The following is a 115343-nucleotide window of genomic DNA, read 5'->3' on the forward strand; positions in this document are numbered from 1 at the left end:
CTGCGAGGCCAGGCGAATGCGCTGGCTCTCGCCGCCCGACAGCGAGCCCGCGTTGCGCGCCAAAGTCAGATAGTCGAGACCGACGTCGACCAGGAAGATCAGCCGTTCGCGGATTTCCTTGAGGATGCGCCCGGCGATCTCGTTGCGCTTTTTGTCGAGATGCTGCGGCAGGTCCATGGCCCATTGCGCCGCATGGCGCACGGAGAGCTGGGCGATCTCGCCGATATGCTTGCCGTCGATCTTCACGGCGAGCGCTTCCGGTTTTAGGCGATGGCCTTCGCAGGCCGCGCACGGCGTGTCGGCCATGTAGCGGCCGATTTCCTCGCGCGCCCATTCGCTTTCGGTTTCGAGATAGCGGCGCTCCAGATTGCGCACCACGCCTTCGAACGGCTTCTTCACCTGATAGGAACGCAGCCCGTCGTCATAGGCGAATTTGACCTCGTCTTCGCCTGAGCCGAACAGGATGACGTCGCGCGCCTTCTTCGACAGATTGTCCCACGGCTCGTCGAGGCGGAACTTGTAGTGCTTGCTCAGCGCTTCCAGGGTCTGGAGATAATAAGGCGATGACGACTTGGCCCAGGGCGCGATGGCACCCTTGCGCAACGTCACCTTGCCGTCCGGCACCACCAGATCGGAATCGATCTTCTGTTCGAAGCCGAGGCCGGAACAGACCGGGCAGGCACCAAAGGGATTGTTGAACGAGAACAGCCGCGGTTCGATCTCGGGGATGGTGAAGCCGGAGACCGGACAGGCGAATTTCGACGAGAACAGGATGCGCTTCGGCTCGCCCTTGGCGTCCTTCTCGTCGGCGAATTCGACCACGGCGATACCGTCGGCGAGTTCCAGCGCCGTTTCGATGGATTCGGCCAGGCGCGCGGCAATGTCCGGCCGCACGACGATGCGGTCCACCACCACGTCGATCTCGTGCTTGAACTTCTTGTCGAGCGTCGGCGCGTCGGCGATCTCGTAATAGGTGCCGTTGACTTTGAGGCGCTGGAAGCCGCGCTTCATATATTCGGCGATCTCCTTGCGGAATTCGCCCTTGCGTCCCCGTACCACCGGCGCCAGCAGATAGAGCCGCGATTTTTCCGGCAGCGCCAGCACCCGGTCGACCATCTGGCTCACCGTCTGGCTTTCGATCGGCAGGCCCGTCGCCGGCGAATAGGGAATGCCGACGCGCGCCCACAGCAGACGCATATAATCGTGAATCTCGGTCACCGTGCCGACGGTGGAGCGCGGATTCTTCGACGTGGTCTTCTGTTCGATGGAAATAGCGGGCGACAGGCCGTCGATCTGGTCGACGTCCGGCTTCTGCATCATCTCCAGGAATTGCCGGGCATAGGCCGACAACGATTCCACATAACGCCGTTGGCCCTCGGCATAGATCGTGTCGAAGGCGAGCGACGACTTGCCCGAGCCCGACAGACCGGTGAACACCACCAGCTTGTCGCGCGGAATGGTCAGGTCGACGTTCTTGAGATTGTGCTCGCGCGCGCCGCGCACGGTGATCGAGCGCATGTCAACGGGAGCGGCCACTGTTCGGCCGAGGCCGGGCAGGGACGGTGTTTTGGCAGCAGGGGCAGCCGATTGGGATTTCGGGCTGCGCGCGGTTTTGGCGCGCGGCTTAGCGTCTTTCATGGGGCGGTCCGGCGGATAGGGTTCCGTGAATGTAGGCTGCAGCTTGGGCAATGCCATGTCGCATCCAAAGTCGCGGCCCAGATATTCACAAGCTTCCCTATATAGGTGCTCGTTTCTGTCAGTGCTTGCAACGCGGATACGAATAGACTAGAACAAATATAGAACATTGATCCGGAACTGTCGAGCGCTGTGGACAACGGGCTTCGGCATCCAGGCGGCGCTCACGGCCGGCCCCCGGACAGTTTACGACAGGGGTTTATGGCGGGCCGTTGAACGGCGCCGCCGGGAGCGGGATGCGAAGGCTTGAGCCGATTGATGCCCCGTTCCGATGATACGAGCAGATGAGTTTCATGACTTTGGATCGCCCGAGATCCACATCGTCGTGACCTAGGCAATGGAGAGCGTTATGGCGGGCAGCGTCAACAAGGTCATTCTGATCGGCAATCTTGGCCGTGATCCGGAAGTGCGGCGCACCGGCAATGGAGATCCGGTCGTCAATTTTTCCATCGCCACGACGGAATCCTGGCGCGACAAAGCCACCGGCGAGCGCAAGGACCGGACCGAATGGCACAACATCGTCATTTTCAATGAGGCCCTGGGCAAGATCGCCGAGCAATATTGCAAGAAGGGCACGAAGGTTTATCTCGAGGGCCAATTGCAGACCCGCGAATACACCGACAAGGACGGCAATCAGCGCAAGTCGACGGAAGTCGTGCTGCAACGTTTCCGCGGTGAGTTGACCTTGCTCGACAGCCGTCGCGACAGCGAAGGCGGCGGTTCTTATGGCGGCGGCAGCGGCGGCGATTTCGGCCGTTCCTCGCCGATGGAACAGCGCCGCGTCTCCTCGGGCGGCGGTGGCGGTGGTGGCGGCAGCCGCGCTCCGGCGCCGATCGACGACGACATTCCGTTCTAGTCGCCCGTTCGATCGCGGCGCCGCGCCCCCATGATCGTCGAGAAACGCGTCTTTGAACTGCCGCGCCTCGAGACGGTCGGTGGCGCCACGATCCGCGATGTGCGGGTCGGCTATGAGACCTATGGCACGCTGAACGCCGATCGTTCCAATGCGATCCTCGTCTGCCATTATTTCTCCGGCACCAGCCATGCCGCCGGGCGCTACCGCGAAAGCGATGTTCTGCCCGGCTATTGGGACTATCTGATCGGTCCCGGCAAGGCGATCGACACCGATCGCTATTTCGTCGTTTCCAGCGACACCTTGGTCAATCTCAGCGCCTACGATCCGGCGGTGACGACGACAGGGCCGGCAAGCACCGATCCGGCCACCGGCAAGCCCTATGGCCTGTCGTTTCCCTTCGTCACCATTGCCGACTTCGTTCGGGTGCAGAAAGCGCTGCTCGACCATCTCGGCATCGCCCATCTGCATGCGGTGATGGGGCCGTCCATGGGCGGTTTGCAGACCTATGAATGGGCGGCGAGCTTCCCGGACATCATGGACCGCATCATCCCGGTGATCGCGGCCGCCGATTCCGGCCCCTGGTTGACCGCCTGGCTCGATGTCTGGGCCTCGCCCATCCGTGTCGACCCGAACTGGAACGGCGGCGACTATTATGGCCGCCAGCCGCCGCTTCAGGGCCTCACCCAGGCGCTGAAGATCGTCACCCTGCATGCCAATCACTGGCACTGGGCGGAGAAATACATCGGCCCACGCTGGGCGCAGGAGGCGCGCGATCCCCTGGCCGCCCTCGACAATCGCTATCGCATCGAAGAGGTGCTGGAGGAGGCCGCTGCCGGCCGTGCCGCCGTTTCCGACGCCAATCACTTCCTCTATCTGGTCAAGGCCAACCAGAGCTTCATTCCGGGCCGTGGTGCGGGCGCCACGAGCGCCGCAGAAGGCCTCAAGCGCATCAAGGCCCGCGCCTTGGTGCTCTATGCGCCCAGCGATCAGGTCTTCTCCGCCGAGTGGGTCGAGCGCACGGCCAAGACCATCGCCGCCAACGGCACGTCCGTCGAAACGGCTCAGATCGAGGGCGATTTCGGGCATCTGAACGGCGTTCTGGGGCTGGGCAAATTGGGCCCTCAAATCGCGGAATTCCTCGCCCGTTAGAGGCTTCCGGGCGCGGCTTTTTCGCCTTCATTTTTGTCGGCTGTAACACATTGAATTATTTAATATAAATCGAGCCGAAAGCGAGGCTTGAAATTGGCTTTTCGCGGCTGTTTCGGATAGATTGCGCTATTCGATTCTCAGTCCTTGGACCAACCCCGCTTTGGCCGATCCTAACGACCCGCAAGATCCGACCGGCGCCGACCAGCCCGGTTCCGACATTCGTCCCGTTTCCATCGTCGACGAGATGCAACGCAGCTATCTCGATTACGCCATGAGCGTGATCGTCAGTCGCGCGCTGCCCGACGTGCGCGACGGCTTGAAGCCCGTGCATCGCCGCATTCTCTACACGATGTATGAGAACGGCTTTACGCCCGACAAGCCGCACAAGAAATCGGCGCGCGTCACCGGCGACACGATGGGTAAATACCATCCGCACGGCAACCTCGCGATCTACGATGCCTTGGTGCGCCTGGCGCAGCCGTTCTCGATGCGTCTGCCTCTCATCGACGGCCAGGGCAATTTCGGCTCGGTCGACGGCGACAAGGCGGCAGCCGAACGTTACACCGAGGCGCGCCTCGACAAGTCGGCGCTGCCGCTGCTCGACGATCTCGACAAGGACACGGTCGACTTCACCCTGAACTATTCGGGCGAATTCGAAGAGCCGGTGGTTCTGCCGGCCAAATATCCCAATCTGCTCGTCAACGGTGCCGGCGGTATCGCCGTCGGCATGGCGACGAACATTCCGCCGCACAATCTTGGCGAAGTCATCGACGGCGTGCTGGCGATGATGGAAAAGCCGCAGATCACCATCGACGAGCTGATCGAAATCATTCCCGGTCCCGATTTCCCGACCGGCGGTTCGATCCTCGGGCGTGGCGGCATCCGCTCGGCCTATCACCTCGGTCGCGGTTCGATCCTGGTGCGCGGCAAATATCACGTCGAGGAACTGCGCCGCGAACGCGAAGCCATCATCTTCACCGAGATTCCCTATCAGGTGAACAAGGCGGCGCTGATCGAGAAGATCGCCGAACTGGTGCGCGAGAAGCGCATCGAAGGTATTTCCGATCTGCGCGACGAATCCGACCGCGACGGCATGCGCGTTGTCATCGAGATCAAGCGCGATGCGGTGGCCGAGGTGGTGCTGAACCAACTCTGGCGCTACACGCAATTGCAGTCGACCTTCGGCGCCAACATGATCGCTTTGAATGGCGGTCGTCCGGAGACGCTGAACCTCTCCGACTTCCTGCGCGCCTTCCTCGACTTCCGCGAGGAGGTCGTCACCCGCCGCACGAAGTTCCTGCTCGGCAAGGCGCGCGACAGCGCCCATGTGCAGGTCGGTCTCGCGATCGCGGTCGCCAATATCGACGAGGTCATCCGCCTCATTCGGACCTCGCCCGATGCGGCGACGGCGCGCGAAGCCTTGATGGGCCGCGACTGGCCGGCGCGTGACATGGCGCCGTTGATCGAACTGATTGCTGATCCGAACCATGCGATGAATGCCGACGGCACTTATCGCCTGTCGGAAACGCAAGCGCGCGCCATTCTCGAATTGCGCCTGCAACGCTTGACTGCGCTTGGCCGTGACGAGATCGCCGAGGCCTTGAACAAGTTGGCGGTGGAAATCGCCGATTATCTCGATATCCTGCGTTCGCGCGGCCGCGTGATGACCATCATCCGCGAGGAGCTTGAGGAAGTCCGCAAGAACTTTGCCACACCGCGCCGCACCAACATCCTCGAAACCGATGCGGATATGGAGGATGAAGACCTGATCCAGCGCGAGGAGATGGTCGTCACCGTTTCCCACGCCGGTTATGTCAAGCGCGTGCCGCTGTCGGCCTATCGGGCACAGCGGCGCGGCGGCAAGGGCCGGTCCGGCATGCAGACGCGCGAAGAAGATTTCGTGCATCGCATGTTTGTCTCCTCGACCCATCAGCCGGTGCTGTTCTTCTCCTCGCTCGGTCAGGCCTACAAGGAAAAGGTGTGGCGTCTGCCGCTGTCGGCGCCGCAGGCGCGCGGCAAGGCTCTGGTCAACATCCTGCCGCTTGATCAGGGCGAACGCATCACCACCATCATGCCGCTCCCTGAGGATGAGGACAGCTGGGACAAGTACGACGTCATGTTCGCCACCACCCGTGGGACCGTGCGTCGCAACAAGCTCAGCGACTTCGCCCAGGTCAATCGCGCCGGCAAGATCGCCATGAAGATCGACGAGGGCGAGGCCATCGTCGACGTGAAGATCTGTTCGGAGGACGACGACGTTCTGCTGACCACCGCCAAGGGCCAGTGCATTCGCTTCCAGGTGGGCGACGTGCGCGTGTTCAAGGGCCGTGACTCCATGGGCGTGCGGGGCATCAATCTGGCCGATGGCGATGTCGTCATCTCGCTGGAAATCCTGCGCCACGTCGATGTCAGCGCCGACGAACGCGCGGCTTTTCTGCGCATGCGCCGCGCCGTTGCCGGCGAAACCGAGGAGGCTGCGGAAGCGGCCGAACCGGCGGAGAACGGCGAGGCCGAAGAAACCACCGGCGCGCTCACTCTGTCGCAAGAACGCTACGTGGAACTGTCAGCGCTCGAAGAGGTCATCCTGACCGTTTCGTCGCGCGGTTACGGCAAGCGCACCTCGTCCTATGAATATCGTACGGCGGGACGCGGCGGTAAGGGCATCGCTGCCATGGCGGTCAATGCCCGTAACGGCGATCTCGTTGCCTCGCTCACCGTCGCCGAAAGCGATCAGATCATGCTCGTCACCGACGGCGGTCAGCTCATTCGTTGTCCGGTCGAAGGCATTCGCATCGCCGGTCGCGCCACACAGGGCGTCATCGTCTTCCGCACCGACGAGAGCGAGAAAGTCGTCTCGGTCGAGCGTATCGGCGAAGACGGCGAGGACGAGGGCGAAACGGGCGCTGCCGACGCGGACGCCGGTTCGGAATAATGGCTGTCGCGGATGCTGGATTCGATCTCGTCATCTTCGACTGCGATGGCGTGCTGATCAATTCGGAAGAGATCGCCAGTCATGTCTGCGCCGAGGCGGTAGCCGAACTCGGCCTAATCATGACGCCCTACGATTATGCCAGCCGGTATGCTGGCATGCCGGTGGCGGAAGCCTGGCGCCGTGTCGAAGCCGATAGCGGCAGGCCGCTGCCGGAAGGTTTTCGCGATAGGGTCGACACGGAAATCCGCCGCCGCTTCGATATCGAGCTGGCGGCGATCGACGGCATGGCGGACGTCTTGCGCGAGAGTCCGCATCCGCGCTGCGTTGCTTCGTCGACCCGTTTGCCGCTGTTGCAAAAGAACCTGACCAAGACGGGCCTGATCGATTTCTTCGCGCCCGGTGTTTTCTCGGTCACGCAAGTGAAGCGCGGCAAGCCGGCGCCGGACGTGTTTCTTTATGCCGCCTCACAGATGGGTGCCGATCCCTCGCGCTGCATCGTGGTCGAGGATTCCGTTGCTGGTGTCAGCGCCGGCCGGCGGGCCGGCATGGAGGTGATCGGCTTCATGGGCGGTGGGCACTCCTCGCCCTCTATCAAGGCCTCGCTGGAACAAGCCGGCGCCCGCCGCATCGCAGCGAATGCTGGCGCCCTCAGGTCTCTCCTGGCCTGATCATCACATTCACGTGTGAGCACCGCGCGGCGCTTGTTGGCCCCGCGAGGGACGATAGGCTTGTTTCATTCGTCCTGGGGAGGGCGACGGAGGGGCTATCATGGACTTCAAAATCGCGGCAACGTCGGCTGCCATTTCACTCTGTGCGTTGGCAGGCAGCGCCCAGGCGCAGACTTCGGTGCTGATCAGCCAACGCAATTTGTCCTTCGATGCCGCGCTGCAAGCTGCGACGACGGCTCTCGAAACCTGCCGCAAGAATGGCTTTCGCGTCACGGTCACCGTGCTCGATCGCGGCGGCCGCACGCGCGTCGTTCTGCACGATGACAATGTCAGCCCGCATACTTTGGAGAACAGCCTGCGCAAAGCCTACACGTCGCTGACTTTCCGCATCCCATCTGGCGATATGGGCAAGCGCATCGCGGCCAATCCGACGGCGACAAGCCCGTTGCTATTAGACAAAGTGACCTCGGCCCAAGGCGCGCTGCCGATCAAGGCCGGCGCCGATATCGTCGGCTCCATCGGTGTTTCCGGGGCGCCGGGGGGCGACAAGGATGAGGTCTGCGCCCAAACCGGAATCGACAAGATCGCAGCCGGGCTCAATTGATCTTCCATAGCGTTTCACAGCTCGACTGAATCGAGCGTCGTGAAGACGCGTCCAAATAAGGGGATTTAGGCAAAATCACGTTTCTACCGAAACGTGATTTGCTCTAGCGCGCGCCGGCTTTCGTCAGAATATCGACCATGGCTGTATAGCCGCGCCGCCGCGCATGAGCGAGCGGGGTGACGCCCTGTCGATCGGCGATATCGGGGTTGGCGCCCGCCTGCATGAGCGCGCGCAGCGTCGCTTGATGGCGCGGGCCGCCGTTGCCGAGCACGATCGATTCCATCAAGGCGGTCCAGCCGAGATTGTTAACGTGGTCGAGCGGCGCGCCGGCGGCGATCAGCAGGCGCACCACCTCTTCGTGGCCGAGATGAGCGGCGGCGATCAATGCCGTGCCGTCATAGACGCTGGTGATCAGTTTTGCCGAGGCGCCGCTGTCGAGCAGGATTTTCAAGGTCTGCGGATCGTCGGCGACGGCCGCGACGGTCACGGCATCATATTTCTGTTGGTCCAATGCGGCGGTGTTGGCCCCCGCCGCCAGCAAGGCTTTGATGGCGGCGTGCTGTTTGCGGAACGTCGCGACAATCAGCGCCGTGCGGCCGTTACTGTCGCGCAGCTCCCGTTGCTCCGGATTGCCGGCCAGTTGGCTGATGGCGCTGGTATCGCCCTGGGCGGCGGCAGCCATGAGCCCGCGATAGCCAAGTAATTCCTGCTCACTGGGCGGGATCTGGGCCTGGGCCGCCCCGCCGAGCAGGCTAGCGACGATGATCAGCCAAATCCGCATGAATCCCCCCGAAAATCGCCCCGTAAAGCGTCGCATCCACCCTTGCGCCCTCTGGGCAGCAAGGTAGTCTGCCGGCCATGACTCGCATAGCGCTCTACACCGGATCCTTCGATCCTATCACGAATGGCCATCTCGACGTGCTGCGCGCCGGCGCCGTCTGCTGCGACAAGATCATTGTCGCCATCGGCATCAATCCCGGCAAAACGCCGCTTTTCTCGGTCGAGGAAAAGGCCGCGCTGATTATCGAGACGACCCGTGATATCGCTGCCAAAACCGGGTGCCAGATTGAAACCGCCACGTTCACCGGCCTGGCCGTGACGGCGGCGCGGGACAAGGGCGCCACCATTCTGCTGCGCGGCCTGCGTGACGGCACCGATCTGGACTATGAAATGCAGATGGCGGGCATGAATGCCCAAATGGCCCCTGACGTTCAGACCGTATTCCTGCCGGCTTCGCCCGCAGTCCGCCATATTACCGCGACATTGGTGCGTCAGATCGCTTCCATGGGCGGTGATATCTCAAGCTTCACGCCGCCCGCGGTCGCCAAAGCGCTGAAGGCCAAATTCGCCGCGCGCTGATCGCCCGGCCGCTCCGTTTCGTTCACAAGGGAACATTCATGAAGATCGATCGTCGTCAATTTACGCTCGCCACGCTGGCCACGGCCACGGCTTCCTCGGCCTTTGCGCAAGCAGCTTCGGCCCAAGCGAGCGATCCTGACAATACGGTGTTCCTGGATTTGAAGGACGGGCGCGTCGTCATTCGTCTGCGTCCCGATCTCGCGCCCAAACACGTGGCGCAGATCAAGACCCTGGTGAAGCAAGGCTTCTACGACGGTATCGTTTTCCATCGCGTCATCGACGGCTTCATGGCGCAGACCGGCGATCCGACAGGCACAGGCACCGGCAAGTCCAGCCTGCCCAACATCCCCGCCGAATTCACCGCGACGCCGTTCAAGCGTGGCACACTTGGCATGGCCCGGTCGCAATTGCCGGATTCGGCCAATTCGCAGTTCTTCATCTGCTTCGGCGACGCCTCGTTCTTGAACAACCAATATACTGTGTTCGGCGAAGTGGTGTCCGGCATGGAATTCGTCGACAAGATCAAGAAGGGATCTTCGTCGCAAAACGGTCAAGTGACGAGCCCGGACAAGATTGTGCGCATGCGCATGGCTTCGGACGCCAAATAGTCCGAATAGGGTAAGTCGTCCGCGTAGGAGAGTGTCATGGTGTGGCGTCGCATGGCCTTTACGGGAGCTATCGCGGCGCTCGCCATGATGCCGACGCAAGAGCTGTCGGCCCAATATTATTATCAGCGTCACTACGGTCAGATTCCTTCGCCGAGCAAACATCTGGGCGAAATCCGTCCGAACCAGAAATGGCTCGGCAAGCTGCGCGGACCGCAGGGCTATCTCACCCCGCCGGTTTCGACCGTCATCCCGCCTGTCGGCGGCGGTTTCGTCATGCAGGCGCAAAAGCCGCAGCAGGGGATGCCGGCCGCGCCGGACGACCAGGATGGACTGCATACGGCGCGTGAAATTCCCGACCGTATTCTGTCTTGCTGGACGCCGCCCGCCAACCCGCTCAGCGACCTGGAAGTGACTGTCCGCATGAGCTTTTCGCGCAGCGGCTCGATTATTGGCGAACCCCGCATTACCTATGTGAAGGCGGGCAGGGACGAGGTGCTGCGCGATGCCGTGCGCTCCTCGATCCTGACGGCGGTGCGCGCTTGCACACCGCTGAGGTTTACCCCCGCCTTTGGAAAGGCTATTGCGGGGCGCAGTTTCGCCATTCGCTTCATTGCGCCGGCCGCCAAGAAGCCTGTGAATTCCATTTAAGCCCACCGAGGAGACAGTATGTCTGACGAAGGAAATACCCTGACGCTTGAAACGACCAAAGGCCCGGTCGTCATCCGCATGCGTCCTGATCTCGCGCCCAACCATGTCGAGCACATCAAGAAGCTCGTCGGCGAAGGCTTCTATGACGGCATCGTTTTCCATCGCGTCATCGATGGCTTCATGGCGCAGACCGGCTGCCCGCACGGCACCGGCACCGGCGGTTCGAAATATCCGAACCTGAAAGCCGAGTTCAACAGCGAGCCGCACGTGCGCGGCATCTGCTCGATGGCGCGTGCGCAGAATCCGGATTCGGCCAATTCGCAGTTCTTCATCGTGTTCGACGATGCCCGCTTCCTCGACCGTCAATACACGGTGTGGGGCGAGGTCACCTCCGGTATGGAGAATGTCGATAAGATCAAGCGCGGCGAGCCTGTGCGCGATCCCGACAAGATCATCTCGGCCAAGATGAGCTGAATTTAGTCCGAACTTTTGGATTAGTCTGATCGGCCGGATGTCCGCATCCGGCCGTGATCCGTTTAAGGAAGCGTCTCTTGCGTGTCGATCTGTTCGACTTCGATCTTCCCGAAGATCGCATCGCTCTGCGGCCGGCCGAGCCGCGCGATAGTGCGCGGATGCTCGTCGTCGAACCGGATGCGCCGCTGAGCGATTATATCGTCCGTGATCTGCCGACCTTTCTGCGACCCGGCGACGTCGTGGTCGTGAACGATACGAAGGTTATTCCGGCGCGCCTGAGTGGCATCCGTGTGCGCGGCGAGGCGGTCGCGCGGATAGAGGCGACCTTGCACAAACGCGAAGGCGACAACCGCTGGCGCGCCTTCGTTCGTCCGGCCAAGAAACTCAATGTCGGCGAACGCATCCGTTTCGGCGACGGTTCCGAAAGCATGGCCTGCCTGCTTGCCAGTCTCGATGCCGAAGTGATCGAGAAAGGCGAGGGTGGCGAGGCGCTGTTGGAATTCGCGCTGACGGGCGCGGCGCTCGACGATGCGATCGTCAATCTCGGCACCATGCCGCTGCCGCCTTATATCGCCTCCAAACGTGGCGAAGACGCGCATGATGCCGGCGACTATCAAACTTTGTTTGCGCGTGAGAGCGGTGCCGTGGCGGCGCCTACGGCAGGGTTGCATTTTACGCCTGCGCTTGTCGCGGCGCTCGAAGCACGCGGCGTGACGATCCACAAGGTGACCTTGCACGTGGGGGCAGGGACCTTCCTGCCCGTGAAGGCCGATGACACCAGCGAACACCGGATGCATGCCGAATATGGCGTCATCACCGCTGAAGTGGCTGAGGCCCTCAACAAGGCCCGCCGTGCCGGTGGCCGCCTGCTGGCGATCGGCACGACCAGCCTGCGCATTCTCGAAACGGCGGTGGACGAGCAGGGCATCATCCACCCGATCGGCAAGGATACGTCGATCTTCATCACGCCAGGCTATCGCTTCCGCGCCATCGACATGCTGCTGACCAATTTCCACTTGCCGCGCTCGACCCTGTTCATGCTGGTCTCCGCTTTCGGCGGCCTGGCGGCGATGAAGGCCGCTTATGCCCATGCCATCGCGACGGGCTATCGCTTCTACAGCTATGGCGACTGCTGCCTGTTGACGCGCGCGGCCGATCCGACCAAGACCATGCTCTCATGAGCAACGGTTTTTCTTTCGTCATCGCCAAGACGCAAGGCGCGGCCCGCACCGGCCGGATCATCATGCCGCGCGGCGAAATCCGCACGCCGGCCTTCATGCCGGTCGGCACGGCCGCCACCGTCAAGGCGATGTATCCGCAGCAGGTGCGCGAACTGGGCGCCGACATCGTGCTCGGCAATGTCTATCACCTGATGTTGCGGCCGGGTGCCGAGCGCGTCGCCGAATTCGGCGGCCTGCATCGCTTCATGAATTGGCCTTATCCGATCCTCACCGATTCCGGCGGCTTCCAGGTGATGTCGCTCGCCAAGCTGCGCAAGCTCGACGAGAACGGCGTCACCTTCCAGTCGCATATCGATGGCTCGCGGCATTTGCTGACGCCGGAACGGTCGATGGAAATCCAGCATCTGCTGGGCTCCAACATCCAGATGCAATTCGACGAATGCGTCAAACTGCCGGCTTCCGATGAAGAGACCGAGCGCGCCATGCGTCTGTCGCTGCGCTGGGCTGAACGCTCCCGGAAAGCCTTTCGCGGCGGCGTGGGCCATGCCGCCTTCGGTATCGTGCAGGGCGGTGCCAACAAGGCGTTGCGCATCGAAAGCGCGCGGGCACTGGCGGACATGGATTTCCATGGCCTGGCCATCGGCGGTCTGGCGGTCGGCGAGCCGCAGGATGTCATGCTGGACATGATCGAAACGGTCGAGCCGCATCTACCGAGCGCCAAGCCGCGCTATCTGATGGGCGTTGGCACGCCTGACGATCTGATGAAGAGCGTGGCGCGCGGCGTCGATATGTTCGATTGCGTCATGCCGACAAGAGCCGGCCGCCATGGTCAGGCGTTCACGAGCTTCGGCAAGCTCAATCTGCGCAACGCCAAATATGCGACCGACCAGCGGCCGCTCGATGAAAATTCGCCCAGCTCCGCCGGGCGCGATTACACGCGCGCCTATCTGCACCATCTGGTGAAATCCGAGGAAATCCTCGCCATGATGCTGCTGACCTGGAACAACCTCGCCTATTACCAGCAATTGATGGCGGGCATGCGCGCGGCGATCGCTACCGGCGATCTGGCCGATTATTGCGATGGCGTTCGCGAGGGATGGGCGCGGGGCACGGAGGCGGTTGAGTAAAACGCCGAGGGGTAACGTTACCGGGTTCCCTAAAAACAAAAGCAAGGTTCACAGGGGCCAGCCCGCGAAACCTTGCTGTTCAGTTCCTTTTTGGACCTGCCGTATCCATCATGCGGCCCCGGAGGAGGTCGCAGCGCGTTTTACCAGCGCGGGCTTTGCAGCAGGCTCCCTCCCGAGACTCGGTAATTGCGACTACCGGTTTTTCCGGCAGCGGCCTCCTTTTGGATTGGCGCCGCGAAGCTAACCAAACTGCGACCACGTGTCACGTGAATTCAGTAGTTACCTATCGATTTTTTCGAGATGCCCAACAGTTCGAAAAATATTCGTAAGTCTTTGATATAAATAGCATCTGGCTTTTGGTCTGTCCTGGCGTGGAACGTCGCCCAACATTAAATCGAGAAAATTTTTTGGGAATGCGCCAACAATTCGCCCGTGTCGCATCGCTCTGCTGCCGATACCGTGTGCGCCTCCTGTCGCTGCCCGTTGGATTGCCTGGAAAAGAGCTGCCGTGCTTGTAATTTTTTCCGCAGTGCGATTGGTAGCAAAACCTGAACTGACAGCGGATTTCCGCTCGATTCGTCGCTGCGCTTCAGGGCCTCGAAACGCCACAACTGGAATGCCGAATGCGCCTGTCCCGATATTTTCTGCCGATCCTGCGCGAAACACCCAAGGAAGCGGAAATCGTTTCGCATCGCCTGATGCTGCGTGCCGGCATGATCCGGCAGGAACAGGCAGGCATCTATGCCTGGCTCCCGATTGGCCTGCGCGTTCTCAACAAGATCACCGCCATCATCCGTGAGGAGCAGAACCGCGCCGGAGCAGTCGAGCTGTTGATGCCGACGATCCAGCCGGCGGAACTGTGGCGCGAGTCCGGCCGCTATGACGACTACGGCAAGGAGATGCTGCGCATCAAGGACCGGCACGAGCGCGACATGCTGTTTGGGCCGACCAACGAGGAAATGATCACCGAGATCTTCCGCGGCTATGTCCGCTCCTACAAGGATCTGCCGCTCAACCTCTATCACATCCAGTGGAAGTTCCGCGACGAGGTGCGGCCACGCTTCGGCGTCATGCGTTCGCGTGAGTTCCTGATGAAGGATGCCTATTCCTTTGACATCGACGTCGAGAGCGCCCGGCACTCCTACAACAAGATGTTTGTCGCCTATCTGCGCACCTTCGCGCGCATGGGCCTGACCGCCATTCCGATGGTCGCCGACACCGGCCCTATCGGCGGCGACCTCAGCCACGAATTCATCATTCTGGCCTCGACCGGCGAGAGCGAAGTGTTCTGCCATAAGGACTATCTGTCGTTCGATCCGCCGCCGGTCGATATCGATTTCGACGACAGGGCCAGCATCCAGGCGATGGTCGACAAATGGCGCTCGCTCTATGCGGCGACCTCCGAGATGCATGACGCCGCCGCTTTCGACGCGTTGCCCGAGGCCGCGAAAGTGTCGGCACGCGGTATCGAAGTCGGCCATATCTTCTATTTCGGCACCAAATATTCGCAGCCCATGCGCGCCGTGGTGAACGGCCCCGATGGCAAGGAAGTGGCCGTGCACGGTGGTTCCTATGGCATCGGTCCATCGCGCCTCGCCGCCGCCATCATCGAGGCCAATCACGATGATGCGGGCATGATCTGGCCCGACACGGTGGCGCCGTTCCACGTCGGCCTCGCCAATCTGAAGGTCGGAGACAAGGCCGTCGATGCGGCTTGTGCCGACCTCTACGAGCGCCTCACCAAGGCCGGTGTCGACACGCTCTATGATGACCGCGACGAACGTCCCGGTGCGAAATTCGCCACCTTCGATCTGATCGGTCTGCCGCAGCAGCTCATCGTCGGCCCCAAGGGCCTGGCCGAGGGCAAGGTGGAGCTGAAGGATCGGCGCAGCGGCGCGCGCGAGACCCTGTCGCCCGACGAAGCCTTCAACAAGCTCACCGCACGGTTTTCTGCATGAACGCACCCGTTGTAGCTCAGGCCGATAGCAATCAGGTGCCGGAATCCGGAACGCGGGCCTTCGCCGCGTTCGAATGGATGCTGGCGCTTCGTTATCTACGCTCGCGCCGGGCCAACGGTTTCGTTTCGGTCATTGCCGGCTTTTCCTTTCTCGGCATCATGCTCGGTGTCGCCACCCTCATCGTCGTCATGTCGGTGATGAACGGCTTCCATATCGAGCTGATGAGCAAGATCATTGGCATCAACGGCCATGTCTTCATGCAGGGCGCCGACACGCCGCTCACCGATTATGACGAGGTGATCGAGCGGGTCTCGAAAGTGCCAGGCGTCAAGGTCGCGCTGCCGATGGTGGAAAGCGCCGCCGGCGTTTCCTCGCCCTATCAGCAATCGGGCGCACTGGTGCGCGGCATCCGCGAGAAGGACATCAAGCAACTGCCGGGTATCGCCGGCAATGTGAAGCTCGGTACATTGGACAATTTCGACACCAGCGAGGGTGTCGCCATCGGCCAAAAGCTCGCCGAAAACCTCAGCGTCCGCGTCGGTGACAAGGTCTCCATTCTCACCGCCCGTGGCGCGCAGACGCCGTTCGGCGTCGCGCCGCGCATCAAATCCTATCCGGTCGTCGCGATTTTCCAGATCGGCGTGTCGGAATTCGACGGCATTTTCGTCTACATGCCGCTCGCCGAGGCGCAGGAGTTTTTCAATCGCGAGGATGAGGCGACGGTCATCGAGGCCTTCGTCGACAATCCCGACGACATGGACAATATGCGCAAGAAGCTCGACGCCGCAGTCGGGCGCCCGATGATCATGACCGATTGGCGCCAGCGCAACCGCTCTTTCTTCGAGGCACTGAAGGTCGAGCGCACGGTGATGTTCTTCATTCTCACGCTCATCGTGATCGTTGCTGCCCTCAATATCATCTCGGGCCTCACCATGCTGGTGAAGGACAAGGGCAGGGCCATCGCCATTCTGCGCACCATGGGCGCGACGCGCGGCGCCATTCTCAGGATATTCCTCATCACCGGTTCGGCGATCGGTATCGTCGGCACTTTGGCCGGCTTCCTGCTCGGTCTCCTGGTCGCGCATAATCTCGAGGCGATCCGCACCGGATTGAACACCATGTTCAATCTCAACATCTTCGATCCGACCTATTATTTCCTGAGCCGGCTGCCCTCCGTCGTAGTGCCGTCGGACGTGATCACCATCGTCACACTGTCGCTCAGCCTGTCTTTGCTGGCGACCATCCTGCCGTCCTGGAGCGCTGCCAAGACGGACCCTGTTGAAGCTTTGCGCTACGAGTGACGCCGTGACCACCACGCCTGCCATGCAACTGCACAAGGTCGAACGTCGCTACGCCCAAGGCGAGGCGACGCTGGACATTTTGCGCGGTGCCGATCTCGGTCTATGGCCCGGCCAGTCGGTGGCGCTGATCGCGCCCTCGGGCGCTGGTAAATCGACCCTGCTGCATCTTGCCGGCCTTCTGGAGCATCCGGACGCCGGCGAAATCTATGTCGGCAATCTGCCGACGGCGCATATGGACGATGCTGAGCGCACGGCGCTGCGCCGCGTCGAGATCGGCTTCGTCTATCAGTTCCACCATCTGCTGCCGGAATTCTCGGCGGTCGAGAACGTCATGCTGCCGCAGATGATCCGTGGCCTCGATAGCGCCGAAGCGCGCAGCCGCTCCGCCGAACTGCTGACGTTCCTGGGGCTCGGCAAGCGTCTCGACCATCGGCCGGGCGCTTTGTCGGGCGGCGAGCAGCAGCGCGTCGCCATCGCGCGTGCCGTCGCCAACACGCCGCGCGTTCTGCTGGCCGATGAGCCGACAGGCAATCTCGATCCGCGCACCGCCGATCTGGTGTTCGGCGCACTGTCGGAAATCGTCCGCGCCTCCGGCCTCGCGGCTCTGGTCGCCACCCACAACATGGAACTGGCCCGCCGCATGGATCGCCGCGTCACCTTGCGTGACGGCTTGCTGGTCGAACTCGACTGAGCCGGGCACACGTCCTTAAACATTGATTAACCATAAGTTTCGCTGAATCGCCCTCTGGGAATTTCGCGGGTTGCATTTACGAGGATGAGAACAAATAATGAACTTACAGTGATCGAAACAAGAAAGGACATGGTCATGCGTACATTTCTGGCCGACACTTTCGAACTCGCAGCCCTTGGTACCTTTGTCGCTCTCATCCTGCTGCTGACCCGCGCGGCGGCGCAGGTATGAGGGCAAATGCCGCTGTTGATGGCGGGAGGGATATGGCCTTCCTGCTCGACGTGGCCGCGGCCTTCCCCGATCATGCGCGGCGCCTCCCTGCGGGGCCCAAGTGAGTCGCCAAGCATCTGGATCGTCGTCGCATATGCAGCCCGAGAACATGCAGAAGATCATCGAGAAAGTGGGTTTCGTGCACTTGCATGTGCACACCTCCTTCTCCCTGCGCGAAGGCGCGTTGACGATCCCCAAACTAATCGACTTCGCCAAGGCCGATGCCATGCCGGCGCTGGCGATCACCGACACGAACAATCTCTTCGGCGCGCTCGAATTTTCCGAGAAGCTTTACAAGGAAGGCATCCAGCCGATCATCGGCTGCCACCTCACCGTCGATTTCGGCGATGCCCGCAATCTTGGTGGGCGTGCCGACGATCCGCGTGCTGGGCGCGGCTCCATCGTCGTGCTGGCGCGCGATGCCGAGGGCTATGCCAATTTGATGCGCATCGTCTCGGCGGCGTGGATCGATCCCTCCGCCGGCGATCTGCCGCATGTGCAGCTGGAAAAGCTGACGGCGCAGGCGCAAGGGCTCATCGCTTTGAGCGGTGGCCCGACGGGTGCCATCGACGGCCTCATCGGTGATGGCCGCGCCGAACATGCCGGTCTGCGCATCGCCGAACTCGAACGGATTTTCGACGGCCGCTTCTATGTTGAATTGCAGCGCCACGGCACGCCGATGGAAAAGCGCGTCGAGCCGGTCCTGCTCGATTTCGCTTTTCGCCGCTCGCTGCCGCTCGTCGCCACCAACGAACCTTATTTCGCCGCCCTGTCCGATCACGAGGCGCACGATGCGCTGCTGTGCATCGCCGATGGCTCGACCACCAGCCAGGCCGGCCGGCGCCAACTCACTGCCGATCATCGCTTCAAGACGCGCGCTGAAATGCGCGGCCTGTTCGCCGATCTGCCGGAATCGCTCAATCATTCCGTCGAGATAGCGCTGCGCTGCAATTATCGCCCGACGACGCGCGGGCCGATCTTGCCGCGCTTCACTACCGAGACGGGCGAACAGCGCGACGAGGTCGAGGAATTGCAGCGCCAGGCGCGCGAAGGTCTGGCAGCCCGGCTCGCCGTTCACGGCATGGCCGACGGCTTCGGCGAAAGCGACTATCAGGAACGGCTCGAATTCGAGCTCAGCGTCATCATCAAGATGAAGTTCCCCGGCTACTTTCTTATCGTCGCCGACTTCATCAAATGGGCTAAGGCGCATGACATTCCGGTCGGCCCGGGCCGTGGTTCGGGCGCCGGCTCCCTGGTCGCCTGGTCGCTGACCATCACCGATCTCGATCCGATGCGGTTCGGCCTGCTGTTCGAGCGCTTCCTCAATCCCGAACGCGTGTCGATGCCCGACTTCGACATCGACTTCTGCCAGTACCGCCGCGACGAAGTGATCCGCTATGTGCGCGAGCGCTATGGCGTCGATCGCGTGGCGCAGATCATCACCTTCGGTTCGTTCCTGGCGCGCGGCGTGATGCGCAACGTCGGCCGCGTTCTCGAAATGCCACTGGGGCAGGTGGATAAGCTCGCCAAACTGGTGCCGCAGAACCCCGCCGCGCCCGTCAGCCTGAAACAGGCGATCGAGTCCGAGCCGCGCCTGCTCGAAGCCATGGAGCAGGACGAGCGCGTCGCCACCATGCTCGACATCGCGCAGAAGCTCGAAGGGCTCTATTCCAACGCCTCGACCCACGCCGCCGGTATCGTCATTGGCGACCGGCCGTTGGTCGAACTCGTGCCGCTTTATCGCGATCCGAAATCGGATATGCCAGCGACCCAGTTCAACATGAAATGGGTCGAGCCGGCGGGCCTGGTCAAATTCGACTTCCTCGGCCTCAAGACGCTGACGACCTTGGCGATCACCGTCGAATTGCTGCGCAAACGCGGCGTCGAGGTCGACATCGCCAAATTGCCGCTCGACGACAAGAAGACCTACGAAATGCTGGGGCGCGGCGAAACGGTCGGCGTGTTCCAGGTGGAAAGCGCCGGCATGCGCAAAGCGTTGACGGAAATGCACGCCGACCGGCTGGAAGACATCATCGCGCTCGTGGCGCTGTATCGCCCAGGCCCGATGGCGAATATCCCGACCTATTGCGCCGTGAAGCTCGGCGAACAGGAAGCCGATTACATCCATCCGAAGATCGAGCCGATCCTGAAGGAGACGTTCGGCGTCATCATCTACCAAGAGCAGGTGATGCAGATCGCGCAGATTCTGTCGGGCTATTCGCTCGGCGAAGCCGATATGCTGCGCCGCGCCATGGGTAAGAAGATCAAGGCGGAGATGGACGCGCAGCGCGATCGTTTCGTGCGCGGCGCGGTTGAGCGCGAGATTCCTAAGCCGAAGGCCAATGAGATTTTCGATCTTCTGGCCAAATTCGCCGACTACGGCTTCAACAAGAGCCACGCTGCCGCCTATGCTTTGATCGCCTATCAAACCGGCTGGTTCAAAGCGAATTATCCGGTCGAATTCCTGGCCGCGTCGATGACGCTGGATAAAGCCAACACGGACAAACTGGCTGAATTCCGCAACGAGGCGCAGCGCCTCGGCATCAAGGTCGAACCACCGTCGATCAATGAATCGGAATCCGATTTCGCCGTGCGCCGCGATGGCAATGGCGAACTTTACATCCGTTACGCGCTTTCGGCGGTGAAGGGTGTCGGCGAAGGCCAGGCCCAGGCGATTGTCGATGCGCGCGGCGAGACGCCGTTCCGCGATTTCGGTGACTTCGCCAACCGCATCGATCCGCGTGCCATCAACCGCAAGGTTCTGGAAAATCTTGGCGCCGCCGGTGCTTTCGATGTCTTCGAGAAAGAACGCGCCCGCGCCATCGCTGCGATCGATACCGTGCTGGCGCAAGCCAACCGCACCCAGGCCGAAGCTCTTGCCGGCCAGTCGGCGCTCTTTGGCGATAGCGCCGCTTCCTTCATCATCCCGAAAGCGCAGCCCTGGCCGCCGTCGGAGCGGTTGCGGCGTGAGTTCGACGCCATCGGCTTTTTCCTCTCAGGCCATCCGCTCGACGATTATCAGCAGGTGCTGGGCCGCCTGCAGGTGCAACGCTGGGCCGATTTCGCCCGCGCGGTGAAGCGCGGCGCGTCCGCCGGCCGCCTCGCGGCCACCGTGCTCGATCGCCAGGAACGGCGCACCAAGTCCGGTTCGAAAATGGGCATCGTCACGCTGTCCGATCCCTCCGGACAATATGAGGCGATCCTGTTCCAGGAAGGTCTCAATCAATATCGCGACTTTCTCGAAAAGGGTTCGGTCGTGATGGTGGCGGTGCAGGCTTCGCTCGAGGGCGAAGACGTGCGCGCCCGCATCGCCACGGTGGAACCGCTCGATCGGGCCGCGAGCAAGGTGCAGAAAGGTCTGCGCATCTTCATGCGCGACGGCGAGCCGCTGGCTTCCGTGGCGCAACGCCTCGGCACCAAGGGCGAGGGCGAAGTGTCCTTCGTGCTGATGCTGGAGCGCGAACGCAGCGAGGTGGAAATCCGCCTGCCGGGCCGCTTCCATGTTTCGCCGCAAATCGCCGGCGCCATCAAGGCGATCCCCGGCATCGTCGCGGTGGAGCATATTTAAACATTGGGGCGGGTGGAGAGCCACCAGCCGTCGCCGGCGCACCAACTCGTATCGTCGGGCGTGCTGTAACGGTGGAGCGAGCGGACGCGATGTCCATCGCCGCGCGTGAAGGCCTGATGCAGGCGCTCGGCTTCCTCCTCCGTGCGCGCTCCTTCGCAGCCGATGAAAGCGACAGGCCCCACCGCGAAGCGCGCATCGAAAGTTTCGTCGGCGCGGCGCATGACGCGCAGCATCATGCCGGTGATCGATCGATCCGGCGTGAGCGGAAAAAGCAGCCGTCCGCCGATGTCCAATGCGTCGAGCCACGCATCCAACGGCCGCGTCGCGCCGGCATTGACATAGATGACGTCGAATTTGGCGCCCAAAGGCTCGGTGCCCGATTGGGCATAGATCGTGACCTGGGAAGAACCGGCGAGATTGATGGCCGCGCGGCTTGCGAGCTTCGGATCGATTTCGAAGGCTGCGACCGACCCCGTCGGTCCAGTCAGCTCGGCGAGAATGGCGGTATAATAGCCCGTTCCAGCTCCGATATGCGCGATGCGTTCTCCGGAGGCAATTTCCAAAGCCGCCAGGCAGCGGGCATGCAGGCGCGGCTCGCCATTGTTGATGGCGCGATCGGCGCGCAGCGCAACCACCGCATTGGTGTAAAGAAAGCACAGATCGTCGGATGGCGTCTCGACATAACCCGTGCCCGTGGACACGTGCCATGGTCCAGGGCCGACGAAACGTTCGCGCGCGACCTTCGCAAAGGCTTCGGTCAAACGTTCGTCAAGGCCTCCGGCGACCAGATTGGCATAATATCTTCGCAAGACAACGGTGCTGACCATGCGGGATCTCCGATGATCCTCGGCTCCGTCGAGCAAAGCAAAAAAGCAGGCGTCTGTAAAACGCCTGCTGTGATGACTAACCGCCGCAGCAGGCCGGAGGCGTCAGCCGGCCGCCGGCGCTCTTGCGGATGCGCAGCGAGGATTCCTTCGCCGACCGCACGATGCGCGGCACGTCGTAGGCGACGAGCTTGCCGCCGCGCTTGACGATCTTACCGTCGATGAGGACCGTGTCGACATTGGCCGGTGTCGCCGACATCACCACGGTTGCCTCGATATTGGCCAAGGGCGCGGTGTTCACGTCATTGGCGTTGATCAGGATGATGTCGGCGCGCTTGCCCGGCGTCAGCGAGCCGGTGACATCGCCAAGGCCGAGCGCCTTGGCACCGTTGATCGTGCCCATCTCGATCACTTCCTTGAAGCCGAGGAACGGGTCCTTGTCCGATTTCGTGCCGCGCCAGGGGATCGCCATGTTCCATGTAAAGCGCATGATCTCGAGCATGTTCGGCGGCGTGATCGAGCTGGCGTCGCAGGACAGTGAGATCGACAGGCCGGCCTTGCGCATGCGCATGAAGGCTTCTCGGGCATCGCCCGCGAGCCCCAAACGGTGTTCGGAATGGGTGGCGAAGCTCAGCGGCGATCCGGCCCGCACCATCGCGGCATAATCTTCATCCGAGCCTGGCAGGTAATGGCAGACGAGGAAGTTCGGCCCGAGATAGCCGCGCTTCTCGTAGTCGACCGCATTGAAGTTATTCGGCGGCGCCTGGCCCGCATGAACGGCGATGGGCAGTTTACGGGCCAGCGCCTGGCCAACGTCCTCGTGGAACACGGCTTCCGTCGCCTGGCCAATGCCGCGCAGATTGACGCCGAAATGCACCAGCCCGTCGAAGGCGGTTCCGGAGGAGAAATAGTCTTTGCGGACGCGCTCGATGTCGGTGAAGTCGAGCGGCTTGTCGCGCGCCAGCATGTCGATATGGCCATAGGCATAGCGGGCGCGCAGCAATGAGTCCTTATGGGCGCGCAGTTCCGCATCGGCATGGGCGGGGGAGCGCACGTTATGCGCCCAATTGTGGACGGTGGTGACGCCGTTGTTGGCGAGTTCGGCCATCGCCAGCATGATGCTGTTGTAGAAATCGTCCGGCGTATAGAGTGCCGACGTGGCGTTCTTCGCCGGAAAATATTCGAAGCCGCCGTCGGCGAGGTAATTGCGGCCGAGCGCGCTCCACATGTGATAGTGGGTATCGATGAAGCCTGGCATGACGATCATGTCTTCGGCATCGATGGTCTCGACACCGGCGCCGTTCAGATTCTCGCCGACCGCTTCAATAACGCCGTTGCGGACGAGCACGTCGGCACGCGGCAGCACGCCGAGTTTCGGATCGACGGTGATCACCGCGCCATTCTTGATGAGATAGGCGCCTCGGCCAACAGGCGCTGCTGGCGTCTGCGCCACGGCCTCGGCGACGAAGCCGCTGGGCAGCGTACAGGCGCAGCCGGCAAGAGAGGTTGCGCCAAGCAATTTGGCGAATGAACGGCGGTTGAGCATCAGGCCTGTCTCCTTCGATAAGGTTGCATTGCTAAAGCAAAACTCTCGCCACATTTGCGGGGAGCGCCGAAACCGCGATGGGCACCGTGGAAATACGGTGGTGCCGATGAAACTAGAGCTGCGGGATTTTTCCGATCGTCGCCGCGCGTTTCCATTTCTCGATCGTCGCCAGCATGCGCTCGTGCAGAAGCTGGCTCGTGCCGGGGTAGGGCATGCCGCCGGCCTTTAAGAGAAAGGCCCGCGTTTCGTCGCGCTTGAGGATCTCGTTGAGCAGGCCTTCGACCTTCGCCACATAAGCTGGCGGCGTCCCGGCTGGCATCAGCGCATAGAATTCGGCGATCCAGTGCACGTTTTTCGATCCCTGTTCGCGCGCGGTCGGCACGTCCGGGAAGCTTGGGAAACGCTCGTCGCCGAGCATGGCGATCGCGCGCACGCTGCCGCGGTTCAAAGCGCCGAGCGCGCCGGTGAGGTCGAGGATCAGGAAATCGACATTGCCGGTTTCGATATCGCGCAGCGCCTCCTGCGCGGCTTTGTAGGGCACTTGCGTGGCCGTTGCCTGGATCTCGTCGAGATACATGCCGGTGATGGCGATCGACGAGGTGGTCGGCGCGCCGTAGGTGGCCTTGCCGTGTTTCGCGCGGATCAAGGCGGTCAGATCGGCCATGGTCTTCACCGGGCTGTCGCCTTTGACGACGATGGTGAAGGGCACGTTGACCAGGGTGGTGACCGGCGCGAAATCCTCGAACCGGTACGGCATTTCCTTATAGAGCACGAAATTGCCGGTGACTGGAGCCGAGGGCGTGACGAACAGGGTGTAGCCATCGGGTGGCGCCTTGGCGACGACATTGCCGCCGATATTGCCGCCCGCGCCTGGCCGGTTTTCGACGACCAGTGGCTGGCCGATCAGCCTCGCCAATTCCTCGGTGAAATAACGCGCGAGAATGTCGGCGCCACTACCGGCCGTATAGGACACGACGGCCTTGATGGGGCGCGTCGGATAGTCCTGGGCCTGGGCTGTGGTTGCGATCGCGGCGCATGCAATAATGGCGGCTGCAGCCGCGCGCCAGCGCGTGCTTCTCATGACGTTCCCCCCTTGTTGTCGTTCACGCCGACATCTTAAGGGATCATGGACGCTAAGAGAATTTCTTCAGCCTATTTTTGGCTTTTCCCCTGTAAAGCGTGGAAACTTCCCACGAATTCGGATTCATCATTAAAATCGCCGTGCTGATCCTGTAAGCGCGCCAATCCCCTCCGAAAATGGGCCGAAGTCGCGATTTTTCGCCACGCGGAGGCCGGCAATTATATCGTAGGCGGATGGAACCGATGGCTGAACCTCGACTTTTTTCAAGGATATGCGGCCTTTTCATTCAAACTTGAACGGCGATTTTCAGGTTCGCTTGATGGTTGATCAGCCATGAATCCGACCACCTGAAACGACGTATTGCGTTCGGGATTGTGCTGGGGCTCACCCGTATGGACTTCCTTTCCTCCGCTTGGCTGAAGCGGTCTATGGCTCGTCGCGCGATGCGCTTTCTGGCGCATCGGCGCGGTTCGGTCTCGATGACCTTCGCTCTGAGTGCGTCCGTCGCCATGCTCACCGTGGCAGCGGCGGTCGACTATGGTCGCGCGGTCACGTCGAACACGTCGCTGCAAACCGCCGTCGATGCCGTCGCCTTGAAAGCCATGCAAGATTATTCCAATGGCGTGCGTGATCCCGCGCTGACGACGAGTGCAGCCACCTATTTGACGGCACTCACCCATGATGCTTCGATCTCGCTCGACACTGGATATCCCTCGCTCAACGCGGCCGGCAATGCCATCTGCGTCAAGGCAAGCAAGGCTTTGCCGACGACGCTGATGCGCATCGCGAATGTCGATACGGTGACGATCCGCGCCTCCGCTTGCAGCACCGTCAATGGTGTTGGCACCGTGGAAGTTGCGCTCGTGCTCGACACGACGGGGTCGATGACCAACAAGACCAGCGATGGCGTGACCAAGCTTTCCGCCATGCAAACGGCCGCCAATTCCTTCGTCGACTATATGTTCGACACGAGCCCGCTCAAGACCGGCATGAAGATGTCGGTGGTGCCTTTCGCGCCCACGGTCAATATTGGGACGGATTATGCTGGTTCCGCGTGGTTCGATCTGACGGGGGCCTCGGATGAATCTTTCCGCAGTCCTGCTTTTGCGCGCGACTCGTCTGTCGCTTCCAGCCGTTTCGGTCTGTTCACCAAATTGAAAGCGATCCGTTCGTCCTGGGACTGGACGGGCTGCGTCGAAGCGCGGACATATCCCTATAATGTCACGGACGCTGCGCCGGTCGTGGGAACGCCCGACAGCTATTTCGTGCCTTTGCTGGCGCCCGATGAACCGGATGCCCAATACACCGGCACCATCACGCAGACCTATTACGACTGGTCGAAGGGGCGTTACGTTACGACGACGACGACCGGCACGGTCAATAATTCGAACAGCTACGACAACAGCTATCTTAACGACAACGGCGGCACATGTACTTCGAGCCCAAGCGGTGAGACGCTCGCCGATGAAACGACGAAGCAATCGCGCCTGTGCAAATATTCAAATGGCTCATCGAGTGTTTCCAACTCTTCGACCAAAGGGCCGAACCGTTATTGCAATTCCGCATCACTGGTGCGCATGCAGACGGGCAAGACGACCTTGCAGACCAAGATCTCGGCGCTCGCCGCCAATGGCCAGACCAATATCCATCAGGGTTTCATGTGGGGCTGGCATACGATCTCGCCGAATGCGCCGTTCACCGATGGCAAAGCCTATGGCGCCTCCAACAATATGAAGGTGATCGTACTGATGACGGACGGCGAGAACACCTGGAATTCGGCATCCAACGTGGTCGATAAGTCGAGCTATTCGGCCTATGGCTACTATAAGAACGCCAATACGCGGCTGTCGGCGACTAATCAGAACGTTGGCTCGGAAACCGACGCGCGTGCGGCCATGGATCAGTTGACGCGCGAAGCCTGCGCCAATGCCCGAGCCCAAGGGGTCACGATCTATACGGTCGGTTTCTCCGGCAAATCGGATCCGATCGACGATGCCGGCAAGCAATTGCTGACCGATTGCGCGGGCGATTCCCGACGCGCCTTCTTCACCAATTCCTCGACCGGCCTGGTCAGTGCCTTCCAGCAGATTTCGGCGGGGATCGGCAGCGGCAGCCTGCGTTTGATCAATTGATAGGTATTGAGTTACCTGACAATCCTATCCCCTTGATGACAGGAACATTTCACGGGGAGGGCGCTTTCAGCTTGCGTTTTTGCCGCTGGTCGGGTAACAGCGCGCCATTCCACAGGCGGATCTATCGCGACCCTGATCCAAGGGCCGCTCCGGTGGTCGGAAGTTCCGGCCCGCTGTCCGCTGAGGTTCAACCGGAGAAGTACAGTTATGTCATTGCCCGATTTTTCCATGCGTCAGCTCCTCGAAGCCGGCGCCCACTTCGGCCATCAATCGCACCGCTGGAACCCGAAAATGGGTCCCTATATTTTCGGCGCGCGCAATAACATCCACATCATCGATCTCGCCCAGACCGTGCCGCTGCTGCACCAGGCTCTGAAGGCCGTGTCCGACACCGTCGCCAAGGGTGGCCGCGTTCTCCTCGTCGGCACCAAGCGCCAGGCGTCCGATGCCATCTCCGACGCCGCCAAGCGTTCGGCCCAGTATTACGTCAACTCCCGCTGGCTCGGCGGCATGTTGACCAACTGGAAGACCATTTCCGGCTCGATCCAGCGCCTGCGCAAGGTCGATGAGGAGCTGAACTCCGGCGCCCAAGGCTTGACCAAGAAGGAACGCCTGATGCTGTCGCGCGAGCGCGACAAGCTCGAGAAGGCTCTGGGCGGCATCAAGGACATGGGCGGCACGCCCGACCTGATCTTCGTCATCGACACCAACAAGGAACAACTGGCGATCAAGGAAGCCAACCGCCTGGGCATCCCGGTGGCCGCCATCCTCGACACCAATTGCGATCCCGATGGCATCGCCTTCCCGGTGCCGGGCAATGACGATGCGGGCCGCGCCATCGCGCTCTATTGCGATCTGATCGCCCGTGCCGCCATCGACGGCATTTCGCGCAGCCAGGGTTCGTCTGGCGTTGATCTGGGTGCTTCGGAAGCGCCGGTCGATCATGAGATTCCGGCCGCGCCCGTCGAAGCCGATGACGTGCCGACCGAGGCCTTCGAACTGCTCGCTGCTCCGCGCGGCGCGCCGGACGATCTCGCCAAGCTGCAGGGCGTTGGTCCGCAGATCGTCAAGAAGCTCAACGACGGCGGCATTTTCCACTACTGGCAGATCGGTGCGATGACCGACGCCGATGTCGCCAAGGTCGACGCCGATCTCAAGCTGAACGGCCGCATCGCGCGCGACAAGTGGGTCGAGCAGGCCCGCACGCTGGCCGCCGGCTGAGCGCCAGCTCGCACTGACTTCAAAGAGCGACATTCAATCGTCGCGATTGTTGCTCAATCCTTCGCCTCAGCCGCACGCTGAGGCGAAGACGTTCCGATCCGAAGGAAATCAGCAAGGAAATTGCTCATGGCGAACATTACCGCTGCGATGGTGAAAGACCTGCGCGAAAAGACTGGCGCGGGTATGATGGACTGCAAGACCGCGCTCAACGAAACCAATGGCGACATCGAAGCGGCCATCGACTGGCTGCGTAAGAAGGGTCTGTCGAAGGCGGCCAAGAAGTCCGATCGCGTCGCGGCCGAAGGTCTCGTCACCGTTGCCGTCAACGGCCACCAGGGCGTTGCCGTCGAAGTGAACTCCGAAACCGACTTCGTCGCCCGCAACGAAGAATTCCAGGCGCTCGCCCGTTCGATCGCGCTCGTCGCCCTGGAAAAGGGCATCGTCGACGTGGAGAAGCTGCGCGATCAGCATTATCCCGGCGGCGGCACCGTTGCCGATGCGATCTCGAATGCCATCGCCACCATTGGTGAGAATATGACCTTGCGTCGCGCCGCTTCGGTGAGCGTCGCGCACGGTGTTGTCGGCCATTACGTCCACAACGCCGTCGCCGAAGGCCAGGGCAAGATCGGCGTCATCGTCGGCCTCGAATCGACCGGCAACGCTGCGGCACTTGCCGACCTCGGCCGCAAGATCGCCATGCACATCGCCGCCGCTTCGCCGCTGGCGCTGGATGCCAATGGTCTCGACCCGGCGACCGTCGAGCGCGAGAAGAACGTGCTGCGCGAGAAGAATGCCGGCAAGCCGGCCAATGTGCTCGAGAAGATCGTCGAGTCCGGCATCAAGACCTATTACAAGGAAGTGACGCTGGTCGAGCAGGCCTTCATCCACGATCCCGCCAAGACGGTCTCGCAGATCGTCAACGAAGCCGCCAAGGCCGCCGGCGCGCCCGTCGCCCTGAAGGGCTTCGTGCGCTATGCGCTGGGCGAGGGCATCGAGAAGGCTGACGCCCCGGACTTCGCCGCTGAAGTCGCGAGCATGACCAAAGGCTGATCTAATCCTGGCCTGGAACGCGCCTTTGCATGCCTCTTGTGCATGACTGGGGCGCAGGCTTCGCGATTGCCGCAAGCCGGCGCTTGGATTATTTTGCCGGCACCGTTTGGAGGGTGGCGTACGGGTTCTCCCCGACGCCACCTTTCTCCTTTTCGGGATCATTCAGACAAGATCAGTAAGGACTGTGTCGCCATGAGCGCCAATGCCGAAGTCAAGGTTGGAGCCGCGCCGTCGGGCGCTCTTGATGCGGTGGGGCCTGTGCACGCGATCCTTTGGATCATGTGCTTCGCGCATTTCCTCAACGATCTCCTGCAATCGCTTCTGTCTGCCGTCTTTCCGATGCTGAAGGACACCTACAGCCTCGACTTCTCCCAGATCGGCTATATCGCCCTGGCGTTTCAGATCACCGCGTCGATCCTGCAGCCGTTCATCGGCATGTACACCGACAAGCGGCCGACGCCCTGGGGGCTGGCGGTGGGCATGGGCGCGACGCTGACCGGCCTGCTCATGCTGGCCTTCGCGGGCACCTATTGGACATTGCTGATCGCGGCGGCGACCGTCGGTATCGGTTCGTCGATCTTTCATCCGGAAGGCTCGCGTGTCGTGCGCATGGCCGCTGGCGGCCGTATGGGCACGGCTCAGGCGACGTTCCAGGTTGGCGGCAATTTTGGTCAGGCGGCGGGTCCGCTGCTGGCGGCCTTCGTCGTCGTTCCCCTCGGCCAGCGCGGTCTCGTCTGGTTCGCGGCCGTGGCCCTCGTGGCGATGGCGGTTCTGGCCTGGGTCGGTCGCTGGTATGCGGCGGCCATCAAGCGGGAGGGCGGCATCAAGCGCCGTTCCGGCGGTGGTTCGGTCCATGGCTTCACCAGCAGCAAGGTTTTCACCATCATCACGCTGCTTCTGTTGCTGATGTTCTCGAAGGCCTTCTACAGCTCGAGCCTCAATACGTTCTACACCTTCTATCTGATGGACAAGTTCCAGATCAGTCTGCGGGATTCGCAGCTCTATCTGTTCCTGTTCATGGCGGCGACGGCGTCGGGCGTTTATCTGGGCGGCCCGTTGGGCGATCGCTTCGGGCGCAAATACATCATCTGGTTCTCGATCCTGGGCGCGTTGCCGTTCACCCTGATGCTGCCTTATGCCAACCTCTTCTGGTCGGCGGTGCTGACGGTGCTGATCGGTTTCATCACCGCTTCGTCCATGTCGCAGATCGTCGTCTATGCGTTGGAACTGGTGCCTGGTCGCACGGGCATGCTGTCGGGCCTGTTCCTGGGCTTCTCCTTCGGCATGTCGGGTATCGCCGCGGCGGCACTGGGGCATCTGGCTGACGTCACCAGCCTGAACTTCGTGTTCCAGATCTGCGCCTTCCTGCCGCTGATCGGGGTCGTTGCCTGGTTCCTGCCGAACCTCGAGCGCCGATAACGGGGTAGGGGCGCCGAAGCCCCTGCAACCAGGACACAAAAAGAAAACGGCCCCGAAGGGGCCGTTTGTCGTTCAGGAAACTTGGCAGGAAATCTGGATCGATCAGGAAGTGGCCGTCGGGGCCTTCTTCAGGCGGACGATGACGTCGACGCCGGCGATGATCATGCCTTCCGGCGCGCCTGGAACGGCGAGCTGCGGCACCATCATGTCGGGAATGTCGAACAGCTCGTCCTGCTCCTCGACATAGTAATGATAGTGTGGGCCGGTGTTGGTGTCGTACCAAACCTTGGAACCGAACAGAGCCACTTCGCGCAGCAGGCCGCTTTCGGTGAACTGGCGCAGCGTATTGTAGACGGTCGCCAGCGACATGTTCACGCGCGCGCCCCGGGCTTCCTCGTAGAGCTGCTCGGCGGTCAGGTGACGGTCACCCTTGCCGAACAACAGCCAGCCGAGAGCCAGGCGTTGCCGAGTCGGACGAAGTCCCGCCTTGCGCAGCTTTTCGCTGACCATGCGCGGAACACAACCAATCCCTCCAGGGGTCGGACGAGAGCTAACAGACGCCACTTTTCCCAGTTCCTTTTGTAGCATTTTGGGCGGGCCCGAAAATTTGCACGTTCACTTATGTATTATGACGAGGTTTTTGTCATCAGAATTTGATCTGAATCAAAAAACAAAGAGGCCCGATGCAACTTTCCGGCCAGTTTAGAACCTTTCTGAAAAATCGAGGGTTCTGACATTCCGCCGAAATCCGATTGTCCGGATATCGGCCATCTGCTTGACCATTTCCCAGTGAACATAGGCGCCGGCTACTGGCATACAACCCTCGAATCGCGCTAGCGAACAGTGTTTGGCCGAAATTTGGCTGGCGTTGAGGTGTAAAAATGGGGTCGTTGAAACGTGTCGTGGTGAAATTGTCGGGCGAGGCCCTGATGGGCTCGGGCAGCCATGGCTTGGATCAGCCCACCCTGGAGCGGATCGCCGGCGACCTCGCCAAATCCGCCGATGCCGGCATTGAGATCGCCGTCGTCGTCGGCGGCGGCAATTTCTTCCGCGGCATTCAGGGCGCTGACAAGGGGATCGACCGGGCCCGCGCTGATTCCATTGGCATGCTGGCAACGGTGATGAACGCGCTGGCCCTTGAGCATGCCATCGAAAAGGCGGGTCACGCGGCCCGCGCCCTGTCGGCGGTGCCGATGCCCTATGTCTGCCAGCCCTATTCGCGCCAGGCGGCTTTGAATCATCTCGGCAAGGGCCGGGTGACGGTTTTGGCCGGCGGCACCGGCAACCCGTTCTTCACCACCGACACCGGCGCCGTGCTGCGCGCGGCGGAACTGTCGGCCGATGCGGTCATGAAGGCGACCCAGGTCGACGGGGTCTATTCGGCCGACCCCAAGAAGGACAAAACCGCCACCCGCTATGAAAAGCTGAGCCAGGACGAAGCCATTTCAAAGAATCTGGCCATCATGGACACGGCGGCCTTTGCCCTTGCCCGTGAGAACCTAATTCCGATAATCGTATTCTCGATCGCCGAACCCGAGGCGATCAGTAAAGCCCTGCGCGGTGAGGGCAAGTTCACGCTCGTGGCGCCGTAAGACCCGCTCCGGCGGAAAGGCGTAGTGGCGGGCCCATGGCCCGAAGGGATGACGGAAATAGATCATGGCATATGATATCGCTGATCTTCAGCGGCGGATGCAGAGTTCGATCCAGTCGCTGAAACACGAATACTCCGGTCTGCGCACCGGCCGCGCCTCGGCCGCTCTGCTCGACCCGGTGCAGGTGGTGGCCTATGGCCAAAGCATGCCGCTCAACCAGGTGGCGACGGTGTCGGTGCCGGAGCCGCGTTTGCTGGCCGTGCAGGTCTGGGACAAGGGCATGGTCGGTGCTGTCGACAAGGCGGTCCGCGATGCCAATCTCGGTCTCAATCCGACGACCGAAGGGCAGACGCTGCGCATCCGCATTCCCGAGCTCAACGAGCAGCGCCGCAAGGAGCTCGCCAAGATCGCGCATAAATACGCGGAAGAAGCGCGCGTTGCGGTGCGCCATATCCGTCGCGATGGCATCGATCAGCTCAAGAAAATGCTGAAGGACAAGGCGATCAGCGAGGACGACGAGAAGCGCTTCAGCAATGATGTGCAGAAGGCGACCGATAAGGCCGTCGCCGAGGTCGATCAGGTTCTCGCAGCCAAGGAAAAAGAAATCATGCAGGTTTAGCCCTGGCGGTCGGGGCGCCATGAGCGCGGAGCAGGCGATGCGGAACGAAACGGCGGGAGCGACCGACGGCGGCAAGCCCGCTGATGCGCTCCGGATTCCGCGCCACATCGGTATCATCATGGATGGCAACGGACGTTGGGCCGCGTCACGCGGTCTGCCGCGTTTCGAAGGCCATCGTCGTGGTGTCGAAGCACTGCGCCGCACGATCCGCGCCGCTGGCGATCTCAGAATTTCCTATGTGACCATCTATTCCTTCTCGTCGGAGAACTGGTCGCGGCCGCAGCAAGAAGTCTCCGATCTGATGGGACTTCTGAAGCGCTTCATCCGCAACGATCTGGCCGAACTGCATCGCAGCGGCGTACGCGTGCGTGTCATCGGCTCGCGCGACAAACTGGCCGGCGACATCAGAGCTTTGCTGCTCGAAGCCGAAGAGCTGACCAAGAACAACACCAATATGACGCTGGTGGTGGCCTTCAATTATGGCAGCCGTCAGGAGATCGCGGCGGCGGCGCAACGTCTGGCCCAGCGCGCCTTGCGTGGCGAAATTGATGTATCGTCCATCGATGCCAATGCGCTCGATGCCGAACTCGACACGTCAGGCATTCCCGATCCCGATCTCATTATCCGCACGTCGGGCGAACAGCGTCTGTCGAACTTTCTGCTGTGGCAGGCCGCTTATGCGGAATTCGTTTTCCTGCCGCTGCATTGGCCAGATTTCGACAAGGCAGCGTTGGAAATGGCGCTGCGTGAATATTCCAGCCGCGAGCGGCGTTTCGGTGGCGTGACCGCGGTCGACGAGGCTGGCCGCATTGCCCTGAGTGGTGCGTAATCGTGTCGGATGGTCAATCAGACGTGTCGCCGGCGGAACCGCAAAAGACGGGCGCATTGCGCGATCTTGGACCGCGCTTCTTGTCGGCCATCGTCATGGTCGCTCTGGCGCTCGGCAGCGCCTGGCTTGGCGGACATGTGTTCGCGCTCTTCTGGATGATCGCCGGTTTCGCCGTCTTCTGGGAATGGCAGCGTATGGTCGGCGGCGCGCAGGAACGCTATCGGCTTATCGTTGGTGGGCTGGCGCTGGCGGTCGCCGCGCAGCTCTCGCTCACGTTGAAGGCCGATATCGCCGTTCTCGTCATCCTCGTTGGTGCCGTCATCGTTGCCCTTCTGGCCGGACGCGAGAAAGCCCTGTGGGCTGGGCCTGGCCTCGTTTACGCGGGCGCCATGGTCATTTCGGTGTGCGTGTTGCGTTCTTCTTTCTTTGAAGGGCCGACGTCGATCTTGTGGGCCTTCGCCGTCGTGTGGGGCACCGATGTGATGGCCTATTTCGGCGGCCGGCTGATTGGTGGGCCGAAACTGTGGCCGCGCATTTCGCCGGGCAAGACATGGTCGGGCCTGATCTGCGGCGTCGTCTGTGGCGCGGGCCTCGGTGTCAGCGTCGTGCAATATTGGCGCACGGCGGGTGAGATCAATCTGCTGCCGGTGTTCCTGGTCGGCATTCTCGCGGGGCTCGCGGCGCAGGGCGGCGATCTGTTTGAATCCGGCATGAAGCGGCATTTCGGCGTCAAGGATTCGAGCCAGCTCATTCCAGGACATGGCGGCGCGATGGACCGGCTTGACGGTTTCATCGTGGCTGTCACCCTGGCGGCGATCATCGGTCTTGCCCGCAATGGTTTCTATGCGCCGGCGCGCGGCCTGCTGGTCTGGTGGTGAGCGGTCTGTGATGCGATCAGCGAACGCTTTCTCAACTCCCGCGGCAACGGCGCAAACGGCGCCGCGGCGGCTCGTCATTCTCGGCGCCACCGGCTCGATCGGCCGCACGACGCGCGATGTGATCCTGGAAGCGCCGGATCAGTTTCTCGTCGAAGCCGTCGTTGGTGGCCAAGACGTGGTGGCGCTCGCTGAAATGGCGATCGCGCTGAAGGCACAACGCGCCGTCATTGCGCGCGCCGATCGCTACGAGGCTTTGCGTGACGCGCTGGCGGGGACGGGGATCATCGTTTCGGCCGGCATCGACGCGATGTGCGAAGCGGCCGCTTTGCCCTCCGATCTGGTTGTCGCCGGCATCGCTGGCACAGCCGGTGTGCGTCCCACCCATGCGGCAGCTTCAGCGGGCCGCACCATCGCGCTGGCCAACAAGGAATGTCTCGTTTGTGCCGGCGCGCCGTTCATGCGCACGGTCCAACGCGCCAACGGCGACGTGCTGCCGATGGACAGCGAGCACAATGCGATCTTCCAAGCTCTCGGTGGTGCCGATCCCGCGACCATCGAGAAAATGATTCTCACGGCCTCCGGCGGACCGTTCCGCAATTGGTCGCGCGAACAGATCGCCGCGGCAACGCCCGAACAGGCGCTCGCTCATCCCAATTGGGCGATGGGGCCGAAAGTGACGATCGATTCCGCCGGCCTTATGAACAAGGGTCTCGAACTGATCGAGGCGCATTATCTGTTCGGTGTCGAGGCCGAGCGGCTGGACGTGCTCGTTCATCCGCAATCGATCGTCCACGGCCTCGTCGCTTTCGCTGACGGTGCGGTGACGGCTGGCCTCGGTCAGCCGGACATGGCTGTGCCAATAGCCCATTGTCTGGGCTTTCCGGCCCGTATGACGACGCGGACCCGCAGGCTCGATCTGGCTGAGATCGGCAGTCTGACGTTCGAGCGTCCCGATCTCGAAAAATTTCCCGCCTTGGGCGTCGCTATCGATGCTTTGCGCCACGGGCAGGGGCTGCCGACGGTGCTCAATGCCGCCAATGAAGTGGCGGTGGATCTATTCCTGGGCCGCCGTATCGGTTTCCAGGAAATTGCTCGAATCGTTGCGGAAATTTGCGATCAGGCGGTCGCGGCTGGCGAGGCGCGCGAGCCGGCGACGATCGACGAAGCCCTCGCCGTTGACCATATTTCCAGAGAAAGATGCCGGATCCTCTTGGCGCCGTGACCGCAGTTCGGCAAAGTGCCGCCATAGTAAGGATTTATTAACCACGCGGCCGGGCGCCCCTGAAGCATGGCGGTTCCGGCTGGAGGCGAACCGGCATGGCGTTAGTGCAATATCTGTGGGGTATGGCGAGTTATCTCGTTCCGTTCTTGTTCGTCCTCACCATCGTCGTCTTCTTCCATGAGCTTGGCCATTTTCTGGTCGGTCGCTGGTGCGGCGTGAAAGCGGATGTCTTTTCCATCGGCTTTGGCCGCGAGATCGTCGCCTTCACCGACAAGAAGGGCACCCGTTGGCGCTTCTCCTGGATTCCCCTGGGTGGCTACGTGAAATTCCATGGCGATCCCAATGGCGCCAGCATGGGATCGAGCGAACTCCAGGCGAGCATGCCCGCGGAGGAACGTAAGATCAGCTTTTTCGCACAGCCGGTGTGGAAGCGCGCGGCCATCGTCTTTGCCGGACCGGCCGCCAGCTTTCTGCTCGGCCTGGTGATTTTCACCGGCAGCTTCTGGCTGCAGGGGCGGGGCGACTTTCTGGCCCAGATCAACCGCGTTCAGCCAGGCCAGGCGGCCGAGGCGGCGGGTATCCAGTCGGGCGACCTGATTGTCTCTGTGAATGGTCAGCCGATCGAGAATTGGGGGCAGATGCAGCGAATCGTCCAGATTTCCCCGGACGTTCCGCTCGCCTTCGTCGTTCAGCGTGGCAATAAAGACATCAGCTTGACTGTTACGCCGCGTCTGAGGGATGTCTCCACGCCATTCGGCAAGAACCGGATGGGGTTGATCGGCGTCGATCCGGTGACCAAGCCTGAAAACTGGCGCGAGCAGCGGTTCAGCCTGCCGCAAGCCGCGGTTATGTCGGTCCACGAAACGGGCTTCATCATCGAACGCACGGTCTCGTTCATCGGCGGCGTGTTTGTCGGGCGCGAATCGGCGGAACAGATTTCCGGTCCGATCCGCATCGCCGAAATCTCTGGAGTCGTTGCCAAAGTCAGCTTCGGTGCGCTGCTCAATCTGGCCGCGATTCTATCGATCTCCATCGGTTTGCTGAATTTGATGCCGATTCCGATGCTCGACGGCGGTCATCTGCTCTATTACGCCATCGAAGCGGTGAAGGGCCGCCCGATGAGCGAACAGAAACAGGAGTGGGGATTCCGTGTCGGTCTTGGTCTTGTCATGGCGTTGATGTTGTTTGCGACCATGAACGATCTGCTGCACGTAGGCCCAAAACTAGCCAGTTGGCTGGGCAGTGGCGGCGGTTAAGTGATTGCTTACCGTAAATCGTGTCGTGAGTGCCACTATGTCTCTGAAAACCGCAAAAATCAGGAATTTCGCATTTGCACGAAAGTGTAAACCTTGTAGAACCTATGGCCGTGATGGGCATACTGTAGCGTAAGCGTATTAACAGGGCGTTTACCATACCGGTGGGGCAAGCCGGATTGCAGAGCGCCTTAAGGCGTATGGGTTTTGACGGGGAACTATTCAAAGATGCGGTTCATTAGAGCTTATCTCTACCGGTTGGCCTTTGCTCTCGCGGTAGGGGTTCCGGTTGCTGTCTCCGTCAGCGTTCCGGCCCAAGCCCAGCAGATCGTGGTTCAAGGCAGCCAGCGTGTCGATGCCGAGACCATTCGTTCCTATTTTGGTGGCACCGACCAGGGCCGCATCAATCAGGGTGTGAAGGACCTTTACGCCACGGGCCTGTTCTCCGACGTGAAGGTTCGCCACGAAGGTGGCCGCATCGTCGTTTCCGTGGTCGAAAACAACGTCATCAACCGCGTTGCCTTCGAGGGAAACAGCAAGGTCAAGAGCGAGCAGCTCCTCCCCGAAATTCAGACCAAATCCCGCGGCGCTTATAATCCGTCCACCGTTCAGGCCGATATCGAGCGCATCAAGGACCTCTATCGTCGCGCCGGCCGTGGCGCCGCCCAGGTTACGTCGCGCACCGTCGCCCTGCCGAACGGCCGCATCGACGTCGTCTTCACCATCAACGAAGGTGGCAAGACCGGCGTTCGCGACATCGTTTTCGTCGGCAACCAAGCCTATTCCGGTTACCGTCTGCGCAACCTGATGCAGACGACGGAAATGAACTGGCTGTCGTTCTTCAAGAACACCGACGTCTATGATCCGGATAAGATTTCGTCGGATCTCGAAGTCATCCGCCGCTTCTATCTGAAGAACGGCTATGCCGATTTCCGCATCGTCGGCAACGACGCCCGCTATGATGAAGCCCGCGAAGGCTGGGTCATCACCGTCACTGTCGACGAAGGCGCGCAATATCGCGTCAGCTCCGTGAATGTTGACTCGCGCATCGCCGATGTCGATCCGGATGCGCTGCGCCGTCAGGTGCGGCTGTCGCCGGGCGACGTCTACAATGGCGATCTGGTCGAGAAGTCGGTCGAGAATCTGACGCGCGAAGTTTCGCGCAAGGGCTATGCCTTCTCGTCGGCGCGTCCGCAGGGTGATCGCAACCCGGCCGCTCAGACCATCGCGCTGAACTTCGTCATCGAGGAAGGCCCGCGCGTCTACATCGAGCGCATCGTCGTGCGCGGCAACACCCGCACGCGCGACTACGTGATTCGCCGCGAGTTCGATATCGGTGAAGGCGACGCCTATAATCGTGTGCTCGTTGAGCGCGCCGAACGCCGCCTCAACAACCTCGGCTTCTTCAAGAAGGTGCGCATCACCAATGAGCCGGGTTCTTCGCCGGACCGCGTGGTCGTCATCGTCGACGTTGAAGATCAGCCCACCGGTTCGTTCGGTATCTCGGGCGGTTACTCGACCACCGACGGTATCATCGGCGAAGTGTCGGTGTCGGAATCCAACTTCCAGGGTCGCGGCCAGTTCGTCCGCGTCGCGCTGACCCTCGGCCAGCGTACCCGCGGCATCGACTTCTCCTTCACCGAGCCCTATTTCATGGGCTATCGGATGTCGGCGGGCTTCGACCTCTATCATAAGCAGACGTTGAACTCGATTTACTCGGTCTATGAGAGCCGCACGACCGGTGGCGCGCTGCGCCTAGGTCTGCCGATCACCGACGAGTTCTCGGTCGGTCTGCGTTATTCGCTATACACCACCAGCATCAGCATCCCGAACACGCTGCAGCGTCCTTACAACGACTGTCAGTTCCCGATCCCAGGCTATACGCCGGGTTGGAACGGTGTGTCCGGTTTCAATGGCACGAATAACATTCCGCCGGCTGGCACCTACCTGACCTGCGTGTCCAATGGTGAAGCGTCGGTGGCGATGAAGGATGCCGCTCTGAAGAGCCGCCTGATCTCGATGCCGGGTTATTCGCTGATCTATAACTCGCTCGACAACGTCAAGAACCCGACCGCCGGCCTCTATGCTGAATTCAAGCAGGACGTCGCGGGCCTTGGCGGCAACGCGCGCTTCCTGCGCACCACCGGTGAACTGCGCTACTACTATCCGATCTACGACGACGTCGTCGGCTTCGTGAAGTTGCAGGCGGGTAACATCGCGGGCATCGGTGGCCAGAAGGTCAACCTGCTCGACAACTTCAACCTCGGCCCGAGCCTGGTGCGTGGCTTCGCCCCGGGTGGTATCGGCCCGCGTGACGCCTCGCCGGGTATCGACAACCGCTCGGCCGGCCTCGGCGGCACCACCTACTTCGGCGCCACCGCCGAAGTGCAGTTCCCGATCTGGGGCCTGCCGAAGGAAGTGGGCATGCGCGGCGCCTTGTTCGCCGACGCCGGTACGCTGTTTGGCTATGAGGGCAAGACGGTGTTCAACACGGCACTCGGCCTGCCGGCCAATACGCCGTGCCAGCCGACGCTGTTCACCACCACGGGCGTGGCCTACACCCAGTCGAACTGCATGAACGTTCGCGACGATCGTAAGATCCGTGCGTCGGTCGGCGCCAGCTTGATCTGGCAATCGCCGCTGGGCCCGATCCGCTTCGACTACGCCATTCCGTTCGCTCGCGTGAAGAGCGAATACATCGGCGGCGTCTACCGCGGTGGCGACGTCACCCAGTACTTCCGCTTCTCCGGCGGCGGCACTTTCTAAGGGTCTATCGACCGAACAGCTTGGCTGTTCGGTCTTCTCCCCCACTTGCACTTGCAGGACAGGCGGTGGCATGCGATGCCGCTGCCTGTTTTGAATTTGGCGGCTCAGCCTGCCGGATTCGAGGATTTTGGGTTTTTCAATGAGCGATCCAGTGTTTTTTCCCCGCGCCGCCGCGCCGACGCTTGGCGAGATCGTGGAATGGACCGGGGCGCGGGCGGCTGACGGCAGCGACCTTTCGGTCGTCATCACCAGCGTGGCCCCGCTGGACCAGGGCCGCCCTGGCGCGCTCGTCTTTCTCGACAACCCCAAATATGCCGACCAGCTCGCCGCCACCCGCGCCGCCGCCTGCCTGATCGGCGCCAAATATGCCGCCGGTGTCCCGGCGGGCACGGTGGCCCTGGTGACGGCCGATCCCTATCGCGCCTTTGCCGCGGTGGTCTCCAAGCTTTATCCGAGCGCGAACCGGCCATTGGCCCTCTTTGGCGGCACAGGCGTGTCGCCGGCCGCCCACGTCCATGCCGAGGCTCGGCTCGAAAATGGCGTCACCGTCGATCCTGGCGCCGTGGTGGGGCCACGCTGTCAGATCGGAGCCGGCACCCATATCGCCGCCAATGCGGTGGTCGGGCCGGATGTCTGCATCGGCCGGGATTGTTCCATCGGCCCCGGCGCCAGCGTCCTTTATGCGCTGATCGGAGATCGGGTGCTGGTGCACGGCGGCGTACGGATCGGCCAGGACGGCTTTGGCTTTGCCATGGGGCCGCGGGGCCACCAGAAAGTGCCGCAGATCGGCCGGGTGATCGTTCAAAACGACGTCGAGATCGGCGCCAACACGACGATCGATCGGGGGGCGAACCGCGATACGATCATCGGCGAGGGCACCAAGATCGATAATCTGGTGCAGATCGCTCATAACGTGGTGGTCGGCCGCCATTGCATCATCGTTTCGCAGGTGGGCATCTCCGGCTCCACCGAGCTTGGTGACTTCGTTGCGCTCGGCGGGCAGGCTGGCGTCACGGGCCATCTGAAAATAGGCATGGGCGCGCAGATCGCGGCGCAATCCGGCGTTGCCAACGACGTTCCAGCGGGGCAGAAGTGGGGCGGTTCGCCGGCACGACCGATCAGGGAGACATGGCGCGCTCGCTTGGAGCTTGACCGCCTCGTGGCCCAGTCGCGCGAACGGGCGGGCGCTGGCCAGGACAACTCTTAAAAGAGACAACTCCTAGAAGATCACTCAAAAAGCCAAATTCGAAAGAAGTCCGGACAACGTGAACGAACAGCCAGGACAAGGAAAGATGGATCAGCCGGTCATGACCGAACTAACGACAGTTGATATCCAGAAGTTGCTGGATTTTCTGCCGCACCGTTATCCATTTCTGCTGGTTGACCGCATCATCGACTGCAACGCCGATGAATCCTGCATAGGCATCAAGAACGTCACGATCAACGAGCCGCAATTCCAGGGCCATTTCCCCGGCAAGCCGATCATGCCTGGCGTGTTGCTGGTCGAAGGCATGGCGCAGACGGCGGGCGCCTTGTGCGTGCAGGCGTCGAAGTCGAAGCGCCCGCGCATCGTCTATTTCATGACGATCGACAAAGTGAAGTTCCGCAAGCCGGTCGTGCCGGGCGATCGCGTCGAATTCCACATGAAGAAGCTCAACCGCCGCCGCAATATGTGGTGGTATCGCGGCGAAGCGAAGGTCGATGGTCAGGTCGTCTGCGAGGCCGAACTCGGCGCCATGATGGTTGCTGATGGGCAGGACGACGACGAATGAAAATTCATCCGAGCGCTGTCGTTGAAGATGGCGCAAAGCTTGGCGCGGACGTGCGCGTCGGCCCCTTCTGCCATGTTGGTCCGAATGTCGAATTGGGCGACGGTGTCGAACTCGTCTCCCATGTGGTCGTGCATGGTCGCACCAAGATTGGCGCGCGCACGCGCCTGTTCCCCTTTGCCTCCATCGGCCATCAGCCGCAGGATCTCAAATATGAAGGCGAGCCATCGACGCTGACCATCGGCAGCGATTGCCTGATCCGTGAAGGCGTGACGATGAATCCCGGCACCAAGGGCGGCGGGATGGAAACGGTCATCGGCGACAAATGCGCGTTCCTCGCCAATTCGCACGTCGGCCATGATTGCCGGCTCGGCAATTCGATCGTTCTGTCGAACAACGTCATGCTGGCCGGCCACGTGCGCATGGGCGATTTCGTGATTTGCGGCGGTGGCGCGGCGATCATTCAATTCTCGCGCATCGGCTCGCATGCTTTCGTCGGCGGTCTGTCGGGCGTCGAGAACGATCTCATTCCTTATGGCCTGGCCATGGGCAATCGCGCTTATCTCGCTGGCCTCAATCTGGTCGGCCTGCGGCGTCGCGGTTTCTCGCGCGAGGAAATCCACGATCTGCGGCGCGCCTATCGCCTGCTGTTCGCAGCCGAAGGCACGTTGAAAGAGCGGGTTGAGGATGTGGCGGCGGAATTCGCCAGTCATCCGCAGGTGCACGAAATCCTCGACTTCATTCGCGACGGCGGCGACCGCTCGATCTGCATGCCGCGCCTGTCGACCAACGGCGAGGCTTAGAGTTTTGGCGGCGCGGCCGCTCGATGTGTTCATGATCGCCGGCGAGCAGTCCGGCGACATGCTCGGCGCCGAGCTTATCCGCGCGCTCGCACGCCTCAACCCAGGCACGACCTTTCAGGGTGTCGGCGGCTTTGCCATGAGCAAGGCAGGTCTGCCGAGCCTGTTCCCGATGGCCGATATTGCGGTGATGGGCTTTTTGCCCGTGATCGCGCATCTGCCGACGCTTCTGCGGCGTATCGATGAAACGGCGAAGGCGGTCATCGCGGCGCGGCCGGACGTGCTCGTCATCATCGACAGCCCGGACTTTACCCATCGCGTGGCGCGGCGCGTGCGCAAGGCGCTGCCACATTTGCCTATTATCGATTATGTCAGCCCCACCGTCTGGGCCTGGCGGCCAGGCCGCGCTCCGGCCATGCGCGCCTACGTCGATCACGTGCTGGCATTGCTGCCGTTTGAGCCGCAGGCGCATGAGCGCCTGGGCGGTCCGGCCTGTACTTATGTCGGCCATCCGCTGATCGAGCGTCTGGACGATCTGTTGCCGAGCGCGGACGATGTGCGCCGCAGGGCCGCGCCACCCCCCATGCTGGTCGTTCTGCCGGGATCGCGCAGATCGGAGATCGGCAATCTGCTGAAATTGTTTGGCGAGACCGTTGGCCTGCTGGTGCAGGACAAGCCCGATCTGCAGATCGTCTTGCCGACGGTGGCCCATGTCGAGGCCATGGTGCGGGTAGGGGTGGCGAACTGGCCGATCGTGCCGCGCATCGTCATGGACGAAGCGGAAAAATTCGCGGCCTTCCGCAGCGCGCGCGCGGCGCTGGCGGCCTCCGGCACTGTCACTTTGGAGCTGGCGCTGGCGCAAGTGCCGACAGTCGTGGCCTATAAAGTCTCGAAGATCGAAGAGGTGATCGCGCGCCAGCTCGTCACCACCGATCATATCGCGCTGCCGAACATTATTCTCGGTGAGCGCCTGATGCCGGAACTTATCCAAAGCGCGGCGACCGCGTCAGCGCTCGCCATGGACGTGGCCGACATTATGCAGGACGGTCCGTCACGTCAGCGGCAATTGGATGGATTGGAACGGCTGGCCGTGGCCATGCAATTGCCGGGGCGTCAGCGGCCGAGCGAAGCAGCGGCACAGACCATTCTCGATGTCGTGAGCAAACGCGCTTAGGACGCGAAGAGCTGGTTGATGTCGGCCAGCGTGTCCACCGCCAGCACTTTGTCGATGAACGCCGTGATACGCGGTTCTGTCCAGACAGCGCCGGCGCAGACGCGGAATTTCGCGGTGATTTCGTCACGCGTCGTGAGGCGGCGGACCGGGTCGAGCGGTTCTTCCAGCTCTTGCCCATTTGTCAGCGTGAGGCGGGCTGATGTCGCACCGGGTGCATCATCAATACGCTCCATGAGATCGGTGATCGTTGGATCGACCAGCGCTTCTTCGCTGATCGTGTGTAGCGTGACGCCACGAGTGACAGCGAGCGCGATCAGAAAGCGGCCCGAGAAAGGCGCTGCGTCAAGATCACCAGGTCGATCACGAACGAGCGAGCCGCGCTTCAAGTCGGCGGACAGGCGCGCGATGTCCGAGACAGCGATATTATTCCGGCGCAGACAGGTCATGAGAGCATCGAGCGCCGGCGCGATCGGTGTGCATACCGGCATGACTTTGATCTTCGTTGGTTGGTCGAGAAAGAGCGGGCGTTTCATAAGATCGCGCAGCGCCGCGCGCGCGGGCTCCTGCGGCGTCGTGAGCGATGCCAGCCAGCCATCGTTGGTATCGAACATATCGGCATCGGCGGTAAAGCCGTCACGCGCCAGGAGCGCCGCTTCGAGACCGGCGCGTGCTGCATGGCCGGAATGAAGCGCCTTCGTCATCGTGCCGAGATGGCGGCGATAGCCGCCGCTCGACGCGGTGGCGATACTCAGCGCCATGCGGGCTCTGCCTGCGTCGAGATTGAGCAGGCGCGCACCGCAAAGTGCTGCGGCCAGCGGCCCGACATGACCGATATGCCAGAGGCCGCGCTGACCAAGTGCCGGAGCGATCGCTTCGCGCAAGCGCGATGCGATTTCGAAGGCGACCATGAAAGCCGCCAGAAAATCTCCGCCGGAGAGCGACATTTTCTCAGCCATGGCGAGGGCCGCGGGCAAAGCCACCGTTGCCACATGGCTGCCTTCGTCGAAATCCACCGCATTGGCGAGAATGCCATTGGCCTGAGCGGCTTCCAGCATGCCGACGCGTATATCGCTGCCGGCGAGGCTCGCTTCGTTGAGGGCTTGCGTGCGCAACGCTTGGGCGTATGCGATCTTGCCGATGGCATGCGGCATGGCCGCAAGCATTGCGCCGCAGGTGTCGAGGACGAGCAGACGGGCACGCTCGCGCGCGGTATCGCTGGCCTGTTGCAGGGCGAAGTGCAGGGCGAAATCGATCAGATGCCCAGCATCATCCGTCGGCATGGTGTCCTCGTACGTTTCCTCTCGTTGCCAGCACCATCGCCGTATCAGGCGCAAAAGAAAAGGGCCGCCTTGCGGGCGGCCCTGATCCGTTGCGATGGATAAGCGATCAACGCTTGCCGATCGGCGTGTAGTCGCGCTTGGCGGCGCCGGTATAGAGCTGGCGCGGACGGCCGATCTTGGAGCTCGGATCCTCGATCATTTCCTTCCACTGGGCGACCCAGCCCACGGTGCGGGCGACAGCGAAGAGCACGGTGAACATCGACACCGGGAAGCCCATCGCCTTCAGGGTAATGCCCGAATAGAAGTCGACGTTCGGATAGAGCTTGCGCTCGATGAAATATTCGTCGCTGAGCGCGATGCGCTCAAGTTCCATGGCGACGTCGAGCAGCGGATCGTCCTTGATGCCGAGTTCGCGCAGCACTTCATGGCAGGTCTTCTGCATGATCTTGGCGCGCGGATCGTAGTTCTTGTAGACGCGATGACCGAAGCCCATCAGGCGGGTGTGGTCCTTCTTGTCTTTCACGCGCTGGACGAATTCGGGGATCTTATCGACCGTGCCGATTTCGGCGAGCATGGCGAGCGCCGCTTCGTTGGCGCCACCATGCGCGGGACCCCACAGGCAGGCGATGCCGGCGGCGATACAGGCGAACGGATTGGCGCCGGAAGAGCCGGCGAGGCGCACTGTCGAAGTCGAAGCGTTCTGCTCATGGTCCGCATGCAGGATGAAGATACGGTCGAGCGCGCGCGCGATGATCGGGTTGACCTTATAGTCTTCGCAGGGAACGGCGTAGCACATGTGCAGGAAGTTCGACGTGTAATCGAGGTCGTTCTTCGGGAACACGAACGGCTGGCCGATCGAATATTTATAGGCCATCGCCGCGATCGTCGGGATCTTGGCGACCAGACGCATCGAAGCGATCATGCGCTGATGCGGATCGGTGATATCGGCGGAGTCCGGATAGAACGCGGCCATGGCACCCACCGTGCCGACCATGACGGCCATCGGATGCGCGTCGCGGCGGAAGCCGGAGAAGAAGCGCGACATCTGCTCATGCACCATCGTGTGACGGGTCACGCGATAGTCGAAATCGGATTTCTGCGCTGCGGTCGGCAGTTCCCCGTACAGCAGCAGGTAGCAGGTTTCGAGGAAGTCGCCATGTTCGGCAAGCTGTTCGATCGGATAGCCGCGATACCGCAGAATGCCGGCGTCGCCATCGATATAGGTGATCTTCGACTCGCAGCTCGCGGTCGACATGAAACCCGGATCGTAGGTGAAGACGTTAGCCTGTCCGTAGAGCTTGGCGATGTCGACGACTTCCGGTCCCTCAGTGCCGCCGCGCATGGGCATATCATAGGTATTATTGCCGATTGTGATCGTCGCGGTCTTGCTCATATTTACGGCCTTCATGATGTGTGCCGGAGGCCCGGAATAGGGCGCCAGCGTGAGGGAAGGTTTTCCACAACCGGGCGTGTGCTAACGCATCGGCGGGCAGCATTCAAGTCTGACCAAAAGATGGCGCGGCGTGGTCAGAAAATTCAATAAAAGCAGCGATATGTTACAGTTTTAAACGGCTCGACCTAGGCCACCGAATGGCTGTTATCGCCAATGTGAATGGCCCGCTTTGCACCGGACGGTTTAGCGGGTGCAAAGCGTTGCCTTATTTTGAGGCGATCGCGCCATATAGCGTTTCGCGATTTGACTTTGGTCAAACGCTGGAAAGACGCGTCAGAACCAAGGTCCTGGGCAAAATTGCGTTTCGGTCGAAGCGCAGTTTGCTCTAGTTGAGCGCCGCCAGGCGTGCCTGATCATCGAGGCGGCCGAGGGCTTCCTCGCGTCCCAGCACCACCAGAACGTCGAAAATGCCAGGTGACGTCAGCCGCCCGGTGAGCGCTGCGCGCAACGGTTGTGCAATCTGACCGAGCTTGGCGCCGGTTTCTTCCGCATAGGCGCGCACGATCGCTTCCGTCGCCTGTGCCGTCCATTCGCTCACCTGCGCGAGGCGCGGTGTGAGCGCGGCGAGATGTGCGCGTCCGCCATTCTCCAGTGCGACGGTCGCTTTCTCGTCGGTCGCAAGCGGGCGCTGCGCGAACAGGAAACCACCGCCGTCGATCAGATCGTTGAGCGTCTTGGCGCGCTCCTTCAAGCCGGGCATGGCGGCCAGCAGACGCGCGCGCAAAGGTGCGTCGAGACGCGCGGCCAGCGCCGGACCGTCCTTGAGGAAGGGCAGAGTGGCGATCAGCGTGTCGAGCAATTCCGCATCGGGCATGGCGCGCAGATAGTGGCCGTTGAGATTTTCCAGCTTGGCGTAGTCGAAACGCGCCGGCGAACGACCGATCTGCGGCAGGTCGAATGTCTGGATCATCTCGTCGGTCGAGAAAATCTCCTGGTCGCCGTGGCTCCAGCCGAGGCGTACGAGATAATTGCGCAGCGCCGCCGGCAGATAACCCATGGCGCGATAGGCATCGACGCCAAGCGCGCCATGGCGCTTCGACAATTTGGCGCCGTCCGGCCCGTGGATCAGCGGGATGTGCGCGAAGATCGGCGTCTGCCATCCCATGGCCTGATAGATATGTGCCTGCCGGGCCGCATTGGTGAGGTGATCGTCGCCACGGATCACATGGGTTATGCCCGCATCGTGGTCATCGACGACGACGGCAAGCATATAGGTCGGCGTGCCGTCGGAGCGCAGCAGCACCAGATCGTCGAGATCCTTGTTGGGGAAGACCACTCGGCCTTGCACCTTGTCGTCGATGACCGTGTCGCCATCGGTCGGCGCCTTGAGGCGGATCACCGGCTTGACGCCGGCCGCTTCCATGGCCGCGACATCGCCAGCCGCACGATCGCGCCAGCGCCCATCGTAGCGGGTCTGGCGTTTCTCGGCGCGCGCCTTCTCGCGCATCTCCTCAAGCTCCTGCTGGGTGGCGAAGCATTTGTAGGCTTTGCCTTCGCGCAGGAGCTGGTGCGCCACCTCGGCGTGGCGGTTGGCGCGCGCGAACTGATAGATCACGTCGCCGTCCCAAGAAAGACCAAGCCAGGACAGGCCGTCGATAATGGCCGTGATGGCCGCCTCGGTCGAACGTTCGCGATCCGTATCTTCGATCCGCAGCAGCATCTTGCCGCCGAAATGGCGCGCAAAGAGCCAATTGAACAAAGCCGTGCGCGCTCCGCCGATGTGGAGGAAGCCGGTCGGGGAGGGGGCGAACCGGGTGACGACGGGATCGGACATGGCTGTACTCGTATGCTTCTGATCGGGCGCGGGGACATCTCGTCCGCCGCCAAATGCGGGCATCTATCACACAACTTGCGGCGGGAGGTAGACGGCGGGGCGTTTAAACTGTGCAATGGTCCAGGGGAAAGGGATTGGGGACAGGGGCTGAGACGAGATGCCGAGGGCTGGCACCATTGCCATTGCGGATACGGCCGGCGCGCGCGCCGGGCGCATCGCGTCGAGCCCAGCTTGGCTGTCGACACGGCTCTCCGCCTGGTTCGCCGAGGAAGTGGCTGGGCGGCGGCTGTTTCCGTGGGCCGCCGTGGCTTTCGGAGCCGGCGTCGTGCTCTATTTCGCTGCCGAGCGGGAACCTTGGCTGCCGGCGCCGCTTTTCGCCACCGTGGTTTGCATCGGCCTGGCGGTGTGGGCGCTGTGTCGCGAGCGTCTCGCGGCCTATCGCGCCGCCGTGGCTCTGGCCTTTCTCTTCGCCGGTTTCTCGGTCGCGGCGCTGCGCACGCTCTGGGTGGCGGCGCCGGTCATCGAACGGCCCTGGAGCGGCAAGGTCACAGGCTTCGTCGAGACCATGGATTTGCGTGAGGGGTCGGCACGGCTGGTGTTGCGCCTGGCGAGCGCCGAAGGGCTGGCCGAGGCGGCGCGGCCGCAGCGGGTGCGCATCATCCTGCGTGGCCGGCCTGATTTTACCTCCGGCGCTTCTATCGGCCTGACCGCACGGCTGCTGCCGCCGCCCCGGGCCTCGGAGCCGGGCGGCTATGATTTTGCCCGCGATGCCTGGTTCCAGCGGATCGGCGCGGTGGGCAACGGGGTGTCGCGGCCGCTGACGGTGGCGGCGCTCGATGTGCCTTGGGTGGCGCGCTTCAACGCGTGGGTCGATCGTGGCCGCAATGCCCTGACCGCGCGGATCGCCACGGCCATCGGCGGCGCTAATGGTGCCGTTGCCGCAGCACTCGTCACTGGCAAGCGTGGGCTGATCCCGGAGGCCACCAACGAGGCGCTGCGGGCGGCGGGCATTTATCACGTCGTCTCGATTTCCGGCCTGCACATGGTGCTAGCGGCGGGGCTGATGCTGTGGATTTTGCGTGCGCTGCTGGCCTTGTCGCCGACGATGGCGCTGACCCAGCCGATCAAGCGATGGGCGGCGGCCTTCGCCATGATCGGCGCGGTCGCCTACGATGTCTTCTCCGGCTCGGAAGTGGCGACGGAGCGGGCGCTGGTCATGGTGCTGATCATGCTGGGTGCCGTGCTGTTTGGCCGGCCGGCGTTCTCGATGCGCAATCTCGCCATCGCCGCTTTGGTCGTCATGCTGCGCGAGCCGGTCACCGTGCTCGGTCCCTCTTTCCAGATGTCCTTTGCGGCGGTGGCGGCAATGATCGCCGCGTTTGAAAAGCGCGGCGCCGCCGGCTTCTTCGGCATGAAACATGATGGACCGCCGGGACTGTTGAACCGCGCAGGATTCATGGTGTGGGCTGCTGTCGTGACGACCTTGATCGCCTCGCTCGCCACCGATCCTTATGCGACTTTTCACTTCCACAGGATTTCCAGCTACGGGCTTATCGGCAACGTTTTGGCGATCCCCTTGGTTGAATTTGTCGTCATGCCGTTCGGGGCGCTGGGGTTGCTCGCCTCGGCTTTTGGGCTCGACGGTCCCTGCTGGTGGGTCATGGGGCTGGGCGTGAGCGGCATGATGGTCGTCGCCGAATGGGTCGCGGGCCTGGCGGGCTCGACGCGCATGATCCCGGCTTTTGGCGCCGGCGCTCTGCTGCTGATGACGCTCGGTCTGTTGTGGATCACCTTATGGCAGACACCGCTGCGCTGGCTGGGCGTGCCGTTTGCCGTGGCCGGTGTGGCTTTGGCGCTGACAGGCGCGCGCCCAGACCTGATGATCGACAGACAAGGCGGCACCCTGGCTTATCGCGTGGCCGACGGCCGCCTCGCTGTCCTGAATGCGCGCGGCAATTTCTTCGGCGTGTCGCAATGGCTGACCGCCGATGCCGATGCGCGTCCGGCGCGCGATGCGGCCTTGCAGGGCAATGGTCTGTGCGATGTCGGTGGTTGCACGGGTACATTGCGGGACGGTCGCGTCATCGTCCTCATCCTCGATCCTCGCAATGTCGCCGAGGACTGCCCGCGTGCCGATATCGTCGTCACACGCTTTTGGCTCAACGGTACCTGCACGGGGCCATCGCTCATCGTCGATGGCGAACATCTGTTGAAATATGGCGCCAGCGAATTTCGCTTTTCCGGCGATGGTAAGGCATCCTTGCGCAGCGCCCGCGCCCCACAGCTCGATCGGCCATGGTCGCCGGCACCCCGCATTCTCGCGCAGAACGATCCGCCCGTCGCGGCTTCATCTCCGCAGGAGGAGACCGACGAGCCGCAATGAGCCTGCCGTTCAGTAGCGGCGGATCAGGCTCACCAGCTTCCCTTGGATACGGACCCGGTCGGGGCCGAAAATCCGGGTTTCATAGGCTGGATTGGCCGCTTCGAGCGCGATCGAGGCGCCGCGCCGGCGCAGCCGCTTCAACGTTGCTTCCTCGTCGTCGATCAAGGCCACGACGATGTCGCCGGAATCGGCGGTATCCTGCTTGCGGATGATCACCGTGTCGGTGTCGAGAATGCCGGCCTCGATCATCGAGTCGCCGCGCACTTCCAGGGCGAAGTGGTCGCCCGTGGAAAGAAAATCCGGCGGCACGGAAATGGTGTGACTGCGCGACTGGATCGCCGAGATCGGCGTACCGGCAGCAATGCGGCCCATGACGGGGATCGAAATCGGCGGCACGAAATCATCGGAAACGGGAGTGACGGGCGCCCGGACCTTGCCGAGGTTGCCTTCGATCACAGCCGGGGAGAAGCGGCCGCCGCGCGGACCGACCGGCACGGAGGCTTCCGGCAGTTTCAGCACTTCGAGCGCACGGGCGCGATTGGGCAGGCGGCGGATGAAGCCACGCTCCTCCAGCGCCATGATCAGGCGATGAATGCCCGACTTCGAACGCAAGTCGAGCGCATCCTTCATCTCGTCGAAGGACGGGGGTACGCCGGCTTCCTTGAGCCGTTCGTTGATGAAGCGCAGGAGTTCGCTCTGCTTCTTCGTCAGCATAATGTTCCTCTCCGCCCACGCACGCTGGGCTCACGCCGCAAGCCAAGGCGCTTTGAAAGCCGCTCTGCCGATTCGCCCCTCATCGGGCGCACCACCCTGTGGCGAATCGATAAACAAACCATGAACAAACGATAATCGTTCGCGATGTGTTCCGCAAGAGGGGCGGTCGGAAAGGCCGGAAGCCTCAGCGCAGCGGCCAGAAAATCAGGATTGCCGGCACGCCGATCGCAATGACCAGCAGGGAAAGCGGCGCACCAAGGCGGGCATAGTCGGTAAATTTATAGCCGCCGGGACCCATCACCAGCGTGTTGCACTGGTGGCCGATGGGCGTGAGGAAATCGCAAGCCGCACCGATCGCCACCGCCATCAGGAAGGCATCCGGCTTATAGCCCAGTTGGGTGGCGAAGCCAGCGCCGATCGGCGCCATCACCAGAACCGTCGCCGCGTTGTTGAGGAAGGGCGTCACGGCCATGGCGGCAACGAGGATGAGCCCAAGGGAGGCCCAGCCGGGAAGGCCGCTGCCGACCGATGCCAGCCATGTGGCGAAAACCTCGGTCGCGCCGGTCGAGCGCAAGGAGTCGCTGACAGGGATGAGGGCCGCGAGCATCAGCAAGATCGGCGCATCGACATTGCTATAGGCCTCGCGCAGCGGCAGGGCCTTGAATGCGACGAGCAGAACCGCCGCGGCGAAAAATACGACCGGCACCGGCGCCAGGCTGAACGCCAGCGCCGCGATGGTGAGGGCCAGCACGCCGCCCGTCACAAGGGCGCGGCGCGTGCTGCCCAGCGCGACGGGCCGATCGGCCAGCGGCAACAGTCCAAGTTCCACCATGCGCTCAGGCAGCACGTCTTCGCCGCCCTGGACCAGCACCACGTCGCCGGAGCGCAGCCGCACGTCACGCAGCCGTTCCGACAGGCGTTCGCCGGCGCGGCTGATGGCCAGCAGATTGACGCCATGATGGGTGTAGAGATTAAGCTCCGCCGCCGTCTGATCGATAAGCAGCGAGCCCGGCGCGATCACCGCCTCGCTGACCCGCTCAACAGGCGTTTCGCCATTGCCAGGCACGCGTTCCTTGTGGTCCCGGCCGACCAGATCGAGCCCGCCTTCGGCGACGACCTTTTCGAGCGCGTCGCCTTCGCCGCGCAGAAGCAGGATGTCGTCGACCTTCAACCGGGCATCGGGCAGAGGCGCGGCGATCTGGCGTTTGGCGCGCAGGATCGTGACGATTTCCACTTCGCCGCCGCCGAGATTGCGCAGATCGGCGACGGTCTTGTCTTTCAGTTTGGAGCCATCCGCGACGCGAGCCTCGGTGACATAATCCTCGATATCGAGGGCTGCTTCTAGGGAGGTGGCGCCACGGCGATCGCGCGGCAGCAGACGATAGCCCACGGCCAGGAAGGCACAGCCGGCAACGGCGATGACGATGCCGACGGGCGTGAAGTCGAACATGCTGAACGGCGTGCCTGTCAATTCGCCGCGAACGCGCGAGACGATCACGTTCGGCGACGTGCCCACCAAAGTGACGATGCCGCCGAGCAGCGAGCCGAAGGCCATCGGCATCAGGAAGACAGACGGGGATTTCCCGCCCTTGCGCGCGAGCTGATAGGCGATCGGCAGCATCATCGCCAGAGCGCCGATATTCTTGATGAAGGCGGAGAGGACGGCGACGCTGATCACCAGCACGAAGACCTGCACCTGCGTCGAGCTCTGTGCGGGGGAGAGCCCCGACATGGCCCGCTCGATCAGACGCGAGCGGGCGACCGCGCCGCTCAAGATCAAAGCGCTGCCGACGATGATGACGATATCGTCGGAGAAGCCCGTGAAAGCCTCTTTCAGCGGAATAATGCCGAGAGCAAGGCCCGCCAGCAGGGCTAGCAGTGCCACCACGTCATAGCGCAGCCGGCCCCACAGAAACGCCCCCATCATTACGATGATGAGACCCACCGATAACCATTGAGGCTGCGTCATCTGCAAAAACTCCGGGAGCAACGGTGTCGCCCGCGTTCGCGGGTCGTTGATTTCAACACATCAAATATCGGCGGAGGACGGGCGGCGAATGACCCGCCTTTCTGACAATGAATCAAGCAAAAGGTTTATCATGAAGAAGCGGTGCGGCAATCGTATCCCGACGTTTCGAGAAGTGTCACAGTGGCAATAAAATCCCCATGCAGAAGGTTCCGCCGGGGCTTATAGCCTCCACGGCGAACGGAGATTCTTTTGATGGCTGACCGGGTTGATTCGACAACGAAGGGGACGTTGGCGGCGCAGGGCTCGGTCGGCGAGGTTTTTTTTTCGTTCCTGAAACTTGGGTTGACGTCGTTCGGCGGCCCCATCGCTCACTTGGGCTATTTCCGAGACGAGATCGTCGTGCGCCGCCGTTGGATCGATGAGGCCGCCTATGCCGATCTGGTCGCGCTTTGCCAGTTTCTGCCGGGGCCCGCGTCGAGCCAGGTTGGTTTTTCTCTCGGTGTCCTGCGCGGCAATGGGCTGCTGGGCGGGCTGGCGGCTTGGTTTGCTTTCACCATGCCGTCGGCCATCCTCCTCTTCGCCTTCGCGCTTGGTGCCGCGTCTTTCACAGGCCCCGTGGCCGAAGGCATTCTGCACGGATTGAAACTGGTGGCCGTCGCCGTCGTCGCGCAGGCGATCTGGGGAATGGCGAAAAGCCTGACGCCGGACAAGGAGCGCGCGGCGATCGCCCTGATCGCGGTCGCGCTCGTAACCTTTGTCGGCGGCTCCTTTGGGCAGATCATCACCATCGCGTTCGGTGCGCTGATCGGCCTCTGGCTGTGTCGTGGCACCGGCACCGATCCCATCGCCGCTGGACATTTGCATTTTCCCGTTTCGAAGACGGCTGGGGCGATTGCGCTCGTGCTGTTTGCTGCTTTCTTGGTGTTGCCGCCGCTGATGGTCGCCACGACTGGCCAGCAGGCCATCGCGCTGTTCGATGCCTTTTACCGCTCCGGCGCGCTCGTGTTCGGCGGCGGCCATGTGGTGCTGCCTTTGCTGCAGGCCGAGGTGGTGACACCCGGCTGGCTCGGCAACGAAACTTTCCTTGCCGGCTATGGTTTGGCGCAGGCGGTTCCCGGGCCGCTTTTCACTTTCGCTGCTTATCTCGGCGCGGCCGTCGGGCCGGCACCAAATGGGTTACCAGGCGCCATCATCGCACTCGTCGCCGTCTTCCTGCCGGGGCTTCTGCTCGTTTACGGCACCTTGCCGTTTTGGGATGCGTTGCGGCTTCGCCCCACGGCGCAGGCGGCCATGCGGGGCACCAATGCCGCCGTCGTCGGCATTTTGGGTGCCGCGCTTTATAGCCCGGTATGGACAAGCGCGGTGCTGACACCGCGCGACTTTACGGTGGCGCTGGCCGGTTTCCTTTTGCTGACGGTGTGGAAAGCGCCACCGTGGATTGTCGTCGTTCTGCTTGGCCTCGCCGGCGCCCTCCTGCAATTTTAATTTTTGCGGCTGGTCAGGTTTTGTCGAACCTGTTCGAGCCAACTCGAAACTGTGCCAAGGGCCTGGCTGCCCTTTCCGAGAAGTCCCGCCAGCTCGCTCTCGATCGCTTCGCGCTTTGAGGAATCCGGTTCCGGTAACGGCGGCAGGATGTGCGCGTAATAGGTTTTGTCCAAGAGTCGATGGAGCAGGCGCTCGCCGGGAAAGGGCTCGCCATTGTTCAGGGCTCGCGCGGCTTTAAGGATGGAGCGGATGTCATACTGCGTCGGGCTGATGTCAGGCACCTGCTTGTTCAGGTTCAAAAGCGTATAGACACCGACGCGGGCCGTGCGGATCGAACTGTCCATCGTGAAAATGATGTCGTTCGAGGTTTCGACGAACTGACCCATCAAGCCAAGATTGGTGCAGCCCGCAGGCACCACATGCGGGCGATCCCCCGCGGCGCGCGGCATGAACATCGAGGTGATGTAGGGCATGAGCGCGAGGCGGGCCTTGGTGTTCGCGACGACTTCGTCGAGCTTGCTCTCGATGCCCAGATGATAACAAAGCTCGGCGATGATCTCGCGCCCGGTGCAGGCCGGCATCGGCTTTTTGACGTAGTTGCCTTCCTTGTCCATCAGCAGGGCATAGACCCAGATTACCAGAACGTCCTTGGGCTGGGTTGGGAAATGGGGTTGGCGGTTACATGTAAAGCTCATCACCCAATTGGAATCGGTGAAGGTGATGATGCCGCCCGTCACCGTCTTGCCTGAATAAGGATCGTTGACCGAAAGCTCTTTCAGCTTATCGACGAAGGGAGAGGGCTTGCAGGTTAAGGTCACCGACTCCCACATCGAGCGATCGACATCGCCATAGAATTTTTCCGGCTTGCCGAAGACAGGCGACTTCTTGGCAAGGTTCTTCCAGAGCGCCCAGTCACTGGCATCGCCTGGATCATTCTTGCCCCGTTCGAGGATGGGCGCATGATCCATGTCGCCGTAAGCGGTGCCTTCGGTCATGGAGCCAGTCAACGCGAAGACGACATCTTTCGGGCCGACCGCGATCGTCGTATCGGTGCCGCCCACTTTGGCCTTGATCGCGGTTACACGACGTGTCTCGCCTTCCACGGTCATGTCGAGGTCATAGGCGCGCGTGTCAAATTGCACCTTCACGCCTTGTTGGCGCAGGTGCTCTACGAGGGGACGGACGAAACTGTCGTACTGGTTATATTTGGGGAAGATCAGCGCCGACATATCCGTCAGTCCGTCGAGGGCATCGAGGAAACGGTGCATGTAGAGCTTCATTTCGAGAAGGCTCTGCCAATTCTCGAAAGCGAACATCGAACGCCACAGATACCAGAAATTGGTTTCGAGGAAGCCTGGGCTGAAATATTGCTCGATGGTGATGTCGTCGAGGTCTTCCTTGCGCTTCAGCAAAAGACGGATGAGTTCCCATTGCTGCGGCTTGGACAGACCGAGGGTCGAGAAATCGCGGATCTGACCACGCTTGTGCATGAGCCGCGCTTTGGAGAAATTTGAATCGTTGTCGTTGACCAGTCGATATTCGTCCAGAACGCTGAATCCTTCAGGCATTTCGAGCGCCTGCACGTCCTGAAACATGTCCCACAGATTGTCATAGTTCCAATTCATCTCACGGCCGCCGCGGATGATGTAACCATCCTCGGGATTGCCCGCGCCATCGAGTGAACCGCCCTCGATGTGCACCGTGTCGAGGATGGTGATGTCCTTGCCCGCCAGACCGCCATCGCGGATCAGGTAGAAGGCAGCGGCAAGGCCAGCGATGCCGCTGCCGATGATCCAGGCCTTGCGCCCTTCAACCGCTCCGGAGGGAACGGGCCGGTTGCGCATATAGGCGCCCATCATGTCGGGCGGCGGCAGGGTATTGTCGGCGCTGTTATGCCAATAGGCGGCTGTGGTATCGGCCTCGACTTTAAAGGGCTTGCCGTTGGCGCGGATGGTCGGAGTCCCGTTGGTCATGACGATCCTCTCCGTGTCGAATTGAAAACTCAACTTGATCACGTCACGCAATGACGTGCCGTACATCCTTAAGCTTGATAGTTTGAAGGGACACGTCAAGAGCGCCTTTCGGCCTGTCTCAAAATGACGTGTAGGTCGAAAGGCCGTCGCGATGGCATTTATGGTTAGCGCCTATGGCGCATAACGTTGCCACTTACCGGGCGACGGCGGTGAAATGACTTTGCATGGAAAAAACCGCGCCGCTGTCATGCGAAAACGGCGCGGTCTGTCGTTATGATTTGGTCTGATCGTCGATCGCCGCATCCGGCGCATTCTTCTTCACCGACTCGATGCCGTTATCGCGCGCCGAGGCCGAGGAATAGGTTTCGCTGGTGCCGACGATCTGGCCGTTGGCGGCTTTCAGGTTGAACATCTCCTGACCGTTCTTGGCGGTCTTGCGTTCATAGCGTTCGTCCTTGGCCGCATTGGCCTTGACGGATTCGATGCCCTTGATGGCTGAAGCATGAGCTTCGTACATTTCGCTTTTCAGAATGTTTTCGCCGTTACCGGCTAAAAGACCAAAATAAAATTTGTCGTTGGAAGATTTTTTCAGCACGAACTTGCCGGCCATAACGTCCTCCTCATGGGAAACGAGACGGGCGGAGCCTAAAGCAAATTGCGTTTCGATAGAAACGCAATTTTGGTTAGAGTCTTGGTTTGACGCGTCTTTGTGGCGTTTGACTAGGTCAAACTGCAAAACGCTATTGCAAGGCCGAAACCGAGCCGTCAGCCGGTTCCGCGAATGATTCCCTTGCTTTCCAGGCTGGCGATTTCGGTGGCGCTGTAGCCAAGTTCGCCGAGAATGCGGGCGTTATCCTGTCCGAGTGCCGGCGGCGGGCTGCGCAGCGGCAGCCGGTCGCCGTCGAAGGTGAGCGGCAGTAGCGGCGTCTGGGTCGCCACAGCCCGTTCGGCGCCGCTGCAATCGGCGGAGATGGTGACGGGGGCGAGCCCGCCGGTTGCCGTCAGATGATCGTCGTCGAACAGATCCTGCGGTTTGGTGATCGGCGCATAGGGCAGGCCGTTCGCCTCGAACGTCTGGGCGATGATGCCGGCATCGAGCAGGGCCAAGCGTTCGCGCAACAGCGGCATCATCCAGTCGCGAGCACGCACCCGCGCATTGTTGCTACTCAGCCGCGCGTCGGCGATGAGATCGTCGTAGTCGAAGGCCTTGCAGAACAGCGCCCATTGCGTGTCGGAGACGACGGCGAGGAAAATCTGTTCGTCGCCGGCGACCGTGAAGACGTCATAGACGGCCCAGGCGGAAATGCGGCTTGGCATAGGCGCCGGCTTCTGGCCCGTCACCGCATATTGCATCATGTGCTGCGCGACGAGGAAGACGTTGTTCTCAAAAAGCGCGCTTTGCACCTCGGCGCCTTGGCCGGTCCCCGTGCCGGCACGGTCACGTTGCAGCAGGGCGGCCAGCGCCCCGATGGCGCCGAACATGCCGCCCATGATGTCGTTGACGCTGGTGCCGGCGCGCAATGGCCGTCCTTCCGGCCCGGTCATATAAGCGAGGCCGCCCATCATCTGCACCACTTCGTCGAGCGCCGTGCGCTGTTCGTAGGGGCCGGGCAGAAAACCTTTGTGCGAGACGTAGATCAGACGTGGATTGAGCTTGCGCAGGGTTTCGGCATCGAAGCCAAGCCGGGCCATGGCGCCGGCCTTGAAATTCTCGCTGAACACGTCGGCCGCCGCCACCAGCTTCAACACGATCTCGCGCCCAAGGGGGTCCTTCGTATCGATGGCGAGGCTCTGCTTGTTGCGATTGAATGTCGGAAAGAATCCTGCACCGGAGCCGATGAGCTTGCGCGTGTTATCGCCCGTGACAGGTTCGATCTTGATCACTTCAGCGCCGAGATCGGCAAGGATCAAGCCGCAGGTCGGGCCCATGACCATATGGGTGAATTCGACGACGCGGACGCCAGCCAGGGGCAAAGGGCGCGAAGCCTCAGCCTCAGCCATGATGCGCCTGTTCAAACCCTTTCGGCAGACCGGCTTCCGCCGTCATGCCATAGACTTCGACGCCGGGCAGGCCGGCGATGACCGCCTCGCGCGCCGCGATCAGTCTGGCGAGATCGATGCCGGTGGAAAGCCCCATGGCCTCGAACATGAAGACCAGATCCTCCGTCACCACATTGCCCGAGGCGCCCGGCGCATAGGGGCAGCCGCCGAGGCCGCACAGCGAACTGTCGAAGGTGCGCACGCCCGCTTCATAGGCGGCCAGGCAATTGGCGATGCCAAGACCCCGGGTGTTGTGCATATGGGCTGCGCCGGTCTTGCTGCCGATCTCGGCGAAGGCGCGGGTAAACAGCCGCGTCACCTGTGCCGGATTGGCATAGCCGACCGTATCGGACAGACCCGTCTCGTTGGCGCCGGCTTCCGTCAATTGGCTGGCGAGCCGGATCACGTCGTCTTCCGGTACCACGCCTTGCAGGGTGCAGCCGAAGGCAGTCGAAATATTGGCTTCGATCCCGATCTCCGGCGCCTGCGCATCGCGCAGCGCGACGATGCGTTTCACCTCCTCGACCATTTCGGCGGGGGTCTTGCGCACATTGGCGAGCGAATGCGCTTCGCTGGCAGAAACCGGAATGGTGAGAACGTGAACGCCGGCGGCAATGGCGGCTTCCGCGCCGCGCAGATTGGGCACCAAGCCCAGCACTTTCAGGCCGGGCAGGGTGCGGGCGTGGCGAACCACCTCCGCCGCGTCGGCCATCTGCGGCAGCAGTTTGGCCGGCACGAAGGAGGTGACCTCGATCTCGCGCAGACCGGCCGCATAGAGCGCGTCGATCCAGCGCAATTTGTCGGCCGTCGCCATCACCTGCGAAATGCTTTGTAGCCCGTCGCGTGGGCCGCATTCGCTGATGATGACGTCGGTGTGGGACATTGGTCCTCGTCAAATGCTCGCGATGGCGCCGCCGTCGACGCGCAAGATCGAGCCGGTGATATAGGAAGCGCGCGCGCTGGCGAGGAAGGCGACCGCATCGCCATATTCCCGCGCATCGCCCAGGCGACCCATGGGGATGGAATTGGCGCTGTCGCGCGTCACCTCTTCAATGCTGCGGCCCTGCTTCTGCGCCGTATTGCCGTCGATCTGGGTGATGCGATCGGTCATGATGCGGCCGGGCAGCACCACGTTCACCGTCACGCCGTCGCGCGCCACTTCCTGCGACAGCGTCTTCGAGAAGGTGACGAGAGAAGCCCGCAGCGTGTTGGAAATGCCGAGATTGGGAATCGGCGACACGACGCCCGACGTGGCGCTGGTGATGATGCGGCCCCATTTGCGTTGGCGCATGCCCGGCAGCACCCGGTCGGTGATGGCGATGACGCTGAGGACGAGACTTTGAAACTGCTGCGCCCACAGCTCCGGCTTTTGGCCGGCGGCGGTGGTCGGCGGCGGTCCGCCGGTATTGTTGACCAGAATGTCGATCGGCCCCAAAGCCTGTTCGACGCGGGCGACATTGGCGTCAATCACCGAAAGGTCGGCCAAATCCCAGGGGAGGGCGAAACCCTTGCCGCCGGCCGCGTTGATCAGGGCCACGGTCTCATCGAGCTTGTCGGCACGGCGCCCGGCGACAGCCACATGGGCGCCTTCACCGGCGAGCGATACGGCGATCGCCCGGCCAAGGCCGCTGCTGGCGCCCAAAACCAGGGCTGTTTTCCCCTTTATTCCGAAATCCATTGTGCACCGTCTCCTGGAGCTGGTCTCTCCCTTGGGAGTGACGATGCCCCAGGCGAAATCGCGTTTCAACAGAAAGGCGATTTTGCCTGGAATCTTTATTTTGATGGCGGACTAGCTCGTTTGCAGCTTGAACAGCGAACCGAACTGGCCCGTCTGTCCCCAATATTTGAGGGTGTCGAGCACCGCCGCGGGTGAGGCCAGCCGATGTTGGGCGACCGTATCGAGATTGCCGACGTGAATCGACACGCCGTCATTGTCGTTGACGACGCGAAAACCATCCTCGTCGGTCAGGTCGTCGCCGATGAAAATCGGGCGGCTGTTGCGATAGTGCGGATGTTTGAGGAAGTCGGCGATGGCATGGCCCTTACTGGCTTCCGTCGGCAGGATTTCGCCGACGCATTTGCCGAGTTGCAAGCGGTAGTCCGAGCCCAGCTCCTTCAAAGCTTCGCTGAGAGCATGGCGGCAGAGCTTTTCCGCTTCCACCGCCTTGCGCCAATGGATGGAGAACGAACAGCCCTTGTCCTCGACGATGACGCCTTGGATGGGGTCCATCGCGCGTTTCACTTTCTCCAGTGCCAGCGTCAGTTCCGGCCGGCCGGCGACGTCGCATTGCGTGGTGATGTCACCGGCGCGCGTTTCAAGCCCGTGCAGGCCGGCCGCGTCGAACATGAGAGGACGCAGGAAACCGTCGAGCACGTGCAGCGAGCGGCCGCTGACGATGGCAAAGCGGCCCTCGAGAATGAGCTGCAATTCCTGCAAGGTCGGCACCAGAGTGCTGTCGATCACGACATTGTCCGGCCGCGAGGCGATGTCGACCAGCGTGCCGTCGAAATCGAGGAAAAGGGACCAGGTCTGCGTCGTCATGCGCCGCTCCCTGGCCGACCTTCCTGCATCGGCTCGAGAATGCGCTGGCGATTGCGCAGGCGCGAAGCTTCCACGAGCATCTGCGCCGCCCAGCGATAGACATTGCGTTCGCGCACCAGGGTGCGCATGAGCTGCATGCGCTCGCGCTGCTGATCTTCCGGCATGGTCAGCGCCTGCTGGAAGGCCTCGGCCGTGCCATAGGCATCATAGGGATTGATCAGGAGCGCTGCCTGCAATTCGCGCGACGCGCCGGCGAATTGCGAGAGGATCAGCACGCCCTGATCGTCGTCGCGTGCGGCGACGAATTCCTTGGCCACCAGATTCATGCCGTCGTGCAGGCTGGAGACGACGCAGACATCGGCCGCGCGGAACAGTTCGAACACTTCCGCCGGTTCATGATGGCGGATGACGAGAATGATCGGCTTGTAGGTGTCGGAACCGTGCTTCTCGTTGATGGCTTCGGCGAGAAGAACGGCTTCGTCCTGCAGTTTGCGGTAGGAATCGAGTTTGGTGCGCGTCGGTGCCGCCACCTGAACGAGGACGAAGCGGCCGATCCATTCCGGATGGCGCGTCAGGAAGTCGTCCACCGCATGCATGCGGTCGACGACACCCTTGGTATAGTCGAAACGCTCGACGCCGATGGCAAGATGAGCGTTTTGATCGATGCCGAGCCGCTCGCGCACGATGCGCCGGCATTCGGGCACTGGCTTCTGCGCCTTCATGGCGGCCGGCGGCCAGTCGATTGAGATCGGATAGGGCCGGATCAAGCATTCATGCTCTTCCAGCGTGACCGAAGCGTTTTCGCGGTCGATACGGCTTTCGATGAAACGATCCACGGTTTCGAGGAAGTTGTTGCAGTGAAAGCGCGTGTGGAAGCCGAGAATGGAACTGCCGAGCAGGCCGCGAATGATCTCCTCGCGCCACGGGCAAATGCCGAAGGTCTCGGAATTCGGCCAGGGGATATGCCAGAAGGTGATGATGGTGGCGCGCGGCAGGCGCTTGCGGATCATCGCCGGCAGGGTGGCGAAATGATAGTCCTGCACCAGGACGATCGGATCGGGCACCCGTGCTTCCTGCTCGACCGCATCGGCGAACCGTTCGTTGACCTCCTGATAGGTGACCCAGTTGGCCTCGCGGAAGGACGGGCGCACGAAGGAGATATGGCACAGCGGCCAGAGGCCTTCGTTGGCCATGCCGTAGTAGTAGCCGTCCTGTTCATCGTCCGACAGCCAGATGCGGCGCAGGAGATAGGCGGGATCGTCGGGCGGCACCTGCACGCGATCATGCCGATCGACCGTTTCGCGATCGGCCGTGCCGCTGCCATGCGCCACCCAAGTGCCGCCGCACGCGCGCATGACAGGCTCCAGCGCCGTCACCAAGCCGCTAGCGGGCGTCTGAACGGTGATAGTGTCACCGTTCTTGTTGTGGATATAGGGTTCGCGATTGGAAACCGCGATCACCTGAACGTCGGGCAGTTCCTCCTCGATGAGCTTGCGTAAGGTCTCCGGCGACCAGTCGACCTGGATCGGCGCCTCGCCACCTGTCGCCGCGTCGGATTTCAGATCGCGCACGAGTTTCTGAATCTCGGCGCCGAGAATGGGAGGCGTACCGTTGCTGTCGCGCAGCGTGCCGCCCTTGCGCGCATCGAGAATGGTTTGGCGCGCCGAAGCCAGCCATTGCCGCAACAGGAAGAACATCAAGGCGGCGGCAAGCAGACTGATGGCGAGGCCGACACCGACGATGCCGAGCACCCAATAGAAGCGCACTTCCGCGGCGCGCGCTTCGATGAAGCTCAGGTCGTGCAGGATGGCGACATGGCCCTTGGTATCGCCGGCCGAAATGGGGAAGGTCGCGATATAGAGCCGGCGGCCCGCGTGATTGATGGTGGAGAAATTGGGCCGGTCACTGCGCGCCAGGGCCTTGCAGGCGACATCATTGCCCAGGCTCTTGGTTTGGATGAGCAGATTGTCGCTGTCGTCGCAATACATGATGCCGACCAGCCGTTCGTCATCGGCCAGACGGTCGAACAGTTTCGACACGGCGCTGTCGTCTTTACGAAGGATGTCGGATTGAATCTGATCCTGGATGGAATTGAAGACAAGGCGAGAGCGCAACTCGACATCGCGCCGCGACCATTGGTCGACGACGACGGAGGTGAGAGGCAGAAAGCCGATCACGAGGACGACGATCACGCCAATGATGAGCGCTCCGTAGCGGTAATACGAATTCACACCTTGTGCTCCTTACCAATGGGACAACCGGCGTTGTCCCTTTTTCACTCCCAAGGCCGACTGAGCCGAACGGCTGAATTGATGAGCCCGACCATCGAATAGGTTTGCGGGAAATTCCCCCAGAGTTCGCCGGTGATATGATCGGCGTCTTCCGAGAGCAGGCCGAAAGTATTGCGGATGCCGAGCAGCCGTTCGAATTGCGCCACGGCCTCCTCGCGCCGGCCGATGGCCGCTAGGGCATCGACATACCAGAAGCCGCAGATGAGAAAGCCATTGCTCATATGGCCGAAGTCGTCCTGGGAGGCATAACGCAGCAAGAGGTCGCCACGGCGCAGCGATTTGCCGATAGCCTCGACCGTGGCGATGAACCGCGGATCCTTGGCTTTGACGAAGCCGAGTTCGGCAAGCAGCAGCAAGGTGGCATCGAGATCCTCGCCATCGAAGGTCGAAACGAATGTTCCCAGCTTGCTGCTGAACGCGCGACGGTCGATTTCCGCGTGAATGGTTTCGGCGCGTTGGCGCCAGAATTTGCTACGGTCGTCACGACCGATCCGTTTGGCGATGCGCGCCAGCCGATCGCAGGCGGCCCAGCACATGACGCTGGAAAATGTGTGGATCGAAGCGATCGTGCGCAATTCCCACGGACCGGCATCGGGCTGATCGAACACTTCCGTAGCACGATGGCCCAAACCTTCGAGCCGCTCGAACAGAATTTCATTGCCGTCGCGCACCAGGCGATGGTCGAAGAAGGCGTGCATGGAAGCGAGTACGATGCTGCCATAGACGTCGTTTTGCACCTGCGTGTAAGCGCCGTTACCGGTGCGCACGGGCCCCATGCCGCGATAGCCGGCAAGCTTTTCGGCGATGCGCTCCTCGCGGTCCGAAAGGCGCGAGACGCTGAACAGCGGGCCGATATCCTTGGCGCCACGCGAGTTCTCGTCGTCGACGATGTCGGTGATATAGCCGATATAGGTTTCCATCGTGCGCGTCGTGCCGAGTCGGTTCAGCGCCTGGATGACGAAATAAGCATCGCGCACCCAGCAATAGCGATAATCCCAGTTGCGGCCGGTGGAAGGTGCCTCGGGAATGGAGGTGGTCAGCGCCGCAACGATAGCGCCGGTCTCTTCGAAATTGCACATTTTGAGGGTGATGGCCGAGCGGATCACCGCCTCCTGCCAGTCGAAGGGGATCGACAGCGAGCGCACCCAATCCTGCCAATGGGCGATCGTCTTTTCGAGGAATTCGCGGCCCATGACATCGATGCCGGCGCGCAACGGTTCGTCGGCCCCGAAGAAGAAGGCGAGGGGGCGGTCGACGACAAAGGGCGTCGTGTCGAGCAGATAAGCAACCGGTGCGTCGGTGGTCAGGCGCAGGCTCATGGTCGAGCCGACGAAGCGAATGTGGCTGTTGCCGCGCGTCACTTCCGGTTCATCGGCGCCCCAATTGAATTTCGGCGTCGCGCGCACCCGGATGCGTGGCCGCCCCTTCAAGGGGCGCACGCGGCGCACCACCATCGGCGGCCGGTAGATGCGGTCGAACTGCATGAAGCGGGGTGCGTAATCGGTGATCTCGAGGGAGTTGCCGGCCGTGTCGGACAGGACCGTCACAAGGACCGCGGTGTTCTCGATATAGGATTGCGTGCAGGAGACGCCGCCGACGAGTTCGATCTCGAACATGCCGCCTTGCTGATCGGCATCGTTTCCCATCAGCAGATTGCAGAACACCGGATCGCCATCGAGCCGGGGAAAGCACGACCAGACCATGCGGGCGCGCTTGTCGATCAATGTTGCGATCGAACAGTTCCCGATCACAGCAAGGTCGAGAGAATGCATCGGTCAGGTCTCCTCATTGAGGTCGATCGGAAGGGCGGAGGAAGACGGTGACGAGACTGTCGCCATAGCCTGCCGGGATCAAGGACAACGCAGCAACGCAGCCGGGACATGGGAAGAATGCGACGACCCCCGCCCGGGGTGCCGCGACACACTTGCCGAAAGTCAAACGTTCCGTGACACCAAAGGCTTAACGCACTGCGGGAACCAAAGTTCCGACCCAATTTGGCGTCTTTTGGGTGGCAAATCGGGCATCAAAACGCAAAAGGCCCCGCGCGGCTGAGCCGCTGCGGGGCCAAAAAATCGCGAACCTTGCCAGTACATCCGTGGTCAAGGCGTTAGATTTTTAGAAGTCTGTTGATCAGGCAGTCTTCAGGTTGTCCGCAGAGGACTTGCCCGAACGCTTGTCGACGACGATTTCGTAGGAAATCTTCTGTCCTTCGTTCAGGCCGCGCAACCCAGCGCGTTCGACGGCGCTGATGTGAACGAACACGTCCTTGCCGCCATCATCGGGCTGGATAAATCCGTAGCCCTTTTGATCGTTGAACCATTTCACGGTTCCCTGTGACATAGGTATCATTCCGTAGTTTACAAGTGCAGATGGTCGCAAATTTGAGAGCTGCAACCGGTGTATTCGAGATTTAGGTAAGAATGTCGTCAGACAGGTCCGCGGAAGCGGCAAGGCCAAGTCGTTCGGCCGAAAGCTCGAACCATGAATATGGGGGGTACGACCAATTTAATCAAGGCCTGTATTTATACGGGCTGTGCCGCTTTATTCGCCGTTCTTTTCCCCGGCGGAACGATTGGTGAAATGGGCATTGCCGAGCCCCGTGCCAATAGTGAAAGCCCCCCAGCGCGCCACATCCTGCATGAAAGGCACTTCGCTGAGGCCTTGCACGACCGCATCATTGTGCATGATCACCATGGTGTCGTGATCGGCGATCGTCGGGATCGCTTCGGCCACCGCCTGCGGCAGATTGAATCGGCTGCTCTCCCAATTGCCCGGCAGATTTTGCGCGCCCTTGGCGATCGACCCATCCTCTTCGATCTTTCCCGGGCAGGCGATGCCGATAAACGGCGCCAGCTTGTAGCCTTCCTTGGTCGCGCGCGCCGCGAGATCCTGGAGCATGCCGATCAACTCGCCGACCGCTTCGTCGCGCTTGGGATCGTCGTCGGCATGCCGCCAGAGTTTCGACTTCCACACGCGTGCTTTGGAGAGGTCCTTGGCCTTTTTGACGTTGGGCTCGACCACGCCGGCGCGCATGTTCGTGCCGCCGATGTCGACGGTCAAAATGGCGTCATGGCCTTCGAAAATCCAGGCGGGCGCCAGATGCGCGCAGCCGATCAAGGCGGCTTCATCGGGATGGTTGCGGATCGGCACAAGGTCGACGTTGAACTTCTCAGCCTTTAGGATGAGACCGGCCCGCGCAATCGCCAGCTCGCCGATGCGGCTTTGGCGAAAGCCGCCGCCGATCACTATACGCTCCGTGTCGCTCCAGGCTTTCAGCTTGAGAAATCTCTGCGCCACGCCCGCGAATTCCTGGGCGAATTCCTCCACGGCGCTCTGCACCACGCCGCTCGCGTCGAGATCGCCACTGGCCAGAATCTCATCGAGCTGTTTGCGGCTGATGTCGTCGCTTGCATCCTCGCCAAACGGATCGGCGTCCAGCTTGCGCAGTGGCTTGCGCCATTTGTCCAAAAGCTCGTGAAACGCACGACGGCTGGCACGATCGCCGACAAAGCCGTCCGCATCCTTGATTTCGGCATTGTAGCTATCGACGATCACCGAAGGGAGAGTCTTGGCCCCATGCGTGCCGATCGCTTCAACCGTCTGCGTCGCCATCGTTGCCCCCTGTGTTGCTGGGGATTAACGATCAACACCGTCAAATGGTTGCATTCAATGCGTTGAGGCGGTCGGCGTCATCTGCGGCCGGGGGCGGGGCAGCCGTAACGCCACCAGCGCCGCGCAGCCTGCGCCGACGGCTGAAATCAGGGCCGCGACGACAAAGCCGCTGGAAAATGCCGCCCGCGCCGTTTCCAGTAACAGAGTACCATCGGCTTTGGTGAGGCTGTTGGCGATCGTTTGCGCACCGGCCAGCGTTTCGCGCGCCAGCAGCGGGATCGTCGAGCCGTCGGCGAGCGTGCTGCCGTCCATCGCGCGACGGTAGAGGAAATTGATCAGGCTGCCGACGGTTGCGATGCCAAGAGCGCCGCCGAGTTCGGTGCTGGTCTCGGCCATGCCGGAAGCCATGCCCGCCCGCTCCGGCGGCACCGAACCGACGATGATGTCGGTGGTTAGCGTGACCGCTGGTCCATAGCCGAAGGCGAGCAGAAGGCCGGCGATCATCATCAACACCAAACTGCGCTCCGCGCCCGCATAGGCGAGCAGCAGGAAGCTGAGCCCGCCGACGAACAGGCCAAGCGCCATCACCGCAGGAATGCCGGCAAGCCGCGTCAGTCGTGCCGTGATGAGTGAAGAGACGACGAAGCCAAGGCCAGAGGGCGCGGACCAGATGCCTGCCTCCACCGTCGATAGCCCCAGCACGAGCTGGAAATATTGCGCGATGAACAGAAAGGAGGCGAAGCTCGTCGAGAAGCCGATGATGTTGATCGCCAGCGCCGTGCTAAAAGCGCGATTGCCGAAGAGCGACAGATCGACGAGCGGTTCATCGAGCTTCAACTGCCGCAGGCAGAAGAGCGCGCCGAAAGCGATCCCCACGAGGATGGCGACAAACGGCAGCAGAGCGATGCCGCTGTCGGCCAGCACCTTGACGCCATAGATGACCGGCAGGATGGCGCACAGCGACAACGCGGCGCTGAGAACATCGAGCCGGCCTGCATGGGGATCGCGAAACTCCGGCAGCAGGAAGGGGCCAGCGATCAGCAGCAGCGCCATCACTGGCAGCGCGATCAGAAATACCGATCCCCACCAGAAATAGGCCAGCATGAAACCGCCGACCACGGGGCCGATGGCGCCGCCGGCGGAAAAGCTGGCGATCCAGACGCTGATCGCGAAGGTGCGCTCGCGCGAGTCGCGAAACATGTTGTGAATGAGCGAGAGCGTGGAAGGCGCCAGAGTCGCCGCCGCCAGGCCCAGCACCGCGCGCGAGAAGACCAGCATTTCGGCGCTGGTCGAGAAGGCGGCGAGCAATGAAGCAAAGCCGAAGGCTGTGGCGCCGATGAGCAGGAGGCGCCGCCGGCCGATGCGGTCGCCAAGCGTGCCCATGGTGATCAGGGCTCCTGCTAACAGGAAGCCGTAGATGTCGACGATCCACAAAAGCTGTGTCGGCGACGGACGCAGATCGGCGGTCAAATGCGGCAAAGCCAGGTTGAGGACCGTCAGGTCCATGGAGTAAACTAAGCAGGGCAATGCCAGGACGGCGAGGCCCAGCCATTCACGCCGGCCGGCTTTGGATGCAGCAATCGATTGGGTCACGTCAGCCTCTGATACGAAAATTCGCCGGTGTCTGCTTCAAGGACGATCGGCGGATGCTGTCGCCGACAGCGGGCCGGCGAAGATCATGCGAGGCCTCGAGGTTTCTTGTCTGCCTAATACGGCAGCAATTGGACCTTGTGTGTTGAGCGACGGTTGCGATAACGCTGGCATTCGATTGAACAGGGGGGAATATGTTGAGAGTTGATTTTAGATATCGTGGCCTCTCGCTGGCCGCAGCGATGGGGCTTACGTTTGCGGCTGCGACCACCGTATCGGCGCAGAGCAATTTTCCGAACCGGCCGGTCAATCTGATTTCCGATTCGGCACCGGGAAGCTCGAACGACGTGTCCGTTCGCATCGTCGCCGAGCAGTTGGGCAATCTGTGGCGGCAGCAGGTTGTCGTCATGAACTATCCGGGGGCCGGCGGCGGCATCTCTGCGCGCACGGCCTCTCAGGCCACGCCGGATGGCTATAATTTCTATATGCCCGCCGCTTCCGTGTTCCTGGCGCTGAAGGGCGCGCCGGGAACGGCGCCCAATCTGCCGGTCGAGCTGCCGCGCGATTTCATCCCGGTTGCTTTCGTCTCGCTACAGCCGATCTTCATCGCGGTTTCGCCGAAGCTCAACGTCAGCTCCTTTTCTGAGTTGATCGCTCTGGCCAAGCAAAAGCCGGGCGAGATTTCTTTCGCGGCGACCGGCAAGGGCCGCATCACTCATCTGACGATGGAGCTCTTTCAGGAGCGGGCGGGCATCAAGCTGACCTTCGTGCCTTATGCGGGTGGGCCGGCCGCCGCGATGAACGATGTGGCCACGGGGCGCGTCGGTATCGTGCTGGATGGCTATTCCAGCCTCGCTGGCGCCATCGACGGCAACATGATCAAGAGCATCGGCGTTGCAGCGCCCGAACGCCTGCCACAATTCCCCAATTTGCCGACTGTCTCCGAAGCCCTTCCAGGTTTCTTTGCCGGCGGCTGGAACATCATCGTCGCGCCGTTGGGAACGCCGGCCGATATCGTGAAAAAGGTCAGCGAGGACGTGAACAAGATCCTCGACAATCCCGAGGTCATTCAGAAGTTCGAGAAGCTCGGCACCTATCCGCGCAAAATGTCGTCCGAAGAAGTCGGCGCTTTCGTGAAGCGCGAACAGGATGTCTGGCGTCCGATCCTCGAAAAGGTGGCCAGGGAAGACAGCAAGTAACCTCAAGCTTGACTATTTCCGGTGCATTTCCCGCGTCAATTGGCGCGGGAAATGCAAGCAAGTCAGGGACTTGAATCGGTCGGAGTAAATCCGATATAGGCTACCGATTTAGTAGGGAAATTGTTCCGGAAAGGACATAGCGTTGAGACTGCTTTTGAAAGGGCGCGGTGCCCCGTTGTTTGCCGCCATCGGACTGTCGCTGGCCGCCAGCGCCACGCAGGCGCAGACCTATCCGGATCGGCCGGTCACCTTCATCTCCGATGCGCCGCCGGGGCTGTCGAGCGACGTGGCCACACGTATCGTCGCCGAGCAATTGAGCACCTTGTGGAAGCAGCAGGTGGTCGTCCTCAACCAGCCGGGCGGTGGCGGCAGCATTTCTGCCCGTGCTGCCTCGCGCGCCGCCCCTGACGGTTACACGTTCTACACGCCGTCGAATTCCACCTTCCTGCAGTTGAAGGGCGCGCCCGGCGTGGCCCCCAATCTGCCCATCGAAATGCCGCGCGACTTTCTGCCCGTCGGCTTCATCTCGGTGCAGCCGATGCTGATCGGCGTATCGCCGAAGCTCAACGTCAACAGCGTCGCTGAACTGGTCGCGCTGGCGAAACAGAAGCCGGGCGAGATCGCCTTCGCCGCGACCGGCCGAGGCCGCTTCACTCATCTGACGATGGAATTGTTTCAGGCACGTGCCGACGTGAAGCTCACCTTCGTGCCTTACACCGGCGGACCCGCGGCGGCGATGAATGACGTCACTTCCGGGCGCGTCGGCATCATCGTCGATGGTTATCCGGGCATTGGCGGCGCCATCGAGGGCGATCTCATCAAGGGGCTCGGTGTCGGTTCGAGCGAACGCCTGAAGGAGTTCCCCAATCTGCCAGCGATCGCCGAGACGCTGCCGGGTTTCTACGCCAGCGGCTGGACGATCCTGATCGCGCCGGTCGGCACGCCAGACGAAATCCTGAAGAAGGTCAGTGCCGATCTGAACAAGGCGCTTGAATCGCCTGATCTGCTCGCGCGCTTCTCCAAACTCGGTCTTTATACCAACAAGACCGCGCTCGCCGACGCCGGCGAGTTCGTCAAGAAAGAACAGGAAACTTGGCGCCCCATCCTTGAGAAGGTGGCGAGCGAGGACACCAATAAGTAAGGCGTCCTATTCGCCGAAATCCTCGCGTTTCCACGCGCCCGGATGGCGCGTGGTGATGCGGGCGAGATCATCGACATTGGCGCAACCGAGCTGTCCCAATGTGGCGCGCAGGTCATCCGAATAAACATTGATCAGATGGCCCGGTCCCTTGGCGCCAAGCGCGCCAAGGCTCCACAGGAAAGACTTGCCGGCGAAAGCCGCATCGGCGCCACAGGCGATGGCACGGGCCACGTCGATCCCTGAGCGGATGCCGCTATCGAAGATGAGCGTGGCTTTTTTGCCGACTGCCGCGCGAATGGCGGGCAGGGCATCGATGCTCGTCGGTAGGGCCTCGATCTGACGGCCGCCGTGATTGGTGACGAAGAGACCATCGACGCCCATCGCCACCGCGCGCTCCGCATCGGCTGGATGCAACACGCCCTTGAGCACCAGCGGGCCTTTCCAGTGATCGCGATATTTGGCGATTTCTTCCCAAGTGAAGGCGCCACCCTGTTCGCGGCGAATGAAGGCCGCTGCGTCAGCCAACGATATATTGGCGGGCATATACTGCCTGAGCGAGACGAAGCGCGGAATGCCGGCCTGCGACAGCGCGTAAAGCCATGACGGCGACGTCATCGCGTCGAGCCGCAATCGCATGGTCAGCTTGAACGGATTGACGATGCCGCTGCGCACTTCGCGCGGGCGGATCGTGCGCACGGGTGTATCGATGGTCAGCACCAAGGCCTGCACGCCCGCCACTTGCGCGCGGCGCACCAGATCGAGGCCGATTTTGTGATCGTTGTTGGAGAAGCGGTAGAGCTGATACCACAACACGTCGGGCGCGAGTTCGGCCGCCTTTTCCACTTCAATGCCGGAGAGGACACCGAGCGTATAGGGAATGCGCGCCGCCTGCGCCGCACGGGCAAGATGCGCTTCGGCGCCGGGGAAAGCCGTGCCGGGGCCACCGATGGGGGCGATGCCGATCGGCGCCGCGTAGGAGCGGCCGAACAGTTTCGTATCGGCCGGCGGCGGCGAGATCACGCGGCCATAGCGCGGCGCCAGTTCCACCGCATCGAGCGCTGCCCAGTTGCGCTTGATGTTGGTATCTTCGCCAGCGCCGCCATCCATATATTCGAAGGCGAAATTCGGCATGCGCTTGCGGGCGCGCTCGCGCAGATCGAAGGCGGTGGGATATTGACGCAACAGCGCGAGCCGCTCTTCCGCCTGTTTGGCGGAAAGCGTCTGTACCGGTGCTGCCGGCTGCCGTGCGTCGTCCATTTCCATCCCCATGATTATTCACGAATTGAGCCGCGACCATAGCCGTGACAAGCCCACAAAGCGAGGGCGGAAGCCTATCGTTTACGGCGATTGTCCCTCACGCGCACCTTCGGCTGCGCCCATTCTGGCCGTTGCGCGAACCATTTTGCCAGAAAAGCAACGAACACCCGCACTTTCGCGGGCGGCGCCACGCCATGTGGATAGGCAACGAGGATCGGGTGGATCTGGGGCCGATAGGCCGGCAGCACTTCGACGAGCGCGCCCGATGCCAGATCGTCGGCGACGCAATAGCGTGGCACGAGCCCAATGCCGAGATGGGCAAGGGCGGCCTTGCGCAAGGCGAGGCTCGAATTGGACAAATAATCCCCGGTGATCTTCACGGTGGTGGCGCCATGCGGTCCGGTAAAATTCCAGCGCCGATCGTATTCGGCGGAATTGGAGTGCACGAGGCAGCGGTGCGTGGCGAGATCGTCGAGATCCTTTGGCTGCCCCATCTCAGCGATATAGAGCGGCGTGGCGCAGAGCACGAATTGAAACGTGCCGATCCGCCGGGCGATGATGGAGGAGTCGCGAATGTCGACCGTGCGGATGGCAACGTCATGGCCGCTGGCGACGAAATCCTGCGCGCGGAAGGTGAAATCACCCAAGGTCAGCGACACACGGATGTCGGGCTGTGCCTTGGCGAAATCGATGATGGCATCGGCGAGGTGCAGGGTGCCGAAGGATTTCGGCGCGGTGATGCTCAGCATGCCTGTCGGCTTGCCGCGTCCCTGCGTCAAGGCACGCTCGGTACTTTCGACGTCGAGCAGAATGCGTTCGCAGGATTGCAGATAGGAAGCGCCATCTTCGGTGAGCAATACGCTGCGCGTCGAGCGGTTGAACAGCGTGACGCCGAGGCTTTGCTCCAGCGCCGCGATGTGCCGCGTCACCAGCGAACGTGAAATGCCAAGCTGCGTGGCCGTCCGGGTAAAGCTGCGGCTGCGCGCGGCCCGCACGAAGGTCTGCATGGCGAGAAAACGATCCATAGCTCATTTTTGCAAAAAGTGAAAAAGACAATTGCAATATTGAGGCTTCCCTTCTCGGTCCGTCAATCGAAAGATCGAGGCGAGGAAACAGGCAACGGGGGAGGGACAGGTGCCGGTTCTTCACATTTCAAGACGAGGGGCTTTGGCGCTCGGCGCGGCTTTCGCCTGCGCCTCGCCCACCTTCGGCCAGGATGTCGCTTATCCGACGCGAGCTGTGAAAATGCTCGTGCCGGCGGCGCCCGGCGGCAACCCTGACATCATGGCACGCGCCTTGGCGCAGAAACTGACGGTCGCGCTCAACGCGCCTTTCGTCGTCGAGAATGCGCCAGGCGCGGGCGGCGTCGTCGCGGCACAGTCCACCGTCAAGTCGCCGCCGGACGGCTATACGCTCTTCGTCGCCGATTCCGGCAGCCTCGCCATCGCGCTGTCGACCACTGTCGGTCTTGCTTATGACCCGCGTAAGGATTTCACGCCGATCACCGCTTTGGCCAGTGTGCCGACCGTGCTCGTCGTCAATCCGGAACTTGGCTTCAAAGATCTGAAGTCCTTCATCGCCGCGATGCGCGAGGCACCCAACAAGGTCAATTATGGTTCGCCGGGGATCGGCTCGGTTCACCACATCACCATGGCGGTGTTTCTGGCGCAGACGAAAATTCAGCTCGAACATATCGCCTATCGCGGCGGCACGCCGATGGTCGACGCGTTGTTGCGGCGCGAGGTCCAGGCAGCATGGTCGGGCATTCCCAATGTGATGGAGCCGATCCGTCTCGGCAAACTGCAGCCATTGGCCGTCAGCACGGCCGAACGTCAGCCGACTTTGCCGAATGTTCCGACCTTGGCGGAGGAAGGGCTTGGCCAGTTCGACATCGCCACCATGATGGGCTTGGTTGGGCCGGCTGGCATTCCGCCCGCCGTCGTCGGCAAGCTCGAGAAAGCGGTCGCGACAGCCCTGCGCGAACCGGACATGGTCGCGCGCCTGGATTCTCTGGGCATGTCGTTTGCGCCGGAACAAGGCGCCGCCGCCTATCGCACTTTCATCATCAACGACATCGACAAATACGAGAAGGCATCGAAACAGGCGGGACTGACGAAACAATAAACACGGGCAGAGGGTGGGAAGCCTCAAGAGAGAGCCAATAGGATAGAGCCATGAATGATACCATTTTGGAAAACCGGGCCACTACGCTCGATAAGTTGCGGGTCGATCAGGTCGGAAGCCTGGTGCCGCCGGATGCATTGAAGCAGGCGCATCGCAAGTTCGTCATGGGCGAAATCAGTGCCGAGCAACTGCATGCGGTACAGGACAAAGCGGTGGCCGAGAGCATTCGCCGGCAGGAAGACATTGGCTTGCCCATTCTTACCGATGGTGAGTTTCGGCGCAGCAATTTTCAGGACAGTTTTGCAGCGGCCGTTTCAGGCTATGACGTGCCGGAGAATGCTGAGGCGCGGACCGACTGGCGCGAAGCCGTCAATCCGCACGGCCGCACCGAGCAGAAATTTGAGCTGGCGGGTCCGGCCATTCGTACGCGCCGGCCGGCCGTGGCGCGACTGGCGCTGAAGCGCAACGTCGTTCTCGACGAGTATAAGCAGGTGGCGCCCTTGGCGACCAAAGCGCCGGTCAAAGTCGCGCTGCTTGGGCCTGACCGCATTTCGCAGCGCTTTGCCTGGGAGCAATCGCAAGCGGTTTACAGGGGGCTCGACGACTTCATCGCCGATGTCGTCGCCATTGAACGGCAGATGATTACAGAACTTGTCGCAGCAGGATGTCGTTACATCCACATGGATGCGCCTGGCTTCACCGCCTATATGGATCAGGTGTCGTTAGAGCGTATGCGCTCGCGCGGTGAAGACCCGCAGAAGAATCTGGAACGGGCGATCAAGGCGGAGAATGACGTCATCGCCGGCTTCGATGGCGTCACTTTCGGACTGCACCTGTGCCGTGGCAACACGCGCTCCATTGACCCGAAGAGCGGACAAATGGTGGCGCAGTGGCATCGCGAAGGCCACTATGATGCGATCGCCGAACAGCTCTTCTCCAGCGTCAAGCATCAACGCCTGCTGCTGGAATATGACAGCCCGCGGGCAGGAGATTTCACGCCGCTGCGCTACGTGTCTTCAGGGACGACCGCGGTGCTGGGGCTCGTGACGACCAAGTCGACGGAGGTCGAGCAGCCTGACTTTCTACGGCGGCGGATCGACGAAGCCGCGAAATATCTGCCCATAGATCAAATGGCCATCAGCCCGCAATGTGGCTTCAGCAGCGATATCGAATTGATCCAACTGCCGGAAGACGTGCAGTGGCGCAAGTTCGAGTCGCTGATGGCAACGGCCGATAAAGTTTGGGGAAACGCCTAACAAAAGACGGCCGCGGGTTTTTCCCGCGGCCGTTCAAATGGGATAGAAAGATTTAAGGCGCCGGATGAGCGTCGACGAGAACGGCGGCGATCAGGCAGGGCTTGTCGCTGACATTCTTCCAGGCATGGTTGGTGCCGCGCTGGACGATGCAGTCGCCGGCTTTCAGCAGCACCTCGCCCTTTTCCATCACCATCCACATCTCGCCCGAGATAACCACGAGGTAATCGACCGAATTGGTTTTGTGCATCGTCGGATGTTTCGACTGGTCCTTTTCAGTCGGTTGATTGCCGGACCCGAGTTGGGAGAAGGTGGCGGCCGTGTCGATCTTGGACTTGCCTTCCGGCGGTATTTCGACCACGCGGAAGATCGTGCCTGACGGAACCGGGTCATGTTGCAAAGGCCGCAGCGATTGATCGCTTGCGCCCATGTTGTCGACCGGCATTTCGCCCGTCACCCAGATCTCGGTGACGCCAGCGCCAGGCCAACCTTTCAGGGGCACCGCGTTTGGCGCATGATCGTCATAGGTGACGATGGCAGTGCCATCCTTGTCGTGTCCAGTGACAAAGCGTTTGATCTTTTGAATCATTTCCTCTCCCTCCTATTTATGCGTAAGCACTCGGTTGCGCAGAATGCCAATGCCTTCGACCTCCAATTCGACGACATCGCCATGTTTGAGGAAACGCATCTGCTCCAGGCCGCAGCCATTGCCGACCGTGCCCGAGCCGAAAAATTCGCCGGGATAGAGCGTCTCGGAGCGCGAGACATGGGTGATCAGATCTTCGAACTTCCAATGCATGGTGGATGAGCTGCCGCGACCCCATTCCTCGCCGTTCACCCGGCAGATCATGGTCAGTTTATAGGGGTCTTTCAGTTCGTCGGCGGTGACGAGGCAGGGCCCCATGGCATTGCCGTTGTCGAAGTCCTTGCCCTTGGATGGCCCAAGCTGCCCGCCCATCTCGGCGGTCTGCGCATCGCGCGCCGAGAAGTCGTTGAAGATCGTATAGCCGTAGATATAGTCGCGTGCCTTGTCGCGGCTGATGTCGACACCTTTCTTGCGGATGTAGAAACCGAACTCGAGTTCGAAATCCATCAGTTTGGAATAGGCCGGCCAGAGCACGTCCTGGTCGGTACCGATCACCGAGAAGCGGTTGGCTTTGTAGTAGATCGGCATTTCATAGAAGGTCTTGGGCACTTGCAAAGTGCCGTTGCGCTCGAATTCGGCCAATGCCTTTTTCGGGTCCGGCATGGCATTGGCGCGCACCTGCCGCGCGGCGGCGAAAGCCTGTTTCAGATGCTGTTCGAAACACAGGCAGTCGCGAATCTGCGGCGGCGGCTGGATCGGCGCCAGGAGTTTCACCGATTTGCGATCGATGGCACCTTTCTTTTTTACTTTCTTCAAGGTCTCGTAAGCGCGATCGAGTGCATCGTCGCCGGCTTCGATCATGCTCAGAACCGAAGCGAAAGCTTTGTATTTATCGTCGAAGGTTTCGTGATGCGCATCGGCAAGATCAATGATTTTCTTATCGCCCTCGATCAAGGCGCCGGCGCGCTGCTTTCCCTTCCTCTCATAGGTGACAAGCTTCATAGGTTCCTCCCCATCGGCAGATGTTCGGCTAAAGATCGCCTTTCCGTGGCGGCTCGGGAACGCGGCCGTGTTTCAGTGCCGCGTGGAGCAGGGCGACCAGATGGGTCGCCGTCGACATTTCGTCATCTGGATCGCATGTGCCGTCGCTCAGGCGGTTGATGCGCCCGGTATCGGCCATGATGAAAACCATGGCGCCGATCATCGTGTGATAGGCCCAGTGAATCTCTTCCGGCCGCCGATCAGGCAAAGCCTGCATCATCGCTTCGGTCACTTTGCGCGCCACCGGGTCGAAGAATTCGCCGATGATTTCCTTGCTGTGCCGGCTGGGACTGGACGTCTCGCGCGCCAGAATGCGAGCGTAGCTGGAGTTCTTTTCCGTGTTGCGCAGATGGATCATCGGCACGATCAGCGCCCGAATGATCAATTCCAGTTTGCGGTCCGGATTGGGCTCAAGCTCCGCCAGCCGCAGGCCGGCGAGGCGATCATCGACGATCGCAGGCGAGCGCATTTCGAAGATGGCGCGATAAAGCCCTTCCTTGCCGCCGAAATGATAGTTCACGAGCGCGACAGGCACCCCGGCGGCGAGCGCGATCTGGCGCACCGAGATGCCGTCAAATCCATGCTCACCAAACAGGTCTTCGGCGCTGTGCAGAATTTTCGCGCGCGTCAGGTCGGCTGCGCGCGGCGCCGGGCCTGCGGTCTCATGTCCTTGATCTTCTTTGGTTCTGGCGGTGCGTGCGCGAGGGCTCATGAAGGCGGCCATTCCTGCGATTTCTCGAAATTGAACTAGATATCAAAAATCTTGTCAACTTGTTCAAATCTGTTAGCGTCCTCTGATCAAAGGATGGAAGCGCCGGTCGCGCACGTGATTTCAGGGAGGGAGCGATGGCCAAATGGCAGTACAGCAAGGGACTTCACGACATCGGCCATGGCTGTTTCGCCTATCTGCAACCTGATGGTGGCTGGGGCTGGAGCAATGCCGGTCTGATCACCGATGGCGAGGCGAGCCTGCTGGTCGACACGCTGTTCGATCTCAAGCTGACCGCCGACATGCTCAAGACGATGCGCGATGCGGTACCGCAGGCCAAGCACATCGGCACTTTGGTCAACACCCATGCCAATGGCGATCACACCTTCGGCAATGAATTGGTGAAGGGCGCCAAGATCATTGCGTCCAACGGCACCAACGATGAATTCAGCCATGTCACGCCCGCAGCGTTCAAGACGATCATGGACAATGTCCATCAGTTCGGAAAAGCCGGCGAATTCGTGCTCGAATGTTTCCGCCCCTTCGATTTTTCCGGCATCACGCTGACGCCGCCGGATGAGACCTTCTCCGGCGAAATGGAAGTGACGGTCGGCTCGAAGAAAGTTCGGCTGATCGAAGTTGGCCCCGCCCACACCAAGGGCGATACGCTGGTCTATGTTCCGTCGGAGAAAATCCTCTACACCGGCGACATTCTCTTCCACGGCGGGACACCGATTTCCTGGGCGGGCCCGATGTCGAATTGGGTGAAGGCGCTCGATAAGATTCTGGCACTCGATGTCGATATCGTCGTTCCAGGCCATGGCGGCATCGCCGACAAGGGCGCCGTGCGCGACATGCGCGGATATTTGACTTTCGTGACCGAGGAGACACGCAAACGCTACGACAAGGGCATGAGCGTGATCGAAGCGGCTTTCGATATCGCCCTTGGCGACTATGCCCATTGGGGCGATGCTGAGCGGCTCGTGGTCAATGTGCAGACGCTCTATGACGATTTCAGCGGCCACCAGGGCGGCCGCGATCCGATTCCCTACTTCGAACATATGAAGGCGCTGCGCGAGAAACTGGATCATGATTGCGCCACGGGCGCTTGTGGCCATAAGCATTAGCGCGACAGCTCCGAAACTTTCCTTCCGCGTCTTTTCGATCGCTCTGCCGTCCTGATAGGATGAGCGGGGCTGATCGGAAGGGGCGCTGGTCGTGGCGCGAGCGAAAAAAGTAAGGCCGCCCAATCGGGGCGGTATGGCTTTCGGGCGCAATCTGATGGTTTTGGCGGCGACGATCTTTCTCCTCGGCGCTTACGGCACCGCGCGCGGTGTGATGACCTTGTGGTGGCCGCGTGCCACGGCGACGATCACCGATGCCAACCTTTTGCGGCAGACCATGCGCTCGACGCGCCGCGATCGGGGTTTGCAGGAAGAGAGCTGGAATACGTTTCACGTTCTCTACCGCTATCGTGTCGGTGATCAGGATTATGTTGCCGGTGGCGTCGAACCGCATGATTTCGGCATGCAGAACTCGGCCGGTGCGGCGAAGATGCGGGAGCGTCATCCCGTCGGTTCAACGGCGGATATAGTCTACGATCCAAAGGACCCGGCGATCGCCTATCTTGAACCGGGGCCAAGCTCGGTCGCTTTGATGCTGACCGGCCTGGGTGCGTTCATGTTCCTCTGCGGCCTTTGGGTGCGCCGGATGGCAGCCCAAGGCCTTGGCGTGATGAACGCGTCCGGCGCTACCGAAAACATCAACAAGGCGCTCAATGACGGCGACCGATTGCCTTGAAGGAAGGCGCTGGTCACGCCACAATGGTGATCGACGGTGCTCCTGCTTCTGCTCGACCGATAATCTTGGCGAAGGGGTAGCCGGCTGCCTGGATCTGGTGCAGCACATCCGATGCGACGTCCGGTGCGCAGGCGACCAGGAGACCGCCTGATGTTTGCGGGTCCGTCAGCAGATGCCGCTGCCAATCGGCATAGCCGACGGGCAGATTGACCTCGTGACCATAGCTTGCCCAATTGCGATGAGACGCGCCGGTGATGCAGCCTTCCTGCGCCAGGGCCGGCGCTGCGGCCAGGAAGGGCAGGTCGCCGGCGCGGATCGTCAGGCTCAGCTTTGAGCCGCGCGCCATTTCCAGCCCATGGCCGAGCAGGCCGAAACCCGTGACATCGGTGATCGCGTGGACCGTCTGATGGCGCGCCAGTTCGCTGCCGATCCGGTTGAGCAGGGTGGTCGTGGCGATCATGTCGGTATAACCGCCGGGCGGCAGCCGATCCTTCTTGATCGCCGCCGAATAGATGCCGACGCCGAGCGGTTTGGTGAGGATGATGGCATCGCCGGCTTTGGCATCGGCATTGCGACGCACATGTTCCGGCCGGCAGGTGCCGATCACCGCCAAACCGTAGACCGGCTCCGGACAGTCGATCGAATGGCCGCCTGCCACCGGAATGCCCGCCGAAGCGCACACCGCCGAGCCGCCTTCGAGAATCTTGCGCACGGTTTCCGGTGCGATCTTGTCGATGGGCATGCCGAGAATGGCCAAAGCCATCACCGGCGTGCCGCCCATGGCATAGACGTCGGAAATCGCATTGGTGGCGGCGATGCGGCCGAAGTCATGCGGATCATCGACCATCGGCATGAAGAAATCCGTGGTGGCGATGATGCAGGTGTTGTCGTCCACCTGCCAGACGGCGGCATCGTCGCCGGTCTCGATGCCGACGAGGAGCTGCTGATAGGGGTTGTGCTTGGGCGCCGACGACAGCAATTGCTGGAGCACCGAGGGCGCGAGCTTGCAACCGCATCCGCCGCCATGGGCCAGGCTGGTCAGTCGCACCTGGGGAACATTCATCATTCTCTCCTATGGAACGGATGTGAGGCGGGCAGGCGCGGTTTGGCGCACCTGCTGCCAGGCCGCGGTCAGATGCGCCGCGGCGGCGTCTATATCGCTGAGGGTGGTCAGGCGGCCGACGGACAGTCTGACGGCGCCGAGCGCCTGTTCGGGCGCAAGGCCCAAGGCGAGCAGGATGGCGGACGGGTCCTCGCGATCCGCATGACAGGCCGATCCGGTGGATGCGAAAACCTGCGGGCAGGCTTCCAGCAGCAGGCGGCCGGAGACATCGGGAAACAGCACGTTCAACGTATTGGGCAGGCGTTGCGTCGGATGCCCGGCGAGGAGGAGGTCGGGAATGTCGGCATGCAATTGCGCCAGCAATCGGTCTCTCATCTGCGTCATGTGAAGCGTCGTCGCCGAGAGTTTGGCCCGGGCGAGGCGACAGGCTTCGCCAAGGGCAACGATGAAGGCGACATTCTCCGTTCCCGGCCGCCGGCCATGTTCCTGCCCGGCGCCAACGAGGACCGAGGGCACATCGATGCCGCGCCGGACATAGAGAACACCGATGCCCTTCGGCGCATAGAGTTTATGCCCGGCAATCGACAGCAGATCGACGTCCATGGCATTCACATCCACGACGACCTTGCCGACCGATTGCGCCGCATCGGCATGCATCAGCGCGCCTTGCCCGTGGGCGACAGCAGCGATCTCGGCGATGGGTTGGATCGTGCCGATTTCGTTCTGGGCATGGATGACGCTCACCAGTGCGGTGTGGCTATCGACTATGGAAGCGAACTGCTGGGGATCGACCAGGCCATCCGCTTCGGCATCGACGCGGCGGATGTCGTAGTCGTCCTGAGCTAACAGGGTGCAGCAGGCATCGGTGGCCGGATGCTCGATATTGGTAGTGACCACCGCATGCCGCGTCTGGTCATGCCGCGCGCCGGAGCGCAGAGCGATATTGCTCGCTTCCGTGCCGCCGCTGGTAAAGATGATTTCATCGGGCTCGGCACCGATCAGGCTTGCAACATGCGCGCGCGCCGTTTCGATAGCGATGCGGGCCCTTTGCCCGAGCGCGTAGGATGAAGATGGGTTGCCGTAGTCGCCGCGCAAATAGGGAAGCATCGCTTCCAGCACGTCGGGATCGACGGGGGTGGTGGCATTATAGTCGAGATAGACGGCTTTCATCCGATGCTCTCAACGCTGTTTGACGATGCGGAAAATATAAAGCCGTTCGTGCTGGCTTTGGTCCGACAGATGATGGCCGGTCTGATTGACGAAATGAGGAATGTCGATGACCGTCAGCGGATCGGTGCATTCGAGCACCAGGGCACCGCCGACAGGCACGTTGCGCAAGGCTTTCTTGGCGCGCAGCACCGGCTGCGGGCAACGCACGCCGCGCAGATCGAGTACCATGTCGCCTTGATCGTTCATCTGGATCACGAAAGCCGCACGGCGGGTATCAGGTGATACCCGCCGTCTCTTGTCAAACGCTCACTTCCCGCGCCGTGATCGAATAGCGGAACGTGTCGGGATCGAGGCAATCGAGCCGCCCCGCCACGGTTTCCGCCTGCGGATACATCAGGAATTCCACCGCCGGCCCCTGGGCGCCAGGCAAAGCGATGTCGTGTCCGAAGTTATAGGCGAGCCAATTGCCCTCCCAAGCGCCGAACAGGGTGGCACGCGCCGCGGCAACCTTGGGGTCGCTGAGCGGCAGATTGGCCGGCGGTTCTTCCAGGGCGACTTTGCGCACGTCGGCGGGATCGACCGGCACCCAGCCGAGGCTCTCGAGATAGACTTCGGCGCGGCAATGCTGAGACTTGGTGATATTGGCGGAGCCGGCGCCAAGGCTCTTGTAGCCAAACTGCGAAGGAGCCGCGCGAATGCCGTAGACATCCCGCGCCGGCAGGCCGGCGGCTCGGGCGAGGCCGACGTAGAGTGCATTGAGGTCGGCGCATTTGCCGGTGAGATTGCCGCTGGTCAACATGGCGGCGACATCGCCGATGCCGCAGCCGCGTGTCGAGGCATTGCGCGCGGTATTCTCGACCACCCATTCGAAAATGCGCCGAGCTTTGTCGATGTCGTTTGCCGCATTGCCGACGATCTTGTCGGACGTCTGCTTGACGATGCCGTCGGTCGGAATAAGGGCCGTTGGCCCGGTATAGAGCTTTCGATCGCTGTCGGAGAGGGCAGCCGCCTGGCCGGGCTTGCTCAGATCGATGGCGCGATCCTGCGTGGTGGCCGTGCTGACGATCTCGATGACGGGCGATTGGCCAGCGTCCCAGGTCACGTGAACGAAACCTGCCTTGTATTTCGCGTCGTGCTGCAAAGAGGCCGTGCCGTTGGTCGTCCATTTGCTGTCGCCGGATTTGAACCAGTCGGCCTCGTTGACGGACGGCACGGGAATCCAAGCCTGCACCTTGCCTTCCGGTTTGGCGATTTCGAGCTTGGTGACGATCTCGAATTTTCGCCACGTGCCGGGCTTGGGCGCGAAGCTCTGCGCGCGCGCAAAGCCTGGCATGGCGGCGACGGCCGTCAACGCGCCTCCGGCTTTCAAAAGATCACGGCGATGGTACTGCATGTTGCTCCCCTCCATTCGACAGTGAAGTCTCAAGTGCTGGGACATCGACCTCGTCCCATGGATAGTCGCTCTCGACGAACAAGCGCGGTTGCAGCCTGGCGTCGAGAATGTAGGTCGTCGGTAAAGCCGAAACGTTCCAGAAGCGGGCTACGCTGCGGTCGCGATCGAGCAGGACCGGGAAGTGCAGCGGCATCTTGTCGAGGAAGGTGCGGACGCGCGCTTCCGGTTCGGCGACGGAAATCGTCAGGACGCGGAGCGTGCCGGCGCGTTCGGCCAGCCGCTGCAGCGCGGGCAGTTCTACACGGCAGGGTTCGCACCATGTCGCGAAAAAGTGAACGATCACGGGGCGGCCATGCAGGTCGTTCAGGGCCGTCGCAACGCGATCGCTGTCTTCCAGCGTGAAGGCGGGCTTGAAATCCTGGGGGGCGGCGATGAGGCGAGGTGGGCTTTCACTTTGTGCGAAAGCGCTGACGCCAAGAACATTTAGCACCACTGCCGCAGCGATCGGCAAGGCCCGTTGCGTCCAAACTTGTGCGCCCCGAACCTCGGGAGCCGTTGCTTGCGCCACGGCAACAGTGTGCCGGGCAATGCGCGCGACGGTCAATGGAAATGTGAGGCCAACTGAGTCGTGTGCAGTGCGATAAAAAGGGATCGAGACGACCGCATGCCTGCAAGGACTTGCAGGCATGGTCGAGGTGTCGCTTAGCGGCCTGCAAACTCACCGTAAGTCTACGGTAAGAAAGACGATTCGAACGCTGCAAGTAGGACGAAAGTTTGTTTGTTCTCTTTCTAAGCTGTTTGACAGCTAAATGCTTCGCTCATAGGCTCGTTATCAGAACGAATTCAGTGGTCGCTGCCGAGGGGCCGCGCTGCTGGATTGGTGTCGTGTCCCCCCGGACACGCGAAGGAGGACCCCGCGATGAACATGGAGCTCTCGCGGCGCCGCTTTCTACAAGGCGCCGGTGCGGGTCTCGCAGGTACGACAATCGGCGCATTTGGATTTGGGGATGTTGAAGCTGCTTACGCGGCCGCTATTCGTCCCTTCAAGCTCGCCAACCTGACAGAGACGCGAAACACCTGTCCGTATTGCTCGGTGGCATGCGGCATCATCATGTATTCGAAGGGCGATTTGAAGAAAGGCGAAAAGGCCGACATCGTCCATATCGAAGGCGATGCCGACCATCCGACCAATCGTGGCACGCTCTGCCCGAAGGGTTCGGCGTTGCTCGATTTCGTCCATTCGGACACGCGCCTGAAATATCCGATGATCCGCAAGCCCGGTTCGGACAAGTTCGAGCGGGTGAGCTGGGATCAGGCGCTCGATCGCATCGCCCGTCTGTGGAAGGACGATCGCGATCAGAATTTCGTCGCCAAGAACAATGATGGCACGACTGTGAATCGGTGGGTCACCACCGGCTTCCTCGCGGCCTCGGCGACCACCAACGAAACGGCCTTCGCGACCTATAAGGTGGTGCGCAGCGCCGGGATGCTCGTATTCGACAATCAAGCGCGGGTCTGACACGGCCCCACGGTGTCCAGTTTGGGCCCAACGTTTGGTCGCGGTGCGATGACGAATTCGTGGACGGATATCCGCAACACGGATCTGGTTGTCATCATGGGTGGCAATGCCGCTGAGGCGCACCCGTGTGGTTTCAAATGGGTGACGGAAGCGAAGGCCAATCGCGGTGCGAAGCTCGTCGTCGTCGATCCGCGCTTCACGCGCTCGGCCTCGGTGGCGGATTACTATGCTCCGATCCGGCAGGGCACCGACATCGCCTTCCTGCTTGGCGTGATCAACTACTGCATGGCCAACGACAAGGTGCAGTGGGATTACGTCAAGGCCTTCACCAACGCGACCTATCTGGTCAAGGAGGGCTTCCAGTATCAGGACGGTCTGTTCACCGGCTATGACGAGGGACGGCGCGACTACAATCGCTCGACCTGGGATCTGGAAATCGGTCCGGACGGCTATGTGGTCGTCGACGACACGCTGCAGAACCCGCGTTGCGTCTGGAACATGTTGAAGGCGCATGTCGCCCAATACACGCCAGACCTGGTCTCGCGCATCTGCGGCACGCCAAAGGACAAGTTCGTCAAGGTCTGCGAGATGATCGCCGAGACGTCGGCGAAAAACAAAACCATGACGTCGATGTATGCGCTCGGTTGGACGCAACACTCCAAGGGATCGCAGAACATCCGCACCATGGCGATGTTGCAGCTCATTCTGGGCAATATCGGTGTGCGCGGCGGCGGCATGAATGCCTTGCGCGGTCATTCCAACATTCAAGGTCTGACCGACATCGGCCTCATGTCGAACCTCATCCCCGGCTATCTGACGATACCGACGGAGCGGGAGACGACGCTCGACACCTATATGTCGACGCGCGGCTTCAAACCGCAGCGGCCCAACCAGATGAGCTTCTGGCAGAACTACAAGAAGTTCTTCGTCAGTTTCCAGAAGTCCATGTGGGGACCGGCGGCCACCGCCGACAATAACTGGGCCTATGATTACCTGCCGAAGCTCGACGTGCCGGCCTATGACGTTCTGCGCGCCTTCGATCTGATGCATCAAGGCAAGATGAACGGCTACTTCTGCCAGGGCTTCAATCCGTTGCTCTCCTTCCCCAACCGGAAGAAGATCACGGCGGCGCTCTCCAAACTCAAGTTCCTGGTCACCATGGATCCGCTTGAGACGGAGACGGCGCGCTTCTGGGAGAACCATGGCGAGCACAACGACGTCGATCCGTCGAAGATCCAGACGGAAGTGATCCAGCTTCCCTCGACCTGCTTCGCCGAGGACGAGGGCGCGCTGGTCAATTCAGGTCGCTGGCTGCAATGGCACTGGGCGGGCGGCACCCCGCCGGGCGAAGCCAAGACCGACGCCTGGATCATGGCGCAGATCTTCCTGCGCGTGAAAGCGCTCTACCAGAAGGAGGGCGGCGCTTTCGCTGATCCGATCACCAATCTCTACTGGCCCTACAAGGACCCGAACGATCCTCTGCCCGAGGAACTCGCGAAGGAAATGAACGGCTATGTGGTGGAGACGGTGACCGACCCGAGCGACCCGACCAAGGTTCTGCTCGAGAAGGGCAAACAGGTGGCGGCCTTCGGCGTCCTGCGTGACGACGGCACCACCGCGTGCGGCAACTGGATCTATTCCGGTTCCTTCACCGAGGCGGGCAACAATATGGCCCGGCGCGACAACAAGGATCCGGACGAGACGGGCGCCTATTCCAACTGGGCGTTCTCCTGGCCGGCCAACCGGCGCATCCTCTACAACAGGGCCTCCGCCGACCTTGAAGGCAAGGCTTGGGATCCGACGCGTAAGCTCATCGAGTGGGATGGCACGAAATGGGCGGGCTATGACGTGCCCGACATCGCGGTGAACGCCAAGCCGAGCGAAGTCGGCCCGTTCATCATGAACCAGGAAGGCACGGCACGCCTGTTCGCTCGTGGACTGATGCGCGACGGACCGTTCCCGGTCCATTACGAGCCGTTCGAGTCACCGGTCCAAAACGTCGTAGCGCCGAAGGTGCGCGGCAATCCGGTGGCGCGCGTCTTCCGTGGCGACATGGAACAGTTTGGTGAATCGAAGGAGTTCCCCTATGCGGCGACCTCCTACCGTTTGACTGAGCACTTCCATTTCTGGACCAAACACGTGCGGCCCAATGCCGTCGTCCAGCCCGAATTCTTTGTCGAGATTTCGGAACAACTGGCGAAGGAAAAGGGCATCACCTCCGGTGGCTGGGTCCGCGTCTGGTCGAAACGCGGCTCGGTGAAGGCCAAGGCCGTGGTGACCAAGCGCATCACGCCGCTGACCTGTGACGGCAAGACCGTTCATGTCGTCGGTGTGCCGCTGCACTGGGGCTTCACCGGTGTCGCCAGGAAAGGCTTCGGGCCCAACAGCCTGACGCCCTATGTCGGCGACGCCAACATCGAAACGCCCGAATACAAGGCGTTTCTGGTCGATATCGAGCCCATCTCCGGGCCGGTGGCATAAGGGAGACGAAGATGTATCCTCCGCTTCCCAACCCCAAGACCACACCCTCGGCGCCCAAGCTGAGCGACAAAAATCTGGTCCGGCGGTCCGCTTCCAGCGTGCCGGCGGCCGAACCTCTCCAGGCGGTCGCGAAACTCATCGACACGTCGAAATGCATCGGCTGCAAAGCCTGTCAGACGGCGTGTCTCGAGTGGAACAATCTGCGCGAGGAAGTCGGCTTCAACACCGGCACCTACGACAATCCGCATGATCTGACCACGGCAACCTGGACCTTGATGCGTTTCACCGAATGGGTGAATCCGGAGACGCAGAACCTTGAATGGCTGATCCGCAAGGACGGGTGCATGCATTGCTCCGACCCCGGATGTCTCAAGGCCTGTCCGTCGCCGGGCGCCATCGTGCAATATTCCAACGGCATCGTCGATTTCGTGAAGGAAAATTGCATCGGCTGCGGCTATTGCGTGAAGGGCTGTCCTTTCAACATTCCGCGCATCTCCAAGACGGAAGGCAAGGCGTATAAATGTACGCTGTGCTCCGATCGTGTGGCCGTCGGGCAGGGGCCGGCTTGCGCCAAGGCCTGTCCGACCCAGGCGATCGTCTTCGGTCCCAAAGAGGACATGAAGAAACACGCCGAGGAGCGTATCAAGGATCTGCAATCGCGCGGCTTTAAAAACGCCGGGCTTTACGATCCGCCGGGTGTCGGCGGCACGCACGTCATGTACGTGCTGCATCACGCCGATCAGCCCCAGCTCTATGCGAACCTCCCGAAGGATCCGACGATCAGCCCGATCGTCGAAATCTGGAAGGGCATGACCAAATACGCGGGTCTGGCGGTGATGGGTGCCGTCGCCGCGGTCGGTTTGCTGCATCATATCGTGGCGGGCCCCAACCGGGTCTCTCCCGAAGATGAAGAAGCGGCGAAACGGTTGGCTGAGAGGGGACAATGAGCAATTCAGAAATCGCCCCCGGCGACGCAGTCCATCCTGGCAACCCCGTCACCGTCGACCGTTATACGGTCGGCGCGCGGATCAACCACTGGATCACGGCGGTCAGCCTCGTGCTGCTCGCTCTGTCCGGTCTGGCTCTCTTCCATCCAAGCCTGTTTTTCCTGACGGTCTTCTTCGGTGGTGGCGAATGGACCCGCACCATCCATCCTTGGATTGGCGTGGTTCTGTTCTTCAGCTTCCTCGGCCTGTTCTTCCGCTTCTGGAAGCTCAATCTGTGGAAGCGCGAGGATGGTACGTGGCTGGCGCGCGTGCGTGACGTGGTCGCTGGACATGAAGAAAAACTGCCGGAGGTTGGCAAATATAACGCCGGCCAAAAACTGGTGTTCTGGTCGATGTCGCTTCTGATCCTGGTGCTGATCACCAGCGGCATCGTGATCTGGGACCAATATTTCGGTCCTTATTTCACGATCACGCAGAAGCGCGTCGCCGTGCTGGTTCATGCCGTCACGGCGGTGGTCGCGATCAGTGTCTGGATCGTCCATGTCTATGCGGCGATCTGGGTGCGTGGCACCATCGGCGCCATGACCAGCGGCCAGGTGACCGGCGGTTGGGCTTGGCGGCACCATCGCAAATGGTTGCGCAATTTGGTGGCGAAACATTGAGGTAGACGCGCCGCCGGCTGTCCGGCCGGCGGGGCGCCACACTGCACGTGGCCCGGAGGGTTCGTGAGGTTGAGAGATGAGTAATGCCGGCGCGCCGCGCCATGATCCTGTTCCCATCGGGGCGGTTGCCAAGCCGCCCTTCGCCCGACTACCCGATCCGACCAGCCTGTTCGCAGTCCGCGCCGAACGTTTGCGCGCGCTGGCGCCGTCGCATCAGCTCGGGCCTTACCTGACTTTTCTGGCGAGCCTCGCCGATGCGCAGCATCGCATTCAGGACCGTCTGCCGGAGCCGGATGTGCCGCCGCTGGACGCGCGCGAACGCGCACGGCAGTTCGACATGCCGCCCCTTGATCGCGCCCGTTTCGTCACCGAACCGGCGCTCGAAACCACGCTCGATCGGTTGTTCGATCAGGCCGTCGCCATCGACATGCCAGAGGCGGCGCGCGGTGCGCTTGATGCCATCAGGCGTGCCAGCCCGTCGACGCGGGACGATATGGTTCGCGCCGTTCTGGCCAATGCCATTCCGATGGAGAGCCTGGCGAGCCATGTCTTTGTCGCGGCCGCCATGCAGGTGCATTTCGCCCGTGTCGCCGCACGGCTCGATGCGGAGCGGCTGGTGCCCGTAGGCGACGCTTTGTGCCCGGTCTGCGGCGGCCCGCCCGTTTCGTCCGTTGTCGTCGGCTGGCAGAGCGCGGCCAATACGCGCTTCTGTGTCTGCGCGCTCTGCGAAACTTGGTGGCACTATGTCCGCATTCGCTGCACCGTCTGCGGCACCACCAAGGGCATCGGTTACAAGGAGATCGACGGCGTACCGTCGAACGTCCAGGCCGAGACCTGCGAGGAATGCCACAGCTATGTGAAAATTCTGCACCAGCATAAGGAGCCTTCGCTCGAACCGGTCGCCGACGACGTCGCGACTCTTGGGCTCGATCTTTTGGTGCGCGAGGCCGGTTATCGACGCGGCGCCTTCAATCCCTATCTGCTTGGTTATTGAGGAGGGGGCGATGTCGCAGGCTGAAATCCACAATCCGCGCCGCCTCCCATCGGTTGATGAAGTCCTGAAAACCGAGGTTGCTTTAGCCGCGATCGCGCGCTTCGGCCGTCCGGCTGCGGTCGAGGCGGTGCGCGAAACGCTCGCCACATTGCGCGCAAGCAAGATGCCTGGCACCAGTGCCGAAGTTGCGGATATGGCCACGCAGCGGTTGGAAGCACAGGATCGTTCGAGTTTGCGCCCCGTGTTCAATCTCACGGGCACTGTTCTGCACACCAATCTCGGCCGCGCTCTGATCGCCGACGTTGCGATCGAGGCGGCGGTGCAGGCGATGCGCAACGCGGTCTCTCTCGAATTCGATATCGATGACGGCAAGCGCGGCGAGCGGGACGATCATGTACGCGCGCTGTTGTGCGAACTCACAGGCGCGGAAGATGCGACGGTCGTCAACAACAATGCTTCCGCCGTTCTGCTGGCCCTCAACACCCTTGGCCAGGGCCGCGACGCCATTGTCTCGCGCGGCGAGCTGATCGAGATCGGTGGTGCTTTCCGCATGCCCGATATCATGGCCCGCGCCGGTGCGCGCCTCGTGGAGATCGGCACCACGAACCGCACCCATCGCAAGGATTATGTCGGCGCCATCGGGTCTGACACAGGTCTGGTGCTGAAAGTCCACACGTCCAACTATCGCATCGAAGGTTTCACCGCCGAAGTCGAAGCGCGTGAACTGGTCGAGATCGCGCGCGAGCGCAAAGTGCCCGTCGTGCACGATCTTGGCTCCGGCACTCTGGTCGATTTGCGTCGTTTCGGCCTGAAACACGAGCCGACGGTGGCGGAAGCCGTGGCCGACGGTGCCGATCTCGTCACCTTTTCCGGCGATAAACTGCTTGGTGGTCCGCAGGCCGGCTTCATCGTCGGGCGCAAGGATCTGCTGGCGCAGGTGAACCGCAATCCGATGAAGCGCGCGCTGCGGGTCGACAAGGTCCGGCTGGCGATGCTGGAGGCGACCCTCAAACTCTATCGCGATCCTGATCGCCTGGCCGAGCGTCTGCCGACCATGCGCCTGCTGGCGCGATCCCGCGCCGATATCGAAGCGCAGGCGAAACGGCTCGTGCCCGTTCTGACCAAAAGCGTCGGGCAGGGTTTTGCCGTCGAAATCGCGGCCTGCGCGAGCCAGATCGGGTCCGGTGCTTTGCCGCTCGAAGCCATAGCCAGCGCTGGTCTCGCCCTGCGCCCGGTCGATGGCAGCGGCCGCGCGTTGAACCAGCTCTCGGCGGCTCTGCGCAGTCTGCCTGTTCCCGTGATCGGCCATATCGCCGACCAAAGTCTGGTGCTCGATCTGCGCTGCCTCGACGATGAAGCCGGCTTCATTGCCAATCTATCGAAACTCGATCTCAAGGGCGGAGCCGATGCAATGGCTTGAGCGCCTGTTCGGCAAGTCGAAGGCTGACGATGTGGATGTCGCCGCCACCATGGCGGCCGCCTATCAGGCGTCGAGCCAGGGCGATTATGCCAGGGCACTCGACCTTTGGGGGCCGTTGGCCCATGCCGGGGTGGCGCGCGCTCAGAACAATATCGGCGCCTGTTTTGCAGAAGGGCTTGGCGTCGAGCGTGATGACGCTCTGGCGTTGAAATGGCTGACGCTCTCCGCCGATGCGGGCGATCCGGTCGGGCGCCGTAATTTGGCGGCGCTCTATTTCAAGGGACAGGATTCCCTTGGACAAGGCATCGAAGCCGATTTCGATCGTGCCGCCGAACTCTATCGGTTGGCCGCGGAGGCGGGCGATGGGCCGGCGCAGGACATGCTGAGCTGGATGCTGCTCGAAGGCGAGACCATCGCGCTCGATCCTGTCGAGGCGCGACGCTGGGCCTTGGCGGCGGCGGAGCAGGGTGTCGCTGCGTCGATGACACGGCTAGGCATGATCTATCACAATGCGCTGGGCGTGGAGCGTGATCCGGAGGAAGCCGCCGCTTGGTGGCGCAAGGCCGCGGCTGCCGGCGATGCCGACGGTCAGGCCATGCTGGGCGCGGCGCATCATCTGGGCGCAGGCGTGCCGCGCGATCCGGTCCAGGCGCTCGCCTTGCTGTTGCGCGCCAAGGCTAATGGCAGCGCGCTCGCCGATCCGTTCCTGCCGGCCGCCCGACAATTTCTGAACAGCACCGAGATTGCCGAAGCCGAGCAACGCGCCAACAGGCCGGATGTGGAGGCCGTCGCATGATCGTCGGCACCGCCGGTCATATCGATCACGGCAAGACTTCGCTGGTTCAGGCGTTGACTGGCGTCGACACCGACCGCCTGAAGGAAGAAAAGAAACGCGGCATTTCCATCGATCTGGGCTTCGCCTATCTGCCGGCGCCCGATGGCTCCATCGTCGGTTTCATCGATGTGCCGGGCCATGAGGCCTTCGTCCGCAACATGTTGGCCGGCGCCACCGGCATCGATCTCGCCTTGCTGGTCGTGGCCGCCGACGATGGCGTGATGCCGCAGACACGCGAACATCTGATGATCGTCGATCTGCTGGGCATCCGCCATGGCATCGTCGCTCTGACCAAGGCCGACCTGCTGGCGCCCGAAGACCGCGGCCGGGTGATCGCCGAAATCCACCAGGCTTTAAGCGGAACCGGCTTGGTGCAAGCCGAGATCATGCCCGTCTCTGTAGTCAGTGGCGAGGGCGTCGACGAGCTGCGCGCGCGCCTGTTCGATTGGCAGAAGCGGCTGAAACGGCGGGCCGACGAGGGCCGCTTTCGGCTCGCCGTCGATCGCTGTTTCGTGTTGCAGGGTGCTGGCACGGTGGTGACGGGTACGGTTCTCTCCGGTCAGGTGGCGGTCGGCGATCACGTCACGATCAGCCCTTCCGGCCTTTCAGCGCGCGTACGTTCCATTCACGCGCAGAACCAGCCGCGCGAGCGCGGGCTCGCCGGCGAGCGGTGCGCGCTCAATCTAGCGGGCGAGGGCATAGCCAAGGACGCCATTCGGCGCGGCGATGTGGTGCTTGATCCACATCTGCATGCGCCGACCGATCGCATTGATGCCAAGGTCCGGCTGCTCGCCGGTGAAAGCAAGCCTTTGGCGCAGTGGATGCCGGTGCGTCTGCATCATGCCGCCGCCGAAGTGGGCGCCCGCATCGTTCTGCTCGACGACGAGCCGGTGCAGCCCGGCGCCGAGGCCTTCGTGCAATTGGTTCTGGAACATCCGATCGCCGCGGCTGTCGGCGATCGGTTCGTCCTGCGCGATACGACCGGCCAGCGCACCATCGGCGGCGGCGCGTTCCTCGATCTGCGTGCTCCGGCGCGCAAGCGCCGCACGCCGGAGCGCCTGGGACAACTCGAGGCTATGGCGCTCGGCGAGCCCGCAGGCGTATTGGCGGCTTTGTTGGCGCGCGCTCCTTTCTCCATTGACCTGACCGTCTTCGGCCGCGATCACGCGCTCAATGCCACGGCCATGGAGGCGCTGATTGACCGGCAAGGCGTGCTGCGCATTCGCACGCAGACAGCCGAACTTGGCCTGTCGCCCGCGACCTGGCTGAAGCTCAAGCGCGATTTGTTGGCGACGCTCGAAACCTTTCATGCCGACAATCCCGATCTGCCGGGTATAGGCCTTGAGCGGCTACGGCTGCAACTTTTGCCGCGCCTGCCGGCACCATCTTTTCTGTCCTTTCTGCAAGGATTGGCGAAAAGTGGCGAGGTTGGCCTGCAGGGCGCCTGGGTGCGCCTGCCAGGGCATGAGGTTCGCCTGACTTCGGTGGACGAGCAGGTGTGGAACAAAGTGCGGCCGATGATCGCCGATACAGAGCGCTTTCGCCCACCACGCGTCCGCGACATCGCCGGCGTCATGGGCATGCACGAAAATGAAATCCGCCGCTTGTTCAAATTGCTCGGCCGCATGGGTCAGGTCGATGAAGTGGCGCATGATCATTTCTTTCTGCGCGACACCGTCGCCGAAATGGTCGACATCGCCGCCGACGTGGCGAGCCAGGTGCCGAAAGGTGAGTTCAGCGCCGCGCAATTGCGTGACCGGCTTGATAACGGCCGCAAGGTGGCAATTCAGATTCTCGAATTTTTCGATCGCCATGGCGTGACATTGCGGCGTGGCGATCTACGCCGTATGAACCGTCATCGGGTCGACCTGTTTCGTTCATCGAACGACAGGCCAACAGATGGAAGAGAAGCGTTCCCGGTGGGGCGTCCGGACTTCAAATCCGGGAGGGGCCGCGAGACGGTCCTTGGTGGGTTCGACTCCCTCTCTCTTCCGCCATCATCCAGGAGTGCGCTGTGACCATCGCAACGCCGTCCTTTCTCGATCATCTCCAGCAAGCCACCCACCGCAGCGACGAGGCCGAAGCAGCCTTGCGCCAGGAAATGTCGGCACGCTTGAGGAAAATCGAGGAAGACCGCAAATTCGCCTATCGTCGTTTCAACTTCATGCGTGCTGTGGCCGAGGGCATGCAAAGCGCCGATGGCGAGGAAATCGCCGTGGCCCGTGCCGTCGGCGTTCTGCGCACCAAGCTCGGCTGGTCAAGCGACAGCGAGGTTCGACAGACGATTTGCGAGAGTTTCGCACCCGTCGCGCAAGCCATTTTCGCCTGCCGCGATCCGGCGGGCGAGCCGGAAGCGGACGTGATCGCCGCCCTCGATCGGTTCGAAAGCTGGTATCATGACAAGCATGGCTCGGCTTTCTGGATCCTGTTCGAGCACTACATTCCGGAGACACCCGTTGTCGACTTCTGATGCCCCCGCCAGCGATTTTGAATCTTGGATCGTGCGCGAATTCGCGGCGACCGGCGAATTCACCGCGCTGGTCATTCTCGTCGATACGGGCACGGCGAAAGTGACACCGCTCTGCTCGACCTATTTCAACGTCATCGGTGATGAGATCACATGGGGTGAGATCGTCGTGATGTTCGCCGGTTCTGGCGCCGATTGGGATGGCGCGGCTTTCTTTCCCACCACCGCCAGCCAAGGCGGCCCGCTGGACAATCCAACCGCGCGTGTCCGGCTGCGCGAACTCGAAGCGCGTGTCGATGATGATCGATTGGTGCTGAACGAAGGCCACTTCTTCGACAAATGGGGCCGACGCATGCGCATCGATGAGGTGACGCAATGAAACCGCAGAGACACGCATCGCCATGAGCACGCGGCTGCTCGTCGTTTTGCTCAACACCGATCCGCGCAACGCCGAGGAATTGGGCGCGCCTTTCTATCATGCGGCGGTCGCGGCAGCGATGGACTATCAGGTCGATATCGTCTGCACGGCGGCCGCAGGCAAGCTGATGATCAAAGGCGTCGCCGAGAAGATACACATCAAGCCCGGCCATCCCAAGACCGTCTATGACTGGATCAAGGAGGCGCACGACCACGGTGCCAAGCTTTGGGCCTGTCCAGCCAATCTCGATCTCTTCGACATCGAGGAGAGCGACCTCATTCCTGAATGCAGTGGCTTAATGGGGGCGGCTGCCATGATTCAGGATGTGATGGACGGCTCCTGCCGCGTTCTCACCTACTGAGGCGGGCGATGGTCACCATCCAGGATTGCGATTTTCCCGAACATCTCCATTACGACGTCGAAAACCAGATCTGGTATGAGCCGCTGGCCGACGGCACCGTGCGCACGGGCTTCACCCGCTGGGCCGCCAATCTCATGGGTGACGTGCTGGTGTTCACGCCCAAGCGCATTGGCCGCGATTTCGAGAGAGACAAGTCTTTCGCCGTGGTCGAGGGCGGCAAATGGGTCGGCTCGGCCCGGGCCGCTTTCGCGGGGGTCGTCGTCGCCCACAACGAACGTCTGGAGAAAAAGCCAGAACTCCTCAATCAGGACGCCTATGGCGAGGGCTGGATGCTGATCGTGCGGCCCGCCCCCGGGGACTGGCAGGCCGGGCTCGTCACGGGAGCGGCCATCGCCCCCATATTCGAGGCCTGGTTCGATACCGGGGCCTATAAGGACCGCACGGCATAGAGCCTTGAGCCCAATTGGCGTAGAGTTGATCGTCGACCGGCCGCCTGTGCCTGGACAGGCGGGGGCGTTTGGCTTCTGGGTGGGGAAAGACCCGAGGGAGGAATGTGATGCGGGTGCATGACCTTGGACAATCTGGCGCCGGCCGCCACGGTCTGCGGGCCATGGCCGCCTTGGTCGCCCAAATTGGCCAGCCGGACTTTGGCGGCACCTTGTTCAGCCTGTCCCATGACCTGCTGGCGGTTGATCATGTGACGGCCTTCTGCGCCGCGCCGGAGGGGATCATCCGCACCGTGGTCGCCGAGAACAAAGGGCCGCGCCCGGTCGCGCGCGCGGTGGCCGAGCGCTATGTGCGGACCCATTGGATGAGCGATCCGGTGATGCGGTTGCTGGCCGAAGCGCCGCCGGAGCGGCGAGCCGTGTCGGCGAACCTCATCGTCGACATCAATGCGACGGATGTCGATGATCGCGCCTATCGCAACGAATGCTATGGCGCCGTCAATCTCAATCATCGCCTGTCGATCGTCGAAGTCCGCGACGACCATGTGATGCGGTTGAATTTCTATCGTCGGTGCGGCCACGATTTCCGCGATGAGGACATCGATTGCCTGGCGGAGATGGCCGAATTGCTGTTGGCGCTGGTCTGGCGGCACGATTGCGAGAGCCGCCCCAAGCCCGTCCATGATCTCGAATGGCAGTTCAGCGAACGGCTGGCGGCCGTGGCACCCGCCTTGACCGCGCGCGAGCGACAGGTTTGCGCCCTGGTCGCCCTTGGCCTGACGTCGGAAGGCATCAGCCTGCGTCTCAACATCGGCCTCAACACGGTTCTCACCTACCGCAAACGCGCCTATGCCCGCTTGGGGATCAGCTCGCAGAATGAGCTGATGCGGCGCCTCATGTCATAAGGCTCTGTCACCAGATCGTGTGACAGAGGCAAGGAGCCGATACTGTTACCTTCCGCGCCTTCGCAGCGGGATCGGAAAACGGCCCGTCGGGCAAGTGGAAGGAATTGGTAGTGACAGAGAGTCGTCCAGCGGGGCGGGGAGAATATGATCTTCGCGGCCGTATCGCGGTGGTGACCGGGGGCAGCAATGGCATTGGTGCCGCGACGGTTCGCCGTCTGGCTCGTGCCGGTGCCACCGTCGTCGTTGGCTATAATTCCGGCCGCGAACGCGCCGAGGAGATCATCGCCGGCCTTGGTGGCGGTCAACACATCGCGCTTCGTATTCCCATGGAGGACAGCGCTGCCATCGCGGCAGCCGCGGCGATGGTGCAGCAGACTTTCGGCAAGGTGCATGTGCTGGTGAATTCCGCTGGTGTCACCCGCGCGGTGCCGCATGCCGATCTCGACGGGCTCGACGACGCGACGTTCGATCGCATCCTGATGACCAATGTGCGTGGACCGTTCGCCACCATCCGGGCGTTCGCGCCGCTGCTACGCGCCAGTGGCGACGGCATCGTCATCAACATTTCGTCGATATCCGGCTTCACCGGCCTCGGCAGTTCGATCGCCTATTGCGCCTCGAAGGCGGCACTCGACACGATGGGCGTGTCCTTGGCGCGTGTTCTGGCGCCGGAAGTACGGGTGATCACGATCTCGCCGGCGGCGGTCGCCACCGATTTCGTGCCAGGGCGTGGGCGCGAAGGCGTCGAGAAGCAGGCGGCTTCGACGCCGCTCAAACTCGTCGCCGAACCGGACGATGTCGCTTTGGCGATCATATCGGCCGTGACTCATCTGCGCCTGACCACCGGCAGTTCGATCGTCGTCGACAGCGGCCGGCATCTTTGAATCTGGAAATCTGGAGGGAGTTTTCCATGCCTACGCGCCGTTCCGTCGTCGCGGGTCTTCTCGCGTCCGCCGCAGGCAGCCAGTCGCTTTTGGCGCAAGACTGGCCGCGCAAGCCGATCGTGCTGGTGCATGGATTTGGCGCCGGTGGCAATGCGGATTCCATCGCCCGCGTGATGGCGGGCGAGCTGTCTACCGCGCTCGGCCAGCAGGTGGTCGTCGAAGCCAAACCCGGCGCTGGCGGCAATATCGCCTCGGAAAATGTCGCGCGTTCCGAGCCGGACGGCTATCGCATCATCATGTTGACTGGCGGCCATGCGGTCTCGGCCGCGCTCTATAAAAGCCTGCGTTTCAACCCGGTTGACGATTTTGCCTTCGTCTCGCTCGTCGCGACCTTTCCTTTCGTCATCGCCACCCACTTACAGAGCCCGATCAAATCCATCGGCGATCTGATCGCGGCGGCGAAGAAGGAGCCGGGCAAGTTCACCTTCTCGTCGGTCGGTGTCGGCTCGACGCAGCACCTCACGGGTGAATTGTTCGCCGAATTGGCCGGCATCAAACTCACCCATGTGCCGTATCGCGGCGGCATGGAACCGCTATCCGATTTGATGGGTGGGCGCATCGATCTGATGGTGGATAGCATTACGGTCACGGGCGAAGCCATCCGCTCAGGAACCATCCGTGGATTGGGTGTCACCAGCCGCGAGCCCTGGCCGGGATTGACGCAGGTCACGCCGATCGCCGCGACGCTACCCGGATTTGAAGTGCGTTCCTGGAACGGTATCGCGGCACCCGCCGGCACGCCGCCCGATGTGATGGCGCGCCTTAATGGCGCGATCGCGAAAGCGCTGCAGGTGCCAAAGGTTCGTGAGCAATTGGGCTTCCTCGGCGTTCAGCCGGAAGCCACGCCGCCGGAGGCCATGCGCAGCTTCATCGCGTCGGAAATCACGCGCTGGAAGGGCATCGTCGACAAAGCGGGCATCCAGCGAATCTAACGCTTCTTCTTGCCTCTTGCTTCAACGATCGCGTTGATGAACACGCGCACCAAGGGTTGCAGCGCCGATTTGCGGCTGATCGCGCCAAGCGGCCGTCGCAGGCGATCCGAATGGATGGGCAAGCGCGCCAATCCGGATATGGCGTTTGAGGAAATCGTCAGAGCGGAGAGGGGAGTCAGGAAATCGGTCATTCTGGCGATTTCGATGGAGGCTTCCGTCGAAAGCGTTTCCAGCGCGACGCGCACCTGTTCCACGCCCATTTCCTCCAGCGCGCTGTCGGTCTGAAAGCGGAAGAGATTGCCGCGCGGCGGCATGATCCAGCGCATCTTGTTCAGCTCGGCCGCGCCGATCGTTTTGCGCCGAAGCAGGGGATGACCGGCGCGACAGAAGAAGCCGATTTCATCGTCGAACAGCGTTTCGTAAATCAGGTCGTCGCTGCGCTCGAACAGGCCGATCGGGCCGACGATCAGATCGATGTCGCCTTTGCGTAGCGTATCGTTCAACTCGCCAACGAGACCCATCGACAGTGCGATAGAGACGCTTTCATGGGTTGTCAGAAAGTCGCGGATGATGGGGGCGAGGAAGACGCCCGCGACGAGGGGTGTCGCGCCGATGCGCAGGCGTCCGGCCTGGCCACGGCTGAAACTTTGCGAAATGTCGCGTGCCCGCAAGGTGGCGGAGCGGATCGATTGACCGATCGCCGCCAGTTCCAGCCCGACTGTGGTGGGAACGGCCCGGCGGGTCGTGCGGTCGAACAAAGCGCTGCCAACCCGCTTCTCCAGGATTTGAATCGTGCGCGTCAGCGCCGGCTGCGTGACGCCCAGCGCATCGGCCGCCGCCTGGAACGTGCCCAGTTCCACGATGGTCGCCAATTGAACCAGATGGCGCGGATCGAGAATCATCACTTTTCCTGATGATTGATTCTAATCATCTGATTTTTTCGACCCCCAGTCGGTCTGTAAAGATGCTGTTCGAAGAGGAACATATTGGCAGGGGGTATTATGCGGCCGTGCTTTCATGCCTTCGTCTTAACCGTCGCTCTGTCCTTGGGAGCCACGGCGTCCGTGTCAGCCGCACAAGCGCTGGATTATCCCACGCGGCCGATACGATTGATCGTGCCCTATGTCGCCGGCGGCCCCCTCGATGTCCTCGGCCGTCTGCTTGCCAATGGCATGAGCGGCGATTTGAACGGAACGGTGGTCGTCGAAAATATCGCGGGCGCGGGCGGGCGCGTCGGCTCGGCGGCGGTCGCTAAGGCTGAGCCTGATGGTTACACGATCGGTCTCGGTGTCGTCGCTTCCCTCGCAATCGGGCCGCAGCTCGTCCACACGGCGCCCTACGATCCGATTAAGTCCTTCACCCACATTGGCCTGGTGACCTCGGGCACGCTGACGGTCACCGTCAATAAATCCGTGCCTGCCCAAACGTTAGGCGAATTCGTCGCGCTGGCGAAAGCGCGGCCGGACGAAATTTCCTATGGCTCCGTCGGTGTCGGATCGCTGCCGCATATGGCGGCCGAATTGTTTCAACGGGCGACAGGCACCAAGCTGCGCCACGTGCCGTATCGCGGCGGCGCGGCCTCGATGGTGGACCTGCTTGCGGGCCGCATCGACGCCACCTTTGAAATGCCCAATGTGACGGCGGTCTATCATCGGGAAGGCAGCCTGCGCGTTCTCGCCACCATGGATAAGGTGCGCAGCCCCGCGCTTCCCGATGTGCCGACGACGGCGGAAGCCGGTTTCAAAGGCCTCGAAATGGACTTCTGGGCCGGCGTCATCGCGCCCGCGAACATGTCGCCCGAGATCGCGCGCAGGCTCGCGACATCGATCCAGCATGTCATCGATCAGCCGGGCTTCGGCGACAGTCTGACCGCGCAGGGGCTGCGTGTGCATTTCCTGCCCTCGAGCGAGTTTGTCCAACTGATCCGCGATGAAACAGCGCGCTGGGGCGAGGTGATCGCTGGCGCGGGCATCAAGCTATCGGAGTAAAATGATGGGAGCGAAGCGTCGGCCGAATTTCCTGCTGATCATGACCGATCAGCACCGGGCCGATCATCTGGGCTGTTACGGCAATCCCATTGTCCGCACGCCGGCCATTGATGGTCTGAGCCAGCAAGGCCTCAGGTTTGACAATTTCTTCGTCGCCAATCCGATCTGCATGCCGAACCGGGCGTCGATCATGACGGGTCGCATGCCGTCGCTCACCGGCGTGCGCCACAACGGCATCGCTTTATCGCGCAACCATGCCAATTTCGTCGAACTGCTACGCGACAGCGGCTATGCCACCGCATTGATCGGCAAGTCGCATCTGCAATCGTTCACCGGCGAGCCGGCCGTCAATCGCTTCAAGGCCGAACCCGGTCTGGTAACGCCGCCGGAGGCGTTGCGGGATGCGCACAAGGATCATCGCACCGGTGCGGCCTATGAATATGAAAACATCATGCATTGGCCGGCCAGCGCGCAATCGCGGCACAGGGAAGACAGTTTCTACGGCTTCGACCATTTCGAACTCGTCGCCGACCACGGCGACCGCGCCTGCGGCGACTATCGCCTCTGGGCGCTGGCGCGCGAGCCGAACTTCGACAAATTGGTCGGGCCCGACAACGCTCTGCCGGATCAACGCATCAACGCGCCGCAGGCCTGGCGCACCGCCGTGCCCGAGGACCTTTATTCGACCCGCTTCATCGAGGAACGCACAATCGCGGCCTTGGAGCAGTGTGCGCGCGAGCCGTCGAAACCTTTCTTCATCCAGATGTCGTTTCCCGATCCACATCACCCGTTCACGCCACCTGGCAAATATTGGGATATGTACGATCCCGCCGACATTCCTGTGCCGGCATCTTTCGACAATGGCGATTTGCCGCCGATCGTGCGGATGCGCGAAGCTTTGGCGAAAGGCAGCGATCCACGCAACAGGCAAAGCCCATTCGCGGTGACGGCCAGCGAAACCCGCGATATCATCGCCCTGACCTATGGTTCGATCTCGATGATCGACGATGCCATCGCCCGGGTGCGCGCCAAGCTCGCCGAGCTGGCCTTGGATCAGGACACGATCGTCATTTTTACGTCCGACCACGGCGACTTCATGGGCGACCACGGCATCATGCTGAAACTGCTGCTGCACTATCGTGGCTTGATCCGCGTGCCTTTCATCTGGAACGAACCAGGCTGCAAGGCCGACGTACGGCCCGATCTGGCCCAGTCGATCGATATCGCGCCGACCATTCTGCGGCGCGCGGGCATCCAACCCTATAACGGCATCCAGGGGCGCAACCTCCTTCAGGATGAGGAGCCGAACTCTCTGGTGATCGAAGAGGATAGCCAACGGCCGATGACGGGCTTTGACAAGCCGCAGCGCGTACGCACTCTGGTGACGAGAAAATGGCGGATGAGCGTGCGCGATGGCGAGGATTGGGGCGAGCTTTACGATCTTGAGAACGATCCGCAGGAGATCGTCAATCTTTGGAACAGTCCGACGATTTTGCCGCGCAAGGCCGAACTTTTCGAGGAATTGGCGCGACGCCTGATCCAATTGCAGGACCGTTCGCCATTGCCGGCCTATCTCGCCTGAAAATTGGGTTTCCGACCATTCATGCGACCATTCATGAATGAGGCGCATAAGTGCATGCGGGTTTGCGCCTCTAATGAAGGGCGCCTCTGCGCATTATTCTCATTCTGTTGGCTGCCGGTGATCCCCGACCGCGTACCCCACGGGTCCGTGGATCAGACTTTTTGACCGCACGCCGGCCAATGCGGAGAATTCAACGATGAAATTGTTGGCATCGCCTGTTCAGGCGTTGTGACGACGGTTGCCCATTTTAGGGCCGTCGTCGGGTATTCACGAATTCGTGTAGAGCGGCGGAGCGGCAGCTCCCGCGTCAACGACGTTATCCCAACAACCTTCAAGAAAACTCCCGAAGAAATCTCGAATTAGTCCTGAAACGGAGTTCGACATGCATCCTCCTTGCGATTTCGAGGCAACCCGCCGGCAGCTTTTGCAAGCTGGTGCCGCATCGGTTGTCGCCACGACCGCGCCGGTCGCGGCGAGCGCCCAGATCGGTGGCGCCAGCACCAGTCGCGTGGCCGCGGCCGCCGTGGCTGGCACCGCGCTGACGAAGGTCTCTTTCACCGTCAACGGCAAGCGCGAAGAGCTGGAGCTCGACACGCGCACGACCTTGCTCGATGCGCTGCGCGAGCATCTGCATTTTACCGGCACAAAAAAGGGCTGCGATCATGGTCAGTGCGGCGCTTGCACGGTGCTGGTCGATGGCCGCCGCATCAATGCCTGCCTGTCGCTGGCGGTCATGCATGAGGCCGATACGATCACGACGATCGAAGGCTTGGGGCAACCTGACAATCTGCATGCCATGCAGGCGGCGTTCGTCAAGCACGACGGCTATCAATGCGGTTACTGTACCCCCGGTCAGATCTGTTCGGCCATCGGCGTGCTGAACGAGATCGAGGCCGGCGTTCCCAGCCATGTGACGGCCGATCTGATTGCTGTGCCCCAACTGACGGCGGAAGAGCTGCGCGAGCGCATGAGCGGCAATATCTGCCGTTGCGGCGCCTATCAAAACATCGTCGACGCCATCACCGAAGTTGCGGGGAGAAAAGCATGAAGTCCTTCACTTATGAGCGCGCGCAATCGCCGCGCGAAGCCGCAGCTGCGGTCGAGCGGGTTCAGGGTGCGAAATTCATCGCCGGTGGCACCAATCTTCTCGATCTGATGAAGCTTGAGATCGAAACGCCGGTTCATCTCATCGATGTCAACGGTCTGGCGCTCGACAAGATCGAGCCGACGGCGGAGGGCGGTCTGCGGATTGGCGCCCTGGTGCGCAACACCGATCTCGCCGCCGACGCGCGCGTGCGGCGCGACTATGGCGTGCTGTCGCGCGCTTTGCTCGCCGGGGCTTCGGGCCAGTTGCGCAACAAGGCGACGACGGCGGGTAATCTGCTGCAACGGACGCGCTGCCCGTATTTTTACGACACCAATCAGCCCTGCAATAAACGCCAGCCCGGCAGTGGCTGCGGCGCGCTCGCCGGTTTCAGCCGGCAGCACGCGGTGATCGGCGGCAGCGAGGCCTGTATCGCCACCCATCCCAGCGACATGGCGGTGGCCATGCGTGCGCTCGACGCGGTGATCGAAACGGTGCGGGCCGACGGCACGGTGCGGCGCATCCCAATCGCCGATTTCTATCGCACGCCGGGCAATACGCCACATCTCGAAACCGCTTTGATGCCGGGCGAATTGATCACCGCCGTGGTTCTGCCGAAGCCGGTCGGCGGCGTGCATGTTTATCGCAAGGTGCGCGATCGTGTCTCCTATGCCTTCGCTTTGGTCTCGGTCGGCGCCATCGTCCAGCCCGACGGCAGCGGTCGGGTGGCGCTGGGCGGTGTCGCGCATAAGCCCTGGCGCATGGAGGTGGCGGAGCGCGCTTTGCCGCGCGGCGCCAAAGCGGTGAGCGAGCAATTGCTCGCCGGCGCCAAGCCAACCCACGAGAACGAATTCAAACTGCCGCTGGTCGAGCGCACGCTCCAGGCGGTGTTGACTCAAGCGAGGTCGTGACATGCGCTTTGACAGCCCTTCCACCACCAATCCCATCGATCAACTGAAGGTCGTCGGCCACCCGCTCGATCGCATCGACGGGCCGTTCAAGACCACCGGCACGGCGCGTTATGCTTACGAGCAGCACGATGTCGTGGCCAATCAGGCCTATGGCTATGTCGTCGGTGCGGCGATTGCCAAGGGGCGCATCGTTTCGATGGACCTGGCTGCCGCTCAAGCAGCGCCAGGTGTCGTGGCGATCGTCACGGCCGAGAATGCCGGCAAGCTCAGCAAGGGCAGTTTGAACACCGCCATGCTGCTGGGTGGCCCGCAGATCCAGCATTACCATCAGGCGGTCGCTTTGGTGGTTGCTGAGACGTTCGAGCAGGCGCGTGCCGCCGCGAGCCTGGTGCGTGTCACCTATGCGCGGGAAAACGGTGCCTTCGATCTCGCTGCCGCGCGTGACACGGCACCGCTACGGCAAGGCGAGAGCGGCGGTGCGTCGATTGGCGATTTTCCCGGCGCCTTCGCGGCCGCGCCTGTGCAGCAGGACGCGACCTATACGACGCCCGATCAGTCCCATGCGATGATGGAGCCGCACGCGTCGATTGCCGCCTGGGACGGAGATAAGCTGACGGTCTGGACATCGAACCAGATGATCGCCTGGGGCGTGCGCGATCTTGCCATCACTTTGGGTGTTCCGCGCGAAAACGTGCGCCTGGTTTCGCCCTATATTGGGGGCGGCTTCGGCGGTAAATTGTTCCCGCGCAGCGATTTGCTTCTGGCATCGCTTGGCGCGCGCATCGCCAGGCGCCCGGTGAAAGTGGCGCTGACGCGGCCGTTGATCGCCAACAACACGACCCATCGTCCGGCCACCATCCAGCGTATCCGTATCGGCGCGACGGCGGACGGCAAGATCACGGCGATCGGCCATGAGAGCTGGTCCGGCAATCTGCGCGGGGGCTCCCCGGAAAACGCTATCCAGCAGACACGGCTGCTCTATGCCGGCGCCAACAGATTGACGGCGGTCCGGCTTGCGGTGCTCGATCTGCCGGAAGGCAATGCCATGCGCGCGCCGGGCGAAGCGCCGGGCCTCATGGCGCTGGAGATCGCCATGGATGAGATGGCGGAAAAACTGAATATCGATCCGGTCGAGTTCCGCATCCTCAACGACACGCAGGTCGATCCGGAACATCCCGAGCGGCGCTTCAGCCAGCGGCAACTGGTCGAATGTCTGCGCCTCGGCGCCGAGCGTTTCGCCTGGGCCGAGCGCAAGGCGCAACCAGCGCAGGTGCGCGATGGCCGCTGGCTCGTCGGCATGGGCGTCGCCGCGGGCTTCCGCAATAATCTGGTGACCCCATCAGGCGCGCGCGTGCGCCTTGATGGGCGTGGCGTGGTAACGGTGGAAACCGATATGACCGACATCGGCACCGGCAGCTATACGATCATCGCGCAGACGGCCGCCGAGATGATGGGCGTCGACATCGAGAAGGTGGTGGTGCGCCTGGGCGACTCCAGGTTTCCCATCTCCGCCGGCTCCGGTGGCCAGTGGGGTGCCAATATGGCGACCTCGGGCGTCTATGCTGCCTGCGTCAAGCTGCGCGAAGCGGTGGCGCAGAAGCTGGGCTTCAATTCCAGCGATGCGGCTTTCCGCGACGGCTATGTGCAGCAGGGCAATCGCCGTGTTTCGTTGGGCGAGGCAGCGGGAGAGGCCGGCCTGTCGGCGGAAGATACGATCGAGTTCGGCGATCTCAGCCGACGCTATCAGCAATCGACCTTCGCCGCGCATTTCGTCGAAGTGGGCGTCGATGCGGCGACGGCGGAAGTGCGTATGCGCCGCATGCTGGCGGTCGCCGCCGCCGGCCGCATTCTCAACCCCAAATCGGCACGCAGCCAGATGATCGGCGCGATGACCATGGGCGTGGGCGGCGCGCTGATGGAGGAACTGGCCGTCGATAAGCGCCAAGGCTTCTTCGTCAATCACGATCTCGCCGGCTATGAAGTGCCAGTGCATGCCGACATCCACAACCAGGAGGTGATCTTCCTCGACGAGGTCGACCCCATGTCCTCGCCGATGAAGGCCAAGGGCGTCGGCGAACTGGGCCTGTGCGGCGTCAGCGCGGCGATCGCCAACGCGGTCTACAATGCCACTGGCGTGCGCGTGCGCGACTATCCGGTGACGCTCGATAAACTGATCACCGGGCTGCCAGCTTAAAATTCTTCTAAAACAGGGGTTTGGCGGATGTCCGAGGGGCGAAAATCTTGCGCGAAAGTCAGCTTCCTGTCAGCCGGCTTTCCTAGCCTCGTTGCTGGCGATAAGCAGTCCCCAATTGTGGTTCGCCGCACACTGCACACGAGCCCCGTTGTCTCCCCAAGACAGCGGGGCTTTTGCTTAAGCTTGGCTGTCAGTTTCATGTCAGGTCATCAGCCTAGCTTGAGCAGTGGCGAAAGCAGTCCCTAATGTAATCGCCAACGGACTACGCCCCGTTGCCCCGCAAGGCAGCGGGGTTTTTGCGTGCGGCCGTCTTTACAGGTCCCCGCCGCATTCCTATCTTGAACACCGATGGGGATGGAGTTCCCCGATACCCGCCGCGAAGGCTGATGACTCCTACTGCGACCTGGGCCGTAAAGGGCTCTGCCGTGGTGGGACTCGATGAAGACCCGCCGATGGCGGGTTTTTTATTGCCCCAAATGAATTGAGGGCAATCCTATGACGTATCTGATCGTTTTCATTGGCGGCGGCATCGGCTCTTCGTTGCGGCATGGGGTCAATCTCGCTGCTGCGCGCTTTCTCGGCACCGGTTTTCCGTTCGGCACTTTGCTGGTCAATGTCATCGGCTCGCTCGTCATGGGTCTGTTCGCCGGCTATTTCGCCTTTCAGGGCGAAGCCTCCCAGCATTGGCGGCTGTTTCTCACCACGGGCATTCTCGGCGGCTTCACCACGTTCTCGGCTTTTTCGCTCGACACGATCCTGTTGTGGGAGCGCCAGCAATATGGGGCGCTGGCGCTCTATCTCGCCGCCAGCCTGGTGCTGTCGATCGCGATGATCGTCATGGGGTTGGCGGTGATGCGCAGCCTGTCGGCCTCATGATGCGAGGCTGGCATTGGCGAGACCCTCGATCGCTTGTAGAACCTATCCTCGCACGGCCGAGCTTAAAACAATCATATCGGGCCGGCGGGAGGATAGACGCGATGGGCGAGAGCCTGTTCGACAAGATCTGGGCGCGCCATAGCCTGGCCGAAGAGGGCGGCAAGACGCTGCTCTATATCGATCGTGTCGTCGTTGACGATGTGCGTGCGCCGCAGGTTTTGAAAAATCTGGATCGCCGTGGGCTCAGCATCCGCCGGCCTGACCTTGCGGTGGTGGTGATGGATCATTCGGTCCCGTCCTTCCCCAAGCTTGCTGCCGGCAGCAGTGTTTTCATCGATGCCGCCCGCGCGGCGGCGCGCCAGCATGATTTGCGATTGCTCGATGTCGGCGATGCAGAGCAGGGGATTTCCCATGTGGCGGCGCCGGAATTGGGTTTCGTCCTGCCGGGCTCGACCTATCTCTGTGTCGACAGCCATGCGCCGACCGTTGGTGGTCTCGGCGCCTTGGGCCTGGCCTGCGGCAGTTCTGAGCTGGAGCATGTGCTCGCCACGCAGGCCATGTGGGTGCGCAAGCCGCGCCAGATGCGGATCAATCTGGCAGGGACGCTGGGCGCCGGCGTCTGTGCCAAGGATGTCATTCTCTATGTGATCGGCCGGCTCGGCCTGGAGGCGGCACGCGGTGCCGCTTTGGAATTTGCCGGTCGTGTCGTGACAACGATGCCGGTCGAAGCACGCTTCACGCTGTGTAACATGGCGGTGGAACTTGGCGCGCGCACCTGCCTCGTGTCGCCCGACAAGACGACACTCGCCTGGCTGGCGCAACGCCGTCTCGCGCCCCACGGCGATCTCTGGAACCAGGCACAGGATGATTGGCTGAGCATGCGATCCGATCCGGATGCGCGGTTCGACGCCGATCTGACGATCGACTGCACGGCGCTAGCGCCACAGATCACCTGGGGCACGTCGCCAGCGCAGGTCGCCTCGATTTCCGGTCATGTGCCAACGGCTGCGGAGGCCGGGCTGGATGAGGCAAGCTGGCAGCGTGCGATAAATTATATCGATCTAGCGCCCGGCGCGGCGCTCGCGGGCACGAAGATCGATCGCGTCTTCATCGGCTCCTGCACCAACGCCCGTTTGAGCGATCTTGAAAGCGCGGCGCAGGTTCTGGCCGGCCACCATATTGCCGATCACGTCACGGCGGTTGTGGTCCCTGGTTCGCGCACTGTGGCGCGACAGGCGCAAGAGCAGGGTTTGCGCGATCTCTTCGAGCGCGCCGGTTTCCTCTGGGGTGAGCCCGGCTGTTCCATGTGCGCCGGCGGCGGCGGCGAGAAAGTAGCGCCGGGCGAACGCATCGTCTCGACGACCAATCGCAATTTCGAGAACCGCCAGGGCCCCGGCGTGCGCACCCATCTGGCAAGCCCGGCGACAGCCGCCGCAGCAGCTATCATGGGGCAGATCTGCGATCCACGCGCCTTGCTGGCGAAAGGTTGACCGCATGGACAAGTTCACCAGCGTTCGCGGCGCGGCCGCTCCCCTGCTGATCGACAACATCAATACCGATCAGATCACCCCCGTGCAATTCATGCGCGCCCTGGAGCCCGATTATCAGGCGGGGCTCTTCGCGCGCTGGCGCGCCGATCCCAACACGCCCTTCGTGCTCGATCGGCCGCGTTTCCATCGTGCCCCTATCCTGGTCACCGGCGGCAATTTTGGCTGCGGCAGCGCACGCGAAGTGGCCGTATGGGCCCTGGCCGCCCATGGCGTGCGCTGCATCGTCGCGCGCAGCTTTTCCGAAGTCTATCGCGAGAGCCTGATCAAGAACGGGATGTTGCCGATCGTGCTCGATCCGCCATCAGGGGCGGCGTTTGAGCGGTGTGTCGTTGATGTCGATGGTCGCCTGCCGTTCGAGGTTGATCTGGTCCGCAACACGATCGTCTGTCCCGACGGCAAGGCCTTTTCCTTCGCGATCGATCCAGGCGAGCGTACCGCTTTGCTCGAAGGCCTTGATGATGTCGCCATGACGATGCGGCACCGATCGCGGATCGAAGCCTGGGAGAAAGAAGCAGCCATGCGCCAGCCGTGGCTGCAACGGATCGCTGATCCTCCAACAGGTTCGTGAAAAAGACGCTCGGTGTCATTCCCGACGCGCGAAGCGCGAGCGGGAATCTTGAGCCACCTGTAGAGTGCTATTCAGGGCAATGACGCATGGGCTGGCCACTTGCTCTGGATTCCCGCTCGCACCTGCGGTGCGTCGGGAAGGACACGGAGAGAATCTTAGTTGACGCCCATGATGCCGCCGACATGTTTGATGATCTCGGGCGTCGGTGTGCCGGCTTTGGCGAACAATTGATCGAGGTCTTCACCCGATTTCGGATTGAGATCGAGATTGCGCCGCTTGGCGTCGGTGATCATCTCTTCGCTTTTCATGGTTTCGTCGAAGGCTTGACGCAGGATGCGCAGTCGGTCCTCGGGCACGCCCGGCGCCGTCACATAAGCCGTACCGAATTCGGACGGCAGGGCGACGAAATCCCACATCGCTTTCTTCTGCGGATCGTCGATCAGATCGCGGATTTTCGTGACGCCGGGAATGTCGGCAAAGTCGAGCCCGGCGATGATGTTGATCTTCTTGTCGCGCAGCCAGTCCGGATGCAGGCTGACCAAGGTCGAATAGGCGATGGTGCTGACCTGCACCTCGCCCTGTTCGAGAGCTACGGCGGTGGGGCCTGAGCCCATGAAGCCGGTCACGATTTTCATCTTCGTTCCGAAGATTTCGTTGATCAGAACCGGCTGGATCGTCGTGGTGGAACGGCGTGCCGATGTCGCCAGAACGGTTTCCCTGGTTTTCAGATCGTCCAGCGTCTTCATACCGCTCGTGTGCCAGGCGACCAGGGCGCGTCCGAAATCGCTCATGCGGCCGATGAAATGGAATTTCGCGGGATCGAATTTCGCCGCCTTCGGCTCGACGAAAGGCGTGACGAAGAAATTCGGCATCGCCACGGCGATGACGGTTCCATCCTTGGCACCGGCATTGGCCACATAGTCGATGGCATTCACGCCCCCCGAACCCGGCCGATGTTCGATGACGACAGCCGGATTGCCCGGCACATATTTACCGAAATGGGAGGACAGCAATTGCGCATAGCTGCTGAAGCCGCCGCCGACCTCGCTGCCGACGACGATTCTGATCTGCTTGCCGCGATAGAAATCACTTTGCGCTTGCGCTGTGCCCGCCAAGGCCACGAGAGCCGCCAGCGCCAATACGCCCTTTCTCATTATTTCCTCCCTCGATACCGCTTTTGTGGTGGTCAGGTCCGAACTCAGGCGAGTCGAACGCGAAGTCAGCGGTTGACGATAGAAAATCAGGTTATGGCGTGGCTTTCAACGGTGGGCAAAAGAGAACGTTAAGTGCCCAATGCCGCCTGTGCCGCCGCGCGGCCGGCGATGCGCCCGAAGACGGCAGCCGACATGAGGCCGGAGCCGCCGGGATAGTTGAAGTAAAACAGGCCGCCCACCATTTCGCCCGCCGCATGCAGGCCCGTGACACGCTGCCCACCTTCGTCAAGCACGCAGCAGTCGCCATCGACGCGCAGCCCACCGAACGTAAAGGTGATGCCGCAAGTCACCGCATAGGCTTCGAACGGCGGCTCGGCGATGGCGAGCGCCCAATTGGATTTGGGGATCGCAAGCCCTTCCGTGCAGCGGCCATCCTTCTTGCCGGGATCGTAGGGAATGTCCGTGCGCACGGCGGCGTTGAAATTCTTGATGGTGGTGAGGCAGGCCTCGCGCTTGATGCCGTCGAACTGAGCGATCAGGGCTTCCAGTGTTTCGGCCTTGAAGCGGGCCGATTGCTTGACGCGATATTCACCATGCAGGCGCGCCGCGCCGTGCTTGTCGAAAATCTGCCAGGCGACCTGGCCCGGCTGGGCCAGAATGGCGCGTCCGAGTTTGGCATAGGTGAGGGCCCTGATATCGGCGCCTTCGTCGAAGAAGCGCTCTCCGTCGGCATTGACGACGATGCCCTCGAGATAATCGTCGCGTTTGAAGACGGTGCCATATGCGAGTTCGTTGACGTCGGGCGCGTTGAGATCCCAACTCGCCGAATGGCAGCCCGACCAGTTGCCGAAGGGCAGGGCGCCCCGTTCGAGCGCCATGCGCAGGCCATCGCCCGTGTTGAAGCGCGAGCCGCGCACCTTGGCGAGATCCCACGAGGGGCCGAGATAGCGCGTGCGCCATTCCGTATTGGCTTCAAAGCCACCACAGGCCAGGATCACGCGCCGCGCGCGGATGGCGACATCTTCGCCGTCGCGCCGCGCGATGACGCCGGCGATGCGACCGCCTTCATCGATCAGCGAAAGCGCCTTGGTTTGATAGAACACGCGCGCGCCGCGCCGCTCGGCGGTGCGGAACAGAGCTTCCGACGCCCCTTCGCCCGCGCCATAAACTTCCAGCGCCGAGCCGCCGGAAAAGCGGATGCGGCCGTTGGGCAGTTTGAACTGCCATTCGTAGAGCGGCAGAAAGCGCAGGCCCTGCCGCTGCAACCAGAACAAGGTGTCGCGGCTGTTCTCGACCAGCATGTCGGCCATGTCGGGATGGCTGCGATATTGGGTGACGCGGGCCAGATCGTCATAATATTGCTCGCGCGAATAGGAGCCGAATTCGCAGCGCTCACGTTCCGCCGCGCTCAGGCCGCCGACGAGCGCATCGATATCCTCGACGCCATGATAGACGGCGCGAATGGCGCCATTGGAAAAGCGCGTATTGCCGCCGCGCTCAGTTTCCGGCGCTTTCTCCAAAACGACGACCGAGGCGCCGATGTCGCGCGCCGCGATGGCGGCACTCAAGCCCGCCATGCCTGCGCCAACGACAAGCACGTCGGTGTCCTCGACGATGGAGGCAGGCGCCATGTTTCACTCCCGGTATTTGTCTTGTTTGGTCGTCTTATGCCGCGTGCTGGATCAATCGTCCAGCTTACGCATGAACTCTCGTACTATTTCCCAAACGTCGCTGTAGTTTCAGCCGTGCCATTTAACTCAACGCAAGCAGTGCATAGAGTGTCGAACAACCGTCAGCTATTAGCTGAATGTGGCACGATTCTACTTGCGTTCTACTGTCTGCATGCCACCATAGGTGGTGGGCTAAGGAGATCGCATGCCGCGCGCGAAGACCCCGGTTAAGAAGGCCTCGAAGACACCGAAGCCTGCGATTAAGCGGGCTTATCTGAAACAGTCGGATGTTCCGATGTCATCGCTGGCTGACGCGCTTCGCATTCCTAAGGCGATTGACGAGAATTTCGGCGGGCGGGCCACAGCACCGCTGCAGGTGGCATTGGCATTGAAGGTCGATCCCGGTGGGTCGCAACTTCGAGTGTTGTCCGGTGCTAGCATGGCCTTCGGCTTAATCGAGGGTGGAGCGCAGGCGCAGGCGATCTCGTTGACCCCCTTGGCGAAGAGTATTCTTCGCCCGACCACCGAGGAGCAGGACGCTGCCGCCCGACGCGAAGCTGTTCTGAAACCGCGCGTTTACCGAGAATTTCTTGAGCGGTATGACAAGCATTCTTTTCCGCGCCACGACATCGCAGCAAACGTGTTGGAAGAATTGGGCGTACCACGCGAGAAGTGTGGCGAGGTGCTGGACCGCCTTCAAGAAAGCGCGAAGTCGGCAGGCTTTCTGCAAGAGAGTAAGGGTAAAACATGGGTCTTTCTTGGCGTGACTGCCAAGCCGGCGCCGGCAGACGGCCAGGACGAGACGCCTGATGACGTGATCACGGAAGCAGAGCAAGACGCCCCAGAGCGTGCCAAGTCAGAGGCTCAAGCGGCGGCATCGGCGCCCGCCGCACCGCTAGCTCCACTTACGCCTCTCGCGCCATCCGACGCTGTCCAGAATACAACTATGGCTGCTGCGAAAGCCGACGATGCTCGGAGACGGAAAGTATTCGTCACCCACGGCAAGGACAAGACGTTCGTCGATCCTATCAAACGCATGCTGGAATACGGGGAGCTGGAGCCGGTTGTCTCTGTGGAGCGTACCTCGGTATCCAAGCCAGTACCCGACAAGGTCATGGACGACATGCGGATGTCAGGCGCGGCAATCATCCATGTCGATGCAGAGCGGGTGCTCAAGGATGATGACGGCAACGAAATCGTCATCATCAACCCAAACGTCTTGATCGAGATTGGCGCTGCAATGGCCTTCTATGGTCGCCGTTTTGTCTTGCTAGTGAGGGATGGAATCAAGTTGCCATCCAATTTGCAGGGGCTCTACGAGGTTCGCTACAAGGGTGACACCCTTGATGCGGACGCTACGATGCAGCTCCTCGAAGCAATGCGCGAAATGAAGACCCTCCCCCTGCCAAACGAGATCGGGCTATAGTCAGGCGCTGCAAGCCACCCAGCTGTGCGGTTCAAAGACTTCGGTCAGAAGGTTTGGCGAGCTTGGCCGCAGTTTCGCTGCAAATGCTTTAGCATTTAAACGGAAAATGTGGCTGGGGAACCTGGATTCGAACCAAGATTAACGGAGTCAGAGTCCGTCGTTCTACCGTTGAACTATTCCCCACCAAGAAACCAAGTAAAGTCAGCTACTTGATTTGGCGATTGTCGAGACCGCGCGCCAAATCGAACGGCTATGACAATGGCGCGTACCTACGGTGTTCCACCCGTTCCTGTCAACCGTTCCGCGCGTCGCGCACGCTTGTTTTCCGCTGTCTTGGCCGCGGCGGCGCCCGATGCGCCGTATGAAAAAGCCCCGACGCTGCTCGACGTCGGGGCTGGAGATCCGCCCAATTCCCCGTGTCCCTGGATCTGTTGCTCAGAGGGAGCGGATTGAAACGGAGGTTGATTTCAATCGCACCGATATGTCCAGGTGCCGCGAGGTGCGGTGGTTCCGGCCGGGGGTATTGCGCCCCCCGGCCGAAATCGTTTGTCAAATCAGAACTGGCGCTCGACGCGCATGCGGCCGGTCCAGTTGTTCGGGTTGACGTTGGCGAGAACGCCAAGGCCCGCGGGAACCGACAGCGGCAGGTTCTGATTGAGACGCGCATAAGACAGTTCGACGCCGATATCGAAGTTACGCACCGGCGACCAGATGAGCTGACCCACCGCGGTCCACACATTGGCCCGCGACAGACCGCCCTGCGACCAGGCGGTATTCTGGGTCACGCTGCCCGGATCGATCCGCAGGTAAGAACCGATGAGGTTCGACCGCAGGGAGGGGGTCCAGTAGTGGGTCAGAGTACCGGTGACGCTGAACGCCTTGGTCTGTTCCGAGCCGCCGGCCGAACAGGCGGCGTTCACGCAGAACAAGGTGAGGTTACGATCGGCGCGCAGATAGCCGCCGAGGTAGTTGCTGGTGAGCAGCGTGTTGGCGCTGGCGCCATTCGAGGCCACGTAGTCGAGCGCGCCGACACCGTAAGCCGCCCACACCTGCACGTTGTCGCCTTGGGCGAGCATTGGCAGGTTGACTTTCAGGCCGCCGGCGACAGCCCAGCCCGTGCGACGGATTGCCGGGCCGGCATTGCCGACAACAGCGAGGTTGGCGTTACCGAAGGTCGCCGAGTTTTCGAGCACGGCGCCCGACACCATCGCCGAGCCCCAGCCCTGATCGATGCGCAGGTTGGCGACGAGGGCGGGCAGGCGCTGCGCCACCGGACCGGCGAGCGCGCCGGTCGCGGTGAACGGATTGGCACCCAGCGTATTGGCGGTCATCGACATCGGCAGGTCGCCGCGGTTTTCGATCGCCAGCGTGGCCGAGAAGCCGCCGCCGAAGGTCGCGGTATAAGCGAGCTGGCGGATGCCGCTCGGGAAGGCCGCGTTCAGCATCGAGCCGTAGGGCAGGTTCGGCAGGAACGTGAAGTTCGAGGTGGCCTGACCGACGGTGAAGCCGGCGAAGCGGATATAAGCCGCTTCGATCGTCGCCGTATTGGCGTTGCCGCCGGAGAACACGCCGCCGGTGTAACCGGGCGAGGCGACGCCGAGGCCGCTCGCCGCTTGCAGGCGCAGCGAGAACACGGTCTGCACCGTGCCCCAGGCCGACTGCGTGCGGGCGTCCATGTTGACGATGCCGCGCGCATACCAGCCGGTGGAATCAACCGCGTTCGAAGAGATGAACGTGCCGGTGCCGCCACCAGTCGAACGACCGGAAACTGCATTCTTGGAGGGCGTATACCAGCCATCGACACGAACACGACCGCCAACGCGCAGGCAGGTGTCCGTCCCGGGAATCCAGTAAAAACCTTCGCCATAGGCGTCGCATACGCGGACATATTCCACGGGTGCCG

The 115343-nt window shown here is 61.9% G+C and carries 96 protein-coding genes, 2 tRNA genes, 1 pseudogene and 1 riboswitch (2 of these 100 cut by a window edge); of the genes and pseudogenes, 62 read left to right on the plus strand and 37 right to left on the minus strand.

The genetic code is table 11. The features are described 5' to 3' along the window. Nucleotides 1-1518: the 5' portion of an excinuclease ABC subunit UvrA gene (gene uvrA, locus OIM99_RS11200; protein ID WP_311852252.1), read on the minus strand. Its footprint begins 1380 nt before the window's first position; only the first 1518 of its 2898 coding nucleotides appear in the window; its start codon is at nt 1516-1518; its stop codon lies beyond the left edge, outside the window. Between the two features lie 526 nt (nt 1519-2044). Between uvrA and ssb the strand changes: the two genes are divergently transcribed. The 5 genes from ssb (at nt 2045) to OIM99_RS11225 (ending at nt 7904) form a co-directional block, all read left to right on the plus strand. Further along, a complete protein-coding gene (gene ssb / locus OIM99_RS11205; protein WP_311850493.1) occupies nt 2045-2551 on the plus strand; it encodes a single-stranded DNA-binding protein in 507 nt (168 codons plus the stop codon). 30 nt (nt 2552-2581) lie between these two features. Continuing rightward, nucleotides 2582-3700 (plus strand): homoserine O-acetyltransferase, encoded by a 1119-nt coding sequence (locus tag OIM99_RS11210; protein ID WP_311850494.1) that lies wholly within the window; start codon nt 2582-2584, stop codon nt 3698-3700. Between the two features lie 160 nt (nt 3701-3860). Continuing rightward, complete coding sequence (gyrA, locus tag OIM99_RS11215; protein ID WP_311852253.1) at nt 3861-6632, plus strand: DNA gyrase subunit A; 2772 nt, start codon at nt 3861-3863, stop codon at nt 6630-6632. Then, nucleotides 6632-7300 (plus strand): HAD-IA family hydrolase, encoded by a 669-nt coding sequence (locus OIM99_RS11220; protein WP_311850495.1) that lies wholly within the window; start codon nt 6632-6634, stop codon nt 7298-7300. Before gyrA ends, OIM99_RS11220 begins: the two co-directional genes overlap by 1 nt. Nucleotides 7301-7400: 100 nt before the next feature. Next, on the plus strand, nt 7401-7904 hold the full coding sequence (locus OIM99_RS11225; protein WP_311850496.1) for a heme-binding protein: 504 nt from the start codon (nt 7401-7403) through the stop codon (nt 7902-7904). Nucleotides 7905-8007: 103 nt separating this feature from the next. On the opposite strand, the gene OIM99_RS11230 is transcribed toward OIM99_RS11225, so the two are convergent. After that, the gene (locus OIM99_RS11230) at nt 8008-8685 is read right to left on the minus strand and encodes an ankyrin repeat domain-containing protein (protein WP_311850497.1); all 678 of its coding nucleotides are present in this window, start codon (nt 8683-8685) and stop codon (nt 8008-8010) included. 77 nt (nt 8686-8762) lie between these two features. Here OIM99_RS11230 and coaD point away from each other — a divergent pair, with 77 nt between their 5' ends. The 10 genes from coaD (at nt 8763) to dnaE (ending at nt 21089) form a co-directional block, all read left to right on the plus strand. Then, the gene (coaD, locus tag OIM99_RS11235; RefSeq protein ID WP_311850498.1) at nt 8763-9263 is read left to right on the plus strand and encodes a pantetheine-phosphate adenylyltransferase; all 501 of its coding nucleotides are present in this window, start codon (nt 8763-8765) and stop codon (nt 9261-9263) included. Nucleotides 9264-9301: 38 nt separating this feature from the next. Beyond that, the gene (locus OIM99_RS11240) at nt 9302-9871 is read left to right on the plus strand and encodes a peptidylprolyl isomerase (RefSeq protein WP_311850499.1); all 570 of its coding nucleotides are present in this window, start codon (nt 9302-9304) and stop codon (nt 9869-9871) included. A gap of 36 nt (nt 9872-9907) precedes the next feature. Then, on the plus strand, nt 9908-10519 hold the full coding sequence (locus OIM99_RS11245) for a hypothetical protein (protein ID WP_311850500.1): 612 nt from the start codon (nt 9908-9910) through the stop codon (nt 10517-10519). 18 nt (nt 10520-10537) lie between these two features. Continuing rightward, the gene (locus OIM99_RS11250; protein ID WP_311850501.1) at nt 10538-10993 is read left to right on the plus strand and encodes a peptidylprolyl isomerase; all 456 of its coding nucleotides are present in this window, start codon (nt 10538-10540) and stop codon (nt 10991-10993) included. A 77-nt stretch (nt 10994-11070) separates the two neighbouring features. Beyond that, nucleotides 11071-12174 (plus strand): tRNA preQ1(34) S-adenosylmethionine ribosyltransferase-isomerase QueA, encoded by a 1104-nt coding sequence (gene queA / locus OIM99_RS11255; protein WP_311850502.1) that lies wholly within the window; start codon nt 11071-11073, stop codon nt 12172-12174. Beyond that, nucleotides 12171-13301, plus strand: a complete 1131-nt coding sequence (gene tgt / locus OIM99_RS11260; RefSeq protein ID WP_311850503.1) for a tRNA guanosine(34) transglycosylase Tgt — start codon at nt 12171-12173, stop codon at nt 13299-13301. The genes queA and tgt overlap by 4 nt, the downstream gene beginning before the upstream one ends. Nucleotides 13302-13924: 623 nt before the next feature. Then, complete coding sequence (proS, locus tag OIM99_RS11265; RefSeq protein ID WP_311850504.1) at nt 13925-15259, plus strand: proline--tRNA ligase; 1335 nt, start codon at nt 13925-13927, stop codon at nt 15257-15259. After that, nucleotides 15256-16560, plus strand: a complete 1305-nt coding sequence (locus OIM99_RS11270) for a lipoprotein-releasing ABC transporter permease subunit (RefSeq protein ID WP_311850505.1) — start codon at nt 15256-15258, stop codon at nt 16558-16560. Before proS ends, OIM99_RS11270 begins: the two co-directional genes overlap by 4 nt. 22 nt (nt 16561-16582) lie before the next feature. Further along, entirely contained in the window at nt 16583-17251 is a 669-nt protein-coding gene (locus tag OIM99_RS11275) for an ABC transporter ATP-binding protein (protein ID WP_311852254.1), read from the plus strand. Between the two features lie 364 nt (nt 17252-17615). Beyond that, a complete protein-coding gene (gene dnaE, locus OIM99_RS11280; RefSeq protein ID WP_311850506.1) occupies nt 17616-21089 on the plus strand; it encodes a DNA polymerase III subunit alpha in 3474 nt (1157 codons plus the stop codon). On the opposite strand, the gene OIM99_RS11285 is transcribed toward dnaE, so the two are convergent. The 3 genes from OIM99_RS11285 to OIM99_RS11295 all read right to left on the minus strand — a co-directional run bounded on the left by OIM99_RS11285 (nt 21086) and on the right by OIM99_RS11295 (nt 24540). After that, nucleotides 21086-21916, minus strand: a complete 831-nt coding sequence (locus OIM99_RS11285; RefSeq protein WP_311850507.1) for a hypothetical protein — start codon at nt 21914-21916, stop codon at nt 21086-21088. The genes dnaE and OIM99_RS11285 overlap by 4 nt on opposite strands. 76 nt (nt 21917-21992) lie before the next feature. Continuing rightward, entirely contained in the window at nt 21993-23459 is a 1467-nt protein-coding gene (locus tag OIM99_RS11290) for an amidohydrolase family protein (protein WP_311850508.1), read from the minus strand. A 112-nt stretch (nt 23460-23571) separates the two neighbouring features. After that, nucleotides 23572-24540 carry a tripartite tricarboxylate transporter substrate binding protein gene (locus tag OIM99_RS11295; RefSeq protein WP_311850509.1) on the minus strand — a complete coding sequence of 323 codons (969 nt, stop codon included), beginning with the start codon at nt 24538-24540 and terminating at the stop codon, nt 23572-23574. A 428-nt stretch (nt 24541-24968) separates the two neighbouring features. Between OIM99_RS11295 and OIM99_RS11300 the strand changes: the two genes are divergently transcribed. From OIM99_RS11300 to OIM99_RS11315, 4 genes are all read left to right on the plus strand, one after another. Beyond that, nucleotides 24969-26672: a pilus assembly protein gene (locus OIM99_RS11300; RefSeq protein WP_311850510.1), complete on the plus strand. Its 1704-nt coding sequence runs from the start codon at nt 24969-24971 to the stop codon at nt 26670-26672. 207 nt (nt 26673-26879) lie between these two features. After that, on the plus strand, nt 26880-27893 hold the full coding sequence (locus OIM99_RS11305) for a 30S ribosomal protein S2 (RefSeq protein ID WP_311850511.1): 1014 nt from the start codon (nt 26880-26882) through the stop codon (nt 27891-27893). A gap of 126 nt (nt 27894-28019) precedes the next feature. After that, nucleotides 28020-28943, plus strand: coding sequence for a translation elongation factor Ts (gene tsf / locus OIM99_RS11310; protein WP_311850512.1), 924 nt, complete (start codon nt 28020-28022; stop codon nt 28941-28943). Between the two features lie 192 nt (nt 28944-29135). Next, the gene (locus OIM99_RS11315; RefSeq protein WP_311850513.1) at nt 29136-30362 is read left to right on the plus strand and encodes an MFS transporter; all 1227 of its coding nucleotides are present in this window, start codon (nt 29136-29138) and stop codon (nt 30360-30362) included. A gap of 102 nt (nt 30363-30464) precedes the next feature. Here OIM99_RS11315 and irr read toward each other — a convergent pair whose 3' ends face one another. Next, nucleotides 30465-30950 (minus strand): Fur family transcriptional regulator Irr, encoded by a 486-nt coding sequence (irr, locus tag OIM99_RS11320; RefSeq protein WP_409371511.1) that lies wholly within the window; start codon nt 30948-30950, stop codon nt 30465-30467. A 293-nt stretch (nt 30951-31243) separates the two neighbouring features. On the opposite strand from irr, the gene pyrH reads away from it, so the two are divergent. The 11 genes from pyrH (at nt 31244) to lpxB (ending at nt 43264) form a co-directional block, all read left to right on the plus strand. Next, entirely contained in the window at nt 31244-31954 is a 711-nt protein-coding gene (gene pyrH, locus OIM99_RS11325; protein WP_311850515.1) for a UMP kinase, read from the plus strand. 64 nt (nt 31955-32018) lie between these two features. Beyond that, nucleotides 32019-32573 carry a ribosome recycling factor gene (gene frr / locus OIM99_RS11330; RefSeq protein ID WP_311850516.1) on the plus strand — a complete coding sequence of 185 codons (555 nt, stop codon included), beginning with the start codon at nt 32019-32021 and terminating at the stop codon, nt 32571-32573. Between the two features lie 37 nt (nt 32574-32610). Beyond that, nucleotides 32611-33402, plus strand: a complete 792-nt coding sequence (locus OIM99_RS11335; RefSeq protein ID WP_311850517.1) for an isoprenyl transferase — start codon at nt 32611-32613, stop codon at nt 33400-33402. Nucleotides 33403-33404: 2 nt separating this feature from the next. After that, nucleotides 33405-34280, plus strand: coding sequence for a phosphatidate cytidylyltransferase (locus tag OIM99_RS11340; protein ID WP_311850518.1), 876 nt, complete (start codon nt 33405-33407; stop codon nt 34278-34280). A 10-nt stretch (nt 34281-34290) separates the two neighbouring features. Continuing rightward, nucleotides 34291-35502, plus strand: a complete 1212-nt coding sequence (dxr, locus tag OIM99_RS11345; protein ID WP_311850519.1) for a 1-deoxy-D-xylulose-5-phosphate reductoisomerase — start codon at nt 34291-34293, stop codon at nt 35500-35502. Between the two features lie 95 nt (nt 35503-35597). Continuing rightward, nucleotides 35598-36758, plus strand: coding sequence for an RIP metalloprotease RseP (rseP, locus tag OIM99_RS11350; RefSeq protein ID WP_311850520.1), 1161 nt, complete (start codon nt 35598-35600; stop codon nt 36756-36758). 225 nt (nt 36759-36983) lie between these two features. Continuing rightward, on the plus strand, nt 36984-39521 hold the full coding sequence (gene bamA / locus OIM99_RS11355; RefSeq protein ID WP_311850521.1) for an outer membrane protein assembly factor BamA: 2538 nt from the start codon (nt 36984-36986) through the stop codon (nt 39519-39521). A 139-nt stretch (nt 39522-39660) separates the two neighbouring features. Beyond that, nucleotides 39661-40728, plus strand: a complete 1068-nt coding sequence (gene lpxD / locus OIM99_RS11360) for a UDP-3-O-(3-hydroxymyristoyl)glucosamine N-acyltransferase (protein WP_311850522.1) — start codon at nt 39661-39663, stop codon at nt 40726-40728. A gap of 85 nt (nt 40729-40813) precedes the next feature. Next, nucleotides 40814-41293 carry a 3-hydroxyacyl-ACP dehydratase FabZ gene (fabZ, locus tag OIM99_RS11365; RefSeq protein WP_311850523.1) on the plus strand — a complete coding sequence of 160 codons (480 nt, stop codon included), beginning with the start codon at nt 40814-40816 and terminating at the stop codon, nt 41291-41293. Then, nucleotides 41290-42093 (plus strand): acyl-ACP--UDP-N-acetylglucosamine O-acyltransferase, encoded by an 804-nt coding sequence (gene lpxA, locus OIM99_RS11370; RefSeq protein ID WP_311850524.1) that lies wholly within the window; start codon nt 41290-41292, stop codon nt 42091-42093. Before fabZ ends, lpxA begins: the two co-directional genes overlap by 4 nt. A gap of 4 nt (nt 42094-42097) precedes the next feature. After that, on the plus strand, nt 42098-43264 hold the full coding sequence (gene lpxB, locus OIM99_RS11375) for a lipid-A-disaccharide synthase (RefSeq protein WP_311850525.1): 1167 nt from the start codon (nt 42098-42100) through the stop codon (nt 43262-43264). Here the strand turns inward: lpxB and OIM99_RS11380 are convergent. The 3 genes from OIM99_RS11380 to gltX all read right to left on the minus strand — a co-directional run bounded on the left by OIM99_RS11380 (nt 43261) and on the right by gltX (nt 47771). Then, nucleotides 43261-44544: an MmgE/PrpD family protein gene (locus tag OIM99_RS11380; RefSeq protein ID WP_311850526.1), complete on the minus strand. Its 1284-nt coding sequence runs from the start codon at nt 44542-44544 to the stop codon at nt 43261-43263. The genes lpxB and OIM99_RS11380 overlap by 4 nt on opposite strands. 106 nt (nt 44545-44650) lie before the next feature. Continuing rightward, nucleotides 44651-45937, minus strand: a complete 1287-nt coding sequence (gltA, locus tag OIM99_RS11385; protein ID WP_311850527.1) for a citrate synthase — start codon at nt 45935-45937, stop codon at nt 44651-44653. Between the two features lie 385 nt (nt 45938-46322). Then, the gene (gltX, locus tag OIM99_RS11390) at nt 46323-47771 is read right to left on the minus strand and encodes a glutamate--tRNA ligase (protein WP_311850528.1); all 1449 of its coding nucleotides are present in this window, start codon (nt 47769-47771) and stop codon (nt 46323-46325) included. 157 nt (nt 47772-47928) lie between these two features. Between gltX and OIM99_RS11395 the strand changes: the two genes are divergently transcribed. Next, nucleotides 47929-50154: a ComEC/Rec2 family competence protein gene (locus tag OIM99_RS11395; RefSeq protein ID WP_311850529.1), complete on the plus strand. Its 2226-nt coding sequence runs from the start codon at nt 47929-47931 to the stop codon at nt 50152-50154. A gap of 9 nt (nt 50155-50163) precedes the next feature. Here the strand turns inward: OIM99_RS11395 and lexA are convergent, their stop codons facing one another. Further along, the gene (gene lexA / locus OIM99_RS11400; RefSeq protein WP_311850530.1) at nt 50164-50868 is read right to left on the minus strand and encodes a transcriptional repressor LexA; all 705 of its coding nucleotides are present in this window, start codon (nt 50866-50868) and stop codon (nt 50164-50166) included. Between the two features lie 184 nt (nt 50869-51052). Further along, entirely contained in the window at nt 51053-52837 is a 1785-nt protein-coding gene (locus OIM99_RS11405) for an SLC13 family permease (protein WP_311850531.1), read from the minus strand. 252 nt (nt 52838-53089) lie between these two features. Here OIM99_RS11405 and chrA point away from each other — a divergent pair, with 252 nt between their 5' ends. Then, entirely contained in the window at nt 53090-54322 is a 1233-nt protein-coding gene (chrA, locus tag OIM99_RS11410; protein ID WP_311850532.1) for a chromate efflux transporter, read from the plus strand. On the opposite strand, the gene OIM99_RS11415 is transcribed toward chrA, so the two are convergent. The 11 genes from OIM99_RS11415 to OIM99_RS11465 form a co-directional block, all read right to left on the minus strand. After that, nucleotides 54319-56295, minus strand: coding sequence for an oleate hydratase (locus tag OIM99_RS11415; protein ID WP_311850533.1), 1977 nt, complete (start codon nt 56293-56295; stop codon nt 54319-54321). The two genes, chrA and OIM99_RS11415, sit on opposite strands and share 4 nt — an antisense overlap. A 271-nt stretch (nt 56296-56566) precedes the next feature. Next, on the minus strand, nt 56567-56905 hold the full coding sequence (locus OIM99_RS11420; protein WP_311850534.1) for a YegP family protein: 339 nt from the start codon (nt 56903-56905) through the stop codon (nt 56567-56569). A gap of 155 nt (nt 56906-57060) precedes the next feature. Beyond that, nucleotides 57061-58296, minus strand: coding sequence for a CaiB/BaiF CoA-transferase family protein (locus OIM99_RS11425; RefSeq protein ID WP_311850535.1), 1236 nt, complete (start codon nt 58294-58296; stop codon nt 57061-57063). Next, on the minus strand, nt 58289-59218 hold the full coding sequence (locus OIM99_RS11430) for a hydroxymethylglutaryl-CoA lyase (protein WP_311850536.1): 930 nt from the start codon (nt 59216-59218) through the stop codon (nt 58289-58291). Before OIM99_RS11430 ends, OIM99_RS11425 begins: the two co-directional genes overlap by 8 nt. 9 nt (nt 59219-59227) lie before the next feature. Continuing rightward, the gene (locus OIM99_RS11435; protein ID WP_311850537.1) at nt 59228-60013 is read right to left on the minus strand and encodes an SDR family oxidoreductase; all 786 of its coding nucleotides are present in this window, start codon (nt 60011-60013) and stop codon (nt 59228-59230) included. Between the two features lie 111 nt (nt 60014-60124). Then, a complete protein-coding gene (gene otsB / locus OIM99_RS11440; RefSeq protein ID WP_311850538.1) occupies nt 60125-60877 on the minus strand; it encodes a trehalose-phosphatase in 753 nt (250 codons plus the stop codon). Further along, entirely contained in the window at nt 60874-63108 is a 2235-nt protein-coding gene (locus tag OIM99_RS11445) for a trehalose-6-phosphate synthase (protein WP_311850539.1), read from the minus strand. Before OIM99_RS11445 ends, otsB begins: the two co-directional genes overlap by 4 nt. Nucleotides 63109-63152: 44 nt before the next feature. Beyond that, nucleotides 63153-64940 (minus strand): glycoside hydrolase family 15 protein, encoded by a 1788-nt coding sequence (locus OIM99_RS11450; RefSeq protein WP_311850540.1) that lies wholly within the window; start codon nt 64938-64940, stop codon nt 63153-63155. 358 nt (nt 64941-65298) lie between these two features. Further along, on the minus strand, nt 65299-65508 hold the full coding sequence (locus OIM99_RS11455) for a cold-shock protein (RefSeq protein WP_311850541.1): 210 nt from the start codon (nt 65506-65508) through the stop codon (nt 65299-65301). Between the two features lie 201 nt (nt 65509-65709). Next, on the minus strand, nt 65710-66780 hold the full coding sequence (locus OIM99_RS11460; RefSeq protein WP_311850542.1) for an ROK family protein: 1071 nt from the start codon (nt 66778-66780) through the stop codon (nt 65710-65712). Nucleotides 66781-66834: 54 nt separating this feature from the next. After that, nucleotides 66835-68373: an MFS transporter gene (locus OIM99_RS11465; RefSeq protein ID WP_311850543.1), complete on the minus strand. Its 1539-nt coding sequence runs from the start codon at nt 68371-68373 to the stop codon at nt 66835-66837. 239 nt (nt 68374-68612) lie between these two features. On the opposite strand from OIM99_RS11465, the gene OIM99_RS11470 reads away from it, so the two are divergent. Together OIM99_RS11470 and OIM99_RS11475 are read left to right on the plus strand one after the other, a co-directional pair. Next, the gene (locus OIM99_RS11470) at nt 68613-69569 is read left to right on the plus strand and encodes a tripartite tricarboxylate transporter substrate-binding protein (protein WP_311850544.1); all 957 of its coding nucleotides are present in this window, start codon (nt 68613-68615) and stop codon (nt 69567-69569) included. A 142-nt stretch (nt 69570-69711) separates the two neighbouring features. Beyond that, entirely contained in the window at nt 69712-70710 is a 999-nt protein-coding gene (locus OIM99_RS11475) for a tripartite tricarboxylate transporter substrate-binding protein (RefSeq protein WP_311850545.1), read from the plus strand. 6 nt (nt 70711-70716) lie between these two features. On the opposite strand, the gene OIM99_RS11480 is transcribed toward OIM99_RS11475, so the two are convergent. Together OIM99_RS11480 and OIM99_RS11485 are read right to left on the minus strand one after the other, a co-directional pair. Beyond that, nucleotides 70717-71967: an alpha-hydroxy acid oxidase gene (locus OIM99_RS11480; RefSeq protein WP_311850546.1), complete on the minus strand. Its 1251-nt coding sequence runs from the start codon at nt 71965-71967 to the stop codon at nt 70717-70719. A 74-nt stretch (nt 71968-72041) separates the two neighbouring features. After that, a complete protein-coding gene (locus tag OIM99_RS11485; protein WP_311850547.1) occupies nt 72042-72992 on the minus strand; it encodes a LysR family transcriptional regulator in 951 nt (316 codons plus the stop codon). 109 nt (nt 72993-73101) lie between these two features. Here OIM99_RS11485 and OIM99_RS11490 point away from each other — a divergent pair, with 109 nt between their 5' ends. Both OIM99_RS11490 and OIM99_RS11495 read left to right on the plus strand, forming a co-directional pair. Continuing rightward, entirely contained in the window at nt 73102-74091 is a 990-nt protein-coding gene (locus OIM99_RS11490; RefSeq protein WP_311850548.1) for a tripartite tricarboxylate transporter substrate binding protein, read from the plus strand. 50 nt (nt 74092-74141) lie between these two features. Further along, nucleotides 74142-75347 carry a cobalamin-independent methionine synthase II family protein gene (locus OIM99_RS11495; protein ID WP_311850549.1) on the plus strand — a complete coding sequence of 402 codons (1206 nt, stop codon included), beginning with the start codon at nt 74142-74144 and terminating at the stop codon, nt 75345-75347. A 52-nt stretch (nt 75348-75399) separates the two neighbouring features. On the opposite strand, the gene OIM99_RS11500 is transcribed toward OIM99_RS11495, so the two are convergent. The 3 genes from OIM99_RS11500 to OIM99_RS11510 are packed head-to-tail and all read right to left on the minus strand — an operon-like array spanning nt 75400 to nt 77683. After that, nucleotides 75400-75933 carry a cupin domain-containing protein gene (locus OIM99_RS11500; protein WP_311850550.1) on the minus strand — a complete coding sequence of 178 codons (534 nt, stop codon included), beginning with the start codon at nt 75931-75933 and terminating at the stop codon, nt 75400-75402. Between the two features lie 12 nt (nt 75934-75945). Further along, complete coding sequence (locus tag OIM99_RS11505; protein ID WP_311850551.1) at nt 75946-76932, minus strand: fumarylacetoacetate hydrolase family protein; 987 nt, start codon at nt 76930-76932, stop codon at nt 75946-75948. 28 nt (nt 76933-76960) lie between these two features. Then, nucleotides 76961-77683 (minus strand): CerR family C-terminal domain-containing protein, encoded by a 723-nt coding sequence (locus tag OIM99_RS11510; protein ID WP_311850552.1) that lies wholly within the window; start codon nt 77681-77683, stop codon nt 76961-76963. A 134-nt stretch (nt 77684-77817) separates the two neighbouring features. On the opposite strand from OIM99_RS11510, the gene OIM99_RS11515 reads away from it, so the two are divergent. Next, nucleotides 77818-78807, plus strand: a complete 990-nt coding sequence (locus OIM99_RS11515; protein ID WP_311850553.1) for an MBL fold metallo-hydrolase — start codon at nt 77818-77820, stop codon at nt 78805-78807. Nucleotides 78808-78940: 133 nt separating this feature from the next. Continuing rightward, nucleotides 78941-79480 (plus strand): DUF3592 domain-containing protein, encoded by a 540-nt coding sequence (locus OIM99_RS11520; RefSeq protein WP_311850554.1) that lies wholly within the window; start codon nt 78941-78943, stop codon nt 79478-79480. 13 nt (nt 79481-79493) lie between these two features. Here OIM99_RS11520 and selD read toward each other — a convergent pair whose 3' ends face one another. Genes selD through OIM99_RS11545 form a run of 5 tightly spaced genes read right to left on the minus strand, consistent with a single transcriptional unit; the run spans nt 79494 to nt 83617 of the window. Next, nucleotides 79494-80543 carry a selenide, water dikinase SelD gene (selD, locus tag OIM99_RS11525; RefSeq protein WP_311850555.1) on the minus strand — a complete coding sequence of 350 codons (1050 nt, stop codon included), beginning with the start codon at nt 80541-80543 and terminating at the stop codon, nt 79494-79496. Nucleotides 80544-80552: 9 nt separating this feature from the next. Beyond that, nucleotides 80553-81713, minus strand: a complete 1161-nt coding sequence (locus tag OIM99_RS11530) for a cysteine desulfurase family protein (RefSeq protein WP_311850556.1) — start codon at nt 81711-81713, stop codon at nt 80553-80555. A gap of 9 nt (nt 81714-81722) precedes the next feature. Continuing rightward, nucleotides 81723-81959 carry a sulfurtransferase TusA family protein gene (locus tag OIM99_RS11535; RefSeq protein WP_311850557.1) on the minus strand — a complete coding sequence of 79 codons (237 nt, stop codon included), beginning with the start codon at nt 81957-81959 and terminating at the stop codon, nt 81723-81725. Nucleotides 81960-82011: 52 nt separating this feature from the next. Then, nucleotides 82012-83106 (minus strand): transglutaminase domain-containing protein, encoded by a 1095-nt coding sequence (locus OIM99_RS11540; protein ID WP_311850558.1) that lies wholly within the window; start codon nt 83104-83106, stop codon nt 82012-82014. Continuing rightward, complete coding sequence (locus OIM99_RS11545; RefSeq protein WP_311850559.1) at nt 83087-83617, minus strand: TlpA disulfide reductase family protein; 531 nt, start codon at nt 83615-83617, stop codon at nt 83087-83089. The genes OIM99_RS11540 and OIM99_RS11545 overlap by 20 nt, the downstream gene beginning before the upstream one ends. Nucleotides 83618-84025: 408 nt before the next feature. Between OIM99_RS11545 and fdnG the strand changes: the two genes are divergently transcribed. From fdnG to OIM99_RS11620, 15 genes and pseudogenes are all read left to right on the plus strand, one after another. Beyond that, nucleotides 84026-87106, plus strand: a complete 3081-nt coding sequence (fdnG, locus tag OIM99_RS11550) for a formate dehydrogenase-N subunit alpha (protein ID WP_311850560.1) — start codon at nt 84026-84028, stop codon at nt 87104-87106. Between the two features lie 11 nt (nt 87107-87117). Continuing rightward, a complete protein-coding gene (fdxH, locus tag OIM99_RS11555; RefSeq protein WP_311850561.1) occupies nt 87118-88053 on the plus strand; it encodes a formate dehydrogenase subunit beta in 936 nt (311 codons plus the stop codon). Continuing rightward, the gene (locus OIM99_RS11560; RefSeq protein ID WP_311850562.1) at nt 88050-88715 is read left to right on the plus strand and encodes a formate dehydrogenase subunit gamma; all 666 of its coding nucleotides are present in this window, start codon (nt 88050-88052) and stop codon (nt 88713-88715) included. The genes fdxH and OIM99_RS11560 overlap by 4 nt, the downstream gene beginning before the upstream one ends. A 76-nt stretch (nt 88716-88791) precedes the next feature. After that, nucleotides 88792-89709, plus strand: a complete 918-nt coding sequence (gene fdhE / locus OIM99_RS11565; protein WP_311850563.1) for a formate dehydrogenase accessory protein FdhE — start codon at nt 88792-88794, stop codon at nt 89707-89709. Between the two features lie 10 nt (nt 89710-89719). Then, nucleotides 89720-91129, plus strand: coding sequence for an L-seryl-tRNA(Sec) selenium transferase (selA, locus tag OIM99_RS11570; protein ID WP_311850564.1), 1410 nt, complete (start codon nt 89720-89722; stop codon nt 91127-91129). Continuing rightward, nucleotides 91116-91925 (plus strand): tetratricopeptide repeat protein, encoded by an 810-nt coding sequence (locus OIM99_RS11575; RefSeq protein ID WP_311850565.1) that lies wholly within the window; start codon nt 91116-91118, stop codon nt 91923-91925. The genes selA and OIM99_RS11575 overlap by 14 nt, the downstream gene beginning before the upstream one ends. After that, a pseudogene (gene selB, locus OIM99_RS11580) lies at nt 91922-93754 on the plus strand (selenocysteine-specific translation elongation factor); the annotation flags it as partial. The gene OIM99_RS11575 and the pseudogene selB, both read left to right, overlap by 4 nt. Nucleotides 93755-93865: 111 nt before the next feature. After that, nucleotides 93866-93961, plus strand: a tRNA-Sec gene (locus OIM99_RS11585). A 17-nt stretch (nt 93962-93978) separates the two neighbouring features. Continuing rightward, complete coding sequence (locus tag OIM99_RS11590) at nt 93979-94434, plus strand: hypothetical protein (RefSeq protein ID WP_311850566.1); 456 nt, start codon at nt 93979-93981, stop codon at nt 94432-94434. Further along, nucleotides 94421-94810 carry a hypothetical protein gene (locus OIM99_RS11595; RefSeq protein ID WP_311850567.1) on the plus strand — a complete coding sequence of 130 codons (390 nt, stop codon included), beginning with the start codon at nt 94421-94423 and terminating at the stop codon, nt 94808-94810. The genes OIM99_RS11590 and OIM99_RS11595 overlap by 14 nt, the downstream gene beginning before the upstream one ends. A 22-nt stretch (nt 94811-94832) precedes the next feature. Further along, on the plus strand, nt 94833-95210 hold the full coding sequence (locus tag OIM99_RS11600) for a DsrE/DsrF/DrsH-like family protein (RefSeq protein ID WP_311850568.1): 378 nt from the start codon (nt 94833-94835) through the stop codon (nt 95208-95210). An 8-nt stretch (nt 95211-95218) separates the two neighbouring features. Beyond that, complete coding sequence (locus OIM99_RS11605; protein WP_311850569.1) at nt 95219-95659, plus strand: glycine cleavage system protein H; 441 nt, start codon at nt 95219-95221, stop codon at nt 95657-95659. A 107-nt stretch (nt 95660-95766) separates the two neighbouring features. After that, a complete protein-coding gene (locus OIM99_RS11610) occupies nt 95767-96561 on the plus strand; it encodes a helix-turn-helix transcriptional regulator (RefSeq protein ID WP_311850570.1) in 795 nt (264 codons plus the stop codon). Between the two features lie 110 nt (nt 96562-96671). Further along, nucleotides 96672-97445 carry an SDR family oxidoreductase gene (locus OIM99_RS11615; RefSeq protein ID WP_311850571.1) on the plus strand — a complete coding sequence of 258 codons (774 nt, stop codon included), beginning with the start codon at nt 96672-96674 and terminating at the stop codon, nt 97443-97445. A 26-nt stretch (nt 97446-97471) separates the two neighbouring features. Next, entirely contained in the window at nt 97472-98437 is a 966-nt protein-coding gene (locus tag OIM99_RS11620; RefSeq protein WP_311850572.1) for a tripartite tricarboxylate transporter substrate binding protein, read from the plus strand. On the opposite strand, the gene OIM99_RS11625 is transcribed toward OIM99_RS11620, so the two are convergent. Then, entirely contained in the window at nt 98434-99339 is a 906-nt protein-coding gene (locus OIM99_RS11625; RefSeq protein ID WP_311850573.1) for a LysR family transcriptional regulator, read from the minus strand. The genes OIM99_RS11620 and OIM99_RS11625 overlap by 4 nt on opposite strands. 162 nt (nt 99340-99501) lie before the next feature. Here OIM99_RS11625 and OIM99_RS11630 point away from each other — a divergent pair, with 162 nt between their 5' ends. The 8 genes from OIM99_RS11630 (at nt 99502) to leuD (ending at nt 109190) form a co-directional block, all read left to right on the plus strand. After that, nucleotides 99502-100425: a tripartite tricarboxylate transporter substrate binding protein gene (locus tag OIM99_RS11630; RefSeq protein WP_311850574.1), complete on the plus strand. Its 924-nt coding sequence runs from the start codon at nt 99502-99504 to the stop codon at nt 100423-100425. A gap of 4 nt (nt 100426-100429) precedes the next feature. Beyond that, nucleotides 100430-102007, plus strand: coding sequence for a sulfatase-like hydrolase/transferase (locus OIM99_RS11635; protein ID WP_311850575.1), 1578 nt, complete (start codon nt 100430-100432; stop codon nt 102005-102007). 382 nt (nt 102008-102389) lie between these two features. Continuing rightward, complete coding sequence (gene paoA, locus OIM99_RS11640; RefSeq protein ID WP_311850576.1) at nt 102390-103055, plus strand: aldehyde dehydrogenase iron-sulfur subunit PaoA; 666 nt, start codon at nt 102390-102392, stop codon at nt 103053-103055. Next, nucleotides 103052-104002 carry a xanthine dehydrogenase family protein subunit M gene (locus OIM99_RS11645; protein WP_311850577.1) on the plus strand — a complete coding sequence of 317 codons (951 nt, stop codon included), beginning with the start codon at nt 103052-103054 and terminating at the stop codon, nt 104000-104002. The genes paoA and OIM99_RS11645 overlap by 4 nt, the downstream gene beginning before the upstream one ends. A gap of 1 nt (nt 104003) precedes the next feature. Then, entirely contained in the window at nt 104004-106196 is a 2193-nt protein-coding gene (gene paoC, locus OIM99_RS11650; RefSeq protein ID WP_311850578.1) for an aldehyde oxidoreductase molybdenum-binding subunit PaoC, read from the plus strand. 341 nt (nt 106197-106537) lie between these two features. Then, nucleotides 106538-106599, plus strand: a riboswitch (Fluoride riboswitch). 92 nt (nt 106600-106691) lie between these two features. Further along, the gene (crcB, locus tag OIM99_RS11655) at nt 106692-107072 is read left to right on the plus strand and encodes a fluoride efflux transporter CrcB (RefSeq protein ID WP_311850579.1); all 381 of its coding nucleotides are present in this window, start codon (nt 106692-106694) and stop codon (nt 107070-107072) included. Between the two features lie 101 nt (nt 107073-107173). Beyond that, nucleotides 107174-108562: a 3-isopropylmalate dehydratase large subunit gene (locus tag OIM99_RS11660; RefSeq protein ID WP_311850580.1), complete on the plus strand. Its 1389-nt coding sequence runs from the start codon at nt 107174-107176 to the stop codon at nt 108560-108562. A gap of 4 nt (nt 108563-108566) precedes the next feature. Next, nucleotides 108567-109190, plus strand: a complete 624-nt coding sequence (leuD, locus tag OIM99_RS11665; protein WP_311850581.1) for a 3-isopropylmalate dehydratase small subunit — start codon at nt 108567-108569, stop codon at nt 109188-109190. Nucleotides 109191-109345: 155 nt separating this feature from the next. Here leuD and OIM99_RS11670 read toward each other — a convergent pair whose 3' ends face one another. Beyond that, the gene (locus OIM99_RS11670; protein WP_311850582.1) at nt 109346-110344 is read right to left on the minus strand and encodes a tripartite tricarboxylate transporter substrate-binding protein; all 999 of its coding nucleotides are present in this window, start codon (nt 110342-110344) and stop codon (nt 109346-109348) included. A gap of 128 nt (nt 110345-110472) precedes the next feature. After that, complete coding sequence (gene tcuA / locus OIM99_RS11675) at nt 110473-111975, minus strand: FAD-dependent tricarballylate dehydrogenase TcuA (RefSeq protein WP_311850583.1); 1503 nt, start codon at nt 111973-111975, stop codon at nt 110473-110475. 244 nt (nt 111976-112219) lie between these two features. On the opposite strand from tcuA, the gene OIM99_RS11680 reads away from it, so the two are divergent. After that, nucleotides 112220-113440: a TIR domain-containing protein gene (locus tag OIM99_RS11680; protein ID WP_311850584.1), complete on the plus strand. Its 1221-nt coding sequence runs from the start codon at nt 112220-112222 to the stop codon at nt 113438-113440. 109 nt (nt 113441-113549) lie between these two features. Here OIM99_RS11680 and OIM99_RS11685 read toward each other — a convergent pair. Together OIM99_RS11685 and OIM99_RS11690 are read right to left on the minus strand one after the other, a co-directional pair. After that, nucleotides 113550-113623 (minus strand) — tRNA-Gln (locus OIM99_RS11685). Between the two features lie 371 nt (nt 113624-113994). Further along, on the minus strand, nt 113995-115343 hold the 3' portion of the coding sequence (locus OIM99_RS11690) for a porin (protein WP_311850585.1). Its footprint extends 91 nt past the window's final position; 1349 of the gene's 1440 nt are visible here — the last part of the coding sequence; the start codon falls outside the window, past its right edge — the gene reads right to left on this strand; the stop codon is at nt 113995-113997.

It is taken from the genome of Methylocella sp. CPCC 101449 (assembly GCF_031921685.1).
GTDB lineage: Bacteria > Pseudomonadota > Alphaproteobacteria > Rhizobiales > Beijerinckiaceae > Terripilifer.

Bases quoted from the DNA above. Each gene is read 5' to 3' on its own strand.
- ssb (WP_311850493.1), top strand. From the start codon at position 2,045: ATGGCGGGCAGCGTCAACAAGGTCATTCTGATCGGCAATCTTGGCCGT.
- OIM99_RS11210 (WP_311850494.1), top strand. From the start codon at position 2,582: ATGATCGTCGAGAAACGCGTCTTTGAACTGCCGCGCCTCGAGACGGTC.
- OIM99_RS11220 (WP_311850495.1), top strand. From the start codon at position 6,632: ATGGCTGTCGCGGATGCTGGATTCGATCTCGTCATCTTCGACTGCGAT.
- OIM99_RS11225 (WP_311850496.1), top strand. From the start codon at position 7,401: ATGGACTTCAAAATCGCGGCAACGTCGGCTGCCATTTCACTCTGTGCG.
- OIM99_RS11230 (WP_311850497.1), bottom strand. From the start codon at position 8,685: ATGCGGATTTGGCTGATCATCGTCGCTAGCCTGCTCGGCGGGGCGGCC.
- coaD (WP_311850498.1), top strand. From the start codon at position 8,763: ATGACTCGCATAGCGCTCTACACCGGATCCTTCGATCCTATCACGAAT.
- OIM99_RS11240 (WP_311850499.1), top strand. From the start codon at position 9,302: ATGAAGATCGATCGTCGTCAATTTACGCTCGCCACGCTGGCCACGGCC.
- OIM99_RS11245 (WP_311850500.1), top strand. From the start codon at position 9,908: ATGGTGTGGCGTCGCATGGCCTTTACGGGAGCTATCGCGGCGCTCGCC.
- OIM99_RS11250 (WP_311850501.1), top strand. From the start codon at position 10,538: ATGTCTGACGAAGGAAATACCCTGACGCTTGAAACGACCAAAGGCCCG.
- tgt (WP_311850503.1), top strand. From the start codon at position 12,171: ATGAGCAACGGTTTTTCTTTCGTCATCGCCAAGACGCAAGGCGCGGCC.
- proS (WP_311850504.1), top strand. From the start codon at position 13,925: ATGCGCCTGTCCCGATATTTTCTGCCGATCCTGCGCGAAACACCCAAG.
- OIM99_RS11270 (WP_311850505.1), top strand. From the start codon at position 15,256: ATGAACGCACCCGTTGTAGCTCAGGCCGATAGCAATCAGGTGCCGGAA.
- OIM99_RS11275 (WP_311852254.1), top strand. From the start codon at position 16,583: ATGCAACTGCACAAGGTCGAACGTCGCTACGCCCAAGGCGAGGCGACG.
- dnaE (WP_311850506.1), top strand. From the start codon at position 17,616: ATGCAGCCCGAGAACATGCAGAAGATCATCGAGAAAGTGGGTTTCGTG.
- OIM99_RS11285 (WP_311850507.1), bottom strand. From the start codon at position 21,916: ATGGTCAGCACCGTTGTCTTGCGAAGATATTATGCCAATCTGGTCGCC.
- OIM99_RS11290 (WP_311850508.1), bottom strand. From the start codon at position 23,459: ATGCTCAACCGCCGTTCATTCGCCAAATTGCTTGGCGCAACCTCTCTT.
- OIM99_RS11295 (WP_311850509.1), bottom strand. From the start codon at position 24,540: ATGAGAAGCACGCGCTGGCGCGCGGCTGCAGCCGCCATTATTGCATGC.
- OIM99_RS11300 (WP_311850510.1), top strand. From the start codon at position 24,969: ATGGCTCGTCGCGCGATGCGCTTTCTGGCGCATCGGCGCGGTTCGGTC.
- OIM99_RS11305 (WP_311850511.1), top strand. From the start codon at position 26,880: ATGTCATTGCCCGATTTTTCCATGCGTCAGCTCCTCGAAGCCGGCGCC.
- tsf (WP_311850512.1), top strand. From the start codon at position 28,020: ATGGCGAACATTACCGCTGCGATGGTGAAAGACCTGCGCGAAAAGACT.
- OIM99_RS11315 (WP_311850513.1), top strand. From the start codon at position 29,136: ATGAGCGCCAATGCCGAAGTCAAGGTTGGAGCCGCGCCGTCGGGCGCT.
- irr (WP_409371511.1), bottom strand. From the start codon at position 30,950: ATGCTACAAAAGGAACTGGGAAAAGTGGCGTCTGTTAGCTCTCGTCCG.
- pyrH (WP_311850515.1), top strand. From the start codon at position 31,244: ATGGGGTCGTTGAAACGTGTCGTGGTGAAATTGTCGGGCGAGGCCCTG.
- frr (WP_311850516.1), top strand. From the start codon at position 32,019: ATGGCATATGATATCGCTGATCTTCAGCGGCGGATGCAGAGTTCGATC.
- OIM99_RS11335 (WP_311850517.1), top strand. From the start codon at position 32,611: ATGCGGAACGAAACGGCGGGAGCGACCGACGGCGGCAAGCCCGCTGAT.
- dxr (WP_311850519.1), top strand. From the start codon at position 34,291: ATGCGATCAGCGAACGCTTTCTCAACTCCCGCGGCAACGGCGCAAACG.
- rseP (WP_311850520.1), top strand. From the start codon at position 35,598: ATGGCGTTAGTGCAATATCTGTGGGGTATGGCGAGTTATCTCGTTCCG.
- bamA (WP_311850521.1), top strand. From the start codon at position 36,984: ATGCGGTTCATTAGAGCTTATCTCTACCGGTTGGCCTTTGCTCTCGCG.
- lpxD (WP_311850522.1), top strand. From the start codon at position 39,661: ATGAGCGATCCAGTGTTTTTTCCCCGCGCCGCCGCGCCGACGCTTGGC.
- fabZ (WP_311850523.1), top strand. From the start codon at position 40,814: ATGGATCAGCCGGTCATGACCGAACTAACGACAGTTGATATCCAGAAG.
- lpxA (WP_311850524.1), top strand. From the start codon at position 41,290: ATGAAAATTCATCCGAGCGCTGTCGTTGAAGATGGCGCAAAGCTTGGC.
- OIM99_RS11380 (WP_311850526.1), bottom strand. From the start codon at position 44,544: ATGCCGACGGATGATGCTGGGCATCTGATCGATTTCGCCCTGCACTTC.
- gltA (WP_311850527.1), bottom strand. From the start codon at position 45,937: ATGAGCAAGACCGCGACGATCACAATCGGCAATAATACCTATGATATG.
- gltX (WP_311850528.1), bottom strand. From the start codon at position 47,771: ATGTCCGATCCCGTCGTCACCCGGTTCGCCCCCTCCCCGACCGGCTTC.
- OIM99_RS11395 (WP_311850529.1), top strand. From the start codon at position 47,929: ATGCCGAGGGCTGGCACCATTGCCATTGCGGATACGGCCGGCGCGCGC.
- lexA (WP_311850530.1), bottom strand. From the start codon at position 50,868: ATGCTGACGAAGAAGCAGAGCGAACTCCTGCGCTTCATCAACGAACGG.
- OIM99_RS11405 (WP_311850531.1), bottom strand. From the start codon at position 52,837: ATGACGCAGCCTCAATGGTTATCGGTGGGTCTCATCATCGTAATGATG.
- chrA (WP_311850532.1), top strand. From the start codon at position 53,090: ATGGCTGACCGGGTTGATTCGACAACGAAGGGGACGTTGGCGGCGCAG.
- OIM99_RS11415 (WP_311850533.1), bottom strand. From the start codon at position 56,295: ATGACCAACGGGACTCCGACCATCCGCGCCAACGGCAAGCCCTTTAAA.
- OIM99_RS11420 (WP_311850534.1), bottom strand. From the start codon at position 56,905: ATGGCCGGCAAGTTCGTGCTGAAAAAATCTTCCAACGACAAATTTTAT.
- OIM99_RS11425 (WP_311850535.1), bottom strand. From the start codon at position 58,296: ATGGCTGAGGCTGAGGCTTCGCGCCCTTTGCCCCTGGCTGGCGTCCGC.
- OIM99_RS11430 (WP_311850536.1), bottom strand. From the start codon at position 59,218: ATGTCCCACACCGACGTCATCATCAGCGAATGCGGCCCACGCGACGGG.
- OIM99_RS11435 (WP_311850537.1), bottom strand. From the start codon at position 60,013: ATGGATTTCGGAATAAAGGGGAAAACAGCCCTGGTTTTGGGCGCCAGC.
- otsB (WP_311850538.1), bottom strand. From the start codon at position 60,877: ATGACGACGCAGACCTGGTCCCTTTTCCTCGATTTCGACGGCACGCTG.
- OIM99_RS11450 (WP_311850540.1), bottom strand. From the start codon at position 64,940: ATGCATTCTCTCGACCTTGCTGTGATCGGGAACTGTTCGATCGCAACA.
- OIM99_RS11455 (WP_311850541.1), bottom strand. From the start codon at position 65,508: ATGTCACAGGGAACCGTGAAATGGTTCAACGATCAAAAGGGCTACGGA.
- OIM99_RS11460 (WP_311850542.1), bottom strand. From the start codon at position 66,780: ATGGCGACGCAGACGGTTGAAGCGATCGGCACGCATGGGGCCAAGACT.
- OIM99_RS11470 (WP_311850544.1), top strand. From the start codon at position 68,613: ATGGGGCTTACGTTTGCGGCTGCGACCACCGTATCGGCGCAGAGCAAT.
- OIM99_RS11480 (WP_311850546.1), bottom strand. From the start codon at position 71,967: ATGGACGACGCACGGCAGCCGGCAGCACCGGTACAGACGCTTTCCGCC.
- OIM99_RS11485 (WP_311850547.1), bottom strand. From the start codon at position 72,992: ATGGATCGTTTTCTCGCCATGCAGACCTTCGTGCGGGCCGCGCGCAGC.
- OIM99_RS11495 (WP_311850549.1), top strand. From the start codon at position 74,142: ATGAATGATACCATTTTGGAAAACCGGGCCACTACGCTCGATAAGTTG.
- OIM99_RS11500 (WP_311850550.1), bottom strand. From the start codon at position 75,933: ATGATTCAAAAGATCAAACGCTTTGTCACTGGACACGACAAGGATGGC.
- OIM99_RS11505 (WP_311850551.1), bottom strand. From the start codon at position 76,932: ATGAAGCTTGTCACCTATGAGAGGAAGGGAAAGCAGCGCGCCGGCGCC.
- OIM99_RS11510 (WP_311850552.1), bottom strand. From the start codon at position 77,683: ATGAGCCCTCGCGCACGCACCGCCAGAACCAAAGAAGATCAAGGACAT.
- OIM99_RS11515 (WP_311850553.1), top strand. From the start codon at position 77,818: ATGGCCAAATGGCAGTACAGCAAGGGACTTCACGACATCGGCCATGGC.
- OIM99_RS11520 (WP_311850554.1), top strand. From the start codon at position 78,941: ATGGCTTTCGGGCGCAATCTGATGGTTTTGGCGGCGACGATCTTTCTC.
- selD (WP_311850555.1), bottom strand. From the start codon at position 80,543: ATGAATGTTCCCCAGGTGCGACTGACCAGCCTGGCCCATGGCGGCGGA.
- OIM99_RS11530 (WP_311850556.1), bottom strand. From the start codon at position 81,713: ATGAAAGCCGTCTATCTCGACTATAATGCCACCACCCCCGTCGATCCC.
- OIM99_RS11535 (WP_311850557.1), bottom strand. From the start codon at position 81,959: ATGAACGATCAAGGCGACATGGTACTCGATCTGCGCGGCGTGCGTTGC.
- OIM99_RS11540 (WP_311850558.1), bottom strand. From the start codon at position 83,106: ATGCAGTACCATCGCCGTGATCTTTTGAAAGCCGGAGGCGCGTTGACG.
- fdxH (WP_311850561.1), top strand. From the start codon at position 87,118: ATGTATCCTCCGCTTCCCAACCCCAAGACCACACCCTCGGCGCCCAAG.
- OIM99_RS11560 (WP_311850562.1), top strand. From the start codon at position 88,050: ATGAGCAATTCAGAAATCGCCCCCGGCGACGCAGTCCATCCTGGCAAC.
- fdhE (WP_311850563.1), top strand. From the start codon at position 88,792: ATGAGTAATGCCGGCGCGCCGCGCCATGATCCTGTTCCCATCGGGGCG.
- selA (WP_311850564.1), top strand. From the start codon at position 89,720: ATGTCGCAGGCTGAAATCCACAATCCGCGCCGCCTCCCATCGGTTGAT.
- OIM99_RS11575 (WP_311850565.1), top strand. From the start codon at position 91,116: ATGCAATGGCTTGAGCGCCTGTTCGGCAAGTCGAAGGCTGACGATGTG.
- OIM99_RS11600 (WP_311850568.1), top strand. From the start codon at position 94,833: ATGAGCACGCGGCTGCTCGTCGTTTTGCTCAACACCGATCCGCGCAAC.
- OIM99_RS11605 (WP_311850569.1), top strand. From the start codon at position 95,219: ATGGTCACCATCCAGGATTGCGATTTTCCCGAACATCTCCATTACGAC.
- OIM99_RS11610 (WP_311850570.1), top strand. From the start codon at position 95,767: ATGCGGGTGCATGACCTTGGACAATCTGGCGCCGGCCGCCACGGTCTG.
- OIM99_RS11620 (WP_311850572.1), top strand. From the start codon at position 97,472: ATGCCTACGCGCCGTTCCGTCGTCGCGGGTCTTCTCGCGTCCGCCGCA.
- OIM99_RS11625 (WP_311850573.1), bottom strand. From the start codon at position 99,339: ATGATTCTCGATCCGCGCCATCTGGTTCAATTGGCGACCATCGTGGAA.
- OIM99_RS11635 (WP_311850575.1), top strand. From the start codon at position 100,430: ATGGGAGCGAAGCGTCGGCCGAATTTCCTGCTGATCATGACCGATCAG.
- paoA (WP_311850576.1), top strand. From the start codon at position 102,390: ATGCATCCTCCTTGCGATTTCGAGGCAACCCGCCGGCAGCTTTTGCAA.
- OIM99_RS11645 (WP_311850577.1), top strand. From the start codon at position 103,052: ATGAAGTCCTTCACTTATGAGCGCGCGCAATCGCCGCGCGAAGCCGCA.
- paoC (WP_311850578.1), top strand. From the start codon at position 104,004: ATGCGCTTTGACAGCCCTTCCACCACCAATCCCATCGATCAACTGAAG.
- crcB (WP_311850579.1), top strand. From the start codon at position 106,692: ATGACGTATCTGATCGTTTTCATTGGCGGCGGCATCGGCTCTTCGTTG.
- OIM99_RS11660 (WP_311850580.1), top strand. From the start codon at position 107,174: ATGGGCGAGAGCCTGTTCGACAAGATCTGGGCGCGCCATAGCCTGGCC.
- leuD (WP_311850581.1), top strand. From the start codon at position 108,567: ATGGACAAGTTCACCAGCGTTCGCGGCGCGGCCGCTCCCCTGCTGATC.
- OIM99_RS11670 (WP_311850582.1), bottom strand. From the start codon at position 110,344: ATGAGAAAGGGCGTATTGGCGCTGGCGGCTCTCGTGGCCTTGGCGGGC.
- tcuA (WP_311850583.1), bottom strand. From the start codon at position 111,975: ATGGCGCCTGCCTCCATCGTCGAGGACACCGACGTGCTTGTCGTTGGC.
- OIM99_RS11680 (WP_311850584.1), top strand. From the start codon at position 112,220: ATGCCGCGCGCGAAGACCCCGGTTAAGAAGGCCTCGAAGACACCGAAG.